Source organism: Desulfocucumis palustris (assembly GCF_002933875.1).
Lineage (GTDB): Bacteria > Bacillota > Desulfotomaculia > Desulfotomaculales > Desulfocucumaceae > Desulfocucumis > Desulfocucumis palustris.
The window spans coordinates 1-115,343 of the sequence record NZ_BFAV01000018.1 but is presented as its reverse complement, the minus strand read 5'-3'; the positions used below and the strand labels follow the sequence as shown (position 1 = coordinate 115,343).

Genomic DNA, 115,343 nt, shown 5'->3' with positions numbered 1-115,343 from the left:
TGATTTTTTCCTTCGGCACTCATTTTAATAAATTATACGCCATGCAGCAGGATGTGGAAAAAATACAGGTCCAGGTAAAGGATTTGGAGAAAAAAAACAATGAGCTTAAGCAGCAGCTTAAAATGGCCCAGTCGGATGCGTACGTGGAGAAAGTGGCCCGGGAGGAGCTGAATCTGGCTAAACCCGGCGAATCAAGGATAATTCCGGTTCAATCAAACAAAAAAACAGACGACCAAAAAACAAAAACAGGTACGACCGGAGATTAAATCATTTCTTGACACTATAAGGGGCCACTGCATATAATTTAACTAGGTTTTTTTCCGTACTACGAGGGAGGAAAATTAAAAATATGCCGTTGCAAGTGGGCAGTGTTTTGGAGGGCCTGGTTACCGGAATAACCAATTTCGGAGCGTTTATACAGCTGCCCGGGGGGGAAACCGGACTTGTTCATATCTCGGAAATAGCCGAGGTTTACGTCCGGGACGTAAATGAATTCCTAAAACAGAACGATAAGGTCAAGGTTAAGGTTATCTCAGTAGATCCCCGGGGAAAAATAGCGCTTTCCATAAAACAAGCCAAGCCTCCCGCTGAAACGGCCGTTACCGACAGAAGGGGTCCGCAGCGGAAGAAGTTTGAACCCTCCTTTGAGGATAAATTGGCCAAATTTTTAAAAGAAAGCGATGAGCGGATGCAGGCTCTGAAGCGTAATGCCGACGCCAAAAGGGGCGGTCGGGGAGGTCCCCGCAGGTGGGACTGATTTATTGATTAACAGGCATTCCCTGTAATGGGGAATGCTTTTGTATTAGAGGGGTGTTTTATGCGGGACAAAATGGACAAAATCGCGGTGATTGACGTGGGAAGCAATTCCACCAGGCTTTTGATAGCCGGGGTAAACCCGGAAGGAGAGGTCAAACCTTTACATACCGGGTTGATTACCACCAGGCTGGGCGAGGGTATAAACCGGGGGCTGCTGCTTCCCGGCGCCATGGAGCGCACGGTGGGCGCCATAGCGGATTTTAAGGATTTAGCCGGGGAATGGGGCGTATCCGGCCTGGTGGTGTCCGCCACCAGCGCGGTCAGGGACGCGGCCAACAGGCGGGATTTCCTGGAGTCGGTAAAGGAGAAAACCGGTTTTGAACTCAGAGTGCTTTCCGGTCCTGAAGAAGCATTTTTCAGTTACTATGGCGTAAAAAAAGGGCTGGCGGGCGGCCCCGGGAGAATGGCGGTGGTGGATATCGGCGGAGGCAGCACGGAATTCACCTGGCCGGAAAACGGTTCCCTGGCCTGCGGCAGCGCCCGGGTCGGCGCGGTGCGCATGACCGAGGGAGGGCACCGGGACGAGGAAATACTTTCTCTGTTGATGCCTCTGTTGGGCGGGGTTAAAAAAGCCCGCCCGGATAATGTGGTGGCGGTGGGCGGTACGGCAACCACCCTGGCGGCCATGGATATGAAAATGATTGAGTATGATCCCGTCAGGGTGCACGGGTACCGGCTTGAAAAGAGCAGGACGGAACTGCTGCTGGATACCTTAATCGGCGCGGGGGCGGAGGGCAGAAAGAAAATTCCCGGCTTGCAGCCTGCCAGGGCCGATATAATAGTGGCGGGGGTAAGAATCATATTGATAATAATGGAACAGCTTGAGAGCAGTTTTATAACCGTCAGCGAGGCTGATCTTTTATACGGCCTGGCCTCCTGTTATGTTAAATCTGTCGAAATAAAAAATGTAATACATTACCAATAATGACAATAAATGCTCCCCCCGGGTACTATAATGTAATTTATAGAATTACAGCGGGGGTGGGCTTTTGTTTGAAAAGGTTGATGTATATCCTTACCGGCGCAAGGTGGATGACCGGGGAGAGAAAAGGAGCAGGAGTTTCCGCAGGCCGGGATTTTTATCCTCACTGGACATGAGAGGCTTTTTAAATCCGGGTCTGCTGCCGGCCCTGGCAGCTGGATTCTGCCTGGGCCGGGCTGTTTTGTTGGGCGAGCTGTCTCCCTTCGCTCCCGCTTTCGCGGCGGCCTGCGGCACATATTTCAGCGCCGGGACGGGGTTTCTGGCAATTTTAGCGGTTTGTTCGGGGATGGCCACTGTTTATACCGGCACCCAGCTGGCTGCCGGTTTATCCACCATTCTGGGTGTTTATTTTTTTGTCCGGTCCTTACCTGACAGGTACGCATCCCGGTGGCACGGCCCCGGGGTTGTGGTGCTGGCGCTGACCCTTTCGGTGAAGGCGGCCCTGCTCAGTTTTAGCGGCGCTGATGCTTATAATTATATAAATGTGCTTTTTGAATCGGTATTTGCCGCCGCCCTTACTCCGGCCCTGGTGCTGTCGCTGAAATCCCTGGGCGGTATTAACGGTGTCAAACCCCTGGCCACGGAGGAAGTGGTGTGCGTGCTTACCCTGGCGGCCGGAATTATAGCCGGGACCGGTGATATCCGGCTGTGGCACATTTCGGTAAAGGGAGTATTAAGCGGCGTGATCATAATGGTAAGCTCCCTGGCCGGAGGCGCCGGATTCGGAGCCGCCGCCGGGGCGCTGGCGGGCATGATTCCCGGACTGGCTTTTACAGCCCTGCCGTTGATGGTTGGGGCCTATTCCTTTGCCGGGGTTGTTTCCGGTTTGGGCAGAATGCTGGGTAAAGCCGGGGTGATACTGGGATTTCTGCTGGCCAATGTAATACTTTGCGTTTATGTGAACGATTTTTCCGGAATAGCGGCAGTGGTGGGGGAAACGCTGTCCGCCGCCTTTATATTTATGTTAATACCGTCCAAATGGATAAAAATGATAACCTTCTCCCTGTCTCCCGGTCTGGCCCCGGAAAAAGGGGAAAAAACCACGGATCATGTCCGTGAGGTTTTGCAGGAAAAGATCAGGGGCCTTTCAGTCATGTTCAGGGAAATGTCCAGGGCTTTCAGCCATGTATCCGCGGCGGTGGAAGAGAGTTCCGAAGAACGGGATCTTGACGCCCTGGTTAAGGAAATTAACAATAAGGTGTGTCACGGCTGCGGTATGTACCGCATTTGCTGGGAAAAAGATTATTACCGCACCTATCAGCATAGCATGGAGATGTTTGCCACGGTGGAGACCTTCGGCCGGGTCACCGCCGAGGACATGCCCGGTGAGTTCAAGCGGCGCTGCACCAGGCCCAGGGAACTTTCCATAGCGGTTTCCTGTTTGTTTGACGCCTATAAGCTAAACAGGTTCTGGAGCGGCAAACTGTCCGAAAGCAGGGGCCTGGTGGGAAATCAGCTCAAGGGGCTTGCCGGGGTGATAGAAAATATTGTGGGCAACATGGATTTTAGCCAGGGTGATTTTAGTGAAACTGATCTTTTTTTGAAACATATTATTAAAGAGCAGGGCTACCACGCCTTTGACGTGCGCCTGATGGAAATGGAAGGAAACAGGGAGGTGGTGATAACCGGCAAGGCCTGCCCCGGCACCTCGGACTGCTGCTACAAGGTTGCCCCGGCGGTATCAAAGGCCCTGGGCCAGGCTTTTAACGCCACGGGCTGTATCTGCGGGGGCAAGGACAAGGGTGAAATTTGCACTTTTCGCCTGTACCAGGGGCTAAATTACGACATAGAGACGGGAGTTGCCGCCGTTGGCCGGGAAGGGCACCGGGTTAGCGGCGACAGTTATTCCTTTGCGCAGCTTGCCGGCGGTAAATTTGCGGCAATAATCAGCGACGGCATGGGCAGCGGGGAGAAGGCGGCGGCCCAGAGCTCGGCCACAGTGGCCATTATAAAAAGACTGATGGATTTCGGTTTCGACATGGAAGCGGCGCTAAAGACCGTTAACTCCATATTAATGCTGCGGCTTCCGGAGGAAACCTTTTGTACCGTTGACATGACCGTGATTAATTTATACACGGGACAGGCCGAAATTATCAAAATAGCGTCCCCGCCCAGTTATCTTATTAAGGGAAAGAGGGTTTCCCAGCTAAAGGGCAGCTCTCTGCCCGTGGGTATAATAAACGACATTGAAGTGAGCACCGCGGTTAAAAAGCTGGTGGCCGGAGATGTGCTGGTAATGGTTACGGACGGAATAGTGGACAGTCACCGGTCCTCAAATGAAAAGGAAGACTGGCTTCCGGGGGTGCTTGGGGAGGCCGGGGGAAGCGAGCCCGGGGAGCTTGCCGGGCTGCTGCTGGATCTGGCTGTGGCAGGGGATAAGATGCCCCGGGACGACATGACGGCGATGGTTATAAAACTCATTAAACAGCAATAATTTGCACTGAATGGAATATTGTGGAGTTTTGCCGCGGGGTGAAAATATAAGGTTTTGCGCGGGGCCGTTAACAGGGACTAATAAAGTTATATTTATAAACCACAGCCTGCAATGGCTTTTTTTGTTTAAATGTTGGAAGGAAAATTAAGTGTGCTGTGGAATCAGTAAAATGGTGTCAAATCGGCATTAATTTTCCGCAGGTGGTGTTGCCCGCTGGATTTGTTGGAACAGGTACTGGCCACTGTATTGAAATTCTCCATGTTCAGGCAGGGGGACAAAGTACTGGTGGGTGTATCAGGGGGTGCGGACTCCGTTGCCCTTTTTCACATTTTGTTCCGGTTGAGAGAAAAATTTAATCTTGAGCTGTTCATATGCCATTTAAATCACATGTTCAGGGGAGAGGAAGCCAGGGCCGACGCGGGATGGGTCGCCTCCCTGGCACGGAAATTTGACATTCCTTCCATAATTGAGGATATTGACGTTCCCGCGTACATGATCCGGCACAACCTGCCGGCGCAGGTTGCGGCCCGCCAGGTGCGCTACCGGTTTTACCGGAGGGTGGCGGCGGAAAAGGGTTGCAGCCGGGTTGCCCTGGGACATCACGCCGATGATCAGGCCGAAACAATTTTAATAAATTTGCTCCGGGGCGCGGGCACTCCGGGACTTAAAGGAATTCCGCCGGTAAGGGAAAATTTTTTTGTGCGTCCGCTGATAGAGGCAAGAAGAAAGCAGATAGAAGCCTATTGCCTGCTGCAGGAACTTTCCTACCGCCAGGATTCGTCAAATTTAAAACCCGTATACACCCGCAACAGGGTAAGGATGGAGCTGATACCTCTTCTGGAAAAAGAGTATAATCCGGCGGTGGTGGCTTCCTTAAACCGGCTGGCCGGGATAATGAGGGAAGAGAATGATTTTATGGAAGCCGCGGCGGAGAATGCTCTGGAAAGGATTGCCGGCCGGATGGGGCCGGGAGAAGTCCGGCTGTCTTTGAAAAGTCTTACGGATATATCCCCGGCGCTGTTGAGAAGAATATTAAGGATGATATTTCGCCGAATGGCGGGAGAAAGCAGGGCGCCGGATTATGAGCAGGTTGAAAAAGCCCTGGAGCTGTTGAAGGGCACGCTTCCCGGCAAGCTGGAATGGCCGTCCGGCATACTTTTGATTAAAAGGTACGGGCAGCTGGAAATCATTAAAGGTGGAGCCGGGGAGAAGCTTCCCTGTTACCGCTATCCTCTTAATATACCGGGAGAAACCCGCATACCGGAGACGGGTATTTGCATTGAGTCTGAAATAATGGACATAAGCGTTGCGCCGGACCCCATGACGCTGCATTCCGGTGAAGCCCTGCTGGACTATGCCAAATTAACCGGGCCGGTGGAGGTGCGCCGCAGGAGAGATGGTGATTTGTTTTGGCCCCTGGGTTTTAAGGGAACAATAAAATTAAAGAAATTTTTTATCGACAGAAAGATTCCCAGGGAAAAGAGGGATTTTATTCCCCTGGTAACCTCGGGTGAAGAAATCGCTTGGGTGGCGGGACGCCCCGGGGAAAAGTGGAAAATAACCCGGGAGACAAAAAAATGCCTTTATTTAAAGATAGTTTCCAAATAACAACCGGCATTGTTTTAAATTGAAAGGAATTATTCATTATGGTAAAATACCCATTATGGGGTAAACGGACTCGGAAGGAGTGGCTTGGTTGAATAGAGTCCTGAAAAACCTTAGTATTTATCTGCTTATCGTACTGGTTATAATTGCATTGATCCGTTTATCATCCCCGACCGATAATTCTGTGGAGTCCATAGATTATGGCCAGTTCCTGGCATCTCTTTCCAAGGGTGAAGTGGCATCCGTAACCATTCAGGCGGAGGAGAACACCAACCTGATAACAGGCAAAAAAAGAGATGGCACAAGTTTTGAAACCCGGGGCATCAGCCCGGATCAGAGGTTAATGAACCTGCTGGAGGAGAAAAATGTCAGCTACAAGATAGAGAAGCCCCCTCAGCCCAGTTGGTGGGCGGGACTTCTTACAAGTTTGCTGCCCATTCTCATATTTGTGCTGCTGTTTTTCTTCATGATGCAGCAGACCCAGGGCGGCGGCAACAGGGTTATGTCCTTCGGCAAAAGCAGGGCCAAACTGCATAGTGATGAAAAGAAAAAGGTTACCTTCGCGGATGTGGCCGGGGCCGACGAGGTAAAGGAAGAACTTGAAGAGATAGTGGAGTTTTTGAAAAACCCCAAAAAGTTTAACGAATTGGGCGCCAGGATACCCAAGGGCGTGCTGCTGTTCGGACCTCCGGGCACGGGCAAGACCCTGCTGGCCAGGGCTGTGGCCGGGGAGGCGGGGGTTCCCTTCTTTACCATCAGCGGTTCGGATTTTGTGGAAATGTTTGTGGGTGTGGGCGCGTCCAGGGTTCGCGACCTTTTCGAGCAGGCTAAAAAGAACGCCCCCTGCATTGTATTCATCGACGAGATTGACGCCGTGGGACGGCAGCGGGGAGCCGGTCTGGGCGGCGGACATGACGAGCGGGAGCAGACACTGAACCAGCTGCTGGTGGAGATGGACGGTTTCGCCCCCAATGAGGGCATAATCATTATAGCCGCCACCAACCGGCCGGATATACTGGACCCGGCATTGCTCAGGCCCGGGCGCTTCGACCGCCAGGTGGTGGTGGACGTTCCGGATCTGACAGGGCGCAAGGAAATATTAAAAGTGCATGTCAGGGGCAAGCCTTTAACCTCGGATGTGGATCTGGACGTGCTGGCCAGGCGGACCCCGGGCTTTACAGGCGCGGATTTGGCCAACCTGGTGAACGAGGCGGCACTGCTGGCGGCCAGGTTTAACAAACCGGAAATAGGCATGCCGGAGCTGGAGAGTTCCATCGAGAGAGTTATCGCCGGTCCCGAGAAAAAGTCCAAAGTCATCAGCGACAAGGAGAAAAAACTGGTATCCTACCACGAGGCGGGCCATGCCCTGGTGGGTTACCTGCTGCCGAATACCGACCCGGTGCACAAGGTTTCCATTATTCCCAGGGGCCGGGCGGGCGGCTACACCCTCTTGCTGCCCAAGGAAGACCGCTACTATATGACCAGGTCCATGCTGATAGACCAGGTCACCATGCTGCTGGGTGGCAGGGTGGCGGAGGACGTGGTGCTGAGGGAAATCAGCACCGGCGCCCAGAACGATCTGGAGCGGGCCACGGAAATTGTCCGCCGCATGATCATGGAATACGGCATGAGCGATGAACTGGGCCCCATGACCTTTGGCCGCAAGCAGGAAACTCCCTTTTTGGGCCGGGATTTGTCCAGGGACCGCAATTACGGCGAAGAGGTGGCCACCAACATCGACAAGGAAGTACACAACATAATGGATAAAAACTACAACAGGGCCAAGGATATATTGATAGAACACATGGACACCCTGCACCTGATCGCAGGCACCCTGATGGATAAGGAAACCATAGAAGCCAATGAATTTGAGGAATTGATGAAACAGGCCGGCGAAAAGCCGAATGACATTTAAGGCTCTTTTTAGTACAACGCAGGGAGGCAATCGAAAATGGAAAGAACATATTTAATGGTAAAGCCCGACGGGGTGCAGCGGGGCCTGGTGGGTGAAATAATATCCCGCTTTGAGAAAAAGGGACTGAAAATAGTAGGGCTGAAAATGCTCCGGATTCCCCGGGAAATGGCCGAGACCCATTACGGCGAGCACAAGGGAAAACCTTTCTTCGGTCCGCTGGTGGATTACATAACCTCCAGCCCGGTGGTGGCCATGGTACTGGAAGGCAAGGACGCAGTGTCCGTGGCCAGGGAAATGATGGGCGCCACCAACCCCTTAAAGGCCGCCCCGGGAACCATCAGGGCCACCTACGGCATGGATATAGGCAGGAACATTATTCATGGTTCCGATTCACCTGAAAGCGCCCGGCGGGAGATAGGCATATTCTTCAGGCCCGAGGAGCTGACAGACTACAGCAGGGCTGTGGAAGGGTGGATATACGAGTAATTAATAAAAAGGGCGGCACGTACCGGTAAGGTATGTGCCGCCTCATTTATTTTCCCGCTTACCCTGCCGGCCCGGCAAAGCTTGTTTTATAGCTGCGGGCGCAGAAAGCTTCTCTCATAACTCAATATACAGCCGGACTTTTCCACAAATTTGCAGGCTCCCTGGAAATCGGGGTCTGTTTTACGGGTGTCGCGGAATTGTTCATAGGCTGCCAGACTGGTAAAACTGCATAGCTCATAGGCTACGTTATTGGGACCCTCGTAAGGCAATAAAAAGGTGACGTTCACACCGCCCAACCGTTTGACAATGGGTATCAGCATTTTTGTGTATGCTTCGAAGCTATTCAGTTTGGCCGGGTCAATGATATATTTTGTGTGGCAGGTAATCACCCTGGAATACCTCCTGTTTAATTAAAACTGTATCTTGACGTGTGTTATTTTAACTAACAGGAGAGTTAAGATCAAATAAAAATAATATAAATATTTTAGATGCGGGTATCACAACAGCCGGTAGCCCACCCCCGGCTCGGTTATTATATGCCCGGGCCGGGAGGGGTCCTGCTCTATTTTCCTGCGCAGCTGGCCTATGTACACCCGCAGGTAGTGGGTGTCGTTTTCATAGGAGGGTCCCCAGACAGTGCGCAGCAACTGCCGGTGAGTCAGCACCTTCCCGGCGTGAACGGCCAAATTTTTCATCAAATCATACTCCGTGGGGGTCAGCTTTATTTCCATACCGTTGATGGTGACCCGGCGCCTGGCAATATCAATAATAAGGTCGCCAAATTTCAATACCGGCTCGTCTCCCGCCCCGGCCACGTGGCGTAAGGCGGCCCGGATCCTGGCCAACAGCTCTCCCATGCTGAAGGGTTTTGTCACATAATCATCGGCCCCGGCATCCAGGGCGGTAATTTTGTCATTCTCCTGTTCTTTAACGGAAAGAATGATAACGGGTATCTGCGACCATTCCCGCAATTGTCTGACCACCTCAAGGCCGTTCATGTCGGGCAGCCCCAGGTCCAGCACAATCAGGTCCGGCCTGTAGGCTGCGGCTCTACTCAACCCATCCCCGCCGCAAACGGACTCTTCCACCTCATAGCCGTGACCGGTCAGGGCAACCTTCAAAAGCCGCCTGATCTGCTTTTCATCGTCAATAACCAGAATACGCGCTCCCTTAGCTTCCATGTTCATCCCCTTCGCCGGCGGCGGGCACCTTTCCCGGCAGGCCGTTACCCGGTGGCAATATGAATGTAATCACCACTCCCCCTTGCGGGTTGTTGGCCGCCCATATTCGCCCGCCGTGGGCTTCAATAATCCCCTTGCAAATGGCCAGTCCCAGCCCGGTGCCGCTTACCAGGCGGGGTGATTTCAGCCGGTAAAATTTATCAAAAATCCGCTCCAGGTCCTCTGTCGGAACCTCGGGGCCCCGGTCGGCCACGGAGATTTCCACCTGTTCATTTCGGAGGTTGGCAATTACGGCGATCTCGCTTCCTGATTCGGAATATTTCAGCGCGTTGTCCAGCAAATTCACCAGCACCTGTTCAATCAGCACAAAATCGGCCTGAACCAGGGGCAGGTCGGGCTGAACCAAAATTTTCAGGGGCCGGTTGACCAGGGCTATACCCAGCCGGCTGACGGCCACCCCGATTACGTCCTCAATGTCGCACCACTCTTTTTTTAATTGCAGCATACCGCTTTCCAGCCGGGCCATATCCAGGAGATTGTTGACAAAACGGTTCATCCGGGACGCTCCCTGCTGAATGGTCAGCAGGAGGTCCCGCCGGGCGGCGGGGGTATATACGTTGTCCTCCTCCAGAAGCCCGGTGACCGCGCCGATGATGGAGGCCAGGGGGGTGCGCAGGTCGTGGGAAAGGGAGTTGAACAGGGCCGTGCGCAGCCGCTCGGATTCCGCCAGGGTCTGGGCTTCCCTGGCCTGCTCCGCCAGCTGGAGCCGGGTCACCGCCACCGCCGCCAGCCCGGCGAAGGCTTCCAGCAGCCGCAGTTGTTCCGGTTGAAAATAATTGTCCGGGTCGTTGGAACGAATCCCCAAAACGCCACGTACTCCCTTGTCCGCCCGCAGGGGCAGGTAGAGTCCGGCGGCGGCCCCCAGGGTATCCGTTCCCCGTCCGGCCTTTTGCCCCTTCTCAAAAACCCAGGTAACCACCGCCCACTCGTTTTCATTCAGGCAGCTCGCTGAAGCGGAACCGGCCCGCAAAACCAGTTTACCGTTGCTGTCCGGCAGCAGCACCACCACCTGTCCTTCCATGGTGTCCGCAACCTTCCGGGCTATACTTTCCAGCACCGGGTCCAGTTCAGACACCGCCGCGATGTCGCGGCTCAGGGCATACAGCGCGGCCACCTTAACCTCCCGCTGCCGGGAACTTTTGATTTGAAGCTGCAGCCGGGTGGAGAGGGTGCCTGTAAACAGGGCCACCAGCAGAAACATGGCGAAGCTGATCACGTACCGCACGTCGGCCACCGTAAAGGTGAAAGTGGGGGGGACGAAGAAAAAGTCAAAGATAACCACGCCAATGGCCGCGGCGGTCATGGAGGGTCTGGTTCCCCACTTCACGGCGCTGAATAAAACGGGCAGCAGTAATATCATGGCGATGTTCACCGCTCCCAGTAAAGGCTTAAAGGGATAGGCCAGGGCCGTGAGGGCCGTCATCAGCAAGGAGGCCTTGATATAGGGCAGTAATGAAAATGACCGGCGCACCCTGCCGGGATTGTACTGCTCAGGTTCCGGTTTGGGTTTTCCGGGAATGACGTGTACGCTGATGCCGTGACTCTGCCTGATGATCTTATCCACCACGGACCCGTGGAGCCATTCCCAAAATTTTGAATGCAGCGGTTTACCAATGATAATCTGGGATACATTGCGTTTCCGGGCCAGTTCCAGCAGTTCCTCCGCCACATCGCCGCCGGTTATGTGAATGGTTTCGGCCCCCAGTTCCTCGGCCAGGCGAAGGTTCTTGGCCAGCCGGTCTTTTTCCCCTTCACCGGCCGGGTAGCGGCGGGGAGCTTCCACGTAGACGGCCAGCCACTCGGATTGCAGCCCCTCGGCCATACGCCGGGCGATTCTGACCAGCTGGGCGGAAAAGGGGCTGGGGCTGACGCAGACCATTACCCGCTCCCCCGCGGGCCAGGGACCCGCAATTCCGTGCAGGCGCATGTAGCTTTCCACCTGACGGTCCACCCGGCGGGCGGTGTAGCGCAGGGCCAGTTCCCGCAGGGCATTGATATTTCCCGGGCGAAAAAATTTCCGCAGCGCTTCTTCCGCCTGCCCCGGCACGTAAACCTTGCCTTCTTTAAGCCGCTGGATCAGCTCATCCGGCGGAATGTCAACCAGCTGAATTTGCGAGGCTGTTTCCAGAATCCGGTCGGGTACGGTCTCCCGCACCGTTACGCCGGTGATCCGGGCCACTATATCGTTCAGGGTCTCCAGGTGCTGAATGTTCAGGGTGGTGTAAACATTGATGCCGGCGGCCAGCAGTTCCTCCACGTCCCGGTAGCGCCGGGCATGGCGGGAACCGGGTATGTTGGTGTGGGCCAGTTCGTCCACCAGGACCAGTTCGGGCTTGCGGGTCAGCAGGGCGTCCAGGTCCATTTCACTGAATTTTTTGCCCCGGTATTCCAGCCGGCGGGGCGGTATCGACGGCAGCCCCTCCAGCAGGGCACTGGTTTCCGACCGGCCGTGGGTCTCCACCCACCCGGCCACCACATCCACACCGTCAGCCAGCCTTTCCCGGGCGGCTTCAAGCATGGCGTAGGTTTTGCCCACACCGGCCGCCGCCCCGAGAAAAACTGTGAGCTTGCCCTGGCCTTCCTGCTCCAGGCTGGCCAGGAGGGCGTCGGGGTCGGCGCGCTTATCGTTTTTCATTTTTAGCCCCCTGTTTTGTGCAGCAGCATAATATGTTTAATCGGCCTTATAAAATTACAATATAAGCTGTTTTATAATTTTCTTTCAAAAGGTCAATTACTTTTTCAGGATTAATAATTAACCGGTTTTTTATTATGCTCCTTGAGGATATTTTGGCAGTATTCCAGGATTTCTCTTCTTCTGACAATCCCGATGAATATTTGTTTATCGTCAACCACAGGCACAAAGTTTTGCATTATTACAAGGGAAATTAGCTCCTCCATTTCAGAATCAATATGGACACTTTTATTGTTTATATGTTGTGGAATATTTTTTAAAAGTACTTTCTCGGTGTTTTTTAAATTTAATAATTCCGGTGTGTTTTTTAACTTCCAGAGCAAATCGCCTTCGGTTATGGTTCCCGCATATTTGCCATCTTCATTAATCAGAGGAACAGCGGTATAGCGATGACGCTCCATTCTTTCCAGCGCCTGCCTCATGGTGGAATTTGATGATAAATAGACCACTTCATTTTTGGGCAAAAGGAAAAATGCTATATTCATATAAAAATGTCCTTTCAGAACCAGGTATAAGTCATTATGCTTATTATACAACGAATAAGTGTTCCAAGTTTTTTGGGTGAAGGTCTATCCATATTCCTCGTATAACACCATTTATCTCACCAACAGCCTGTAAGACCCCATACTTGAAGGCCGGGGATAAACAGGCAATTAAGGAAAGGGGATGCATCTCACGGGGACACACCTCCATTTAAAGGTCAGGGGACACACCTCACTTTAAAGGTCAGGGGACACACCTCCATCTGGAGCATGGTTTTTAGGGTCGGAGGAATGTCCCCAACGTATATGGTTTTAGGGGGCGGAGGAATGTCCCCAAGGTATATGGTTTTAAGGGTCGTAGGAACGTTCCCAGGGTATACGACTTTAGGTCCGGAGGAGTGTCCCCAGCCAATGTCCGGTAGGGGAACAACCCTTTCCGAATCCAAGGCTCACTTATATTTTGTCCAGATCCATGTTAAGCAGCAGCACATTTACCCTGGGCTCGCCCAGAACACCCAGTTGCCGCCCTTCAATGTGCCGTTCCACCAACTCACGCACTCTTTGTTCAGGCAACTGTCTGGCCCGGGCTACCCGGGGCACCTGCAACAGGGCCGCCTCCGGGGTAATGTGGGGGTCCAGGCCGCTGGCCGAGGCGGTGACCAGGTCGCCGGGCACCGGACTATCCTCTTTCAGGCTGTTTTCGGAACGCAGCCGGGCCGCCCGCCCGGCTGCGTTATCCAGAAGAGTTTTATTCGTAGGGCCCAGGTTGGAGCCCGCCGAGGCGGCGGCATCGTAGCCGTCCTCGCCGGCAGCGGAGGGGCGGCCATGAAAATACCGCGGGTTTGTGAAGTTCTGTCCGATCAAGGCCGACCCCACCGGCTCACCTTCGCGGTAAACCAGCGAGCCGCTGGCCTGTCCGGGGAAAATAACCCAGGCCAGGCCGGTCACCGCCAGGGGATAAACAATGCCGGTCAAAAGCGTCATCAGCAGCAATAAAAGCAGCGCCCTGGTTAATAGTTTCAACATATTTGTTCACTCTTCCTTTCCCCATAACGCACCATTTAAATGTGCTGTTTATGCCAAACCAAGGGCAGCGATAAGCAGGTCAATGAGTTTAATTCCGGCAAAGGGGGCTATTAACCCCCCCAGTCCGTAAATCAGCATGTTGCGCCGCAGAATCGCCGCGGCTCCCAGGGGGCGGTAGGTCACGCCGCGCAGAGCCAGGGGAACCAGGGCCACAATAATCAGGGCGTTAAAGATCACCGCCGAAAGGATGGCGCTTTGCGGTGTGGCCAGTCCCATGACATTCAGGGTCCCCAGTTCCGGATAGGTGGCGGTAAACAGGGCCGGGATAATGGCAAAGTATTTTGCCACATCATTGGCAATGCTGAAGGTGGTCAGGGAGCCCCTGGTCATCAGAAGCTGTTTGCCGGTTTCCACCACTTCGATTAGCTTGGTGGGGTTGCTGTCCAGATCCACCATATTTCCGGCCTCCTTGGCAGCCTGGGTGCCGCTGTTCATGGCCACCCCCACGTCGGCCTGGGCCAGGGCGGGGGCATCGTTGGTGCCGTCGCCGGTCATGGCCACCAGGTGCCCGTCGTCCTGGTACCGGCGAATCAACTTCAACTTGGCTTCCGGCGTGGCCTCGGCCAGGAAATCGTCCACCCCGGCCTCGGCGGCGATGGCAGCGGCTGTTAGCGGGTTATCGCCGGTGATCATCACTGTCTTGATGCCCATGCGGCGCAACTGGGCAAAGCGTTCCTTAATGCCTCCTTTGACCACGTCTTTCAGATAGATGACTCCCAGCACTTTCACGTCTTCGGCCACCACCAGGGGTGTGCCGCCTTTTTTGGCGATGTCCTCTATGGCCGACTTAACCTCGGGTGGAATTGTCCCGCCCCGCTCCCCCAGGTATTTTTCGATGGCGTCACCGGCGCCCTTGCGGATTTCCCTTCCCTCCAGGTTGACGCCGCTCATGCGGTGATGGGCGCTGAAAGGCACAAATTCCGCCTTTAATCCGGACATGTCCCGCTCCCTCAGGTTAAACTTTTCCTTGGCCAGGATCACTATGCTGCGCCCCTCGGGGGTTTCATCGGCCAGGGAGGCCAGTTGGGCCGCGCCGGCCAGCCTCTCCGGAGAGACCCCGGAAGCCGCCACAAACTCTGTGGCCATGCGGTTGCCCAGGGTGATGGTGCCTGTTTTATCCAATAAAAGCACATCCACGTCGCCGGCAGCCTCCACAGCCCGGCCGGACATGGCCAGCACGTTGCCCTTTAAAAGGCGGTCCATACCGGCAATGCCGATGGCGCTCAAAAGGCCGCCGATGGTGGTGGGGATCAGGCAGACCAGAAGCGCCGCCAGCACGGGCACGGAAGCCAGGGTGCCGGAGTATATGGCAAAGGGCTCCAAAGTAGCCACCGCCAGCAGGAAGATGATGGTTAAACCCACCAGCAGTATGCTTAGGGCAATTTCATTGGGTGTTTTTTGTCTCCTGGCGCCCTCCACCAGGTGAATCATCCGGTCCAGGAAGGTCTCCCCGGGATTGGCGGTGATACGCACCTTAATCCAGTCGGAAAGCACCCTGGTGCCGCCGGTAACAGAGCTGCGGTCCCCGCCGGACTCACGGATCACCGGCGCGGATTCACCGGTGATGGCGCTCTCATCCACCGAGGCAATCCCTTCAATTACTTCTCCGTCACCGGGAATGAAGTCCCCGGCCTCCACCAGCACCATATCTCCCTTGCGCAGCCGGGACGAAGGGATTTCTTCCACCTGAGCGCCCGTCAGCTTTTTAGCCAGGGTTTCGCTTCGGGCACGGCGCAGGGAATCCGCCTGGGCCTTGCCTCTTCCTTCGGCAAGGGCTTCGGCAAAGTTGGCAAACAGAACGGTGATCCAGAGCCAGGCGGCAATTTGCGCGTCAAACCAGACGGCCTGGCCGTTTACAACATCCCTGAGGCTGAAGAAAGTGGTTAAAACGGCTGTAATTTCCACTACGAACATCACAGGGCTTTTCCATAAAACCCTGGGGTTCAATTTGGAAAAGGAGTCTATTACCGCCCGGGACAGTATGGCGCTGTTAAAGCCGCCCTTGCCCCTGGTAGAGCCCTGGGCGCTGCCGGCGCTTCCCAGGCTTTCCCGCCGCCCGGCGGAAATCTCCCGCTGAGTTGAGGACATTCCCCGGAGGGGTGTGTCCCCTTTCCTCTGAGATTCGAAACTTTCACGGCTATCTATTTTCTGCATTTTTTAAGCATCCTCCTTATGTGAGGAATTCCTAATCAGGAGATATTTTTAAGTTGGGACATTCATCAGTTGGGGACATTCATCAGTTGGGGACATTCATCAGTTGGGGACATTCCCTGGAGGGGTGTGTCCCCATTCCTTGCTCGGGGTGTGTCCCCATTCCTTGTTTGGGTGTGTGTCCCAGTTCCTTAAAAGGCTTTTCCGGCCAGCATCAGCAACTGTTCCACAATGGGGCCCAGGGCCAGGGCGGGAAAGAAAGTCAGCGCTCCCACAATCATCACCGTGGCGGCCAGCATTACGGTGAACAAGGGGCCGGTTGTCTCAAAGGTGCCCGGACCGGGAGCCACCGTTTTTTTGCCGGCCATGCTCCCGGCGATGGCCAGCACCGGCACAATCACGCCGAAGCGGCCTATCAGCATGGCGACGGCCCCAAGCCAGTCATAAAAAGGAGTATTGGCGGTTAAACCCGCGAAGGCGCTGCCGTTATTCCCGGTTTGAGAAGAAAAAGCATAGAGCATTTCACTTAATCCGTGCGGGCCGGGGTTTAAAACAGACGCTGTTCCCGCCATGGTGACCGACGCCAGGCCGGCTCCTATGAGGATCATGGCCGCCGGGATCAGTACCGCCAGGGTGGCCATCTTCATTTCCCGGGATTCGATTTTTTTACCGAGATACTCCGGGGTGCGGCCCACCATCAGTCCGACGATGAACACCGTCAGGATCACAAAGACCAGCATGGCGTACAGGCCCGAACCCACGCCGCCGAAGACCACCTCGCCCAGCATTATCTGCAGCAGCGGCACCAGGCCGGCCAGGGGAGTGAGGCTGTCATGCATGGCGTTGACGGCGCCACAGGAAGTGGCGGTGGTAACCGTGGCCCAGAGAGCGGAGTTCACCACGCCGAACCGCACCTCTTTTCCCTCCATCACTGACGGCCCGCTCACGCCCAGGGAGGCTATTTGCGGGTTGCCGGCCATTTCACCGGTATAACAAACGCCCAGGAGCAGGACGAATAAAACAAGCATTGCCGCAAATATAGCCCTGCCCTGCCTGATATTTCCCACCATATGCCCGAAGGTGAAGGTCAGGGCAACGGGGATGACCAGTATGGCCAGCATTTCGATCAAGTTTGTCAGGGGCGTCGGGTTTTCAAAGGGGTGGGCGGAGTTGGCGTTAAAGAAGCCTCCGCCGTTGGTGCCAAGTTCCTTGATGATTTCCTGGGAGGCCACCGGCCCCATGGCAATGGTTTGTTTGGCTCCCTCCAGGGTTTGCACGTCCAGGTAAGGGCTCAGGTTTTGAATGACCCCCTGGGAAACCAGCACCAGCGCGCCCACCACACAAAAAGGCAGTAAAATCCAGAGGACGGTGCGGGTCAGGTCCACCCAGAAGTTGCCGATGGTTTCGGCCGTGCGCCGGGCCAGCCCGCGGGTGAGGGCAATCACCACCACCATGCCGGCGGCCGCGGAAAGGAAGTTGTGCACCGTCAATCCGGCCATTTGGGTAAAGTAGCTCATGGTGGACTCGCCGCCGTATGCCTGCCAGTTGGTGTTGGTGTTAAAGCTGACCGCCGTGTTAAAGGCCAGGTGCAGCGGGCTCACCGCCCCGAATTGCCGGGGATTGAAAGGCAGGTATCCCTGCAGCAGCTCAATGCCGAAAAGTAAAACAATACCCAGAACGTGAAAAACCAGAAAGGTGACGGTATACTGGCGCCACCCCATTTCTTTTTCACTGTTTATCCCGGCCAGGCGGTAGATCATCCGCTCCAGCGGACGTAACACTGGGTCCAGCAGGGTGCGCTCACCGGTATAAACCTTGAACATGTAGCGGCCCAGGGGTATGGCCAGGGCAATCAGCAAAACGAGATAAAGCAGTATTTGAAAAATGTCCGACTGTTTCATTTACAATTCCTCCGCTTTAAATAATGCATAGCCGAGATAGAGCAAAAGTCCGGCGGTGACCAGACCGCCCAAAATCATGTCTGCCAATGCATAACCCCCATTTCCTTTCTCAGTTGGACTAAAATATTGTTTTTTCAGGTAAGACTCACTTATTTTCCCACCTCCGCAAACTTTAATTCAAATAGGACCGGTTATAGGCGCGTTTCCGTTCGGGATCGGCCGGGAGAACACTTTTTCCATCAAGGTTTTAATAATACTATGGGTATCAAAGGTTCAGCTTTGATACCCCATATCAAGGCCGGTTAAAACAGGAGGCAGTTGCGTCAAACGGTGGAGATTCGCCTGGGCCGGCTTATAGGCCGGATTAATTGTCAAGGCCACACGGTACATAAAACGGGCGTCTTCAATATTACCACTTTTTTCATGCATTGCCCCCAACAGGTTAAAGGCGATTTCATTTTTAGGGTTTTCTGCAATGATTTCTTTCAACAGTGCATAGGCCTCGTCTAAATTGTTATTGGTAATAAGTACTATTGCTTTTTCAAAATTGTATTGCCCGCTTTTTTTCGTCAATACAAACCATCTCCTTTCCGGACAGTCTGATTAGCCGGCTCCTTGATAAATAAAATTGAAGCACGCTGCCCCGATAGCCACATTATAGTCACATCCCCGGTAAATTCAGGATCAATAAAAGCCGGAACGGCGTAAAAAAAACATAAAGAAGGAACCGTAAAAGGTAAGGGGACACACCTTTCAAACCGTATCATGAAGGAGTGTCCCCATTTCAAATGGAAGGGTATTAAAATTTGGATGGAATTTAGGATTAAAACCAGCCTTTACGTTTAAACCACAAAATCATCGCCCCGGCGATTGCTCCCATCAGACCAAGGACCGAGTAATACCCGTATTTCCAGCCAAGTTCCGGCATGTAGTCGAAATTCATCCCGTAAATGCCCGCGATAAAGCTAAGGGGCATAAAAATGGTGGTGATGATGGTGAGTATGATAATCACCCGGTTCATCCTCTGAGAATTCAGCGACACATGGCTTTCGATCAGATCCAGTCCCATCTGGCGGTAGATTTCGGTCATTTCCACCAGCCTGATCAGGTCGTCCTGAATATCTCCGAATAAAACCCTGTATTTAGTTTTCCACTTGTCGTCTGCCGGGTGCAGAATGCCCTGGAGCACATCCCTCAAGGGCTCCAGTGAGCCGCGCAGGGTAAATAAATCCCTGCGAATTTTAAAGATACGATTGATCATCGGCTGGGTAAGGTTTAAGAAATGTTTGGATTCCAGCCGTTCAAGCTCGTTGCCGAATTTGCTGAACAGGGGATGGTACTGGTTTACCAGACTATTAATCACGGAATACAGCAAATAGTCCAGGCCCTTTTCCATCCGCCGGGGGGATTCTTTCATATACTCCCATACTTCTTCTATAACACGGTTTGGGGATTTGTGAAAGGTTACAATGTAGTTTTCACCTTCAAAAAGATATAGCACCTCCGGATAAATTTTTAAATCGGAAAGTGTGTGCAAAACAAAAAAGCGGTATTCCCCATAATTATCGATTTTGGGCCTCCGTACCTTAAGCAGCCAGTCTTTAATGGAAAAACCATGTTGGTGCCCGAATAGGCCGAATAAATATTGGACTTCTTCCTCTGTTGGCTGAGAGAAGTCGGTCCAATGCCATTTCACCCGGTCAGGCGGCTTTTTGATTGATTCTTCAAAACGGATGTCGCCATTTTCAAATAGCAGCGCTGTTCGTATCATAATAAATCCGTTCAAATTTAGTGTGTATAAAAGAGGGGCGATAATCCACCTCTTAAAATATGCAACGGACTATTCTTTTTTATGCGCAATTATAATAAACAGTATATTTGGAAGTTTCAAAAACAACCCAGCTCAAGTAAATAATTGGTGTAAATTAAATCATTGACAGGGGATTTACAGGACCGTAGAATAATTACAGACTGACCAGTCTGTCTGGTGGGGGGGCGCCCATGAAAAAGGACATAAAAAAAGATTTAATTGCAGACGCAGCCATGGCTTGTTTCCTTTCCTCGGGATACAGCGGCACTTCCGTGGACGATATTGTGAGAGCATCCGGAGTCAGCAAGGGAGGAATTTACTGGCATTTCAAAAGTAAAGAGGAGATTTTTATATATCTGGCAAAGAGGTGGGTCAGTGAGTGGAACGAAGGATTTCTGTCACGCATGGCTGAGGATGAACCGGCGACGGCGAAGTTGAATAAATTCGTGGATTATTTTATTGAAGCCTCCCAGTCGCCAATACCCTCGTTATTTGTGGAATTTATGATGAGGGTCAGGGATGAGGAGATTATAAAACAGATGAGAACTATATTTTTTGAAAACCCCGGACCTAAAGTTATCCGGGATATTCTCCTCCTGGGGGTTAAAAACGGAGAATTCAGGGAAATGGATGTGGTAGCCGCTTCCGAGGTGTTTCAGGCAACCTTCGACGGAATATCCGCCAGATGGCATGCCCGGCACAGGGACGTATACCTGTTTAGGAGAGCTGCCAGAACCGCAATAAATATTTTTTTAGAAGGCGTAAACAGATAATCTTTTGTCTACTAACGGACCTGCTAGTCGGTCTATGATTATGAAGAGGTGGTATTGATCTTGTATAAAAGGAAGATAGCTTTTTTGCTGGCAACAACCCTGGCATTAATGATTATGCTGTCCGGATGCGGCAAAAAACCGCCGGCGGCCGAGGAATACGTGACTCCGGTGGAAACCGTCACCGCCACTGTTTCGGATTTGTCCCATAATCTTGACGCCACCGGCGAGGTAATAGCCAGCCAGGAGGCCGACATCGCGCCCAAGGTTTCCGGCCGGGTCAGCTCGGTCAATGTGGCTGTGGGTGACAGGGTAAGCAAGGGACAGGTGCTTTTATCACTGGAATCCTCCGAGCCCCGCAGTTCCGTGGCCCAATCCGAGGCCTCGGTGGGCATAGCCAGGGTCAATGTGCTGAAGGCCCGCCAGGCGCTGGATGACGCGCAGCAGAATTATGACAGGATAAATGCCCTGTATCAGGGTCAGGCCGTTTCCAAGGCACAGTTCGAGGAGGCCCAAAGCGCCCTTAACAACTGCCGCTATGGACTGCAGTTGGCCGAGGAGCAACAGAGGCAGTCCGAGGCGGCCCTGGCCAGCGCCCGGGACAGTCTCGGCAATTACACGGTGACTTCTCCCATATCCGGGCAGGTTGCCCTGGTAAACGTACATAGCGGTGAGATAGCCGGCCCCCAGGCCACGGCGGTGACAGTGGTGGCCACGGACACGGTGAAGGTTAAGGTAAATGTTTCCGAAAACGCTATTAATTATGTCAAGCCGGGAGCCAAGGTTTCCGTGAGCATCGACGTTTTGGGAAAAACGGTTACAGGAACCGTGGCCTCGGTGGGGCCCCGGAGCGATTCCTCCACCCGGGCCTTTCCCGTGGAAATACGCCTGGATAACAAGCAGGGCGACATCAAGCCGGGCATGGTGGCCAGCCTGAAACTTCCCGCCGGAGTATCAAAGGGAGCCGTATCTGTGCCTGCCGACGCGGTAATTGAACGTGACGGCGCATATTACCTGTTTGTGGTGGAAAATGGCGTGGCCAGGGAAAAACAGGTAAAGACTGGCATTATAACCGACCAGCTGGCAGAGATAAAAGAGGGACTCGGTGCGGGCCAAACCGTTATCGTAAGCGGGAACAGGCTGGTGGCTGACGGACAGAAGATAAAAGTGGTGAACAAGTCGGGGGGAGGAAAGTCTAAATGAAACTTTCCGACTTCTCCATAAACCGTCCCCTGGCCGTGGCCATGTTTATCATAGCGCTGGTGCTGGTGGGACTGGTTTCTCTTCCCCGGCTGAATGTGGACCTGTATCCGGACATGGAAATACCGGTGGCGGTGATAAGCACCTCCTACGAGGGGGCCGCCCCCGCCGAGGTGGAAAAAACCGTCACCAAGCCCATAGAGACGGCGGTATCCACCGTCAGCAACATAAAGGAAATCCAGTCCATATCCAATTACGGCAGCTCGCTGGTGGTTGTGCAGTTTAACTGGGGCACCAACGTGGACAATGCCGTCAACGACCTCAGGGAAAAACTGGACATGGCCGGGGGAATGCTTCCCGACGGCGCCCAGTCCCCCAGAACAATGAAATTGGACCCCAACGCCCAGGCCATCATATCCCTTTCGGTGGAAGGGGCCGACGTGGTCAAACTGAAAAAAATAGCCGAGGATACCATAAAACCCCGCCTGGAGAGAATAGAAGGGGTGGCTTCGGCATCGGTTAGCGGCGGCAAGGAAAGGGAGATAAGGGTAAAACTGTCCCCGGCCAAAATGGAATCCTACGGCCTGAGCATTCCCCAGGTTTCCCAGGCCCTGGCCGGGGACAACGTTTCAGGCAGCGCGGGAGTTGTGGAAAAGGGCTCCGGTGAAATCTCCCTCAGGGTGAGCGGCGAGTATAACAAACTTGAGGACATAAAAAAAATAAGGGTAAGCCTCCCCGGCGGCAATTCCATAGCCCTGTCGGATATTGCCTCCATCGAGGATTCCTTTAAAAAAGTAAGCAGCTATACCTTTGTAAACGGCGAGCCCTCCCTGGGCCTGGATATTATGAAGGCCTCGGGGGCCAATACCGTTCAGGTGGCCAGAAGCGTTCACAGTGAGATTGATGCTTTAAACAAAACACTGCCCTCCGGGATTAAGATAGACACGGTGGTGGACAACTCGGAGTTTATCCAGCAGTCAATCAGCAACGTGGTGGAACACGGCCTGCTGGGCGGCCTGATAGCGGTGCTGGTGCTTTATCTTTTCCTGCGCAATGTGCGCAGCACCCTGGTGGTGGCGCTGGTTATACCCATATCCATTATCGCCACCTTTACCATGATGTATTTCGGAGGCCAGTCCATAAACGTTCTCACCATGGGCGGCCTGGTGCTGGGGCTGGGCTCCCTGGTGGACTTTTCCGTGGTGGTGCTGGAAAGCATTTACCGCCACCGGGAAAAGGGCAAGGAGTTGATTGAGGCCGCAAAACTGGGGACCTCCGAGGTGAGCACCGCGGTAATTGCCTCGGCGTCGGCCCAGGTGGTGGTTTTTTTGCCCATCGTGTTCGTTGAGGGCATTGCCGGAATACTTTTCGGACCCATGGCCCTGACCGTGAGTTTTTCCCACATAGCCGCCCTGGTTACCGCCCTTACCCTGGTGCCCATGCTGTCGTCCAAGCTTTTGAAAAACGTTCCCCCGCAGGAAATATATGTGCAGGGTTTAAAAACCAAAAACCCGGTTAAGATTTTTTCAAGCTTTTTATTCAGGCTTAACGGCGTGTACAAGAATATTTTAAGCTGGTCCCTGGTCAACCGTAAAAAGGTCGTGGCCATAACCGTGCTGCTGTTGGTTTTAAGTATCGCCGCCACGCCTTTAATCGGCACGGAATTCATACCCGAAACCGACCAGGGGAAAATAACCGTGGATGTGGAACTGCCCCCGGGAACCAAAATAGACGAAACGGTAAAAATGGCCTCGGACCTGGAGGGCCTGGTTAGAAATGAAATAAACGAGGTGGAAAATATTTTTACCACCGTGGGGTCCGGGGAACTGGCCTTCCTGGGCGTTACCAGCGGGGAGAAGGCCTCGCTGCAAATTAAGCTAAAACCCCTGGAGCAGAGGCAAATATCCACCCCGGAGGCGGCGGAGAAGCTGCGGCGGGCCATGTCCGGCGTGCCCGGGGCCAAAATAACCGTCAGCGTCAGCAGCGACGCTATGGGACCATCCAGCAGCCCGGTGGCAATAACCATCCGGGGTGAGGACCTGACCATACTGCGGCAGCTTGGCGACTCAATTGTCAACACCGTGAAAGATGTGGAGGGCGTGAGAAACGCCAAGAACTCCCTGGACGAAACCAGGCCGGAAATGATCATGACGGTGGACAGGGAAAAGGCCGCCCGCTACGGCCTGTCGGCCTCCCAGGTGCTGTCCTCGGTGCTGACCTCCTTTGACGGCCAGGTGGTGAGCAGGATGCGCACCGGCGAAGACGAGGTGGATATAAGGCTGGAGCTGGATAGAAACTCAACGGCGAACATAAATACGCTGACCAACCTGACCCTGGTGTCTTCAACGGGGGCAAGGGTGCCCCTAAGCTCGGTGGCCGACATTCAAAGCCAGGATGCCCCCCTTCAAATAAACAGGTCCTCGCAAAACAGGGAGGTTTCCATCACGGCGGATGTTTCCGGCCGGGATACGGGCAGTGTGAACAGGGACATACAAAGCAGGCTGAACAGCCTCTCCCTCCCGGAAGGCTACATGATAGAGTTCGGGGGCGAGGCCAAGGATATGGCGGAGTCCTTCAGTTCCCTCGGCCTGGCGCTTATTCTTTCAGTGGTGCTGGTTTTCATGGTAATGGTGGCCCAGTTTGAATCCCTCTTCCAGCCCTTTATCATAATGTTTTGCCTGCCGCCCACCTTCGTGGGGGTAATACTGGGGCTGGGGATTACGGGCAATTCCATCAGTGTTTCCGCCCTTTTGGGGGCCATAATGCTCATAGGCATAGTCATGAACAACGCCATTGTGCTGGTAGACTACGTGAATACCCTCAGGAAAAGCGGTTATGAGCGCAACCAGGCCATACTGGAGGCCGGTCCCGTAAGGCTGCGCCCCATATTGATGACGGCCCTGACCACCGTGCTGGCCATTTTGCCCATGGCCTTCGGTGGGGGTGAGGGTTCTGAAAGCCAGGCCCCCATGGCCGTGGTCATTGCCTTCGGGCTGTCCCTTTCCACACTGATTACCCTGGTGCTGGTGCCGGTGGTTTATACCATATTTGATGACTTGGGCAAAAAGATATCCGGCTGGCGCATTAAAAAGGTTTCCACCGTGAACAAGTAATTAGTCAAGAGCAACACGTTTATTGCTTTTTCGATGTGTTTTTCAGCGTCTCCTAGCCGCTGAAAAAAGGTTGTAACAGCGGGTCAAAAGCCGGACGCCTGCCTGGGTCCGGCTTTTTGATCCGCTCCTTCCTCCCTTTGAGCATCGCCTTGTTGGCAGGAAAGGTTCTTGGGCGGGACTTCCCGGGGGATGAGTTTAAGCGGGGCTGTTAAATGTTCAGAATATATGTACATAAAAGCTCCTTGCTGCAGGAAATCAGCCGGCAATTGGCGAAGTTACATATTTTAGGAAAGGAGGGGTTCGTTTGTCATCCTTGGTAGTGGGAATTAAAGGTGAAGCTACTGACGTGGTAACCGACAGCAACACCGCCATAGCTTACGGCAGCGGCGGGGTCAATGTCTTTGCCACACCGGCCATGATTGGCCTGATGGAAAAAGCCGCCCTTACTTCCGTGGAGCCGCACCTGGAGAGCGGCATGACCACAGTGGGCACCAGGGTGGAGGTTCAGCATCTGGCGGCCACGCCCATAGGGATGAAGGTCACCGCCCGGTCGGAACTCATAGAGGCGGAGGGCAAAAGACTCCTGTTCAGGGTGGAGGTCCTGGACGAGGTGGAGGTTGTGGGCCGTGGAACCCACGAAAGGTACGTGGTTCCGGAACAGAAATTTTTATCCAGGGCCGCCGGCAAGAAAAAATAGTGGCAACAAAAAGCATGTAATTACCATTTAAGGCAGGAAAATAAAAGGCAGTGTTGAAATTTTATATACAATATTCTCACAATAACAATTTATGGCATCCTGTAGGAGGGATAGGATTGCCCTAAGTTAGAAAAATTAATAAATAGGGGGGATTATTTAGTTTATTAACAGTAATTATTAAAGTAATTTAACTGGGAAATGAGAAAGGAGAGGTTAGATTAAATGGCATACGATGCAACCAAGTTAAAGGACTTCGAAATAGCCGAATTAGCGGAGAGGGAGATGCCCACCCCGGATGAGTGGAGAGAAAAACTGGGCCTCCAAAAGGACGAGGTTATTCAATACGGCAGGATAGCCAAACTTGATTTTATGAAGATTATCGACCGTCTGAAAGACAAGCCGGACGGCAAATACATCAACGTTACCGCTATTACCCCCACCCCCCTGGGCGAGGGCAAAACCACAACCACCATGGGTCTGGTGGAAGGTCTGGGCAAGAGGGGCAAGAGTTGCGGCGCGGCCATCCGTCAGCCATCGGGCGGTCCTACCATGAACGTTAAAGGAACCGCCGCCGGCGGCGGCAACGCCCTGGCCATCCCCATGACCGAATTCTCCCTGGGACTTACCGGCGACCTGAACGACATCATGAATGCCCACAACCTCGGCATGGTTGCCCTGACAGCCCGGATGCAGCACGAGAGAAACTACGACGACGCCGAGCTGGCCAAGAGGAACCTGCGCCGTCTGGACATCGACCCCACCAAGGTTGAATTCGGCTGGATCATCGACTTCTGCGCCCAGGCCCTGCGTAACATCATCATCGGTATCGGCGGCAAAATGGACGGCTATATGATGCAGTCCAGGTTCGGCATTGCCGTGAGCTCGGAAATTATGGCAATCCTGGCTGTGGCCAAGGACCTCAAGGATATGCGGGAAAGAATCGGCAAGATTATCGTAGCTTATGATAAGAAAGGCAACCCGGTTACCACCGCCGATCTGGAAGTGGACGGCGCCATGACCGCTTTCATGCGGAACGCCATCAACCCGACCCTGATGAGCACCGCGGAGTATCAGCCAGTGCTGGTTCACGCCGGCCCCTTCGCCAACATCGCCATCGGCCAGTCCTCCATTATCGCGGACCGCATCGCGCTGAAAATGTTTGACTACAACGTAACCGAGAGCGGATTTGCCGCTGATATCGGATTTGAGAAATTCTGGAACGTTAAGTGCCGCTTCAGCGGGCTCACCCCCAACGTTTCCGTGCTGACAGCCACCATCAGGGCTCTGAAAATGCACGGCGGCGGCCCCAAAGTGGTGGCCGGACGTCCCCTGCCCGAAGAATACGTCAAGGAAAATGTGGGACTGGTGGAAAAGGGTTGCGAAAACCTGGCTCACCATATCAGGACCCTCAAGAAGGCTGGCATCAATCCGGTGGTTTGCATCAACGCCTTCCACACCGACACCAAGGACGAAATTGCCGCTGTCCGCAAGGCTGCCGAAGCTGCCGGCGCCCGTTGCGCGCTGTCCGAGCACTGGGCCAAGGGTGGCGACGGCGCCCTCGAGCTGGCGGATGCCGTTATTGACGCTTGCAACGACAAAGTGAACTTCAAATTCCTCTATCCGCTGGAATTACCCCTGCGCCAGAGGGTTGAGCTCATCGCCAAGGAAGTATACGGGGCTGACGGCGTAAGCTGGACTCCGGAAGCCGAAGCGAAGGCCAAAATGTTTGAATCCAACCCCGAGTACAAAGATTTCGCCACCATGATGGTGAAGACTCACCTGAGCCTTTCCCACGATCCCACTTTGAAGGGTGTTCCCAAGGGCTGGGTACTGCCGGTGCGTGACGTTCTCATCTTTGCCGGCGCCAAGTTCCTCTGCCCCATGACCGGAACCATCAGCCTGATGCCCGGAACAAGCTCCGACCCTGCATACAGGCGGATCGACGTGGATACCGAAACCGGAAAAGTTATGGGATTGTTCTAATATCTGTAATAATAATAAAAGAGCCCCGGTTTCCGGGGCTCTTTTATTAAGTAAAGGGGATATTTTAGGAAGGAATGTCACCAACTTATACCCCCGGTTTGAAGGATTTGTAGTAAAATTAAAGAATTAATATTTTCAATAATAAGAAATGTTGAAATGCTCGTTATTTCGCCCGGTCTATAGCCAGAGTTGCATAAATTAGCACAGTTATATAAAATTTACTTTACACACTATATAATCAGAATCGGGGTGTATTAATGTCAAGACCTCCAAAATGCCGCCGGGTAGAATTTTTGCCTGAGCTTACCTACTTTAAGCCGGCCGGGGTTCCAATGAGGGATTTGGCGGAGGTAATCCTCTCCGTGGAAGAACTGGAGGCCATCAGGTTAAAAGATTTGAACGGTCTGGAACAGGAAGAGTGCGCTGTTAACATGGGTGTTTCCCGGCCCACTTACCACAGGATACTATCCGCTGCCAGGGCTAAAGTGGCAGACGCCCTGGTAAATGGTAAAGCCATCAGGGTGGAGGGGGGTAATTTCCAGGTTGCGGTTCGCCGCTTTCGATGCATCAGCTGCGGAAACGAGTGGGAATCCCCCTGTGAAAAGGGGCACGGCACGGGAAGAGCAACCTGCCCATCCTGCCAGGGAAATGATACACGGCGCATCGATAAGGACGGCGGTCTGTTCAACTGTTCCCGCTGGAAGGACGGTATTCAGCAGGCATAGTGACTCTCCCGCCCACTGCGATCGCCTTTTGGGTCCGGAAAGCAGTGTTATGTACCGGTACCTTTTGCCATTAGCCATTATATAAAAGAAAACGGCCTGGATATGGGCTTGCAGGCTATATAATTGTTTAATTGAATTTTCTGACAGGCAAAGCCGCTTCCAAAATTTTTGCCCGGCAACTAAAAGTCTGTTGTCGGTCAGCGGTCAAAGGTGGAATAATGGCCTCGGGGATGGCGCCCCGGCCCTGGAGGATATTCACTAATTCCGTTTATTAAAGGCCGTTCCACGGCCTTATTTATTGATGCCGGCAGCATCTTGTTTTAGTCGCGGCACCGGTTTTATATGGCCTTTGTATCTGGGGACATTTCTTGGTGAAGAAGTTAATAAAGTAAAAGATTGGTTAAACAAAAGAAGGTGTGTCCCCTTTCATAAGTTGGGTCCTTATTAGGGGGGTGAACCCTTGGACAGGGTGAAGGCGATTATAAATCACCCGTTATACCGGGAGTACCTGGAAAAAAATGCCCAAAGAGAAAAGGAGAGGCGTTTTTGCAGGCACGACTTTCAACATATGGAAGATGTGGCCCGGGTGAGTTATAACATTCTGACGGATAGCGGCAGAATCGGGGATATAATATCCCGGGGAGTATCGCGGGAGTTTGTAAGGGAAGTGATTTACGCTGCCGGGCTGCTCCATGATATTGCCCGCTGGATACAGTACGACACCGGTGAGGACCACGCCTTGGCGGGAGCCCGCCTGGCACGGCCAATTATGGAAAATACCGGGTTTGACCCCAGGGAAACGGCGCTGGCACTAAGGGCCATACGGGAGCACCGCCGGGGCGGGCCCGGCGCCAGCCTGCTGGGCAGAACACTCTGTCTTGCGGATGATCTGTCCAGGCCCTGCGGAAAATGCGACGCCAGGCTGGACTGCTATAAATTTGAGCAAATGGAGAATATAAGAAGGGAATTGGCCCTGACCCAAAAGATTCTGGTGTTATAACTAATAACCGGGGTGTCGAGAATGAAAATACGCAATATAACCGTTTTGAATAAAAGGGAGGCCCTGGAGGAAATCTCCAGGATAGGCGCCGAGAGTACCGGCTGCCGTCTGATGGCTCCCAAGGCTGTTCACAGGCTTATAAAAATTTACGGTCTTTCACCCAAACAGGCCACCATACTGAAACAGGAGATGCTGAGCAAGGGCGGGGAGGCGGCTGTGGCCAGAGGGGTTTTGGATTCCTCCGCTCAATCCAGTGAAGTAATCCTGATGGGGACCCTGAGACAAATGGAAGAACTGATAAGCAAGCTGAAAATGCAGCCCTTCGGCCTGCCGGCCCTGGGCCGGCAGATTAAGCAAGTATTGGACAACCTGGAGGGTCGTCCGGTATTCGACCTGGATTGCCGGGGAAAAAAAGTCACCATTGGAAACAGGACGCTGGTGATGGGTATTCTCAACGTCACCCCGGATTCTTTCTCCGACGGGGGAAAATATTATGATCCGGGCATGGCCCTGGAGCGCGCCCTGGGTATGGTGGAGGAGGGCGCCGATATTATCGACCTGGGTGGGGAATCCACCCGTCCGGGTTACGCCCCGGTGGAGCCGGAGGAGGAATTGAAGAGGATTCTGCCGGTATTGAAAAGACTGGTGCGGGATATTCCCGTTCCCCTGTCGGTGGACACCTGTAAATCCCTGGTGGCCGAGGCCGCCCTGGAAGAGGGGGCTCATATTATCAACGACCAGTGGGCGCTTCGCCAGGATCACCGGATGGCTGAAGTGGTGGCCCGCCACGGTGCTCCGTTAATTCTCATGCACAACCAGAAAGGCACTGCATACAGGGAATTGATGGGGGACATGATTGACTTTTTTAATGATAGCATTGACCGGGGGATGGAAGCCGGGATTCCCCGGGACAAAATGATTGTGGACCCGGGCATCGGCTTCGGAAAGACTCCGGAGCAGAATATAGAGGTGATGGGCAGGCTGAAAGAACTGGAGTGCCTGGGACTGCCCGTGTTAATAGGCACCTCCCGCAAATCCCTGATCGGCAAGGTGCTGGACTTGCCCGTGGACCAGAGGCTGGAGGGCACAGCGGCCACGGTGTCGGTGGGTATAGCCAACGGTGCGGATATAATCAGGGTGCATGACGTGAAAGAAATGTCCCGGGTGGCCAGGATGACCGACGCCATGGTCCGCCGCAAGATATAGGGAGGTAGCTGTGGATAAAATAATTCTATCCGGGATGAAATTTTTTGGCCGCCACGGGGTACTCCCCCAGGAGAGAGAGTTGGGGCAAAAATTTGAAGTGGACCTGGAATTATGCCTGGATCTGGCTCCCGCTGGAAAAAACGATGAGCTTGACTCCACTGTCAGCTATGCGGAAGTATTTGCCGTGGTGGAAAGGGTGGTGACCGGGCCTCCCATGAAGCTTATCGAGGCTGTGGCTGAGAGGGTGGCCGGCGGGGTTCTGGAAAGCTTCCCCATAGAGAGCGTGAGGGTAAGGATTAAAAAGCCCGGCGCCCCGGTACCCGGGTGTTTTGATTATATGGCGGTGGAGATAGAAAGGCGCAAATAGTATAAAAAAAGCCGCCGGGCGGCTTTGGGCAAAATAATCATATACCGCCGCATTGGGAAAAGCGGCGTTGAGATTTGATGAAAGCGGGATGGCAGTTGGAAAAGATCGTTGCGTATATAGGCCTGGGCTCCAATATGGGGGACAAGGAGGCCAATATCCGGCAGGCGGTGGAGATGGTGGCAAATATTCCGGGGGTGCTGGTGACGGGGGTCGCTCCCCTGTACAAAACAGAACCTTTGGGCTTTACCCGGCAGGACTGGTTTTTAAACACCGTGGCGGAGATCGGCACGGATGTGGCCCCGCTGTCTTTATTACACAGTCTCCAGGAGATTGAAAACAAAATGGGCCGGGTCCGCACCATTCACTGGGGGCCCAGGACTATTGATCTGGATATGCTTCTTTACGGCCGGGAGTGCATTAATCTGCCGGAACTTACCGTACCGCACCCCCGTATGGGCGAGAGGGCCTTTGTGCTGGTGCCCTTATCCCGGCTTAAACAGGATATTAGTATTCCCGGCCTGGGCAAGGTGGCGGAAATTGCGTCGGAACTGGCGGAAAAACAACAGGTGACATGCTGGCTGGAATGATATGATATTGAGAATTGAATACGGTACCGGCGGTTTCCAGAAGGCGGACGAAGGTTTGCCTTTTTTTATTTTGTAAGGGCCGCATGGGAATAGCTGCCCCAAATCCAGGGTACAGGCACTAACTTTATTTTAAACCCATATCATACAAAAGCAGGAAGGCATAAACCGGGGACATTCCTTCCTGAATTTGTAAAGAGGCAGGATATTTAGCCAACCCGGGAAGGTGTATTCCCTTACATTTACAAGGAGGGATCGTTAATGGTCAAGTACGGCAAAGCCGGTTGCGGAACCTGGCTGGCGTCTGATTTAAAAAGCCGCAGATACAGAAGAGACAAGGGTTCAGCCAGGCAGCCGGAGATTGAACATTCCGTGCTGCCTGATGTTTATATGACTCAACTGTCCGGCGAATTAACAGCCGCTCCGGATAAAGGCTTAAAAGACGGGACAATTGGTGTGAACACCAGGGCTCATAATATTGCCGGCCAGGAAAATAAACCTGACGACGGGCAGTTAAAAAGCGTCTTACCGGTTGCAAAAAGCTGGCTCGATATGCTGGCTAAAGCGGCGGAACTTCGCCAAAAGGGTCTTGAGGGTGACAGGAAAGCGGCCGGGGAGTGCCATGAGCTTTTAAAAAGTATCAAACCCGAGGCACCTGAAAACAATTTTTTAAAAGCCCATCTGTCCGGCATCGTGGCGCTTCTGGATGTGAATGCGGACACCACGGAAATATCAAATAAAGCCGGCAAATATTTAAAAGAACTGGACCGGGCCATTGACCGGGAACCGGGCAATATAAGGATGCGCGCCCTGCGGGCTTATGTTTGCCACTGCCTGCCCGATACATATATGCGGAGAACCGCCGTCGCGGTGGAGGATTTCAACTGCCTTGTCACCGGTTATGAAAATGACCCGTCCATATTTTCCCGGGAGTTTTACTGGCAGGTTCTTTATGCTTTGGGCGAGGCCTACCGGCGGGCGGGGCTGAAGAACGAAATGCTGAATGTCTGGGATAATCTGCTTTCTCAAAAATCGGATATAAAGTTTAGCAAAATGGTAGTGGATAAGCTTGGCAAAACAGGGGGCGGGTAGCAGAGCGCAGCTTTGTCGTCGACGGTTGTCCCGAAATAGCTGCCGGCAGCCGGGGGATTTAAAAAGTTTATGCCCTGTTATTGCTTATTGCCGTAATGCAAGGGAAACCTTAGCAGGATATGAGCAGGGGTTAATTCCTGAACCGGGCCTTGAACATTTTGCGAGGAAGCCTTTTAATACCACAGAGATTTTAATCAGTACAGTTAAAACTTTTTTGTAATGTGGTGGAAAATAAAAATTGATCTCAAATGTTTTGGAGGTAAAATATGATGAACAGCGGATATACATAGATGTGAAAAGGATGGTGAGGTTCAGAATTTGTGGCAACAATTAAAAGAGACTTCTTTTTGGGCGGGGCGGTTTGCTTCGAAGCTTGGTATGAAAAAAACATGGGGAATCAGTTGTCTTATTGATGCGGACAGGCTTAATACCGCGGATTTCGAATTTCCAGAGAGGGCAAAACATATATGCGCTGCTATTTTCTTGGCAGCAACCGGAAAAGAAGGGTTGAACATGTTGGAATAAAGCGTAATTTTGACCCGGAAGGTACACTAATTGTTTAGGTGCGAACCATAAGTTAACACAAAAAATATGGGGTTATCGCAAACCCCTGTTCACAAGGGTTTAATAAAATAAAAGCTTTATAAACCGGAGTAAAATATCCGATTAAATTTAGGTTCGCGGAAACGGGGAGCTAAGCTCTTTATTCATAGGGAATCAAAGCAGGTACTGTGTCGCCCCTCGTGCGGGGGTGTGGATTGAACTTGTCTATTACGGGCGTCTGCACTTGTGATATAGTGTCGCCCCTCGTGCGGGGGTGTGGATTGAACTTAGTGTCTGCCCAATCTGCCACCATTTCGGGTGTCGCCCCTCGTGCGGGGGTGTGGATTGAAACACTGGGATCGTAATTAATGCCCATCAGCGCCTTTTGTCGCCCCTCGTGCGGGGGCGTGGATTGAAACCCAGGAAAATAATGTCCATATCCAAAGAAACCTATGATCGGAATGCACCAACAGCCCTCCTTTTGAGCCGGTTCTACCGATAGCTTGGTTTAAGGCTTCTATGACAAGGGATTTTTTCATGTGTTCAGCCATAGAAAAACCAACAATTGTCCTGCCGTATAGATCCATAACACCGGCCAGGTACAGCCATCCTTCATCGGTCGCAACATAGGTGATATCACTTAGCCACTTTTGATTTGATACCGTTTTTTCTCATCAGCCTGTATACACGATTTTTACTGGGTGCGCCGTCATTCTTTAGTTCGTTGGTTATGAGGGGATAACCGTATATGCCGTAGTTCTTTTTATAGACTGCTTTTATCTTATTGAGAAGCAAATCATTCTCTATTTCCCGGTTGCTTTTGGGTCGCTTTAAATATGCGTAAAAACCGCTCTTTGACACTTTGAGCACCTTAGCCATCTTCACAACCAGAAATTCCGAGCGGTATGCCTCCATGAAACGGAAGCGTTCTATTTCTGGTTTTTGGCGAAGTAGGCAGCCGCCTTTTTTAAGATGGCGTTTTCCTTTTTTAAGTCCATAATTTCTTTGCGTAGTCTGCGTAACTCATCGTCAGTATTATATTTACGGCAGGTTTCGGTGATGGTGGCACCATTTTGGATTTCTTCGAGTATGCTTGCAAATTTTTTAACAGAATATTTCATTATAACATCTCCTTGGTTAATCTTTGTAATTAATATGAGTGATGATAATAAAATATGAAATATTTATGGAGAGCGATGAATAAAAACACATTAATTTTTTAACAATTAAAACTTATATGAATGAATTATTTATTGACATATTATTCCTATTTGCTATACTTAAAAAGTCAGGCGAAGTGAGTCTGTGGATTGAAAAATATATGTTTTTTTGTGTAAAGAGAATGTCTTCCCATAAAAATTGGTTAAGACGTTCTTTTTATTTATCAAAGTAAAAGAAACGACAAATTACAACACAAAATATGGCAAAGGGGGAGCTATAATGAAAAGACAAGTATAAGCAGGGGGGATGTCTACGAACTCTAAGCGTTTTATTGCTCATATCCGCGCAGCCGATAAACAAGAACAATATGTGGATGAGCATAATGATCATGTAGCAGACCTGGCTGCTGCTGTGGCTCAGGGCTACGGTTTAGCTAATATCGCCAAACTGGCGGGACGGCATCATGACGACGGCAAAAATAGGCCTGAGTTTGCCGCATATATCCGGGCGGCGGCTGAGGGGAAAAAAGTCGTGCGCGGTTCAGTCATCCATTCCACTCACGGCGCCATGCTGGTCAACGAACTGGCTTCCTCAAAGCTGAGTTCCCGTTTAACTGCGGAAATGGTCCGGACGGCGATTATGAGCCATCACGGACTGAGAGACTGTCTTTCGTTAGACGGGGATGCCGTGTTTGCGGAAGCGGCGGAAAGGGTCGCCGACTCTTATGAAAGCGTAAAAAAAGTGGTCTACCGGCACTACAGTGAGAATTCTATCAATCAAGAATTTATCGAGGCCTGTGGTGACACCCGGTCCATCTTGGCAAGCATTAAGGCAGTACAGAAAAAAAGTAAGTCCTTAGGTTCTTTTCAATTTTATTTGGCTATGTTCACCCGCTTGCTCACCTCCCTTGTCATAGATGCCGACCGGACAGATACTGCCTGTTTTGAAGATAAGAGAGTGTTGTCCCGGCCCAAAGCGCCCGGCGAGCGCCGGGCTATGTGGGAAAGGTACCTGGCTCACTATGAAAAAGAACTGGCAGAGCTGCCAAAGGGGAAAAAACCATCCAGCCTGGACCCTTACCGGGGGGAAATATCTAGGGCCTGCGCCGAATTTGACGGCGGCGAGGCGGGAATCCTCCGGTTGGTGGTGCCCTGCGGGGCGGGAAAAACTCTGGCCGCTCTCCGCTATGCCTTACATACTGCCCGGCATTATGGGAAAGAGCGCATTTTTTATATCGCTCCCTTCAACTCCATTCTGGAGCAAAACGCTGCGGAAATCTCCAGGTTTATCGGGGACCCTGCCGCTGTGCTGGAACATCATTCCAACATTATGTTTAATGATGATGAGAGCAAAGATAAAAAGGAAGAGGAGAAAAGGTATCAACTGCTGACGGAAAACTGGGCCCAGTCCCCGGTAGTGGCCACCACCGCCGTTCAGTTCCTGAACACATTGTTCGGGGGTAAGACCTCCAACCTGCGCCGGATGCAGGCTCTGGGGAATTCAGTGATTATCCTGGATGAAATCCAGGCCCTGCCCCTAAAGGTTTTAAAGCTTTTTAACGGGGCTATGAATTTCCTGGCTTCTTTCTGCAAAGCCTCGGTAGTCCTCTGCTCCGCCACCCAGCCCCTTCTGGATAAGGTGGACAATTACCGGATCTTACCCCCGCAAAGCATCATTGACGATGAAGAAAAATACAGCGAGGCTTTCCGGCGGGTGAAAATTGTAGACTGGATGACAGAGCGGGGTTATTCACAGGAAGAAGCGGCGGATTTCATTGCCGGTCAACTGGCTGAGGCGCGATCCGTGCTGGCCATTGTCAACACCAAACCAGGCGCTCGTGAAATTTTTAAGCAGTTACGGAACAGGCTGGCTGATGAAACGCCCTGCCGGATTCTTCACCTGTCCACCAATATGTGTCCTGCTCATCGCAGCAGAGTCCTGGGTCAATTGCGCGCAGGGCTTGAGGACAAGGAGTCCGGTGAAAAGATTATCTGCATCAGTACATCGTTAATCGAAGCGGGGGTGGATGTTTCCTTTGAACGGGTCGTCCGTTCGCTGACCGGCCTGGATAATATTGTCCAGGCGGCGGGACGCTGCAACCGCAACTATGAAACCGCCTGCGGAATCGTCTCAATCATCAATCTCCGGGATGAACAGACAGGCAGGCTGGGTTATCTCAAAGAAGCCCGGCAGGCCACCCGGGAATTGCTGTACAGCATAAAAACCTCCTCCCCCGGGCGTTATCCCGGAGGAGCTTTGTCCAAGGCCGCCATGAAGGAGTATTATGCAAGATACTTTTACTCTTTGTTTGCGGAAATGGCCTATCCCCTGAAGTTCGATCCGGAGCACAACCTGCTCCATTTGCTGACGAACAATCCTTCCGGTCAAAAGGGATTTGCGGAAAAATATCCTCAGGAGCAGCTTCCCGAGTTGAAGCAGGCTTTCAGAGAAGCGGGTGAGGCGTTTTCCGTGATCGAGGATGACGGAAAAGTGGATGTATTTATTAAGTATGACGATGAGGCCGGGAACAGGCTGCAAAAGCTGAAGGCGTCAACGACCCTCCAGGAAAAACGTTCAGCCCTGCGGCAGCTTCAGCCGTACATGGTGCATTTAAGGGAGAATGACTGGATTCAAAGGCAGCGCTTGGCTCTGGCACCGGAGGACGCGGGCATTCTGGTGCTCCCCCCCGGTTACTATGACGGGGAGTATGGAGTGGATGAAACCCTGGACATTAAGATGGAAACACTGATCATTTAAGTCAAGGAGGTGATGGTTATGGAAGTCAAGCGAAATACCGTGGAGTTCCTGGTCAGGGGCAACAGAGCCCTGTTTGCCGATCCGGTCACCCGGGTGGGAGGAGAAAAAACCAGTTACTATGTGCCTACTTACGAAGCTTTGAAAGGGATACTGGCCTCTGTCTACTGGAAGCCAACCCTGGTTTGGATGATTGACGCGGTCCGGGTCATGAACATGATTCAAACGGCAGCGGAGGGTGTCCGCACCAGGAATTATGACGGTGGAAACGATTTGTCCGTCTATACCTATCTGAAAGATGTCAGCTATCAGGTCCGGGCCCATTTCATCTGGAATGAAAACCGGCCTGAGCTGGCTGCGGACCGCAATGAGCATAAACATCACAATATTGCCCGGCGCATGATTGAGCGGGGCGGACGGCGGGATATTTTTCTGGGAACCAGGGAATGCCAGGGGACGGTGGAACCCTGTGTCTTCGGTGAGGGAGCGGGCACCTATGATCAGGTGGAGGAGCTTCATCTGGGCTATATGTTTCACGGCTTTACCTATGCGGATGAAGCGCTGCGGGAGGCGGAAAAAGGGCATATGAGCGTACGCTTTCATCATGTGGTCATGAAAAGGGGTGTGATCGAATTTCCCGGCCCGGAAGAGATTCCGGAACGGGACAGACGCATCCTCCATAAAATGCCGGTCAAGCCCTTTGGAGAAGCCATCGGCAATTTCTCCGGTCTGGCCGAATTTGCCGGGGAGGAGGTAACGGAATGAACTGGGTAGCATCCCTTTGCGCCCTGTATGATGCCAACGCGGAACGGGCCGGTAAAGCGGAGATGTGGAAGGGAAAGCCCTTGGTGCTGTTCCCAGTAGGGTACGACACCATGGAGGCGCAAATTGAAATTCATATTGATCAGGAGGGAAAGTACATCGGCGCGCACCTCCTGGAAAAGGAGGAAGCAGAAACCCTGGTCCCCTACCCGGAAAGCAGAACCAGCGGCATCAAAGCTTTGCCTCTTTTTGACTCCCTGGCCTATGTTGCCGGTGACCTGCCGGAGGCGGTGACCTTTTATTTCCCCGATGCCAAAAATGAAAAGGAAAGACAGAGCAAACTGGCAAGGCTGAAAGGGTCCTTTCCTTCTTACCTTGCAGGTCTTAAGGCTTGGTGCGAATCGCCCTTTTCCCATCCCAAGGTGATGGCTATCTATCGCTATGTTGCCAGGCAGACCGTTGCGGGAGATTTAATCAGGAGTCAGGTGTTAGCAGCTGATGAAAACGGTATTATTTCCGATAAAGTGAAAGTCCAAAAAGCCCCTCTGGACAAAGCCTTTGTCCGGTTTCGCGTATTTATGAATGATGAGCTTCTGCCGGAGGATATCCTGGGTGATTCGAACAACGCTTATGACAGTGCCGTATGGCTGGACAGAACGGTGCAAAGCAGCTTTATCGACTATTATTTATCCACCTTTCAGGCTACGGACCTGTGCTATATGACCGGGGAACATACGCCCCGCGCCAAAACCCATCCCCTGAAAATCCGGGGGAAATGGGATACCAAGGCCAAATTGATTTCCGCCAATGACGACACCAACTTTACGTACCGGGGCAGGTTCAATACCAAAGACAAAGAAACGGGCTATAATGAGGCACTGTCCATAGGCTATGTCACCTCCCAGAAAGCCCATAATGCTTTGAAATGGATTATCCGCCGGCAAGGGTTCAGCCGGGATGGGGTCTGCATTGTGGTCTGGGAAAATGCCTTGCGGGATCTGCCTGATTTCTACGCCAGTGCGGCTGATATTCTGTCCAGGGTAACAGGAGATCCAGGAGATGAGGCTGATGAATTTGAATTCGGGGAAGAGAGCCTGCTTGAGGAGGACGAAGGGGAGGCCCCGGAAACGAATTATGCCAGTGCGGCAAAATTTAATGCGGTGCTGGATGGCTACGCCTCGAAGTTGAGCGGTATTTCCAAGATGGTGGTTCTGGCCCTTGACAGTGCCACGCCGGGGAGATTGGCCATGACTTATTACAAAGAACTGCAGTCCTCCCGTTATCTTAAAAATCTCCGCTTGTGGCATGAGAGCTGCGCCTGGAAACATGAATATATTCAGGACAAGAAACTGAAGGCCTATGCAGGGATGGCTTCGCTCCGGGAGATTGCCCTGGCCGTCTACGGTACGGAGCAGGGGGAGGACAATAACCCCCAGCTTAAGCTGTCCAAGAACAGCGATAATAAGGCTCCCATGCTGGCAGCCGTTTTTGAACGGCTGCGCCCTTGCATTATTGACGGCGGGGCAATCCCCCGGGATATGGTGCGGGCGGCCGTTCTGAAGGCCTCCAATCCTTTGGCTTATAAAGCGAAGTTTAATTACAACAAGGTCCTGCATATTGCTTGTTCCTTGGTAAAGCGTTTTTATTGGGAGAAGCAGCAGCGCAAGGATAGAGAAGGAGTGATTTTAGGGATGGAGCTTGATAAAACGAACCGGGACAGGAGCTATCTTTACGGACGCATGCTGGCTGTGGCGGAACGGGTGGAGAGAATCACCTATGAGAAAGGGGAAACGCGGATTACCAATGCGGAGCGGTATATGCAGGCATTTTCCCGCAGCCCGTTCCGGACCTGGGATATTATCTGGAAAAATCTGCAGCCCTATCTGAAACAGCTGAAGCCTGCCTCCAGAGAGTATTACAAGAATCTGCTGGGTGAGATCACGGGGCTATTTGAATATAAGGACCGCATATCCAACGAAATCCTGGACGGAAAATACCTGCTCGGCTATGACTGCCAAAGAACGGATTTGAAGCGCTGGCCGAAGGAGCAGACTTCTTCCCGGGAAGGGGCCAACTTTTTGCCGGAGGGAACAAACGAAGAGGATAAAAACGATGAAGAAGGAGAGGAATGAAGATGAGCATTCTGCAAAATAAGATTGACTTTGCGGCGATCGTTTCAGTCACACGGGCCAATATTAACGGGGACCCCCTCAACGGAAACCGTCCCCGGGAAGATTATGACGGGCATGGGATTTTCTCGGATGTGGCCGTCAAGCGCAAGCTCCGCAACCGGCTTCAGGATTTGGGTGAGTGCATCTTCGTCCAGTCCGATGACCGTTCGAACGACGGATACAAAAGTTTGAAGGACCGGGCGGATGGTTATGAGGAGTTTAAAGCGGAAATGGGCAAAGGGAAGAAAGCGGATCGGGATAAGTGCATGCAAATCGCTTGCCGCAAATGGTTTGATGTGCGGGCTTTCGGCCAAGTCTTTGCTTTTAAAGGGGATGAGGTATCCGTGGGGGTGCGGGGCCCGGTGTCGGTGCAGCAGGCGGTCAGTGTTTCACCGATTGATATTGTGGATATGCAAATCACCAAGAGCGTGAACAGTGAAGCGGGAAAGAGCGGCAAATCATCGGACACCATGGGAATGAAGCATTATGTTAATTTCGGGTTGTATGTGATCCGGGGCAGCATTAATTGCCAATTGGCGGAGAAAACCGGTTTCACTCATGAGGATGCCGAAAAGTTTAAAGAGGCCTTGCGCACCTTGTTTGAGAATGATGCCTCTTCGGCGCGGCCCGAGGGCTCCTGTGAAGTATGCAGGGTTTACTGGTGGGAGCATGGGGAAAAAACACCGAGAGAAACATCGGCGATGATCCATCGGGCCTTGCATATTACGCCTAAAAAAGATGTTCCCCAAGCCTTTAATGATTATGAGATCGATCTGAAGCCAACGGAGTGCGTTCCTGAAATCATCGATTTGGTTTAATGATTTGTTGGATCAAAAAAAGCAAAGATTGGCGGAGAAATATTGTTGGGGTGTCAACGGGGCATTGATGTAGTGAGAGATTAGTGAGGTTTTAACGATGGAATACCAAGAGGAAGATTTTCTGCTCTTATCGGGCATCCAGCACTATGTGTTTTGCAAACGCCAATGGGCCTTGATCCACATCGAACAGCAGTGGCAGGAGAATCTGCGTACCGTGGAGGGGGCAATCCTGCATGAGAAAACTCATGACAGCACCATCAAGGAGAAGCGGGGAGACCTGATCATTTCCCGGGGGATGGGAGTCTTCTCCCGCACCCTGGGGATCACCGGAGCCTGTGATGTGGTGGAGTTCCACAAGTCCCGGGATGGCGTCACGCTCTACGGCAGGGAGGGAACGTATTTGCCGGTGCCGGTGGAGTACAAACGGGGCAAACCGAAACAGGATAACGCGGATGTGCTCCAGTTATGCGCCCAGGCTATGTGCTTGGAAGAGATGCTTTTATGTACCATACCGGAAGGGTTTTTATACTATGGAGAACCCAAACGCAGAACAAAAGTCGCCTTGGACGGGGAGATCCGGGAGGAAGTCATAAGGATTTGCCGGGAGATGCATGAGCTCTATGACAAGAGATACACTCCTAAAGTCAAAACCACTAAGGCCTGCAAGGCTTGTTCCCTTAAGGAGCTTTGCATGCCTAAGTTATGCAAGAATCCATCGGCCCTGAACTATATGAGGAAAACGATTTCAGAGATTGAGGTTGATCCATGAGAAAACTATTGAATACCCTCTATGTGACTTCCCCCAATACTTATCTATCCCTTGATGGAGAAAATATTGTGATTTTGAAAGATGATGTGGAGGCCTTGAGAGTTCCCCTGCATAATCTGGAGAGCATTATCGCCTTTGGCTATACCGGAGCCAGCCCGGCCTTGATGGGGGCCTGTGCCAAACGCAATATTGCCTTGAGCTTTATGAAGTCCAGCGGGAAATTTCTGGGCAGGGTAGTGGGGGAGGTCAGAGGGAATGTCACCTTAAGAAAAGCCCAGTACAGACTTTCCGACGATGGGGCGGAAAGCCATAGAATAGCTAAAAGCTTCATTTTGGGGAAAATATATAACTCCCGCTGGGTGGTGGAGCGGGCCACCCGGGATCATGGGGCTAGGCTGAATGTAGAAAAATTAAAAGGAGTCAGCCAAACCTTGGCCAATGCTCTGCAACTGGCTGAGAACAGCAAGGATTTGGAGCAGCTGCGGGGCGTGGAAGGGGAAGCGGCAGCCCAATATTTCAGAGTGCTGGATGATTTGATTCTCCAGCAAAAGGATGCTTTTTATTTTAAGGCCCGGAATAAACGTCCTCCTCTGGACAATGTCAATGCCTTGCTCTCCTTTGTCTATACCCTTTTGGCCCATGACGCTGCGGCAGCCTTGGAAACCGTTGGCTTGGACCCCTATGTGGGATTTTTGCACCGGGACAGGCCGGGGAGAATTTCCCTGGCTCTGGATCTGATGGAAGAGTTGCGGGCTGTCTATGCGGATCGTTTTGTCCTTTCTCTAATCAACAGGCGGGAAGTCGGTCCCGATGGATTTACCAGGATGGAAAATGGAGCGGTCCTAATGGATGACGATACGAGAAGAAATGTCCTAAAGGCGTGGCAAAGCAGGAAACAGGAGGAGATAAAGCATCCTTTTCTGCAGGAGAAAATGGAGTGGGGACTTGTGCCCTATGCTCAGGCCATGTTGTTGGCCCGGTTTATCCGGGGAGATCTGGACGGATATCCGGCCTTTATGTGGAAGTAGGTGAAATAAAAATTTTAGTGCTGATTACCTATGATGTAAATACGCAAACGGCAGCGGGGAGAAAGCGCTTGCGTCAGGTCGCCAAGCAATGTGTCAACTATGGGCAGAGAGTTCAGAATTCGGTTTTTGAATGTGTGCTGGATGCGGCCAAATTCCGTGAAGTCCAACATAAGCTGGAGAAGATTATTGATGTGGAGAAGGATAGCTTGAGGTTTTATTTGTTGGGGAATAATTACAAGAATAAGGTTGAGCATATCGGTGCCAAGGCTTCTTTTGATGTTGAGGATACGCTGATTATTTAGTGCGAACCTATAGTACACATAAAATCCCTGGGAGGTTCGCACCGCGAAATGTAAGGAAATTTGTTGAAATATGCAGAAATGCGAGGACCGGGCTATAGGTTTTGGTATTATGTATAAGAAGATGGGCGAGAATTGTTCTTTAGGAGATAGTTTTTCCTGATTTTTGCTGTCGCTCCCTACACGGGAGTGTGGATTGAAATCGCAGGCGTGAAATTTATCCTGGAGCGGGTAAATTGTCGCTCCCTACACGGGAGTGTGGATTGAAATCTTAAGGGACACCGGGCAGAACCACACGGTTTTGGTCGCTCCCTACACGGGAGCGTGGATTGAAATCATGGACGCTTTAACCAATACCATTGTCAATAATGTCGCTCCCTACACGGGGGTGTGGATTGAAACATGTACGGCGACCCATCAGAAGTATTTGTAACCTGTCACCCCTTGTGCGACGACGCGGATTGAAACAGGATGCATAAGTATGCCGGTGGGTAAAAGATTACTGAACAGTGAATTCATTTCAATAATGCTGACGGAACAAATGCCGGCAGAATAACTATGGAGATTTTAAGAGATTTAAACATTTATTAGAGGTCGGACCCCTGTGGCGTATCACCACAGGGGTCCGTTTTTCATTTATTTGTAATGCTACCTTAACATTTCTGAAGAAATCCCAGATTACCTCGCTGGCGTTGATATCCCGGCAGATTTTGCCGGCCAGGTTCTCCGGGGCGTACTGAAGGCCACCGGGTCAGGTATGGCCCCCGCCCTGGACGGCTGCAAGCTCCCGTCAGGCGCTGGGTGAGCATCCCCCCATTCGAAAAACCCGCCGCAGAGAGATAGTCTATAAAGGCCGCGATAAACCCCGTATCATCAATATTTTCATCCAGGGACCTGCGGGCCGTGGTGATTTTTCGGTCGAAAAATTAACAGGTCAAATAACCGGTGATGCTTAACCCAGGGTTTGCCGCATGAATTAAAAATTATCTGACAAGTCAAGGATTTAGTAGCATAATTGTCGAAGTAAGGTGCAGGGGAAATGCGGTAATTCGTCGAAGATAAGCGTCGCTGCAGACTGGCTCATATTTTTGCATATTTTAAAGAGAGTTCTTGAAAAGTAGCTGAAATAAAAACTGGTTTTAGCAAACCCCGATTAATCTTTATAAGCAGCAAATCTTATCTAAAGTTTATTTAAAATTTATTTAAATTTTTGTTTAAGTAGCATATCCAGAATATTCTTAACTGCCAGGCCGGCTGGAATTGAAAAGGTTGATATGCGGATTTTGACATTATATCGGACGGAGGGGTTGTAAAAAAATGGATGATGTGATCCTGGTTGATGAGCAAAACTGTGTGGGCTGTAATAAATGCATAAGAAACTGCCCGGTTTTCGGCGCAAATATTGCTTATATTTCCGAAGGGTCCAATAAAGTAAAGGTTAACCCGGAAAAGTGCATACTCTGCGGCAAATGCATCGAAGTATGTGATCATGAGGCCAGGAACTATAGGGATGATACGGAAACTTTTTTCGAGGATTTGGACAGGGGGAAAAAAATTTCTATTATTGCGGCTCCTTCCATCAGGGTAAACATTGCCGATTATGAAAGGTTATTCGGTTTTCTGAAGTCCAAAGGCGCGGATGTCATTTATGATGTGTCCTTTGGGGCGGATATTACCACATGGGCTTATTTAAAAGCAATAAAAGAAAAAAACCTTTTTTCCGTGATAGCCCAGCCCTGCCCCGCCGTTGTAAGCTACATTGAAAAGTATAAACCGGACTTGATTAAAAAACTTGCTCCCATTCACAGTCCCATGATGTGTACGGCCATATACCTGAGAAAGTATGCCGGTGTTTCAAATAACATCGGATTTTTATCTCCATGCATAGGTAAAATCAGTGAAATAAACGATCCCAACACGGAAAATTACATACAGTACAATATTACTTACAAAAAATTACTGGATTACTTAGAAAAAAAACAGATCAACATATCCGGCTATAACAAAAAAGGATTTGAAGATATAGGCTGCAGCCTGGGATGTTTATTCAGCAGGCCGGGAGGACTTAAAGAGAATGTCGAGGCAAAAGTAAAGGGAGCATGGATACGCCAGGTGGAGGGACCAACCCATGCTTATGAATACCTGGATGAATATGGGAAAAGATTGGCGGCTAACAAGCCAATTCCCCTGCTGGTGGATATATTGAATTGTTCCAAGGGCTGCAATATTGGAACCGCCACGGCAAAAAATATTGGCATGGATGACGCCGATTTTGCCTTTAATGCCTTAAAAGCGGAAAAGCTGGCGGATAAGGGTGGTAAACTGGCAAAAAGAAAGATTGATTGGTTATATAAATATTTTGATAAAAATTTAAAATTAAATGATTTTACCAGAAGATATAATAATAATGTCAACATACCTTCTCCGAAGGAACCTGACGAATCGGATTATAATGAAATATTTACCCGGCTTCACAAAAAAACAAAAAGGGAGCGGGAGTTAAATTGTTCGGCTTGTGGTTACAGCACATGCCGGGACATGGTCAAAGCCGTTTTTAACAACATAAACGTTATATATAACTGCATGGATTTTAATCGCCGGGAGGCGGAGCTGGAAAGGAATAAATTAGAGCTTACAACCAGGGAACTGGAAGCAAAAAATTCAGAAATGAATGCGGCTTTAGAAAAGATAAACAGTCTTAGTGAAGAGAGATTGAGAAAATCAAAAGAAATTACCAATGCAATCAAAATGTTTGCGGCGGCGTCCGAGAAAACCTCCGCGGGCGTAACCCAGGTTAATGATATGGTTAACCAAATAGCCAGCAACACAAGTAACGTTTCAGGGTTTGCCAACGATGTTTCCAATTCCGTTAACAGTATCGCCTCGGCAATGAAAGAAATTAATATATCCCTTAGCGAAATCAGTATAAATAGCGGACGATCCATGGATATAACGGGCAATGCCGAAGCAAAGGCAATTGATACTAATGAGATTATAAACAAGCTTAATATATCTTCAAAACAAATTGGTAAAATCATTAAAGTTATAAATGAAATTGCTGAACAGACCAACATGCTTGCCTTAAACGCGGCAATAGAGGCCGCTGGAGCCGGGGAAGCCGGAAAAGGCTTCGCGGTTGTTGCCAACGAGGTTAAGGAACTGGCAAAACAAACTGCTGAATCAACTGAAGAAATCGGCCAGCAAATTGATGTAATGCAGCAGGATATGGCAAACGCCGTTAAAGCAATGGGCACCATATTGCAGGTTATTAATGAAACAACACAAATAACCAATACCATTGCATCCGCGGTTACCGAGCAAACAGCCGTGGCGGGCGATATTTCATATGCCATTGTTACAGCGGCCGAAAGAGTAAACCTTATAAATGACAGGATCAAGGACATAGCTTCCAATTCCAAAATTGCCGCGGAAAGTATATACGAAGTTACTGCGGGAATTAAAGATATTGCCCAGACCGCGGCGGAGCTATCCAAGTCAAAATAACCGCCGGTGATGCAAACCCTGGCGGCCAATGCCGGGAGACAGCCGGAAATGCCTGTTTTGGAGACACACCGCCGGGCGGTAAAAACGGCTAAATAATTGTGAACCGGGTATGTAGAGGTGAAGCTGTATTGAATAATCAGGAGCTTATCAGCAATTTTGTGGAAGAGGTTACCGGCCATGTGGATGCCGTTGAAGCGGGGTTGCTCAGACTGGAAGGGGGTAACGGGGACGCGGAGGTTGTCCATGGCGTGTTCCGAAGCCTGCACAGTATTAAGGGCACCGCCGGATTCTTTGATCTTGCCAATATTGTCGAATTGTCTCATACAATGGAGAATCTGTTTGGGGAAATAAGAAACGGCAATGTGATTATTGACAGCGAAATGATTGATACATTGCTGTCCGCCAATGATTGCCTGAAAAAAATGATATCGGACGTATATAATAGCCACGAGGTTGACATATCCGACTATGTTTCAAGTATTTCCTCCTTATTACAGTCCCGGAACGAAGAAAATCAAACCCAAGCCGGCAGTCTGGAGCAGGTGGAAGAAGCGTCTTCCCGCAGCGCCGGAAGCCTTCCTGATTTTAAGCTGACTCACGGCCACAGGCCGTTTAAAATGAACTTTTCAGCAAATGCGGATGTTGCCGCGCTCACCCAAAAAATAGGGTCAATCGGCAATGTAATCGGTTTATTAGTCGGGGAAGACGTTGTGCTTTTTTCCAGCGTGCTGGAAAAAGGCCTGGTGGCCGCGGCACTGGATATTGATGAGGACAAAATAACTGAATTGACCGGGAGCGAATTCAGTCAATTTCAGAATACCGCCGCTTTCCGGCTGCCCGGGGAGTGCGTTCCGGTCGGAGCGGAAGGATTTGCCGGGCCGCAGGGGGAGCCTGCCGAGGCGGCGGATAATGTCGCCGGGCAGCCTGCTGAAATCATGGATGGCGCCATCAAGCGGCCTGCCCGGACCGGGGATGATACGGTAAGGGTTCATGTGTCACTGCTAAACGACCTGCTTAACCTGGCCAGCGAAATGGTGCTTGGCAGGAATCAGCTTTTCCGCATTCTGGAGTCCTACCGCAAGGCTATTCCAGGCGTTAAATCCGTGTTGCAAAATATTGACGCCATTACCACCGAGCTGCAGGAAAAAATTATGCTGACACGCATGCAGCCCGTGGCCAAAGTTTTTAATAAATTCCCCAGAATTATCAGAGAGATTTCCAAAAAGCTGGGTAAGGACATAGAGCTGCAAATGGAGGGCAGCGAGGTCGAATTGGATAAATCCATTATAGAACAACTGGCGGACCCCCTTACCCACCTTGTTCGCAATGCTGCCGACCATGGAATAGAGCTGCCGGAGGAGCGGGAGGAAAAGGGCAAGCCCAGAACCGGTAAAATAAAACTCCGGGCCTACCACGAGAGCGGCTATGTAAATATTGATATTATTGACGACGGCAAGGGTATCGACATTGAAAATATAAAAAGCGCGGCCCTGAAAAAAGGTTTTATCAACCAGGCGGAAATACCGACCCTGGGGGAAAGGGATTTTCTGGAATTGCTTTTTCACCCCGGTTTTTCCACTGCCGGAAAGGTAACTGATTTTTCCGGCAGGGGGGTTGGCATGGATGTGGTCAAAACAAATATAGAAAAATTGGGCGGCACCATGGAAATAATGACCTGCCTGGGGCAGGGCACCACTTTGCGCCTGAATATCCCTCTGACTCTGGCTATTATTTCATCCCTTATTGTGGATGTGCAGGGTCAAAAATTCGCCCTGCCCCAGGTCAATTTGCAGGGGCTGGTGCGCATAAAGCCCGGGGGCGGGAATGCCGCCAGAAGAATAGAGCAGGTTCGGGGCGCCGATGTTTTGCGTTTCAGAGGCAAACTGCTTCCTATAGTGCACCTGGGCGGTATATTGGGATTAAAAAGGGAAGAGCCGGATAAAAACGGTGTCATGAGGGTGCTGGTAATAAAGAGCGGCTCCAAGCTTTTTGGCCTGGTGGTGGATGTAATACACGACTGGGAGGAAATTTTGGTGAAACCCGTACCCCGGTATTTAAAAGGCTGCCAGTGCTATTCCGGGGTGACCATTATGGGAGACGGCCGCACCGCCATGATTCTTGACCCGGAAGGCATAGCATCGGCCGCCGGGCTAAGATTCGCGGATGAGGCCCGGGATTTAAAATCGGGGGATTTAACCCCCGCCACCGACAGTATGGCGGAAAATCAGAATTTATTGCTATTTAAGTGTTCCGGCCCGGAAATACTGGCCATTGATTTGTCCATGGTGTCCAGGGTGGAAAAAATCAGCTCCGGGCAGATAGAAAGAATAGGCAGCAAAGAGTTTATTCAGTTCAGGGGCGAGGCCCTTAGAATAATCCGCCCGGAGAACTACCTGCCGATAACCGCCGCGGATGACAGCCCGGGCACCCAATATGTGATTGTGCCGAAGATGATAAGTCACACCATGGGAATTTTAACTGAAAGAATAATTGATACCACGGAAAGGAAAATAAAATTTGGTCCGGAGCTCATAAAGAATTCCGGAATTTTCGGCTCCATGGTATTGGACGGGCGCATTGTGGTATTCATTAATATTTATGAACTTTTTGAAATGGCCGCCCAGGGAAGACTGAAAAAAGATGCCCAGGCCATTGCCTCCAAAAATAAAAGAATTCTTCTGGCGGAGGATACACCCTTTTTTATGAAAATGGAGAAGGAATACCTGGAGTCGGAGGGCTATGAGGTGCTGGCGGCAGTGAACGGAAGGGAAGCCTGGCAGCTGCTGCAGGAAAATCATGTGGACTTGCTCATATCCGATATAGAAATGCCGCTAATGGACGGCTTCGAGCTGATGAAAAGGGTGCGCGGGGATAAAAACCTTGCCTCTCTTCCGGCCATAGCAGTAACCTCCATGTCGGATGAAAAAAGCGCGCGGAAGGGAATGGAGGCGGGGTTTAACTTTTACGAAATAAAGCTGGACAAGGAAAGGTTACTGGACAAGGTAAAAACGGTACTTAAAAAAAGAGGTGATGTTTTATAAATGGAAGGATTTTAACATTTTATCTGTGCGGTAATCTGTTCGGCATAGATATTAATGCGGTAAAGGAAATAGACCGGAATATCGACTACACCCCGGTTCCGGACGCGGCGCCGCATATCGTGGGTCTGCTCAACATGCGCGGGCAGATAGTCACATTAATAAATCTGGCCCGGCTGATGGGATATGAGTATGCGGCGCCGAAAGAGCGCCCCGCTTGCGTAATATTGAAGAACAGCCCGGAAAACCCTGATTACGCGGGATTTATAATTGACCGGCCGGGGTCCGTAATTGATGTGGAAGATAGCTTTTGCGAACCGGCCCCCGCCAATATTACCAGCCAGGAGGCCAGATTCATAAGGGAAGTGGCCAGGCTGGACAGCAGGCTGATTGTAATTATCAGCCGGGATATTATCACGGAGCAGTAAATCTATGTGAGGCCGGCGCGCCGCCGGTGGCGTACCGGAACCGGAAAGGGGGATTATAATTGATTAGTATAAGGTCAAAATTAATTAAGGAGAACGATGAATTGTGAAAAAACTATTCATTCCAGCTGCTTTAATATTAAACCGCTTAAAATATTCGTTTAAATTTATTCTTATAACACTTTTGCTGTCCATGTCAATTTCAGTCACATTATACTTGCTGATCACAGAATTGAATTCTCAGATAAAATTCATTACAACGGAAAAACAGGGCATGGAGTATATAGGCGCCCTTTATAATCTGCTGGAAGACGTTCAGCAGCATGGCGGTATTTCAAGTAATGAGAATGTATCCGGTGAAAGTCTGCTGTCAAGTAAGGTAAATGATATTAACAAAGATATCGGCAGTATTGACCTGATTGATCAGAAGTACGGAGAATATTTCGACACGGGTGATAAATTAGAAAGAGTAAAGAATGATTTGCAGGCAATTATTAATGGCGCCCCGGCAGGTGATTCTGCTCAGCCGCACCAGGTTGCCATAGCCGATATCAACGATTTAATGACCCAAGTTTGCAATAATTCCAATCTTATCACAGACTACCAGCTGGACACTTATTTTTTAATGGACGGGCTGTTAAACAAAACACCCGCTTTAATTGCCGGCCTGGAGCAGGCCCGGGCCGCCGGTTTGGCCGCGGCTGAAAGAAAAAGTGTTTCTGACAATGCTAAAACCCAAATAATAGGCCTGGCTAATAAAATTAGATCCAGTTATTCCGATTTAACCGCCAGCAACAATTCTTTGTTTAAATACAATTCCTCTCTAAAGCCGGGTCTTGAGAGATACGGCGCCGATAGCCAATTGCAGATAAACAGGTTCCTGGAGCTTCTTGACGCAAACATTATTAACGCAGGTAAAATCGATATTCAGCCGGCGGATTTTTCAGCCGCGGCGGCAAAAACCATAGACACCGTTTTTATACAGGCCGATGCCGGTGAATCGGCGCTGAACAGCTTGCTGCAGGCCCGGATAGATAAACTTGTTCTCAAGGAATATACGGCCATAGGCTTCGCCGCGGCCGGAATAATACTTGCCATTTACTTTTTCATAGCTTTATATATATCAATTAAGACTACAATTTCCAGCCTGGTGAAGGCGTCTCAAAGCATGGCCGAAGGCGATTTAACCACCAGGATCAGGCTGGATGCCAAAGATGAGCTGAGGCTGGTGGGTAATTCCTTTAACAAAATTGCAGAGAGTTTTGGCAGGATATTTGCGGATATACATATCAGTTCCATAACCATCAGCAAAACCCTGGACGCCATGTCCGTTTCGGCGGGGGATATGGCGTCCGGCAGCAAGGAAATGGAGTCCAGAATTATTTCCGTCAATCAGGCCGTGAAGCAGATTAACGATAGTATCAGCGGCACGGCGGCCATCTCTTCGGATACCAGCAATTATATTAATATGAATTCGGCTGCGCTGGAAGATATGTTCAGCAGCGTGCAAAGACTGGCCGCTTCCGCGGAGCAAATTTCAGCTGCCGTGGATCAGGTTAGTGCCGGCGCGGAGCAGAATTCGGAGAGTATAAGCAAAATATCAATTTCCACCACTGAAATGTCCGACTCGGTAAACAGTGTGGCCACGGCGGTCAGGGAAATAAATGTTTCTTTAAACGAAGTAAGCCGCAATTGCGAGCGGTCTATAATGATTACCGATAACGCCGGCGTGAGAGCGGGGGAAACCAGGACTATTATAGCCAGGCTTAACGATTCTTCCCGGCAGATTGGAAAAATTATTGGTATTATCAATGACATTGCCGAGCAGACCAAAATGCTGGCTTTAAACGCTGCCATAGAGGCCGCGGGCGCGGGGGAGGCCGGCAAGGGCTTCGCCGTGGTGGCCAACGAAGTAAAGGAACTGGCCAAACAAACAGCCGAGGCCACTGATGAAATAAGCCAGCAAATAGAAAACATGCTTGAAAATATGTCCGGGGCGGTTGGGGCTGTGGAAACCATTAGCGGAGTAATTGAGGAAATAACCGACATTACCAATACCATTGCCTCGGCGGTTACCCAGCAGTCGGCTGCCACCGGTGAAATATCCAAATCCGTGCTGCTCTCGGCTGAGAGGGTTAACGTGATAAACAGGGAGGTGTCCGAGGTGGCGGAGAACGCCAGGCAGGCGGCCATAAATATTGAAGAAACCTCCAAGGGTCTGCAGGATGTGGCTAAATCCATAAGCGAGCTGTCCTCATCGGCCAGTGACGCTTCCGAGAATACCGGCAGGGCCTCGGAAAAAGTGTCGCTTATTGCCAGGGACGCCGCGGAGATTTCCCGGGAGGCCGGCGGTATAGCCGCCAACATGCAGGAGATAAGCCAGTCTTCCATAGAAAATGCCGACGGCGCTAATCAGGCCAGTTCTTCCGCCCACAGTCTGGCGGAAATGGCCCGGAATATGGAAAGACAGATTAGTGAGTATAAATTTTAGCCATGCCGGAGGGGTGACAATCAGTTGGCTATTCTAACAGTTGACGATTCTCCGACCACTTGTTCCATAATTGGGTCGTATCTGGAAGGTTTCGGCCAAAAATTATTTTTTACCGGAACAGGCCATGAAACTATTAAATTTCTTGGCATAACCTCTTTCGGCGCGCCTTCTGAGACCGTTGACCTTATTTTGCTGGATATAGTGCTGCCGGATATGGATGGCCGGGACGTTTGCCGTATTATTAAAAATAGTGAGCATTTAAAAGATATACCGGTAATAATTATTACCTCGCTGCTGGAAATGGAGCATCTGGAAAAAGCTTTTGAGGCCGGGGCCACCGATTATATAAACAAGCCGGTGCATAAAATTGAGCTGCTGGCCAGAATACGGTCGGCGCTGAAATTAAAATTCGAGATGGACAAGAGAAAGGTCAGGGAGCGGAGCCTTATTGAAGTTACACTGCAACTGGAGGAAGCCATAAAACAGCTGAATTTACTCTCCACCCTGGACGGTCTTACCGGCATAGCCAACAGAAGGCGCTTTGACGAATATATCGATCTGGAGTGGAGAAGGGGCATACGCAATGTTAAACCACTGTCACTAATTATGGCGGACATTGACTATTTTAAAAATTACAATGATTTATACGGACATCTGGCCGGCGATGAATGTTTAAAAACCGTGGCCCGGGCTTTGCAAGGAGTTATGAATCGCCCGGGAGACTTGCTCTGCCGTTACGGGGGCGAGGAATTTGTGGCCGTATTGCCGGGAACGCCTAAAAACGGTTCGTTGTTAATGGCCGAAAAAATGAGCGCGGTTGTGAAAAATGCCAAAATAGTGAACAAGAGCTCAAAGGTGGATGATTATGTGACCGTCAGCATGGGGGTTGCCACCGCACTGCCAACCCGGGAAGCGCTGCCGGCAGTTTTAATTGCGGAGGCGGACAAAGCCCTTTACGAGGCCAAGCAGGCGGGGCGCAATACTGTTCGGGCGGCGGGTGGATAATTTGGAAAAGATCAGATTGCTGATATTGGAAAACTCGGCTTTTTATAAAAAATTACTTGGAATCGCGGTTGAGGATACCGGCCTTGGACAGGTGGAATACATCGGAAACAACATGAATCTGGCTGCCGAGATAATCAAAAAAGGCGCCGTGGATATTGCCATCCTTGGTATTCCCTTCGGGGACGGGATAGATGCTCTTAAGACTTTTCAGAGGATGAGGCCGGAATTGGCTGTTGTCATACTTGGCGAGGCCGGTGCGAAAGGCTCCGCCGACAGGAAAAAAGTAATGGAACTGGGCGGGCTGGATTATATCGTTAAGCCGCCGGTGAACAGTGCCGAAAAAAATTTGGAAAATATAAAAAACCGCCTGCAGGGTCTATTTACCCAGGTAATTGCCAAAAAATACACCACTCCCGGATATGTTCCCGGCGGCGGTCTGCCGAAAGCGCCGCCCGCCCCGGAGCAGGCGGCTGAAATGCCGGTTCCCAGGAGCAAGCCGCCGGCGGCGGTGGATTTGATATTAATAGCTTCGTCCACCGGCGGCCCCGGCGCCCTTGAAATTGTTTGCAGCGGACTGCCGGGGAATTTGTCCGTGCCCGTACTGATAGTTCAGCACATGCCTTCCCAGTTAACCCGGAATATGGCCCAGTCGCTGGGTAAAAAGTGCAGCCTGCCGGTGCTGGAGGGGGAAAACGGCACGGTAATAACTCCGGGGAAAATTGTTATAGCCCCCGGGGACTTTCATATGACCATAGTAAATAGCATGCTGGGGGGGCTGATCGCACGGCAGGAGAAAACCCCCCCGGTTAACGGAGTAAGACCCGCCGCCGACGTGCTTTTTCATTCGGTGGCCGCAGCCTGCCGGAATAAGGGCGTGCTGGCCGTGATACTTACGGGCATGGGGGCGGACGGTACATCGGGAGTCAGGGAATTAAAAAATAAATGCGATTGTTACTGCATCACCCAGAGTGAAAAAACCTGTGTGGTGTACGGCATGCCCAAAAATGTTGTGGAGGCTGGCCTTTCCGATGCGGTGGAAGACCTGGGGGCCATAGCCGGCCGTATTATTCAAATAATGTCAGGCAGGTAATTGCCATGGGAATAACTTTATCGCACAATGAATTTTTGCTGATGCAAAAATATATAAACGAACTGTGCGGGTTTTTTATATCCGAAGATAAATCCTATCTTATTGAAAGCAGGCTCTCCAAAATATTGCTGGAATCGGGGGCCAGGAGCTTCCTGGATCTTTACGCAATGCTCGCCGGCAATAAAAACACGCCTTTGGCCGACAGGGTGGTGGATGCCATCACCACTCACGAAACCCAGTGGTTCAGGGACAAAACCATATGGCGGATATTTAAGGATATATTGCTTCCTGAATATACTTCCGAAATATTAGGCGGCGGCAGGACCACCGTTAAAATATGGAGCGCGGCCTGCTCAACCGGGCAGGAGCCATATTCCATCGCCATGTGCATAGATGCTCACTTGAAAAAGAACGGTCTTTCCGCCATAAAAGATTCGTTTCGCATACTGGCCACGGATGTTTCTCCCTCTGTATTGCGTTTGGCCGAAACAGGGCGCTATGACGGAATTGCTATGGTAAGGGGCCTGGATGACGGACAAAAAAAGGATTATTTCCGGGAAAACGCCGGTTCCTGGAATATTAACCCGGATCTTAAAGGCCTTATAGAATTCCGCCGCTTTAATTTAACAGAATCGTTTTTGCCCCTGGGCCGGTTTGACGTAATATTCTGCCGCTATGTAACCATTTATTTTAATGAGCAACTGAAAAAGAAGGTATTGGCAAACATGGCGTCGCTGCTTAATGACAGGGGAGTTTTGTTTCTGGGTAATTCCGAAATATTTCCCGGCTGCGAGGAAAGGTTTATCCCGGAGAGATATGGAGAAGGAGTTTACTACAGGCTGAAAGGAGTATAAAAGATGAAAGTTATGGCAGTGGATGACATCATGGTAATAAGAAAAATGATTGAGAAAGTGGTAAATTCCCTGGGTGGAGAGATTGTGGAAGCCAGGGACGGAGTGGAGGCCCTTACACAGCTTAAGCTCAAGGCAAACGTGGATGTGGACCTTATTATTCTGGATATGCATATGCCCAATATGGACGGTATTGAATTTTTGAATGTTATTAAAGATAATCAAAAGCTCAAGGGCATACCGGTAATAATGTCCACCTCCGAGGGCGAAAAGAGTAAGGTTATTAAAGCCATACAGGCGGGGGCCAGGAATTATCTTGTTAAACCGTACAGCGAGCAAGATCTAGTGGAAAAAATACTGGAGACACTGGGTGTGGGGCATGAACACGGTATTTTTAGCAACTGCCTGGGAGAAGCCCTGCAAAATATTTTAAAAAAAGCATCCGGCCTTGATTTTTTGGAAGGGCTGGCCGGCGGCGAGTCCCTGCCGCCGGCCGGCGAATATTTTTCCGGGCAGATATATGTACTGGGCCAGATTAATTTATTTATTACTATGAATATGAGCAGGGAAACCGCTGCCAAGTTAATGCCCTTAATTGCCCACCGCAAGGATGAGGTAATGTCTGATCAGGATATGCTGAAAGCCACCCATGATTTAGTTGCCGAGGTTGTCGAAAAAGCCGGGGCCGCCATGGCAGGTCTAAAATTGCAGAGAGATATAAATACACCGGTAATATCCGCATATCTATTAAAAGACAGTATTAATCTGGTATCAAAAAAATCATCCTTTATTTTAAGCCGTAAATATACAGTGGATGAATTGCTGGTAGAGATAAAAATGTTTTACCTTTAAAACAAAACCGCCGCTCCAGGCGGTTTTTGCATCATCAAGCTTCCTCCGCATTCTGGCAATGACATCATTATGTCCAATCAATTGCTCACCCTCGGCAATCTGCTTTTCGGCGACCAATAATTTGGATTGTGATTTAACCCGGGCCACCATGCGCTGGAATGTCTGATGACTCATGACAACCAGGTCGGCTTCCCCATTTCGCGTAAGTATAACCGGTTCGTCAAGCTCATGGCAAAGCCACATGTGGAGTGCGTGGTATTGATGTCAAGGGTGGGGAAGTGAGTGTGCGGGGAAGGCTTGAAATAAGGAGTTGTTGAGATTTGCAGGCCAGAAGCCGGGACTTGAAAACTCCTATTTTTATCGCTCCATGGAGACATGGCCAGGTCAGCGGATTTGATAGTCAAGCGGTCAGATTAGATGTCATTGCCTGGTGACAGAGCAGATAGATGCCAGGTGTTCGTGAGATAGCAGATTGGATGTTTCTTTCGGCGAGAAAGCAGGTTGGATGTTGGTCCAGGTACAAGTGCATCTAATTTGTCATAAAATATTTTTAAAATCCTGTTTATTTTATGACAGAAACCGCATATAATAATATTGAAGAAGGAGGTATTTATTATGAGGGATACAATTACTAATATTGGTGAAAATATAAAGGCTTTAAGAGAACAAAGCGGTTTTACGCAAACTAATCTTGCAAAATATTTAAAAGTTGATCAAAGTTTAATATCAAAAATTGAAAAGAATGAGCGCCCAATAACTTCAGATATGCTTGATAAATTAGCTGCATTATTTGGAATTACAACAGAGAGTTTTAATAGGGATTCGATTACGACAAATCGAATTTCATTTGCTCTTAGAGCCAGCGAGATTAACGAAGATGATTTGGAGACAATTAGTGCCATAAATATGATTGCATTAAATTTGAGATTTATGACACAATTGTTGGGAGGCTGCAGCATTGATAGATAAGTTAGAGCTTTGCACAAAAGCTTTGAGTTTACGTAGGGAGCTAGGCGAAGACACAACATCGCCAATCGATATTTTTTCGTTGGCACACACAATCCCGCATCTAACATTGGTTTTTTATCCGATGGGTGACCATTTAAGTGGAATGTGTATTAAGAATGATGGCAATCCAGTTATTGCCATCAATTCTTCTATGTCTGTTGGCAGACAGCGTTTCTCAATGGCTCATGAATTATATCATTTGTATTATGATGAGAGTGAACAGTCGACTGTATGTGCAATAAAAATTGGGAGTGGCAATGATGTTGAAAGGGCTGCAGACCAGTTTGCTTCCTATTTTCTCATGCCGCCAGTTGCTTTATCTGAAGCAATAAAAAAAATACACGGTAGTTCAACAGACAATCTAGGAATAAAAGAAGTTGTCAAACTGGAACAATATTTTGGGGTAAGTAGACAAGCACTGTTGTATAGATTAGTTGAAGATGGCAAATTGACCGCACAACAAGCTGATCAGTTTAGGCAAGGTGTAATCCGTTCGGCGGTAAATTTGGGTTATGACGATTCTCTTTATAAACCTCTTCCGGAGAACAAGCAATACAAAACATACGGATATTATATACAACAAGCCAAAGAGCTACTTGAAAGAGACATTGTTTCAACTGGTAAATATGAGCAACTATTGCTGGCTGCTTTCAGGCCCGATCTTGTTTACGGTGATGAATTCGAAGGGAGCGAATTAAATGATTGATTCGCTTTTTTTCGATAGTGACTGCATTTCGGCATTCTTATGGGTTAATGAACAAAATTTATTAACTTTACTTTACCCCGGAAGGGTTGTGATTCCAAAGCCAGTGTATGATGAACTATCGTATCCAACTACACCTCATTTGAAGCAGCGAATTGATTGCTTGATTAACAATAAGCAAGCCAGTTTGGCAACCATCAATGTCGGTAGCGACGCATACGCTTTGTATCAAAAACTTACCACCTCACCAGATGAAGGCCATAAGATAATTGGCCCGGGAGAAGCCGCTTCTATTGTACTAGCAAAAACTAACAATGGCATTGTGGCAAGTAATAACTTAAAAGATATTAGTTCGTATATCAGTGAATTTGAATTGAAGCATATAACCACCGGAGACATATTAATTGAGGCATTAGAAAAAGGCTTTATTACAGAAGACGACGGAAATATTATTTGGGCATCGATGCTTGCTAAGCGTCGAAAATTAGGGGTATTATCTTTTCCTGAGTACATAAATTTAAAGAAAAAATAGCAAAGAATCCATAATAGAAAAATACTACCACGGACTCTTTTGTTGTTGAATTGAGATTTGAAGCCCATAGAAACTATGATATATTACATGCTTTTGCAGCTTAAAGCGGATGAAGAGGATTTAAGGTTGTCAGTCTTTCGGATAGGGCTTTTTCCTGTTTGTCCTGTTCAAGAGATAATCTGTACTTGTATTATGTAAATCGGCCAATTTGATCAAAATTCCGGTGGGTATATCTACTTCGCCGCGTTCATAATTGCTGTAAATTCTTTGGCTGCAATTGAGATATGTCGCAACCTGTGTTTGGGTCATATCCTTATCTTCGCGTAAATTTCTTATTCTTTCATACATAATGAAATCACCTCAAGATAATTATAGTTTAGCGAATTATTCGCTATTGATTTTTAGCGAAGATATCGCTAGAATTATCTTGAAAAGGAAATAGGAGGATAGAAAGAAGGCGAAATATGAAATCTATTTTGGAAGAGTTGTATGAAGGCAATATATACCCCAATGAACTGATTATTTCAAAAGACCCTGAATACCGTCCGTTAAACAAAAAAATATCCGGCATGCTGGCAATGTGGAAAAAGAAACTCTCAGAAGATGAGTACAATCAACTTGAAAAGCTACTGGATTTGCGTTCTCAATCAAGTTTGCTGGAAGCCTCCCAATCGTTTATGTACGGATTTAAATTGGGTGCATTGATTATGATGGAAGTATTGACCGGAAAGGATGAGCTTGTACGTGGATGAGAGCCTGAACTATGATGTCCCCCTGATCAAAATTAGTTTGCCTTAAAGACAATGAGCCGTCCACTATTTACCCTGAATTTCCAGTTAAAGAATATATCCGGCCGAGGTGGAAAAATTGCAAGAGAAAATTTGGCATGCCATGGACATTGAGGAGCTTTGCCGGGAACTGGGGGCGGACACTGAACAGGGGCTTAACAGGGATGAGGCCGCCGCCCGATTAAAGAAGCACGGCCCCAACGCCCTCCAGGAAAAGCCGCCCCGCAGCCTGCTATCCATGTTTATAGGCCAGATGAAAGAGGTATTGGTGCTGATTCTAATTGCCGCCGCTGTTATTTCGGCCGGCATCGGCGAGTGGGAGGATTCCCTGGTCATTATAATTATTGTTATTCTTAATGGCGTAATAGGAGTATTTCAGGAGCATAAGGCCGAAAACGCGCTAAAGGCGTTAAAGGATATGACAAAGCCCTCGGCAAAGGCGGTCAGGGGAGGGAAGGTTTTACAAATAAGCGCGGAAGATGTGGTGCCCGGTGATTTAATACTTTTGGAGGCCGGCGACTCGGTTCCCTCGGACGCAAGGCTGCTGGAGGCTGCTTCCCTGGAGGTTAATGAGTCCGCCCTGACAGGTGAGTCACTGCCGGTGGAAAAGAACCCTGCTGTGATAAGGGATGGCGAAGTTCCGGTTGGCGACCGGAAAAATATGCTTTTTATGGGCACCACCATAAACGCCGGGCGTGGCAAGGCAATTGTTGTGGAAACCGGGATGAAAACCCAGCTGGGCCGGATTGCCGAACTGCTGGACGAGGCGGTTCCCGGGGCCACCCCCCTGCAAAAACGTTTAAATAAGCTGGGTAAAGTATTGGGGGCGGCAGCGGCGGCCATTGTGGCCCTGGTATTTTTAATAGGTTACCTGCGGGGCGAAGATTTGCTGGAAATGTTCATGGTCTCCATAAGTCTGGCCGTTGCCGCCATACCGGAGGGGCTGACCGCGGTGGTGACCATTGTGCTGGCCCTGGGTGTTACCAGGATGAGCCGGCGGCGGGCCATTGTAAGAAAGCTGCCGGCAGTTGAGACCCTTGGCACGGCCACGGTTATTTGCTCCGACAAGACCGGCACCCTGACAAAAAATGAAATGACCGTAACCCGGATTGTATTGCCGGGTCAACACTTTGATATAACGGGCACCGGGTATAACCCGGAAGGAAAGATTTTGGATCAGGCCGGCAAGGAATCGCCGCCCCGGGGCGACTTGAAATTTATGCTTGTCAGCGGTCTTTTAAGCAGCGATGCGCAGCTGGAGGAAACCGCCCAGGGGCACAGGGTGATTGGGGACCCCACCGAGGGGGCCTTAATTGTTGCTGCCGCCAAAGCGGGTTTCAATAAAAATATATATGAAAGGGAAAGCCCCCGGCTGGCCGAGATTCCCTTTGATTCCAAGCGCAAGATGATGACCACCTTTAACCAAATGGAGGGTGCCGTACGCTCCTTGACCAAAGGGGCGCCGGATGTCCTTTTGGCCCGCTGCGGCTTTATATTAAATAACGGGCGGGCCTTCGAACTGACGGAGGATGAGCGGGCCAGGCTTTTGGAAATAAATTCGGAGCTGGCTTCCCGGGGACAGAGGGTGCTGGCCCTGGCCACCCGGGAATGGCCCGGGGTTCCGCCTGAGCCGGGGGCGGAATTGGTGGAGCGTAATTTGACTTTTGTGGGCTTTTTCGCAATTGTCGACCCTCCCCGGCCCGAAGCCCGGGAGGCGGTGGCGGTTTGTCACAGGGCGGGCATCCGCACGGTGATGATAACCGGTGACCACCGTGATACAGCGGTGGCCATAGCAAGGGAATTGCAAATAATCCGCTCCGGCGAGGCCAGCATGACGGGTGACGAGCTGGAAAAAATGTCTGATCAGGAGTTGAAAAAAAGGATCAATGAAGTCACCGTCTTCGCCAGGGTATCTCCGGAACACAAGCTTAGAATAGTGGAAGCCCTGAAGCACCATGGCCACGTGGTGGCCATGACGGGTGATGGTGTAAATGACGCCCCGGCCCTTAAAAGAGCGGACGTGGGAGCGGCAATGGGTATTACCGGCACCGAGGTGGCCAAGGAAGCCGCCGACATAGTGCTTCAGGATGATAATTTTGCCACCATTGTAAAGGCCGTGGAGGAAGGCCGGACCATCTACAATAATATAAGAAGCTCCATACAATACCTGCTTTCCTGCAATACAGGCGAAATTGCGGCTATTTTTTCAGCCCTTTCCCTGGGCCTGGGCAGCCCCTTGAGTCCCATTCAGATACTATGGCTGAATCTGGTTACCGACGGCCCTCCCGCCCTGGCCCTGGGTTTGGAGCCCCCCAAAAAGGGAATTATGGAGAAGCCGCCCCGCGGTATCCGGGAAGGTTTTTTTGCCGGTGGTGTCGGCAGCGGCATACTTTGGCAGGGCATAATGATCGGTCTTTTGTCCCTGGCGGCCTACTGGCTGGCCCTTGACCGGGGCAGAACCCTGGAGGAGGCCCGCACAATGGCCTTTATTACCATGGCCATGTCCCAGTTGGTACACTCCTTTAATGTCCGCAGCAGGGAGCAATCCCTTTTTACCCTGGGCTTCTTTACAAACCGCAGCCTTGTTTTATCCTTTATAGTATCAACCGCGGCACTGCTTAGTGTGGTGTTTACTCCATTTTTAAGAGAGGTTTTTGAGACAGTGATACTGCGGCCCTGGGACTGGGGGGCGGTATTTATTTTAAGTATAGTGCCGCTGTTTATGGAGGAGACAAGAAAGCTCACCCTCAGGCTTCGCAATTTAAGGTGAGGCAGCCATGCCGCAATGGGAAGCATAAGCCCGGTTACTTCCCGTGCCGGCGGGCGGCATATCTCTCAAACAGCATGAGCATGTAAGCAGGCGCAATCCGGACCGGCCGCACAGACGGGGGATTCAGCTGTGCCGTTTCGGTAAAAAGCCCTCATCCCTTGTGTGCCAAGGGATGAGGGCTTTTTCCAGCGTCTTTGTCTGGTTGAAATTATTTATTGTTTTTTTATTCCTGTCAGCAGCATTTCAAAATGTTCCTGAACATAATCTTTTAAGTTAAATTCAGGGTATCGTATACACCATTCATAAGTTATCCCTCTTAAGCTTATGATACAGTGTCTTGTAATTGTATCAACAGCTATATCTGTTTTGAATTCCCCCTGCTCTATGCCCCGGCTAATTATATTACTAAAGATTTTATAGAGCTCCCTATTGTAATCCAATGCGGCATCTGTATTTATAGTTTTTGTTATGTTAGCTTTATATATAATTTTTATATGGTCATAACCTATGGTAAATGCAATAATATCGGCGATTTTTCCCGCCAGCGAGATAAGAATATCGGAAGCCGTTGTGCTGTCGGGAAATGACTCGAAATAGGATTTATAATCAAAATCCAACTTATCTACATAATCGGCAATTAATTCGGCTATCAGAGAGTCTTTTGAATTAAAGTGCACGTAAAAGGCCCCTTTAGATACCCCTGCTATTTCCACTATGGAATCAACACTCACATTATCAAAACCATACTTTCCAAACAACTGTTCAGCGCTCTCATAGATTTTCTTTTTCGTTTCAATGGCTTGTTTTTTCCTATTGTTTGGTTTTTCTTTATCCACCATTATCTCTCCTATATTGACGGTATCGGCAATTAAATATATGACGACCGTAGTCGGTGACCTTAGTCTCTGGATGATCTTGGTATGATTATATCACATAATCAGGACTATTACATCGGGCGGGAGGCTGCATTGCCTTTGACAGAGGGGCTGAAATTCCGTTGATGAGCCGGATCCGTATCAACTTTATGGAAAAATAATCGTTGACGGAATTATGAATGACGTTTACTATTAGAAATGGTAATAAAATCAATAAACAGGAGTATGGAGATGGTGAGATGAGAGCCCGGCTTGAGCGGGAACGGGAAACCAGACGGGAAAGCATTATTGAGGCTACCGAGCAGCTTCTTAACGAGAAGACCTTTGAGTCAATTACTATGGATGACATAGCCATGCGCTCCGATTTTGCTAAAGCATCTATTTATCAATATTTCAAAAACAAGGAAGAATTGCTAATTAAAGTTTTTTCAAGGATTTTGGAGATAAAATGCCGTTTAATCAAGGAGAAATGTTTGTCCCAGGCTGATCCTGTTCAAGCGATAAGGAATTATATAAGGCTTGAATTTGAATTTATTCGCCGGTATCCATGGGGCCCGAGGGTGGCGGCAACCTTTCCCTTTATAGATTACCAGGAGGTAAACTATTTATTTGCTCTATATGAGCAAAAGAAAAAGCTCATTGCGGCTATCATCCAGCGGGGCCAAACCGGGGGAATATTTGTCAAGGCCGACCTGGATGTTTTTACCAATATGATTATTTCTGCGGGTGTAGGATTTGTAAATTATTTTTCCACTCATATGTCCTCTGATTTGCAAAGCCCGGAAATAGAGATGTTTATCTCAACCATAATTAAAGGCATTACTAAGGGGGAGCAATGACCGATGACAAATCCGGTGACACAAGCCAATATTCCAGTAGAGAAACCAAAGAAAAACCCGATATCCAGGATAATCCGTATTGCTATCCTGACATTGGCAGTAATCGCGGCGGCTGTTTTCGGCATTCGCTGGTACATTCAATTAACAACCACGGTCACAACCGATAATGCCAAAGTGTCTGCGGATTTGGTCGGTATCAGCGCCGAGGTTTCCGGCAAGCTCACCGATGTCTGCGTTCAGGAAGGGGATACCGTGGAGGTAGGGCAGTTGTTGGCCAGTCTGGATGGTTCCCAATACCTTATTAGTGCTTCCCAGGCGGAAGCAGCCTGGCAACTCAGCAAAATAGCCGTTACCAAGCTGCCGAACGATATTAAGGCCGCCCAGATGTCCGTTACCAGGGCGGAAAGCGCCTTATCCGCCGCTAAAGCCCAGGCGGCTATTAATAAATTGGCCGTGGAAGACGCCAGGCGCATATTGGATAAAAACACGGTTCTATACCAGCAGGGAGCGGCTGCCAGGGAAGACTGGGACAGCTATACAATTAAATATGAAACGGCGGTGAAGGCACTGGAAGCTGCCAATGCCAATGTAAATTCCGCTCAGGATTCCGTCTCGGCCGCCCAGGCCCAATTGGATACCTTGATGAAAACCGGCGGCGCCACCTATGCGGCCCAGGAAAAGCAGGCCAAAGCGGCTTATGATAATGCCCAACTGACATTGGCGCGTACAAGCATTAAATCTCCTGTTAGTGGAGGCGTGGTAAAAGTTACGGCTTTGAACGGACAAAACGTTAGCTCGGGAGCCTCCTTGTTCACCATCGTAAATCCCCAGCGGATCTGGGTTGTAGCCAACATTGAAGAGAAAAAAGTAGCACGGATACATATTGGTGATAAAGTCGACATCGCCGTGGATGCATACCCCGATATAGTTTTTGCCGGCCAGGTTAAAGAGATCGGTGGTGCTACTCAATCGAGTTTTTCCATCCTGCCCACAGAAAACACATCGGGTAACTATACCAAGGTGGCCCAGCGCCTGCCTGTAAAAATAAGCGTTGTTCAGCAGGATAACAAGTTAAAGCCCGGTATGTCCGCCGTAGTGACCATTAAGACGCAATAAGTGGGGATTTAATAATGAAAACCGGTGAATCACGGGATAGGATTAACTGGGCTGCAACCTCAGTTATCATAATGGGAACCTTTTTGCAAGGCCTTACCGGAAATATCGTTAATGTTGCGATATCAAAGCTTATGGCTGTCTTTGGCACCAATGCCAACGACATTCAATGGGTACTCACGGCTTACATGCTGACCCAGGGAATTGTAATAGCCCTGGCCGGGTATTTAGGGGACAAATATGGCTATAAAAAAACCTTTGTCGCTGCGCTGGTTATTTTTACCCTGGGCTCATTCCTATGCGGCTCGTCATTTAATTTAAATATGATGATTATCAGCCGGGTGCTGCAGGGGATAGGGGCGGGAATCATCATGCCTTTAGGCATGGCGATTTGTTTCAGGATCAATCCCATATACAAAATAGGTATGGTGCTTGGCGTATGGGGGATTGCCGGAATGGCGACCATGGCTATCGGGCCGTCTCTGGGAGGATATCTTATTGAGGTTGCCAGCTGGCGAATGCTTTTTTATATAAATCTGCCCGTCGGTCTGCTGGCTATATTTATGGGAATCACTTTGCTGCCGGAAACTGAGAAAAACGCCAAATCAACCATGGATACCCTAGGTATTGCCACCATCTGCATCGGTTTGTTTTGTCTAATATTTGCTTTAAGTAAAGGCAACCAGATGGGTTGGGAAGATCCGCTAATTGTGGCAATGTTGCTGGTTGGAATTTTAAGCCTGCTTATCATGGTGGTCCACGAACTGCGGTGTCCGGAACCTGTGCTGGATATGCGATTATTTAAAAATAAGCTTTTCACTTTGTCCACTATTGTTTCTTCTTTTATTCAAGTGGCTATGGTAGTGGCGGTTTATCTTTTTCCTCTTTTGATGCAAAGCGTACTGGGGCAGACTGCAATGCAAACCGGATTGGTTTTGCTGCCGCCCGCGCTGATCACCGCGATAACCATGCCCATCAGCGGCAAGCTGTTCGATAAATATGGCGCCCGCTACCTGATCCTGATCGGCATGGTAATTATGACTGTTTCATCTTACGCCATGAAGGACTTTAATGCCTCCACATCCTTTAACACGATGATGTTTTGGCTGTCGATCCGTGGAATAGGAATTGGCTTGGCGTTATCACCCGCCATTAATGTGGGGATGATGGGGATTCCGAAAGAATCAACCGGTACCGCCTCTTCCCTGGGGAATGTCATCCGGAGTGTGGCAACCACTTTTGGAATTGCTGTTATGACCAATTTGATGCAATCACGCAATACCTTTCATTATGCCAATTTAGCCCAGAATGTGGCCCTGGATAAGCCGGACGGTTTGAATATGATTTCAGCCCTGCAGGGGATAGGGTTAAATGCCGGTCTTGGGGCACAAGGAGGCCAGATGCTTAGCCTATCCCTGCTGTACAGGCATGTGGCCCAGCAATCCATGGTGCTGGCTATTTCCGACTGTTTCATTATAGGCGCCGTGTTGTGCGGTGTGGCATTTATACTTGCTTTATTTTTGCATGACAGAAAGAAACCTAAAGCTGCCGCCAGTGGCCCCGCCGCCCTGCAAGCCCGGCTTAATCCTCCCGCCAGTCCGGACAGAGGATAACGGGTGCTATTTAGAAGCCCGGTGTTGTGTTAAGGTGGCAGTCACGTCATTGCACCCGCATTCCCTGTATAGCAGGGATTGCGGGTGTTATTATATAGGTGAGCAGCCTTGCATAATGCCGGCGGTTCGCCCAATTAATGGTGGCAAGTGGGAAGGAGTTTGTGTGCGTGTTCGGTAAAGAATGGATGTGGGGGCGGCAGGCAGGAAACCGTCATATTTTGACGAATTTAGGTATAAATTGCAATTGGATATATTGACCAGCCTAACTAATCTATTCCTTGCCGGGGTTCGGGCAGGGTTGGGAGGTATCGGTTTGAGCCGTAAGGTTGTTCACTTAAACAATTTTGTCCAGGAGATTCCTTTGCTCCAGACAAAGATGCAGGTGCCGCGCACGTTGTCGGGTCTGGTGGAGCGTCCCCGGATCCACAACCGTCTGGACGAGATGCTGCAAGGCAGACTCACTCTGGTCACGGCCCCCGCCGGGTTCGGCAAGACCACCGCCGTGGCCCAGTGGGCCAGGCAAAAGGGTTCTCCCGTCGCCTGGCTGTCTTTGGACGGCAGCGATAACGACCCGGTGCGGTTCTGGATCTATGTGGCAGCCGCCCTGGGAGGTCTTAAGAAAGACATCGGCGCGGAGATGGCGCTCATGCTGCGTTCCTCAACCAATCCGCCCTGGGAGGCGGCCATTTCGCTGCTCATAGACGACCTGTCACACCTGCCCTCCGATTTCGCCCTGGTACTGGATGATTATCACCTCATCAGCGAACCTCTTGTTCACGAAACCCTTTCGTTTCTGGTACGCTACGCGCCCGGGCAGCTTCACACCATTGTGGCCGGACGCACAGAACCGCCGCTTTCCCTGCCCCGTCTCAGGGCCGCCGGCCAGGTGGCTGAACTGAACGTCCGGGATCTGGGCTTTGCCCCGGGGGAAATGGCGGCCTTTTATAAACAGCGGGATATAGATCTCACCGGCGAAGAGGTCGAAAAATTAGCCGGCCGCACCGGAGGCTGGGCCGCCGGCATGCAGATAGCAGCCATGTCCTTGCTGGAAAGCGGCGATAAAGCCGCGACCATCGAACGCTTTGGGGGCAGGGACCGCCTTCTTGCCGGCTACTTCCTGGAAGAGGTGTTCGGGTGGTTCGGGCCGGATGTGCAGGAATTCCTGCTGCAAACATCCATCCTCGGCCATTTATCCGGTCCGCTCTGCCAGGCGGTGACCGGAAGGCCAGACAGCGTCACCGTTCTGGCCACGGTGGGGAAGTCCTGCGGTTTTGTGGCCTGCCTGGACGACCAGTGGTACGTGTATCACCACCTTTTTGCCGAATTCTTACAGGGGCTCCTGAAGGAGAGATACCCGGACCGGATCCGCGGTATGTATGGAAAGGCTGCCCGTTGGTGCGAGGATGCCGGGCTGGCCTCCAAGGCCGTCGATTATTACCTGCAGGGTGGCGAATACCATCAGGCGGCCGGCCTGGTGGAGCGACTGGTTCAGGAAATGCTGAACCTGGGCGAAACGGCAACCCTGTTCAGGTGGCTGCAGGCCCTGCCGGCCGAAGTAGTGGATAAAAGCCCCGCCCTGTGTGTGGCGCAGGCTTGGGCCGCCGTTGCGGCCAACCGGGCTGCCGAGGTGGAGCTCTGGCTGGAGCGGGCCGACGCTTCCTGCCGGGATGCGGAGGCAAGGCCCGGGGACGGCAGGAACAATATGGCCGTGGACATGGTCGTCCTCAGGGCATACCTGGCGGTGAAACGAAGGGATGTGCCGGGAGTCTTGCACTGTCTTACCCGGGCGGGACAGAACCCGGAAAAGGTTATCACGTATGGGCGGAGCGCTGCGTTTCAACAGCTGGAAACCAGCCTGCTGGGGGGGGTGCTGGGATGGTTCGGCCGCCTGAAAGAGGCTGTTCGGGCCGTGGAGAGCGGCGCCCACCTTAAGCTTCGAAGCCTGGCTGACCCCGCCACCGCCAGGGCCGGATACGTACTGGTGGCCTATGCCGAGATTCTGTACGAATGGAACAAAGCCGACGCCGCGGTCAAAAGTCTGGTGGAGGGTATGGAGGAGGCCCAGAGGATGGAACAGGCCGGAGCCCTGGTCCCGGCTTTCTTTACCCTGGCCAAAATCCACCGGTCCCGTGGCGACCTGGCGGTTGCCCTGGCTACGGCTGAGGAAGCCGAAAGGAAGGTCCGGTCCTTTGGCCAGCTGCATTGGCTGTTTCCCCTGGCCGCTTTGAAGGCCCGCCTCAATCTGGAGGCGGGCGACTCCGAAGCGGCAGAGGCCTGGCTGGCCCACAGCCGCCTGGACATTTACGACCGCCTTAGCGCCGCCCGGGCTTACGAGCACATAACCTGCGCCCGGGTGTTGCTGGCCCTGGGACGGGTGGCGGAAGCCCTGCTGCTCCTTGAACGCCTGCTGGTTCTTGCTGAAAAGGAGCAGCGGCTGCCCGGTATCATAGAAATATCCAACCTGCTGGCCATCGCCTGCGACACTGCGGGACGGACGGCGGAAGGCCTGGAAATTCTCCGGCAAAACCTGGCCCTGGGCCGGGAGAACGGCTACCTGCGCAGCTTCGTGGATGAAGGCGCGCCCATGCTGACCCTTTTGCGGCGGCTGACCCGCAGCCAGCCGGTGGACGGGGAGGCCTACCTCCGGCAATTGCTCGATTTATTGCGGGAGAGTCCGGTGCTGCGTTATTCGGGGCTGCAAGCGGTGTCCGCCGGGTGCGACAATCTCACGGCCAAGGAACTGGCCGTGTTGAGGCTGGTGGCCGCAGGTCTGAACAGGCGGTCCATCGCCGGGGAACTCGGTGTCGCGCTGACAACGGTGAAGACCCATCTGGCCAATATATACGGCAAGCTGGGAGTCACTGATCGCCGGGATGCCGTGGAGAGGGCGCGCCAGATGGGTATTCTCCAATAAAACATGGAACTGTGCGGAGTATAAAGGGCCGGGTGGGGTTGCCACCCGGCCCAAATTATTTTTGGGAAAAAGGTCTCATTCTTTTCTCATCCCCCGGATGATGTCAAAACCGGACCCTCATGATAAAATTTCCCAGCAGGTTATTTATGGAATATTTGACTTATATAGTAGATGGCCCTGTTAGACTTCAGTTCGTTGCTTGGTTTTTGCCTTATGTATTGCAGCCGTGATCAGCTCTGTTGCCATACCGGCAGGAATAATTGCCGCGGCAGCGGGCGCCGTGGGTGTTCCAGTAGCTTTCACGGCGTCAAAGAAACAGGGGTGGAACGTGAAAATAAATGACCAGCATTATACCATTTCAATTGTATAGCCAATTTGGAAAAAACTCTAGGTCCGTTGTTTGCGTCTACACTTTTTCAGCGGCCTCGGCAGTTCCCGGCCCATTATTACCCCATGGTTTGTTAAGAGGCTTTCTTTTGAGCAGACCCGTGTCTCTGGCTGAAGAGAGACGGGTTTTATTTGATATGCCCGGCATGGGCGTCATCTCAAGGTTGGAAGTCCCGAACGGGGGCCGGTGAGCGCCTACCGTTTGTAAAAGGCAAGGGTGTCCGCCGCGAGGCGGAATCTGAAGGAAGCTGGAAGCAAAGGCTTGACCTGACATCTGCTAAAGATGCATAAAATGCCAAAAATGTTGTTGATTACAATAAAAGGAAGTGATTTTTATGGATTCGTTATTAGGACAAATCAGTGCGTTTCCGTACACGTATGAGCCCGCCAACTGGGCCCTGTGTGACGGCCGGGCCATGCAGATTTCCACCAACCAGGCCCTGTACACCTTGATTGGCACAACCTTCGGCGGCAACGGAACCACTACTTTTAATCTGCCCGACCTGCGCTCCGCCGCCATAGGCTGGGGTGGCGTCAGGTACTTTATCTGCTTGGCCGGCATATACCCCAGCAGAGGCTAGTGTTTAAAGTTTTCATCAAACTTGATGGGAGAGTGAAAATTTCATGGAGCCATTTATAGGCTTAATAAAATTGTTGCCATACAACTTTACGCCTTACGGCTGGCTGCCCTGCGAAGGGCAGATCCTTCAAGTGCAGCAATATACAGCCCTGTTTTCCCTGATTGGCAACAAATTCGGCGGTAACGGCAGCACCACTTTTGCCCTGCCTGACCTGAGGGGCTTTGAGCCTCAGCCGGGAGCCCGGTACTTTATGGCCATCTTTGGTTTATATCCGGAAAGAAGTTAAACGCGGTCATGGTTTAACTGAGTATTTCACAGGAGGAAGATATTATGGAAACATTTATAGGCGCGGTTGAACTGTTCCCCTACTTTTTCGAGCCGGTGGGCTGGGTTCTGTGCGACGGGCGGCTGCTTAACATTTCGCAAAATGATGTGCTGTATTCGCTGCTGGGCAACCGGTTCGGCGGTGACGGCATCACCACCTTTGCCCTGCCCAACCTGCTGGGAACTGAGCCCATACCGGGCATGAACTTCTACATCGCCACAGCCGGCGACTATCCTGTTGTAAGTTAAAGAAAAGGTTGAGGTTGACGCGCTCTTCCAAACACGAATACGGAAAGGATTGAAGATATATGAACAACGTGGTTATTAACAAGACCGTAAATTCCAGCAGCCATGTGTCGCCCTTTGCCGCCGGAAAGGCGGTGGACGGCACCCTGACCCCGCTTAGCAGATGGCTGTGCGACGCCATGCCCTGCTGGCTTCAGGTGGATTTGGGCAAGAATTATTATATTCAAAGATGGGTTGTCAAGCACATGGGGGCTGTGGGCTGGCAATCTCCGTCCTACAACATGATAGACTACTCTCTCCAGGGAAGCCTGGATAACGCCAATTTTAGCAGCCTGGACTCGGTTACCAGCAATAGCTTAAGTTCCACCGACCGCGTCTTCCCGTTTGCCCAGGCCAGGTATGTGAGGGTTAACGTGACCAAAGGGCTTAACATCAACAAGGGCGTCGCCTCAGTGGTCGGATTGGAGGTTTACGGAACCTGCGCGGTTTTATCAGCGCTTGTTATAAAAGTAGGCAAGACCACGATATATCCTAACCCGCAATTTAGCCCGACTATCTTCTCATATACCGCAAGCGTGGCTAATTCCGTGACAGCAGTGACGGTTATCCCCACTGCTTTAGACGGCGGCGCAGCCATTACAGTAAACGGTCAACCAGTTATAAGCGGTCAAGCGCAGTCGGTTAATTTAAACGTGGGACAGAACACCATCACGATGGTTGTAACAACAGACGGTAATGACCAGAACACATACACCATTACCGTAACCAGGGCAAGCTCGTAGAAAATTGCGATCCTCATGTTAATAAATAAATTACACTAAACAAACAACATTATCCTGAAAGGCCAAACTTAAAACACAGCCTTTTTTCAGAGTTGTTGTTTGTTTTTAATTTGGAGATGATTAAATGCGTGATTACAAGAAATTTTCTCCATTATTTTTCAGCATAGCTTTTTTATTTTTTTTCTTCATAAACAATAATGTGACATATGCTGCTACATCTACATTGAACCCTATCGCGGATCAACTTCAAAATACTGTCGGGGCTAATCCCCCTACTATTTTTGATAGCGACTTAGCCTATTCGCCTGGCCATAGTCTTCTATGGGTAGGCTACTACTATGAATTAATGCCGCCGCCGGGTGATCCTTACGTTATAGTTGAAAAGTCCGTTATAAAATTTGACTTAAGTTCAATAAGTGGAACAGTGACCAGTGCAAGTCTTAAATTATATACTACAGAGGTGACAGGAGCACCATTTGTAGATTTGTACGGATCAAGTGACGATGATTGGGTGGAAGGTATTACTCCCGAGCTCCCATCTCTGGATACCACAATTGTGCAGAATGATACAAACATTACAGCAAATAGTTGGAAAACCTTCGATGTGACATCCTTTATCAACAGTGAGGTTTCAGGAAATAAAGAAGCTACCTTCGTTTTAACAGGAATGACCACAGGAACAGATACCAATGATTTTGGATTTTATTCCAGGGAAGAAGCAGACACTTCAAAACGGCCTGTGCTTGAGGTAACTTACACTACCCCTGCCACAGTCGCTTCCGTTGGTGTTCCTGCCAACGGCACTTATGGCGTGGGGCAGAACCTGGATTTTACCGTAAACTACAGTGAGGCTGTCACAGTGACCGGCACGCCGTATATCCCAATCACCCTTGACACCGGCGGTACGGTAAATGCTTCATATGTCGGCGGCTCAGGTTCGACGGACCTGGTCTTCCGTTATACGGTCCAGTCCGGCAACCTGGACACAAACGGTGTTTCCGTTGGGGGAAGCATAAACCTAAACGGTGGTACAATAAAAAATGGAACGGAAAATGCTTCCCTCACCTTAAACAGTATGGGAAGCACGGCGGCTGTCCTGGTGGACGGTGTCGCCCCCACCGTTTCCTCGGCGGCCCTGGCCGCCAGCAACGCTTATATTGACGTCACCTTCGATGAAGGCGTATACGGCGCCTCCGATGGCGCAACGGCCCTGACGGCGGCCAAACTGGCTTTAACCTTCACACAGAGCGGAGGCACCGCCACCAATGCGGTGATCAATTCGGTGAAACGGAACGACAATATAGCGGAAGGCTCGGCCTCAGCCCTGACAGGCGGCGAAACCACCGTAAGGGTTTTCCTCACCGTAACCGGAATTCCTTCCGGAGCGGAAACCATCGAGATCAAACCAGCCGACGGCGCCTCAGTATACGACATGGTCGGCAACGCCATGTCCATCCTGCAGACCACCGGGGCTAAAAACCTTAACGACCAGACTCCGCCTACCCTGGCCGGGGCGGCCCGGACCGACGACACCCATATAACCGTCGCGCTGAGCAAGAACTGCACTAACATCACCAAGGCCAACGACGGCGGCTTCACCGTGGAAGAATCAGGCTTCCCGGGCACCACTTACGTGGTTTCGGCCATCGCCCAGGGCGTTGACGCCAGCCACGTGGTGCTCACCGTGGCCAATATGGGCGTGTCGGCCAAAGAAGGCGTCACCGTAAAATACACCGCCGGCGGCAACGGCACTGTTCAGGATACCGCCGGAAACGCCCTGGCCACCGATGGCGCCGGAGTCGCCGTGGCGGCCTGGGATACCACCAGCCCCACCATCACCGCAGCGTCCCTGGCCTCGACCAACGCTTACATTGATGTCACCTTCGATGAAGGCGTATACGGCGCTACCGATGGTGCAACGGCCCTGACGGCGGCTAAACTTGCCCTGACCTTCACCCGGAACGGGGGCACTGCCACCAACGCGGTGATCAGCTCGGTGAAACAGAACGACAATATAGCGGAAGGCCCGGCCTCGGCCCTGGCGGGCGGTGAGACCACCGTGCGGGTTTTTCTCACCATGACCGGAACCCCTTCCGGAGTTGAGACCATTGAAGTCAAGCCCGCCGACGGCGCAGCCATATACGACAAGGCCGGCAATGCCATGTCAGCCTTGCAGACCACCGGAGTCAAAAACCTGAACGACCAAAATCCGCCCACCCTGGTCAGCGCGGCCCGGACCGACGACACCCATATCACCGTCACCCTTAGCAAAAACTGCGTGAATATCGCCAAGGCTAACGACGGCGGCTTCACGGTTGAGGAAACGGGTGCTCCTGGTACCGCCTATGCGGTTTCCGCCATTGCCCAGGGCGCTGACGCCAGCCACGTGGTGCTCACCGTGGCCAATATGGGCGTGTCGGCCAAAGAAGGCGTCACCGTTAAATATACCGCCGGCGGTAACGGCACCGTCCAGGATGCCGTTGGAAACGCCCTGGCCACCGACGGCGCCGGAGTTGTTGTGGCGGCCTGGGATACCGCCAGCCCCACCATCACCGCGGCGGCCCTGGCTTCGACCAACGCTTACATTGATGTCACCTTCGATGAAAGTGTATACGGCGCCAATGACGGGTCCACGGTCCTGACGGCGGCCAAATTTGCCCTGACCTTCACCCGGAATGGGGGCACCGCCACCAATGTAGTAATCAGCTCGGTGAAACAAAACGACAATATAGCGGAAGGCTCGGCCTCGGCCCTGGCGGGCGGTGAGACCATCGTGCGGGTTTTTCTCACCATGACCGGAACCCCTTCCGGAGTTGAGACCATTGAAGTCAAACCCGCCGACGGCGCAGCCATATACGACAAAGCCGGCAATGCCATGGCCGACTTGCAGACCACTGGAATTAAAACATTAAACGACCAGAATCCACCCACCCTGGCCGGGGCGGCTCGGACGGACGATACCCACATAACCGTGACGCTGAGCAAGAGCTGTGTAAACATCACCAAGGCCAATGACGGCGGCTTCACGGTTGAGGAAACGGGTGCTCCCGGCACCACCTATGCGGTATCGGCTATCGCCCAGGGCGCCGACGCCGGCCACGTGGTACTTACCGTGGCCAACCTGGGTATATCGGCCAAAGAAGGTGTCACCGTGAAATACACCGCCAGCGGTAACGGCACCGTCCAGGATACCCCCGGAAACCCCTTGGCCACCGATGGTGTTGGAGTCGCCGTGGCGGCCTGGGATACCGCCAGCCCCGCCATGTCTTCGACGGCCCTGGACGCCGGTAACGCTTACCTGGACATCACCTTCAGTGAAGGCGTATACGGCGCCGGAGACGGTTCAAGCGCTTTGACGGCGGCTAAACTTGCTTTAACCTTCACCCAAAACGCGGGAACAGCCACAAACGCGGCGATAAGCTCGGTGAAAAAGAACGACGGCGCGACGGAAGGCTCGGCTTCGGCCCTGGCAGGCGGCGAAACCACCGTGAGGGTCTTCCTCACAGTGACCGGAACTCCATCCGGAGCGGAAACCATTGAGATCAAACCGGCCGGCGGCGCATCAATATACGACAAGGCCGGCAATGCCATGGCCGACTTGCAGACCACGGGGGTTAAAGCATTAAACGACCAGAATCCGCCCATCCTGGCCGGGGCGGCTCGGACTGACGATACCCACATAACCGTGACGCTGAGCAAGAACTGTGTAAACATCACCAAGGCCAACGACGGCGGCTTCACGGTTGAGGAAACGGGCGCTCCCGGCACCCCCTATGCGGTATCGGCCATCGCCCAGGGCGTTGACGCCGGCCACGTGGTGCTCACCGTGGCCAGCCTGGGTATATCGGCCAAAGAGGGCGTCACAGTTAAATACACCGCCGGCGGCAACGGCAGCGTCCAGGATACCGCCGGAAACGCCCTGGCCACCGACGGTGTTGGAGTCGTCGTGCTGGCCTGGGATACCGCCAGCCCCGACATTACCGGGGCGGCACTGGCCTCCACCAATGCTTACATTGACGTCACCTTCGATGATGGAGTGTACGGGGCCACTGACGGGACCACGGCACTGACGGCGGCCGAATTTGCTTTAACCTTCACCCAAAACACTGGAGCAGCCACCAATGCGGCGATAAGCTCGGTGAAAAAGAACGACAGCCCGGTGGAAGGCTCGGCCTCGGCCTTGACCGGCGGCGAAACCACCGTGAGGGTTTTCCTTACCGTGACCGGAACTCCATCCGGAGCGGAAACCATTGAGATCAAACCAGCCGGCGGCGCGGCCATATACGACAAGGCCGGCAATGCCATGGTCGTTTTGCAGACCACGGGAGTTAAAACACTAAACAACCAGAATCCGCCACCACCGCCACCGCCGCTGCTGGCAGTAACCACCGGAAGTTTGCCCGATGGCACAGAGGGAGTTCTGTATGGTGGCGCATCCCTTGCGGCTTCCGGCGGAACCCCGCCCTACACCTGGAGCGCCGCCGGCCTGCCCGCGGGTCTTGGTGTCAGCTCTGCCGGGGTGATCAGCGGCATTCCGTCCGAGCCGGGAACATTCATCGTTACAATTACAGTTTGGGACAGCGGCGGCTATAGCGCTTCCGCCAATTTAAGCCTGACTGTCAGCCGGGCCGCCGCCCCTGTGCTTTTAAGCGCGGCCACCAATGCGACGGGAACAAAAATAACGCTTATTTTCGATAAGGCCATGGCCGACCCGCGGGGTAAGCATGACAGTTTTACAGTTATAGCCGGCGGTACAGTTAATAAAGTAATCTCAGCCGCCCTGAACACCGACCCGGCAGAAATCGACCTTACACTTGCCAGTGCGGCCAACAGCGGGGAATCGATTACCATAAGCTATACACCGGGATCACTGGCTGCTGCCGATGGGGGCCTGCTGGCCGCGTTTGCGGGGCAAGCCGTTAATAACCGGAAAGCCTATATTGAATACTCAAAAGATTATTTTAAGGAAGCGGAAGCTGGCGACGGATCAATAGACAATACAACTCCCCTGGAGATTACTCTGGTTAACGGAACATTTTCCGGCGGGAACGGCGATGATTTTATCAGGGCAGGGAAACTTAATATATCCAATCTGCCTGCCGGATTGTCCGGGTCAGCCCTCAGGGCTGATGAGCATACCCTGCTGGTGACACTGACCGGAAAAGCAGTCAAACATTCAGCCGAAGACAGTATCAGCAACTTGGCCCTGGCTCTCAGGGATATTGCCTTTATGGATGTAAGCGCTGCCGGTGTGAGTAATTCGTCAAAGAATGATTTTTCCATTACATTTATAGACCCGGTGGCGGTGAGGAGCTTAAAACTAAACCCCCGGGAACTGACGCTGGCAGCCGGCGGCGAGCCGGTTACCCTTGAAGTTGAAATAGTCCCGGCCGATGCCGCCAATGTGCATTTAGTCTGGAGCAGCAGCAAGCCGAAAGTGGCTACCGTGGATGAAAGCGGTACGGTTACCCCGGTTTCCACAGGCTCCGCCATAATAGAGGTCAAAACTGCGGACGGCAAAAAGTCGGATACCTGCCGGGTAACTGTAAAAAAAGCTGTGGCGGTAAGGACTTTAAAGCTTGACCCCCAAAGTCTGACGCTGGCAGCCGACGGCGAGGCGGTTACCCTTGAAGTTGAAATATCCCCGGCCGATGCCGCCAATGTGCATTTAGTCTGGAGCAGCAGCAAGCCGAAAGTGGCCACCGTGGATGAAAACGGCACGGTTACCCCGGTTTCCACGGGCTCCGCCATAATAGAGGTTGCCACTGAGGACGGCAAAAAGTCGGATACCTGCCGGGTAACCGTAAAAAAATCTGTGCCGGTGAGGACTTTAAAGCTTGACCCCCAAAGGCTTACGCTGACAGCCGACGGCGAGGCGGCTACCCTTGAAGTTGAAATACTCCCGGCAGGGGCCAGCAATGTGCAGTTAATCTGGAGCAGCAGCAAGCCGAAAGTGGCCACCGTGGATGAAAACGGTACGGTCACCCCGGTTTCCGCAGGCACTGCCATAATAGAGGTTACCACTGAGGACGGCAAAAAGTCGGATACCTGCCGGGTAACTGTAAAAAAAGCTGTGGCGGTGAAGGATATAAAGCTTAACAAAAGCAGGCTGACCCTTAAATGCGGAGACCCGCCCACAGCTCTCGTGGCAAAGGTAATCCCGGATGATGCCACAAATAAAGAAATAATCTGGACCAGCACCAAACCAGAGGTTGCAACAGTGGATGATAAAGGTGTGGTAACCCCGGTTTCCGCAGGCAGTACAACCATCAAGGCAGCCACTTTGGATGGTAAAGAATCTGCTGCTTGCAAAGTCACGGTAAAAAAACGCTAGATATTGAGGAGCCATTCCCATTTGACCTGCGCCTCCCCGTCAGAATCTGGAATAATGGCCGGCCACCGCACAGTGGCATTGCTGGTTACCGGATTATTATCCAGGTCGTACAGCTTTAAAGTAAATCCAGTATTGTTTGGCTCCAGGCCGGCTTCAGTTCCGACCCCCGCAATTAACGGGTTGCCGGATGAGTTGCGGGCGTCGAAAGTAGGCATGAAGGGATATTAAGTTGGATTTTTTTTGCAAGGAACGGCCCCTGGGAAGATATTCTCCCCAGGGGTTTTGTGATCAATATATTTTGACAAAAACACATGTTTTTATTGGGGTGAAGGCCGGGTTAGTTATATCCGCCATTATTCTTTAATAGTATTTTTTAAGCTATATTACAAAGACAAAATTTTTAAATGGAAAGGGGTGAGCTTTTTTGTCCGGGGAATTTAAAGGTGAAAACATGGGAGTCGGTCAGGAGCCGCATCACAACAGGTGGTGCGCTTTGCCGGAACCGTATCCGGAGCCCGGAGTGGTTCGGCCAAACCATTTTTATGCCATGCTTCTCTTGGAGGATTACGTGGGAACCGTCAGTGAGATGACCGCCGTCAACCAGTATTTCTACCACCATCTCACCTTTGAAAAATATGACGATTTGGCTGAACTTGAGATATGCATATCCATCGTAGAAATGCATCACCTGGAGCTTTTGGGTAAAACCATTAAACTGCTGGGTGTTGCCCCCGAGTTCAGGACACTGTCCAATAACCGGCCGGTTTACTGGAACGCCGCTTATGTTTATTATGGAAAAAATGTATGCGATAAATTAGCGGCGGATATTGCCGCTGAAAAAAAAGCCATTCAACAATACGGGCAGCATAAACAGCTGATCGACGATCCATATATTAAGGAATTGCTGGAGAGGATTATAAAGGATGAGGAATACCATCTGAAGTTATTCAGTGACGCTGCCGCCAAATACTGTCCGGGCATTAAATAGTTTAAAGTTGATGTGGCTTCCCTCCGCTTCGCCGCCCGGGGTGTGTTATGCTCATATTTCCCGGTAACAGGGAGAGTTTTTGCCATTTGCTGGCGATAAAAATAAAACACCCGCGGTTCCTTGCATGCCAAGGTTCGCGGGTGTTATTACGTATAGTACGGGCGTCTTTCGCAGCTTCAGCCGTCATACCGGATATGGCCCCGTAGGGGGGACACCTCCAGACGGTACCCCATTTTATATACGGTTTAGGTTATACTATAAACAATAAATCGTAAAAGAAGGTGCAATATGATGGAAATAGGGAAAATGCAGATATTGCAATTAAATAGAATGACTAAAACCGGGGCGTATCTGAATTGTAAAAACGCCAACGGCAAGGATGATGTTTTATTGCCCCAAAATGAGGTGCCGCGGGGATATGAAATAGGTGATCAAATAGAGGTGTTTGTTTATAAAAATTCCGAAGGCAAAACCATGGCCACGGTTACTAAACCGAAGCTTACAATTGGGGAATTGGGCCTTTTAAGAGTGGTGGGAACCACTAATTTTGGTGCTTTTTTAGACTGGGATCTGCAGAAGGATTTGTTGCTGCCCTTAAGGGAGCAGGTTGGCAAAATTGAAAAAGGGGACTTGTGCCTGGTGGGTTTATGCGTTAATAATAGCGGCAAAATATATGCAACCATGTATATATATGATATGCTGAGCACCCAATCGCCATATAAACAAAATGATATGGTCTCCGGTACTGTCTATGGCATAAATAAGGATATCGGAATTTTTGTGGCTGTGGACAATAAGTACCATGGGTTTATTCATAATAAAGAATTGTATAATAATTTTACCGTGGGTGACAATGTGGAGGCAAGAGTTAAAAGGGTTAGAGAGGATGGCAAGCTGGAATTAAGTTTGAGAAAGCAAGCTTACAATGAGATAGAGGGTGACGCGCTAAAAATTATGGATAGGTTAAGATTGGGCGGCGGTATTCTTTCAGTCAATGATAATAGCTCGCCCGAACACATAAAGGCGGAGTTAAACATGAGTAAAAGCGCCTTTAAAAGGGCTGTCGGCCGGCTTTTAAAAGAAGGAGCAATTAAAATTACCGAGGAAGGTATTGAGATGCTGTGGTAACACCGCCAAACGGAACCTGCCCGGCCCGCTGGCACCGAAATATTCAATAGCCTTTTTAAAGGAAGCCGGTATACCTTTCCACCGGCAGGGGGCCCGAGGTGGCGGCACCTTCAAAAAGGGTTATTTCCGGGGTCCTCTCCTTTATGTATTCTCCTGCTGCGGATAGTATTTCATCGGTGTTCACATAAACCCTCACATAGGGTTTATTGCCCAGGGTGGTTTGCAGGTAGCAGTATTCGCATTTGCCATGTTTTTAAAGGGACGCAAAAAACCCGCAATCTCTTGTATATCAAGGACTGCGGGTGTTATTATTTTGCACCTCCACTCGAGCAATCCAAACAAAGGGCTATTCTTGTGTGGTAAATAACTCGCGAAGATAATCCCGACGTCCGTGCAAAATTCGATGTATGATAATGGTATTGTCAATTATTCTGTAAAAGACAAGATATGGATGAACAACGATGAAGCGATATCCACGATTGACAAGGGTAAATTCTTCTTCCGACAATACCGAACCCATATTGGGAAACTCTGCAAGCCTGGTTATTCCAGTGTTTATTTTTTTTAGCAAAGTTTCTGCGCTGACAACATTATCCTTCGATATGTATGAAAAAATTTCATCCATATCATCTACTGCTATCGGAGTATATTTGATCTTATTCTTTTGTGGCATCGATCTTCCTCTGAATTCTTGCCATGACTTCATCGTGTTTAATCAATTGTTCCCCTTCAGCAAGCTGTTTTTCTGCAATCAGTAACTTAGATTGTAATTTAATACGAGCCTCCATTCGACGAAATGCCTCATGACTCATGACAACCAAGTCTGCTTCCCCATTACGCGTAAGCATTACCGGCTCGTCAAGCTCGTGGCAGTATTTGGAAAAGCCATTATAGTTTTGGCGAATTGTTGTGGACGGCTTAATATTCATTTGAATATAATCCTTTCAAATAGCATTATTATGACGATATTCTATCATATTAATTGTATGGATACAAGGTGAATGTTGTGGCTAACGCCAACCCGGCAAGATCTATGGAACATGAGATTTTTTGTCGAATATTAAGCACTTATTTATTGTCGGCTAAATTCACCTAACTTGCCACCCATATATGAAAATCGCACGTATACCCTCACATAGGGTTTATTGCCCAGGGTGGTTTGCAAGTAGCAGTATTCGCATTTGCCAAGGGACACAAAGAAACCGTAATCCCTTGTATATCAAGGATTGCGGGTGTTATTATATGTGTGAGCTACTTTGCATAATGTTATATACGCTCATATAAACTGATATTATTGGGTAGTACCAGCACTGCTGACACCTCTCGCAAGTTATATGGTATTATATGGGTAACCTGTTAATCAAGATAATCGTTTAAAAGTGGTGCTGAATTTGAAACCGGCAACAAAAAATTGGCTTGATCTTTCCCAGGAAGACAATGAGGTGGCCGGCCACCTTTTTATAAAAGGAAAGTAGCTACACTGTCTTTTCTTCTGTCAGCAGACCATTGAAAAAGCTTTAAAGGCCATATATCATGAGAAGTACAATAAAACGCCACCGAGGAAGCATGATCTAGAAGCCTTGGCTGATGCGGCAGGTTTATTACCCCAGTTTGATGAACGCCAGAAAAACTTGTTAGATGCGCTTTCGCTTTATTATATAGAGTCCAGGTATGCCGACGACAGAGAGGCCCTGGCTAAAAACTGCACTAAGTCGGTTACGGAGGCCCTACTCTAACAAACGGGGGAGATTTTTGAATGGCTAAAAAGCAATATGAAGTGAGTATAAAAAAATACCTGGAAGCCTTGAAGACCGAAAACATTCGGGTAAACAAGGTTATCCTTTACGGTTCATTGGCTGCCGGCACTGCTGATAAGGATAGCGACATTGATTTGGCCATCGTGTCTACGGATCTCGGGCGGGACCGGTTTAACGAATCACTTTTACTAAAAAAACTTACCCGGGGAATTGACCTGGATATTTCCCCTAGACCGTATTCGTTAGAGCAGTACCAAAAGGCCAAGCAGGGTGATTTCTTATATGATGAGATCATCCAAAAAGGGAAGACAGTTTACGAAGAGTAGCTATTCACGATAAAAGACGGGTTAGCCCTTAGGGATTATCCCGTCTTTTGAGTTGCTTAAAGTAATAAACTATTATTCTCTAGATTAGGATAGGGTGCTGGCACTACACCTTTATTGAAACCTGTCGTACTGCTTTTTCCTGGCATGTGCGCATAGCCGGGTATATATCCTGGTGTTTTTTGTATTATCGTGGCCCAGGAGATCCTGGATGCAGGTAAGTGGCATACCTTTTTCCGCTAGATGGGCCGCAAAGGTGTGCCGAAGTGTGTGTGGGGTAACTCTTATGTCTAGCAGCCTGTCTGTGAACTACTGTGTCCAATTAATGGTCACAACTGGGAAGGAGTAAATATGAAGGGTTTAATAATACTTCATCTCTCTGATTTACATTTCTCTAATGATTCATCTTATAAATACTCTGAATCATATCAAAAAGACATCCCTTTTGGGGATAGAATTAGTTTGGTTGAGAAGTTTTCAAAAGCTGTATTATCGTATTTAACTGATAGTAATTTTAAAAGAGATGAATTTAGAATAATAATGGTAATAACCGGTGATTTGATTAATAGAGGTGATTATGAATTTATAGATGAATGCACTAACGCTGTTTTTAGTATTGCTGAATCACTAGAAATAGCAGGTGAAGATATATTATCAGTACCAGGTAACCACGATATTAGTAGGGCACCAGGAAAGTATGAAGAATCAAGAAAACTGTTAACTTCATATTACAATAAAAATTATGGATTTAAAATTGATCCGAGCAAGCCTGAATACAAACAACCCATTATGGTTTTGAGAAAATATAACTTTAATAACTTTAATATTAATCTCGTGGGTTTTGATTCTACCAGATTAGATTTTGAGGGTAAAGAACCTGATGGTCAATGGGCCAGCGGTCTTGGTTATATAGGCAAAGACCAAAGAGATGACATGTTGCAGAAGTTAAAACAAATTAACGGTGACCATGGTTTAAATGAAGCATTGAATATAGCATTTTTTCATCATCACTTAATCCCCATTGAAAAAATAGAAAACATAAAAACAGATGGAATATATAGCGTAATGATTGATGCTAATGCATCGATAGAATGGCTTATGGAGAATAATTTCAGGATGGTATTACACGGGCACAAACATCAATTAGGAACAAAAGTTCTAAAAACAGTAGACTGTTGTCAAAGCGGTTGTCTTGATTCTGATAATAAATTAACCATAATGTGCGGTACGAGTCTATCCGTTAATAAAAATAACGTAAGCAATGGTTTTAATTTATTGGTTACTCAACCTGGTGTCATAGATTTTACATATTTTATCGATGAGGGTGAAGAATTTAAGCCGTTGGGAACACGTAGTTTGTACTGGGATTACAATTTGCATGTAAATTCTATTATAAAAAACATTGATAAGGTTGATTCGGATGAAGTAGCATGTTATATAAAGAACTTTTTACAATCAATAGGACTATACCCAAGGGATAATTTAAATAACGTTGATGGTGTTAATTTAAACAAAAAGATTATTGAACCTTTTCTAAGTATAGTAGGCAATTTTCTGAGAGAAGGCCATAAACTTATTAGTGATAAGTCTCCTAAAACTAGTATAATTGCAATGTCATGTTTGCTGAGTTTATTTGAAACCATCAAATTAATGAATGTATATAGTCATAAACATAAGGAGACAAGAAAAATATTTAGAGATGTGATGTTTGAATTGAGAAGATTGAATTTAATGATGCTTTACTTGGGAAAAAAAGAAGGCACAGTAAATCCATACATCACAGATCAAAAGAAGTATTACATAATGGCGCTTTCAGCCGTTAGTAGCAAAACCGGCAAAAAAATTGTTTTACTTAGACAGCATAAATCTATAGGATGGGATGTTTTTTTATTTCCAGCATTTACCTTTGCTGTGGCTGAGCCATTATTGAGCTTTTGTTCAGAATTAGGAATCGGTTATAATCGGGAACAGATAAGAACATTTTTTAATACCAAACATGATAGAATAGCACCATCGCCAACAACTGGTTTGTTAACTCATTATATATATGAAGTATACTTGGTAGAATTTAATCCAGATAAAGTTGATGTAGATAATTTATGTTCTATAAACCAAGAAGGACGATTGACGGAAATTAGTTCTCGTACATACCAATGGTTTACAGAAGAGGAGTGTAAGGACGAAGAAATGTTTATCCTAAATGGGGATATGATCGAGTTTATATGGTTAGAAATTCACAACAACTGGCAGGTAAGAGCTTTTAGAGAATTAAGAGTTAATAAATAATTTTTAAGGGAGAAATTATATTGAAATTTATTCCATTGTATTATGGCGACATGATAAAAACAGTTAATCCATATGGTTATGTTGGCGTATTAACATTATGGTCCAAGGTCGATTATGTGTGCCAAATCTTACAAAAAAATGGTTTGGATATGAGTCCAGAAACGTCGCCAATAGTTGCTATAGGTAACTTGTATGGAAATGGTATGAAGCATCTTTTAAGGAACCTGCTATATAATCCTCAAATAACGAATATTTTAGTATGTGGAAAGAATAGATCTAATTCTTTAGAAGAATTGCTAAGTTTTTTTAATAATGGAGTTGAAAATATAAATATCCTAGGTGTAGATGTAAAAAGAATTAAAGGGACTAGCAGAGTGCTTGATAATTTAATTGATAATTCATACTTTAAAAGAAACCCGGTTATCACCTATGTGGGGGATTTGACTAATAAAGAATCAATACAGGGCCTAATAGAATACTTTAAAAATTTACAAAAAAAATTAGATAGCAGCAAAATACCGCGAATTGAAATAGAATTGCCAATAGTATCGGTAGGGCATTTTCCAAGCAACCCAAGAAGTCATATCATAATAAAAAACACTCCTTTAGAGGCGTGGAAGGAATTGCTATTTACTATTATTAGATTTGGTCATGAGTCACAATTGAAAAAAGGTAAAAGAAAAGAACTGCAGAGTGTCAAGGTGGTTGTGGAGAATCCTATTGAAGAGTATAAATATTTATTAAGATGTGGGTTTGATATTTCTTTGATAAAGAAGTATCAAGATGAAATACTTAATTGTGAATCCTCTCCTAATGATACAAGCTATACTTATGGGCATAGAATTCGAAAATATTTTAATATTGATGGCTTGAGTGAGATAATTGCAAGGCTTAATTTAGATAGCCAGGATCGCAAATGTTATTTATCACTTTGGGATACAGAAAGAGACCTGTACCATGAGGAAGATGATAGCCCATGCATGGTGTCCCTTTATTTTCGGTTTTATGATGAGAAGTTAACGCTTACAGCCTCATTTAGGACCCATAACGCATTGGATGCTTGGTTAATAAATTTTTATGGTTTAATGGCTATATTGCGTTATGTTTGTGGTAAAACAGGTTTAAAAGAAGGCTCAATTACAGTAATTAGTCATTCTATATCAGTGAATATTGATGATTATGACAGGGCACAGATGATAGCAAATGAGCGGAGATATGAAATAGTTATGGACCCGAGTGGCTATTTTAACATAACCATTGAAAATAATAATATTGTTGTTAGGCATACTTTTAATGGTATAGTTATTGGTGAGTACAAAGGAACGAAAGCAGAAACTCTTCAACTTGAGATATACCGGAATAAGGCCGTTTCAGATATTGGGCATGCCATGTATCTGGGAAGAGAAATTGCCCGAGCCGAAATATGTCTAAAGAGAGGTGAGCTCTATACACAAAAATAGGTGTTGTGGTGTATACTTTCGGCGAACGTATTAAGAGAGAGGATATTCTTTATGACTGAATATGCCGGGTCAAACTGAACAGTTTGACCGCTGAGATTGAACAGTGTCTCCGTTTGAAACTGTACACCTTTTCCGGCAAAGTTGAACACCGGATATGGCCATTGCATAAGTCAGCCTGACGGCTGATGAGGGCTCTGCCCTCAAACTCACGAGGTTTATCGCTTATCGAAAGTTTTACATTATCTAAAGTTCACTCCAAAATAAACGTATATAGTTCAAAAACAGGTAAACAACTTTTCATAATGTATTATCTCCTTGAATTAAATTTCAAGGAGGTACATTATGTACCCAGCATTTCCGGCCCATTTACCGGGCAAGTAGAAGCCGCAAGGAAGTTAATGGAAGAAAAGAGGGTATGCTAAAAAGACTGTTGAGAATTACAGAGGAGTTTGGCATCATCTTCTTAAGTATGTCGACAGCAAAGGCATAACAGTATGCACTGGCGAATTGATAACTCAATTCGCAAAATCCTGGTATGGCATAGAAGACATCTTTCATCCAACAACGGACCGGGAGAAGTATTATGCCCGAATCCTCCTTTGCCTATACGATTTATTCAGCAAAAATTGGTGGATTACTCACCGAACATATGGACTGGTAAGACAATTTCAAACCAAATCTTTTGCGTCTGCATACGACAGCTATACCGCCTGGCTTGGCGGGAAAACGTTGAAGCAAGGTAGTATTTCGTTAAAGCAGCAGAACATCAGGCATCGCTGAAGAAGAACAGATTAGCGACATTTATAAATTAAGCCAAGTAACCGTTCTAAAATATCTTGAATCCAAGAGGGATTTCAGCACCTCAGGATGCATAAACATTGGTATTCTCTTATAATGCTCTTCAAGCTGGTAATCTCCAGTTCTTTTATTAAAATTATATTTTTACACCAAGTACTTCACCCGTGAACCTGGAAAATTTCTTTCCAGTTCCCTGCTGAACAGGGAATCCATCTCCTGAAGCCGTTCCTTTGGATAAACATATTTTCCGTAACCGAACTGACCATATTTAAATTTCCTCTCCTCCTCCTCCAGGGGCAGGCCGGAGTCCGGAAATACCTCCAAAAGCCTTTTTTTGGCCCTGGCGGTGAAGCGGTGGCTGATCAGCTCGAAGGTGATATTGCTTTCAGCGGCATCACCCAGGGCTTTTTTCAGGTTATGGATAAGTCCGGTGTAATCCTCCTCCCAGCCTGGGTAGATAATGATGGGAGCTATTAAAAATCCCAGCGGATAGCCCGCTTCCGCCACCTTGCGGGCTGCTTCAATGCGCTCCGCCGCCGGAGGGGTGTCGTGCTCGTATTTTCTTATTACATGGGGCGTGTTGATGCTAAAGCGAAACCGGGTGTGGCCGTTGTGCCGGGCGTCCAAAAGGCTCTCCACCTCGGTAAATTTGGTGACGAAGCGAAACCTGCCCAGCTCGCTGTTCCCGAAATATTCAATGGCCTTTTTAAGGGAGCCGGTATACCTTTCCACCGGCAGGGGATCGGAGGTGGCTGCCCCTTCAAAAATTGTTATTTCCGGTGCCCTCTCCTTTATATATTCTCCCGCCGCGGACAGTATTTCATCGGTGTTTATGTACACCCTCACATAGGGTTTGTTGCCCAGGGTGGTTTGCAGGTAGCAGTATTCGCATTTGCCGGAGCAGCTGGTGGAAAGAGGCAGCTGGTAATGGGCCGAGGGTTTGCAGCTTTCGAATTTAAGGGTGCGCCTTACTCCCACCACCAGGGTTCTTTTTGCTTCCAAATATGATTCCTGGGGTGTTTTGCCGGGTATTCCCGAGACCCGGTTATGGCTGCCTATAATTTGCACGGGTATGTTTATTTTTTTGAAGTGCTGGTGTAAATTCTTTCCCGTTGTGTATTGAAGAGAGTCTTTTTCAAAAAAGACTCTCTTTGGCGTAAACGGCATAATATCACCCTTGTTTATTATGCGTTGCGCCGGCCTGTTTATACCGGGCGGCAGGCTTTCGTCAAAGGCTTGCCCGCCGCCTTTGTCCGCTCCTGGCGGGGTTTATGACGGTTTACAGGCGGGGATGTTGCAAAGGGCTGCGGATGCTTTTCCCTGGCCGGGCGAAAAAAACGCCAGGGCGTGCCGGCATAATTAATTTACTAAATTAATAGTTTATGTATAGTGTAAAAAAGTGTTGTTAAATATAAAATTTTAGTTATAATAAAATAAATAAAGAGGATATTACAGTTTAGCTAAATTATTAGAAAACGGCCAGGAAGATTTTGCAAAGTCTTTATGCCGGGGCTGGGGTAATGAAGGCTATTGTAAATTTTCAGAATTTGGCAAATATTAAATCATACTGCTAAAAAAATTTAGGAGTTCACCATGCGTAAATCCTTTACTTTACTAAAAATAAAAAATATGACCGTGAAAAACCGTATCCTGCGCTCGGCTACCATGGAAAATATGGCGGATCCGGAGGGTTTTGTAACCGGCGAAATATTAAAGCTGTACTCCGGTTTGGCCGGCGGCGGAACAGGACTGATTGTTACCGGGGCCTGCGCGGTGGAAAAGAGCGGCAGGGTATGGGACAGGCAATTGTCGGCCTGGGATGACAAATACATAAAAGGTTTGGAGCAAATCGCCGAAGTTGTGCGCCGGTACGGCAGCGGCTGCAAATGCGCGGTGCAGCTGCATCATGGCGGGGTTTCGGGCTACGGCTATTCCTATGGGGCCCAAGGCACCCGCCATGCTCTGAGTGATTTAACCGGGGAAGAAATTAAAGGCGCCATAAAAGCCTTTGGCGAAGCCGCCCTTAGAATTAAAAAGTCCGGCTTTGATGCAGTGGCGGTGCACGGAGCTCATGGTTATCTAGTCAGTCAGTTCCTGTCACCCGTAACCAACAACCGCACTGATCAGTGGGGCGGCGGCCTTAATAACAGAATTCGTTTTGCCCTGGAAGTCTGTTATGCCGTCAGGGAAAAAACCGGTGAAGAAATGCCTCTGTTGTGGAAAATCAATTGCGACGATTATATCGAAGGCGGACAGGGCATTGAGGAGTACGGGGAGGCGGCCCGCAGGCTGGCCGAAGCAGGGGTTGATCTTGTTGAAATAAGCGGTGGCTTAAAAGACCAGGTAAAACTGCGGGCCGGGCTTAAACACCAGGCTGGTGGCGGTGAGGCCTATTTCAGGCACGCGGTGAAGCCCTTTAAAGAGGCCCTGGGGGAAAAGCCTCTGGCTGTTACCGGGGGTATCCGGTCGTTGCAGGTAATGGAGGAATTGTTGAATGAAGGGGCGGATTTAGTGGGCATCAGCCGCCCGCTGATTTTTGAGCCTGATTTGCCTTCCAGGTTTCTCGCCAATTCAAAACAAAAAACAGCCGGTTGCGTCTCCTGCAATAAATGCCTGCTGGGCATAGCCGGCGGCCCTTTGAGGTGCGTGGAATTCAACAAATAGCACTGGACTGGGAAATAAAATATTTCATTAAAAAGGAGGGCGGCTTATATTCATTGGAACAGTATCAATAATCCGGTTTGTATCGATTATTTTAATCCGATTTAGAATGGGAGGCAGTAAATATGGCACAATCCTTTTGTAATGTTGTTTTGGATACCCTGCCCGCCACCGGAGCCAGGCTGGAGGTGCTGTTCAGACAGGCGGGCGACGGTTTTCTGCAGGTTGAATACGGCAGGGAGCAAAGGGCCAATCTGCAGGATTCCTTCAGGACCCAGGTAATTAATGATATTATACTGTCTAAAAATCTCCTGGGGTTGATTGAAACAGTTCCCGGCATCCGCACCAATTTATTTCATTTCGACCCGGAAGAGCTTTCCATGCTTAATCTTATCGATTTAATAAAGGAAGCCGAGGAATCTGTCAAGTCCATTGATGACATTGTGGTGGAGTCGCGGCTGATTCACCTGCCCATCGCCTTCGAGGACGGCGAAACCAAAAAAGCCGTGGAGAAGTATTTAAAGGAAGTAAGGCCGGAAGCCCCCAACGTGATAAACGGCTATAACCTGGAATACATAGCCATGTGCAACGGTGTTACCGTGGACCAGGTGAAAAATATGCTGCTGGGGACTGACTGGTACAATAGCGGCGGCGGCTTCTGGCCCGGCGGAGCCTTTTTCTGGCCCATGGACCCCAGGTGCGCCATCGTGGTTCCTAAATACAACCCGCCAAGAACCTGGACTCCGGAAGGAGCCGTGGGCATAGGGGGGCCCTGCGTGTTCACTTACACCACCCCCACCGGCGGCGGTTATCAGCTGTTCGGCAGAACAATACCCACCTTCCAATTCAGTCAGAAGCACCCCTTGTTTAAAAGCAGCCCCTTTCTCTACAAATCCGCGGACAGAATCCGCTTCCACGAGGTCACTGAAGCGGAAATTCTGCATATCTACGAGCACGTGCACGACAAAACCGACTACCAGTATCAAATTGAGGAAGGCCGGATACTGGTCAAGGACTATCTTAAATTTTACAATTCCGAAGAGGTGCAAAGGGGCGCCCTGGAATTTCAGGCCAAACAAAGGGAAGGCACCAGGAGGGCGCCGAGGATTTAAGCTTCTTAATTAACTGGATGGGAGGAATAAGCATGTTAAAGGTTATCAACCCCGGAATAGAGGTTATCGTTGAAGACTGGCCGGGACGGCTGGGCTATCTGGGCAAGGGCATGGCTCCCTCCGGGGCTCTGGACAATGTCGCCCTGGGACTGGCCAACCTGCTGGTGGGCAACCCCCACGGGGAGGCCGGAATAGAAATTGCCGGGGGTTACTTTGAGGCGGAATTCGGGGCGGATGCCGTAATAGGCATTGCGGGCTCGGATATGCAGCCCGCCGTCAACGGTCAGCCGGTTCCCATGTGGGAATCCATTAAGGTGGGCAAGGGAGATAAAATTAAATTCAGCCACTTCGGCAATTACGGCTTCAGAACTTATCTGGCCGTGGCCGGGGGGATTGATGTTCCGGTTTACCTGGGCAGTAAATCCACCTGCATTTTCGGCAGCTATGGCGGTTATCACGGAAGAAAATTGCAGGCCGGGGATGTGCTGGATTTCGGCAAGCCGGCCCGGGGTCTGGAAGGCCTTGGCGGCAGGAAGATAAAAAAAGAGGCTATTCCGGAATATGCCCGGGAGTGGGTTTTAAGGGCTGTCCCGGGGCCGAACACCTGCCCGGACTACGTTACCGAAGAGGGAATGAATTATCTGTTCAGCAGCGCCTTTAAGATTCAGCACAGCTCCAACCGCTCCGCCTACCGTCTGCAGGAGCTTAAAGAAGGGTTCTTTGCCCGGGAGGACGGCGGCGTGGGCGGCAGCCACCCCTCAAATATAGTGGACCACGCCTATGCCATGAGGGGCGCTCTGAACATTTGCGGCAACACTCCCGTGCTCCTGATTGGGGACGGCCCCACCCTGGGCGGCTACATGTGCGTTCTGTCAGTGATCAACGCCGATCTCTGGAAAGTGGGCCAGGGCACACCCTCCCGGGATTACATCAGGTTCGAGCTCTGCACCCGGGAGGAGGCCGTCATGGCCAGAAAAGACCAAAGGGCTTTATTCAACGAGGAATCCCTGGCCTAAATTGCAATTTGGAGGATGACAAAGTGGATATCAATGTAGATATGGGAGAAAGTTTTGGACGTTACAACCTTGGCAACGATGCCGAAGTAATGAAATATATCACTTCCGCCAATGTCGCCTGCGGGTTTCATGCCGGCGACCCCCTGGTAATCAGTGAAACAGTGCAGCTGGCAAAAAAATACGGGGTGGCCGTGGGAGCCCATACCGGCCTTCCCGATAAGCAGGGGTTCGGGCGCAGGAGAATGGATATCACCCCGGAGGAGTTAAAGTCCGACACCCTGTACCAGCTGGGGGCGCTGGACGCCTTTTTAAAGGTCGCCGGCATGCAAATGCGGCATGTTAAGCCGCACGGAATTCTTTACCGCATGGTGGCCGAGGACGAAAGGTATGCTGATGCATATCTTGAAGCAGTTTCTTTGTTCAACCCCAAACTTTATATCTTTGTCCAGGGAAATACTTTAATCTGGGAGCGGGGAAAAAGGATGGGGCTTAATATGGCCGCCGAAATACTGGTGGACCTGGATTATGACGACGACGGCAACTGGATGCTGGAGCGCAAAAAAAAGCCCCGCTCCCCCGAAGAAGTTGCCGGGCGGGCCGTGATGGTGGCCAGGGAAGGGCGGATAACCACCATTAGCGGCAGCGAAATAAGCGCCCGGGCGGACACCATCTGCTGCCACGGCGATTCCCCCAATGCCGCTGAGGTGGTTAAAAAAATTAAAGAAGAGTTTGAAAGGCTGGGTATACCGTTTTACCGGATTGGCAAGGCGCCTGAAAATTAATGACGAGGTAAAGGAGGACTTTTGGGGATGGAAAAGACAATTAACGCGCACATGCCGGGTTTGGTGGCCCGGGTTGTGGTTAAAGAGGGTGAAAGTGTTGTCAAGGGGCAGGAGGTTGCCGTGATTAACTGCATGAAAACGGAGCTTTCGGTGGAATCTCCCTATGACGGCACTGTCAAGAAAATTCTGGTGGCCGAGTGGGATGAGATGGAAGTGGACAAGCCCATGATAATTCTGGAGTAAGGGCGAGTAGAGGATAATATGATCAAAAAACTGCTTATAGCCAACAGGGGAGAAATAGTTCCCAGAATAATAAGAACCTGCCATAAACTTGGCATTGAAACTGTTGCCGTTTACTCCGAGGCCGACAAAAATGCCTTTTATTTGCAGCTGGCTGACGAGGCCCGCCTGATCGGCCCGGCCAACCCTGTTAAAAGCTATCTTAACATTGATGCCATAATCGACGCGGCTGAAAAATCCGGAGCCGACGCGGTGCACCCGGGATACGGTTTTTTGTCGGAGAACGCATCCTTTGCCGGAGCCGTGGCTTCAAGCGGCAGGACCTGGGTGGGGCCGTCGCCGGAGGTGCTTAAGGCCATTGAATCCAAATGCTATTGCCGGGACCTGGCCACTAAAATTGACGTGCCGGTGGTGCCGGGAACCGTAAAGCCCGTGCAGGATCCCGACGAGATCCGCCGGTTCGGCTTCCAGTTCGGGTTTCCGATAATTCTTAAACTGGACAAGGGCGGGGGCGGCAAGGGCATTGAAATCATCAGCGGCCAGGGGCAGGGCCAGGTCAGGCAGGCCTACGAAAGGCTGTCCCGCATCGGCCAGCTAGCCTTTGCCTCCTCCGACTGCTACATTGAAATAAAGGTGGACCAGCCCCGGCATATAGAAATTCAATTTATGGCGGACGGTCACGGAAACATTGTTTGCCTGGGCGAACGGGAGTGCTCCATTCAAAGGCGCTACCAGAAGATTATCGAGGAATCCCCCTCAACCGTGGTAACGGAAAATGACAGAAAAAACCTTTATCAATATACCACCGGACTGGTTCGGGCCATGAATTACCAGGGTGCCGGCACCATGGAGTTTTTAAGGGCCGGCGACGGAAAATATTTTTTCATGGAGATCAACGCCAGGCTGCAGGTTGAACACCCTGTAACGGAATTTGTGGCCGGACTGGATATCGTGGAGTGCCAGTTGAGAATTGCCTCGGGCGGCCGGCTTGAAGTCGACCAGGACGACATCCGGTTAAGCGGTCATGCCGTTGAAGCCAGGGTTTACGCCGAAGATCCGGCAACATTTTTCCCTTCTCCGGGACAGATCACCAAACTGCGCTTTCCCCCCGGGGATGCGGAGTGGTTGCGGATCGACCATGCCCTGGAGGAGGGCGGAGTGGTCCCGCCTTATTATGACCCTCTGCTGGCCAAAGTGATCACCTGGGGCCGTTCCCGTTCGGAAGCAGTGCAACTGCTGAAAGACACTCTGTCCAGCTTCGACATTCAGGGTGTCAAAACAACAATTCCCATCAATCTGGATATCATCAGCAGTTCCGAATTTATCGAGGGTTCGTTTAATACCTCGTTTATAGAAAAAATCCAACAAAAAAAGAATTAAGGGGTGGTTTGCGTGAAAAGCCGAATACCAATTGAAATCGTGGTTGCCGTACTGGCGGCAATATCCTGCCTGGTTACCCTGCCGCAATTGGGCTTGCCCGTATGGGCGCTGTTCATAGCCTGGGCCTGGTATTTCGCCCTGGGCGCCACCCCGGCCGTGTTTAAGAGCGTATATCCCGCCGCTTTTGCAGGGGCTGTTCTGGCCGCGGCGTGTATCTGGCTAATCGGCGCGTTTATGGGCATCATGTCCCTGATGCCGGCCATGATGCTGGCCGTATTTATAACGGTTCTTTTGCTGATGCTGGTGCTGAGGCTGCCCGTCACCAGCTGCGGCCTGGCCGCCTTTAACGGTTATTCCTGCGTTTTTGCCACCTATTATGGGGGGTTCTTTCACAAGACCGGGTCCGCCGAAATGGACATATTGATAGCCTTCGGGTTTTCCATCGCGGCCAATCTGCTGGGGCCGGTGTTCGGCTACCTGAGCATTTACTTCACCTTTCCCCGGCAGGAAGAAAAGAAAGCTGAAGACCCGGGGATGTAGCTTGTTTTATGAGCAAATGCATCAAATATGCTGAAAATGTTATATTAAGCAATAGGACCTGTGCAAACGGGTCTTATTGCTTTCTTTCCATCTTAATTAGCGGCGCCAATGGGGTCTGCCAATGATATTATTGGTTAACCCCGCGCATTGTTTGCAATGGAATAATTCTTAATTTCCGGAAGGAACTTGTAAATAATATGTCGTATTTTAATCAGATGGCCTGCCGGGGCTTTTTATATATCCGGGCACTGTGGGGCAGGGCGGCAAATGTCCGGGATTTAACATTAAATAACGATAAAGGTTGTTGCTGAAAATGCTTGGGGAGAACATACGCAAAGTAAGAAAAAATAAAAAATTAAAATTAAAAGAGCTGGCGGATAAAACAGAACTCTCAATCAGCTATTTGAGTCAGGTTGAACTGGGTAAGATTGAACCTTCTCTTACCGCCCTGCGTAAAATTAGTAAGGCTTTGGACAGGCCTGTCTTTTCTTTTTTATTGGAAGAAGGGGATTTTAGAAATAATGTGATAAGAAAAGACGAGAGAAAAATTTTTAAAGCCGCCGAAACCTCGATTAGTTTGCAGTTGTTAACACCTGATGTCAGCGGGCAATTGGAGATGATTTATTGGGAAGTGGAAGCGGGTGATTACAGCTCGCCCGAACTTCTGTCACATATTGGCGAAGAATGTACCTTTGTAATTTCCGGCAAGGGTAATTTTGAATTTGAAAATGGTTCGGTATTGCTGGAAGCCGGTGATAGTATTTATATTCCCAAAAGAGTGGCGCATAGAACGTACAATCCCGGTCCCGACTTATATGTGGCAATAACGGCTATTACGCCGCCTTCGTTCTAACGCCGGCCAATACGGAAAATTTTAAATGACGGAACCGGCGGAAAGCCCGAGTTGGACCGCTAAATGCACTTTTTGGCTTTAAAAAGGGGAATACTGATGACCCGGTTCCATAATATGACGTTAATTTGCGCCCAAACCACCGGAGAGGATTTTGGACTGCCATACGAAAGTATTCAGGCAAAGCGTTGAAGAGTTATTTGCCGGACAGTATTAACTAAATGGCTTAATTGGAAAAGCCCGGGGTAGAACCGCACCCCGGGTTTTATTTTATCTCGCTAACAGCCTGTAAAACCCCATTCTTGAAGGTAGGGGATAAACAGGCAACCCCTTTCGAACCCAAGGCTCACTTATATTGTGCAAAATGAATGGAACTTTACTGTGGGTTAAGGCGTCAATTATTTTGAAAACATAAAGAAGGGAGCTATCTCATAGTTTTTCTTTAGAATCTAATTCTATCCGCATAAGAAAGGGGAAATATAAATTGAAGAAAATTTTTCTGTTATTTTCAGTGTTTGTTTTATTATTGATGCCCGGGGCGGTTTTTGCCGAAACCCCATTTAGTGATGTCGGCAAGCATGAAGCTGCGGCGGATATTGAAGCTTTATACAAAAAGGGTATAATGGCGGGCGTGGCAAACAATAAATTTAACCCCGATGAATATGTTACCAGGGCGCAATTAGCAGTGTGCCTGGTTAAGACCTTCGGTTTGAATTATGATAATTTGAACTTTGTTAAAAAACCTGTTCCATCTGATTTATATGATGATGTTGAAGCTGAGCAATGGTATGGTGAAGCCTCGATGATTATTGGCTATAATAATATTTTCAAAAGCGATGGGAGAAAGTTTCAGCCTGATAAAGTTGTTACAAGAATGGATGTGGCAAGTTCCCTGGCCGACTCTTTCAAAGCCGGGAATCTGTCGGTTATAACGACATTAATGGCGCCAACTTATTCTGATATGGATAATTTGACAAAAAAAGAAATGTCCGATATTAATTTCGTATTTAATACAAGTATAATGAGGTATGAAGGCAGTCAATTCAGACCTGGCAATAAAATAACCAGAGCTGAATTGGCGACCATTTTAAATCAAACATTAAAAACCATAGAAACTGCCAAATCCTAAAAGCAAAAACAGGAGACCTTCTGTTGTTGTGATATTACTGCTAAAGCACATAAAACACGTCTTTAAACAAGATAATGTTATGGAGTCGGTGTGATAGCAGGCGGTACCGCCGGGCACAGTGAGCTTATACACCCGGCGGGAGACCACCCGGAAAAGTGGGAAAATCGGCTTTTTGTTTATAGCCTGTAAGATTACAGGCATCCTGTTTAAAATATGCCCCCAAATAAGACGGATGCCGCAGCTGCCAAAAGCTGCCGGGAATCATGCCAATACTAATTATTATGCGGGGCATTTGGGGTCTGTTGGTAAAAGATACTGAACGGAGTGTAGCGGCAGCTGAAAACAGCCGGCTGAAAACTAACCCCGGGGCAGGAAGAGGTATTCTATTTCTTTAAGGCAGTTTAAATCCTCCAGGGGATTTCCCCTTACGGCTATCATGAAGGCTTTATTTCCGGGCTCTATCCTGCCAATCTCCCGGAATCCCGATATTGCGGCTCCGGCGGAGGTGGCGGCTTTCAAAATCACTTCCTCGGATAACCCTGCCTCCCGGTACAGCATCATCTCCTCCAGATAACCTGCGCCGTGGGGTACCCCGCCGGCTCCGGCGTCGGTGCCCACCCCCAGCGGCACCCCCATTTCCACAGCCATAGCCAGCATTTTTTGCTGCCGGCGATAGGTGTTTTCTATTATTTCTATCTGTTCGGGGGAATAGCTTTTCCGTCTGTCACCCTTAACCTGGTTGGCCACCGGAACCAGGGTGGGAATCCAGGAGATTCCTTTTTCAGCCATCTCCTCCAGGGAAGCCCGGCTGATAAAATAACCGTGCTCCACTGAATTAACCCCGGCCCTTACGGCAAGTTTAACCGCCTGCTCGGAACTGGCGTGGGCCATCACCGGCAGTCCGTATTCCCGGGCCAGGTCAACGATGTTATTTAACTCCCCCTGGGAAAACTGCAGTTCCCCCACCCGGCCATAGCAACTGAAACTAACCACCCCGGAAACCAATACCTTAATCTGGTCGGCCCCGGAGGCGGCCAGCCTTCGTATGGAATCCGGCAGCTGGCAGGGTATGTAGCCCGGACCCAGGAAGGAGCCGTATTTGCCCTTTTTACCGATGGCCCACCCGCTGCACTTTATATGAGGCCCGGGGAAATTGCCCCTGGCAATTTCATTTCTGTGCCTGAGGGTTAACCCTTTTAAATCCCCGCCGTCCCTGACACCGGCAATTCCCTTGGCTAAAGCGCCTGAAAGGTTTTCATTCACCAGTTCCGTAAATTCAGCTCTATTTTCCCAACGGGCCAGGGAGTCGTTGAAATCCCGGCCATCCAGCGCCAGGTGCACATGGCAGTCCACCAGACCGGGCAACAGGGTGCAGTGGGATAAATCCACAACTTCCATATGGCGGGGGCCGTCATTTGTTCTGCCGGAGGGATTCAGCCGGTCAAAATCCGCCGGGCTTGCTCCGGGGGATTCCCCGCCTTTTCTATTCGGCTCAATGGAATAAACCCTTTGTCCCTCTATGTAAATGTCAACCCTGTCCCGGACCCGGCTTCCGGTGCCGTCAAAAAGACTACCTGCCTTGACGATGATGTGCTTTCCTGTGGTTAGACCGAGTATTTTCATATGGATTTCCAACCCCCGGGAGAAAACTTTTGTGATATTTTATCACGGAAACTAATTGAACAGTATTAAAAAACATTTTAATCATTAATCATCGGGCCTCGCTGCTTCCTGGAAAAGGTAATTGCAGTTGTAAAATAATGCGTTAAAAATTCAGATTTGTTTGTAAATGCTGTTGTAATGCTTACAGGGCTGTGGTACAATCACTTTTGAGAAGGATAGTATCTTTTTTAGGAACTATACCTTAAGGTATGTTTTTTGGTTAACTGACAGTTACATATTGTACCGCTTGGAGCCGGGACGGACCGAGACGGAAGGATGATTTTTTTTGCCTTTCGGGTTTAACCGGAGGGCTTTTTAATTTTCCTGCGTCAGGTTGTGCCCACAGATCAATGGAGATGGGGTAAATAAGCAAAGGAGCTGGTATTTGTGACAAAACCGTCCATAGCTATCATCGGAGCCGGCAAAGTTGGCTGTGCCCTGGGATTGCTGCTTCATGACAGGGGCTATAAAATAGCCGCAGTGGCCAGCCGCAGAATTGAATCCGCCAGGGAACTGGCAGACCGTACCGGGGCCACGGCCCGGGTCAGGCCGGAAGAGGCCGCGGGGGAGGCCGATCTGGTATTTATAACTACTCCGGACAGGGAAATACCCCACATAAGTGAAATTATTGCCGAGCGGGGAGGATTCAGGGCCGGCCAGATTGTGGCCCATACCAGCGGCGCCCATCCCTCGGATGAACTGATCGGGGTAAAAGAGGCGGGAGCTTTTCCGGTTTCCATTCACCCGCTGCAGTCCTTTGCGGATGTAACCACGGCCATGGAAAACCTGCCGGGCTCCTATTTTGCCCTGGAGGGAGACAGCAGGGCCATGCCGGTGGCGGAGCGGATAGTGGCTGATCTTGAGGGCCGGGCTTTTAATATTAACGCCCGGGACAAGGCCTTGTACCACGCGGCCGCCTGCATAGCTTCAAATTACCTGGTTTCCCTGATGCATTTCAGCACGGGACTGTACAACCAGTTTGGATTATCCCGGGAAGAGGCCTTCGAGGCGTTATTCCCGTTAATTCAGGGAACAATTAATAATATCGCCAAGGTCGGCCCGGTTCAGGCCCTGACAGGTCCTGTTTCCAGGGGGGACGTACCCACCATTGCCGGTCATCTGCCCGCCCTGGCCGCCGTTGGCCGGGAAGAGGAGCAGCTGTACAGGCTTCTGGGCCGCTATACGGCCCGGGTAGCCCGGGAAAAAGGCAGCATTGACGATCAGCAGGCCTATAGGATCAACCAAACTTTGAAAGGGGATAAAATAGATGGAACGGGTAACTACAGCCTACTTCAGGAAAGCCAAAAAGGATGGAAAACCCATTACCATGCTGACCGCGTATGATTTCCCCATGGCCAAACTGGTGGATGCCGCGGGTATTGACGCCATACTGGTGGGGGACTCCATGGGCAATGTGGTGCTGGGGTACGGGTCCACCATACCGGTTACCATGGATGATATGGTGCACCACGTAAAAGCTGTTACCAGGGGGGTGTCCCGGGCTATGGTGGTTGGGGACATGCCGTTTCTTTCCTATCATCTCTCCCGGGAGGAAAGCGTTCGCAATGCCGGGCGCCTGCTTCAGGAGGGCGGCGCGCAGACAGTCAAACTGGAGGGCGGGGCCGAGGTGGCCGACGTCATCCGGGCCATGGTCAACGCCGGTATTCCGGTTATGGGCCATCTGGGATTGACTCCGCAGTCCGTCAACCAGCTTGGCGGGTATAAAGTTCAGGGCAAAGATGAAGCCACTGCCAGGAAATTAATTGAGGATGCCCTGGCCATTCAGGAGGCGGGTGTTTTCTCCGTGGTGCTTGAATGCGTTCCCACTGCCCTGGCCAGGCTGATCACCGAAAAGCTGGACATACCCACCATAGGCATAGGGGCGGGTCCTGTTTGTGACGGCCAGGTGCTGGTCGCCCACGACATGCTGGGATTGTACGGCGAGGGTTCCCCGAAGTTTGCCAAACGCTATGCACAGCTCAGCGATCAGATTACGGATGCCTTTAAAGCTTACCGCCAGGAAGTGGAAAGCAGAGCTTTCCCCGGCCCGGAGCATAGTTTCGGCATGGATGAGGAAATACTGGAGAAACTGTAATAAGACCGGGGTCAGGCTATTAACTTATTAACTTATTGCGTGCAATAAGTTAATAAGTTAATAGCCTGACCCCGTAGGAGGATACAGGATGCTGGTCTGCCGTAAAATAAGGGAAATCAGGGAGTTTGTCAGGGCGGAGAGGAAAAATGGCAAAACCATAGGCTTCGTTCCCACCATGGGCTACCTTCACCATGGGCATCAGATGCTGATGCGGGAGGCAAAGAAAGAATGCGACGTGGTGGTTATAAGCATATTCGTCAATCCCATGCAGTTCGGCCCCAATGAGGATCTGGACCGCTACCCCAGGGATTTTGAGAAGGATCATGCCCTGGCGGAAGAGGTTGGGGTTGACGCGGTATTCTATCCCCCGGTGGAGGAAATGTACCCTTCCGGCTATACCACCTATGTGGATTTAAACAGCCTTACGGACTGTCTTTGCGGCAAATCCAGGCCCGGTCATTTTCGCGGTGTGGCCACCGTGGTGACCAAGCTGTTCAATATAGTGCTCCCGGACAAAGCCTTTTTCGGTCAAAAGGATGCCCAGCAGGTACTGATCATTCGCCGTATGGCGGAGGATCTGAACATGCCTCTGGAGGTGGTGACCGTGCCCATAGTAAGGGAGGCGGACGGCCTGGCCATGAGTTCCCGTAATGTGTACCTCACGCCGGAGCAGAGAAGCAAGGCGGTTATTCTTCATAAAAGCCTTGAAGCCGCGGCAAAGGCAGTTGAAGAGGGAGAAAGGGATGCGCAAAAGATAGTATGCCTGGTAAGGGAAATGATTTCCTCCATCCCGGGTGCTCTGATAGATTATGTGGAATTAAGAAAATACTCCGATTTATCTCCGGCCGATTCCATGGATGGCCCGTCCCTGCTGGCTCTGGCGGTGAGATTCGGGCAAACCAGATTGATTGACAATACCGTTTTGGAGGTGTAGGTGTGCTGGTTAACATGTTTAAGTCAAAAATACACAGGGCCAGGGTTACGGAAGCCAATCTGAATTACATGGGCAGTATTACCATAGACAGCGCCCTGCTGGAAAAATCGGACATACTGCCAAATGAAAAGGTGCAGATAGTAAACAATAATAACGGGGCAAGGTTTGAGACCTATGTAATTCCCGGGCCAAAAAACTCCGGGGTAATATGTTTGAACGGCGCGGCGGCCCGTCTGGTGCAGCCGGGAGATACGGTTATCATTATTTCCTACTGCCTTCTCACCAGGGAGGAGGCAAAAAGTTTTAAACCCACGGTGGTAATGGTGGACCAGAACAACCGGGCGATGGAAATCCGGCAGGTGGAGCATCCCGGAGAAATAGGATAGTAATTGCGGTAAAATCCTTCCGGTTCTTTTGGCCCTTGACAATTTTCGCCCGGGGTGTTTAGAATAATTTCATGAGTCCGTGGAAAAGGGCTCTTTATGTCCGTATAATAAAGTATATAATGGCTTATTGTGGTAAAGGAGTTGTCAATAATGGACCAGGATAAGATTCAGCAGTTGATGGAAGAAATCAAAGTTTTAAAGAAACAGCGCCGGGCCATTATATTAAGCCACGTTTACCAGCGCCCTGAAATTCAGGAAGTGGCGGATTTTGTAGGAGATTCACTGGAACTATCCCGCCGGGCCGCGGAAACAGATGCCGAAGTCATTGTTTTTTGCGGCGTTCATTTTATGGCTGAAAGCGCTTTTATTTTATCTCCAGATAAAATTGTGCTGCTGCCCGAGCAGCAGGCGGGGTGCCCCATGGCCGACATGGTGGACGCCGCTTCATTAAAGGCCAGGAAAGAGAAAATGCCGGGGGCTGTGGTGGTCTGTTACGTGAACACTTCAGCGGAGGTAAAGGCTGAAAGCGACATTGCCTGCACTTCCGCCAACGCGGTTAAAGTAATCAACTCAATACCCCGGGACAAGCCAGTGCTTTTCATACCCGATAAGAACCTGGGGGACTATGTGGCCAAAAAATCGGGCAGGAATAACATAACCGTATGGGAAGGTTATTGCACCACCCATGAAAGACTTTCCCGGGCTGAAGTTGTTGCGGCGAAAGAGGAGCATCCCGGAGCGGAAGTACTGGTGCACCCGGAATGCCGGCCCGATGTTGTGGAACTTGCCGATGCGGTGGCCAGTACCACCGGCATGCTTCGTTACGCCGGGGAAAGTGCGGCAAATGAATTCATAATCTGTACGGAAAAGGGTATTTTGCATCAGTTCCACAAGAGATATCCGGATAAAAAGTTTTATCCCGCTTCGGACAAACTGGTTTGTCCCAACATGAAAGCAACCACTCTGGATAAGGTGCACCGCTCACTGGTTACCATGGAGCCGCAAATAACCGTGGCTCCGGAGATAAGAGAAAGGGCGCTTAATTGTCTGGAGAGGATGCTGGCTATAAAATAAGGGGGAAATATGATGGCCCCGTCATATGTGATGAATTTTGATACCCGGCAGTTGCCCCAGGATGAATACGAGTATGTAGTCATCGGGAGCGGCATAGCCGGGTTGTATACTGCATACGCGGCTAGCAGAAGCGGAGCGAGAGTGGTGCTTCTTACCAAGCACGCCGCGGATGACAGTAACACGGACAAGGCTCAGGGCGGTATAGCGGCGGCTTTGAGCACCTCGGACTCCCCGGAGCTGCACCTGGAGGACACGTTATCGGCGGGAGCAGGGCTTTGTGACCGGGAGGCCGTGAGTATTCTGGTTAATGAAGGACCGGACCGGGTTAGGGACCTTATTGAAATGGGGGCCAATTTTGACCGCAAAGACGGGAAATTTGCCCTTACCCGGGAGGGTGCCCACAGCCGCCGGCGAATACTGCATGCCAGCGGCGATGCCACCGGGGCGGAGATACAGAGGGCTTTGACCGAAAGGGTGCGCGGTGACGGCAATATCCGGGTGCTGGAAAATCATCTGGCTGTGGACCTGCTGGTTAAGGAAAACGTCTGCCACGGTGTGTTGGCCATGAATTGCCGGAACAACGATTTAAAAGTGTTTTGGGGCAAGGCGGTAATCCTGGCCACCGGAGGGCTGGGCCAGCTGTATGAACACAGCACCAACCCCGATGTGGCCACCGGTGACGGCATTGCCATTGCTTACAGGGCCGGGGCGGAGGTTATGGACATGGAATTTATCCAGTTCCATCCCACCGTATTGTATTTGCCCGGGGCTCCAAGATTTCTCATATCGGAGGCTGTGCGCGGGGAAGGGGCTTATCTTAGAAACAGGTACGGAGACCGTTTTATGCCGCGTTATCATCCCCTGGCTGAATTGGCCCCCAGGGATATTGTGGTGCGGGCTATTCTGTCCGAAATGGATACAACCGCTTCCCAGAGAGTATTTTTAGATCTGTCTCATTTGCCCGTGGACTTGATTAACGAAAGATTTCCCACCATAATGAAAACATGCGCCAGTTATGGGCTGGACATTACCAGCGAGCCAATACCCGTGGCGCCCTTTGCCCATTACATGATGGGCGGGGTAAAGACAAACCTGAACGGTGAAACCAGCATTAACGGCCTGTACGCCTGCGGTGAAACAGCCTGCCTGGGCGTTCACGGGGCCAATCGGCTGGCCAGTAATTCCCTGCTGGACGGCCTGGTTTTTGGCGGGCGTATTGTGGAGTGGGTTAAAAAGAGGAATATCGATTTCCGGGACAATAAGTGTTATTTTATTAACGAACAATTATTGCCGCAATCAAGTGAAAGTGAAATAGATTACACCACCGTGCGCAAGGATATAAAAGTGCTTATGTCGCAGTACGCAGGCCCTGTGCGAACCGCCCAGGGATTGCTGAAGGCTCTGGGGACACTGGAAGGTATGGGCTACATAAACCGCTATAACGCAGTCAGCCCCTTCGAGATTGAAGTGAAAAACATGCTTGAAGTGGGACATCTTGTGGCCGAGGCGGCGCTAATGCGAACAGAAAGCCGTGGCGGCCATTACCGGATGGATTTTCCCCAGCCGGTGGAAAGATGGCTAAAACACGTAATAATCCGCAGATAGTTTTACGGCGCCCGTATACCGGGCGACCCTAAAGGAAATAAGATAACAATAAAGTGTTTCAAGGAGGTTTTCCCCCGTGCAGAAGGATGTTGTAATTAAAGAGATTGTTGATCGGGCCCTGCTGGAGGATATTGGCACCGGGGATATAACCACGGAGAGTATAGTACCAGAAGGGTACACCACTATAGGCTTTATCCAGGCTAAGGAAAATGGGGTGGTGGCCGGTCTTTTCGTTGCCGAGGCTGTTTTTCGTCATCTGAACGGTGATATTTCCTTCCAGCCCAGGGCCAGGGACGGCGAAAGGGTTGAAAAAGGACAACTGCTGGCCAGGGTGGAGGGAGACGCCCGGGCGGTTTTAACCGGGGAAAGGGTAGCCCTTAACTTTTTACAGAGGATGTCCGGCATTGCCACTAAAACGAACTATCTTGCCTCCCTGATCAAAAATGAAAAGGCCCGCCTGGTGGATACCAGGAAGACCACTCCGGGATTGCGCATACTGGAAAAATACGCTGTAAGGGTTGGCGGGGGTTATAATCACCGCTTTGGTTTATACGACGCCGTGTTGATCAAAGACAATCACATTAAGGTTGCCGGCAGCATTGCCCGGGCTGTGGAACTTGCCCGGGAAGCGGCTTTCTTTTCCATGAAGATAGAGGTGGAAGTGGAAACCCTGGAGGGCGTTCAGCAAGCGTTAAAAGCCGGGGCGGACATAATAATGCTTGACAATATGGATGTTGAAAACATGAGCCGGGCGGTTGAGCTTGTGGACGGCCGGGCGCTGCTGGAGGCATCCGGCGGGATTAACGAAGAAACCATAATAGCTGTGGCTAAAACAGGCATTGACTATATATCCGTCGGCTCCATCACCCATTCCTTCAGATCATTGGATATAAGCCTGGATATCGGGGAAATGAAACCAATTCCGGGATATTTGTCAAATATTAAATAACCTTTTGTGAGTCAAGGGGACGGTTCCTGACTGAACTTGTTGAGTCAGGAGAACTGTCCCCTTGACTCATTGTTAACCTTAAAAATATTTTGATGTTGACGAAGTGTCCCCGGAAACATAAAATTACTTTAAACGCAAAAGTACGGGTGATAGAGTGAAAAACGCTGTTTTAAGATTGCTCAGGGAGAATTCCCCCGGCTACATTTCCGGTGAGGAAATATGCAAACGCATGGGTGTTTCCCGGACCGCGATATGGAAGCATATTCAGGCCTTAAGGGCCGAGGGTTACGATATAGATTCCCAGACCCACTCGGGCTACCGTCTTGTGGCCGTTCCGGACCGTTTGTACCCGGAGGAAATATATTGCGGGCTGGAGTCGGTTATTCTGGGAAGAAATGTTTATTATTTTGACAGTACCGCATCCACTAACCAGGCAGCCAGGGAAATAGCTGCCGGGGGGGGAGCGGAGGGCACCCTGGTGGTGGCCGAGGAACAGACCGGAGGCAGGGGACGCATGGGCCGGGGGTGGTATGCTCCCCGCTATCTGGGGATTTTTTGTTCGTTGATACTTCGTCCTGAATTACCTCCCACCGAGGCCCCGCCGGTAACCATGCTGGCGGCGGTGGCCCTGGCCAGGGCCATTCAGGAGGTTTGCCATATAAAGGCGGGCATTAAGTGGCCAAATGATATACTGATCGGCGGTAAAAAGCTCTGCGGCATTCTGACGGAAATGAGTGCGGAAATGGAGCGTCTGAATTATCTGGTGGTGGGAATGGGGGTGAATGTCAACACTGCGGATTTTCCCGGGGAATTAAAGGAGATAGCCACTTCACTGAAAATAGAAACCGGCGCCTTTGTATCCAGGCGCCTTCTGCTGCAAAGACTTCTGTATCAATTTGAACAGTTGTACCGCGTCTGGTTGGATAAAGGATTTAAACCCGTGCTTGCGGAGTGGAAGGAATACTGTGTAACCTTAAATTGCCCGGTCCGGGTTACATCCGTCAGAGAAACCCTGGAGGGCTGGGCGGAAGATGTGGACGATACCGGCGCCCTTTTGCTGAGATTACCGGATGGAACACTAAAACAACTGGTGGCCGGGGAAGTGTCCCTTAGAACCCAATAAGGCCGTGTTGAACACGGCTATTTGCCGCTCTGTTTGTTAACCTATTAGAGTGGATGTGTTGACAATTGCTCCTGATTCCCTCTGCGGCGGATTTGGCCCGGCGCGGCAGCTATTATACATAAAATTTTTTACACGGAGGTTATGTTTTATGAAGTTTTCAGCCCGGGACATTATTCTGGGGGCGATGTTTGCCTCACTGGCGGTGGTTGCGGCCCTGTTGCTGCGCTTTCTGGGGTCCGCCATCGTACCTTTTAGCCTGGTTCCCTTTGTGGCTTTGCTGGCAGGAGCCATGCTCGGCGGCAGACTGGGGGCCATGAGTATTCTGGTTTACGTGCTGATGGGGCTGTTGGGGCTGCCGGTGTTTGAAAAGCCGCCCTACGGCGGCCCGGCGTACGTTCTTCAACCCACCTTCGGCTTTTTGCTGGGATTTATTTTAGCAGCCTATGTTACCGGGAAATTGATACCCGCGGGTGGTGACGCCGGACTGTTTCGCTATATTGCCGCTTCACTGGCAGGGGTGGCGGTTTATTATCTGGTGGGGCTGCCCTATTTGTACTTGATACTCAATCTCTATCTGGGCAAGGCCTTATCCGCCATGGCGGTTATTAAAATTGGCTTCATACCCTTTGTGGGGGCGGATATCGTCAAGGCCGCCCTGGCCTCCGGGCTGGCCCGGGCGGTGGCCAGAAGGTTGAGGGCGGTTTAGCCGGCGGCTATAAATATTGCTTATAACCGCTTGCTTTGGTAGAATTGCAGCATGAGCTTAGAGCAAAGCGGGGGAGAGATATGATTTTAGTATTTGATATTGGCAACACCAATATGGTGCTGGGGGTTTATGACGGTGAAAAACTGGTTGCCCACTGGCGCATCACCACATACCCCCAGCGCACGGATGACGAATACGGCATGCTGCTGCGCTCTCTTTTTGACAGTTCCTGCATATCCATGCAAAAGGTCAGGGCGCTGGTGATATCCTCCGTGGTGCCGCCCCTGATGCTTTCCCTGGAAAGCATGTCCAGAAAATATTTTGGTGTCTCCCCAATGGTGGTGGGGCCCGGGATTAAAACAGGCATATCCATAAAATATGAAAACCCCAGGGAGGTTGGGGCGGACAGGATAGTCAACGCCCTGGCGGGGTATGAATTATACGGGGGGCCCCTGGTCATTGTGGATTTCGGCACCGCCACCACCTTTTGCGCCGTATCCGCCAGGGGAGAATACCTGGGTGGTGCCATCGCTCCGGGGATTGGCATCTCCACGGACGCTCTTTTCGCCCGGGCCGCAAAGCTGCCCAGGGTGGAGCTGGTCAAGCCTCCCACGGTGATAGGCAAAAATACCGTTTGCAGCATGCAGTCGGGAATTATTTACGGTTTCGCGGGCCAGGTGGATGCCATTGTGGGCCGCATGAAAAGGGAGATGCAGTCGGATCCACTGGTTGTTGCCACCGGCGGGCTGGCAGAATTAATTTCCCGGGAGTCTTCCACCATAAACAAGGTGGACCCGCTGCTCACCCTGACCGGATTAAGACTGATTTACGAGAGAAATCAATAATTGCCCGGAGGATGTCATATGAATATTGGAGGTGTCAGGTTGGCCAACCCGGTGATTTCAGCCCCCATGGCCGGGGTCACGGATCAGGCCTACCGCACCCTGGCCCGGGAAGCCGGGTGTGGCCTGGTATGCACCGAGATGGTAAGCGACCAGGCCTTGATTTATGGTAATTCCAAAACATATACCATACTGGGCACCGGCGACGAACCACGCCCGCTGGCCGTGCAGATATTCGGCTCCAATCCGGAATATATGGCCAGGGCGGCGGCGCTGGTGGAGGAGCGGGGCGCGTCCATAATTGATATAAACATGGGCTGTCCCACTCCCAAAATAGTGCGCAACGGGGAGGGTTCGGCCCTGATGAAAAATCCCCGCCTGGCGGAGCGGATTGTCAGGGCGGTGGCGGGGGCCGTTTCCGTGCCGGTAACGGCAAAAATAAGAAAGGGCTGGGACGACCTGTCGGTAAACGCGGTGGAATTCGCGCAAATATTGGAGGAGGCCGGGGTTTCCGCCATTACCGTGCACGGGCGCACCAGGGAGCAGTTCTATAGCGGCAGGGCGGATTGGGATATTATCCGGAGGGTGAGGGAAGCGGTTAAAATTCCGGTTATAGGCAACGGTGATATCCGCAGCGGCCCTGATGCCCTGGCCATGATCAAGCGGACCGGCTGCCCGGGGGTAATGATTGGACGGGCCTCCATGGGCAACCCCTGGGTATTCGCCGAGGCTGTTCATTACCTGGCCACCGGTGAAATACCGCCGCCGCCTGGTACCGGTGAAAAAATCGCCACGGCGCTCCGGCACCTGGAACTGCTGGTGAAGTATAAGGGTGAATACATTGGCGTCAGGGAGATGAGAAAACATGCCGCCTGGTATTTAAAAGGAATGCCCGGCGCGGCCAAACTTAGGGATCAGATTAACCGGGTGGGGACCGAAAGGGAAATGAGGGAGATGTTCTGCCGGCTGCTGCCCGGCAATTTAACGGCGGCTAACGATACTGTAATGATTGCCGTTAGCAAAATAAATATAAACGGCATAGAGTAATTTAAGAATTTTACTTTAAAGTCTGAATTCTTACGGGATTTGTAAAGGGAGAAGGGAATGATGACTGTGGCGGTGGCCATTTTCAACGGGCTTTTGAATGTCAATACGCTTCGTAACGTTGCAGGGTTGAATCAAGGGATGAATTCAAACGTTGGCTGGACTTATTATTCTAAAACAAACGATATTCTTTCCCAAACCGCCGGCAATTTGAATTTTATCCCCGTTATTAAAAATATTCTGCTGGATCCCGACGTGGTTGACAGCACTAATACCAATGCCGGCGGGAACAGCCCCACAGCGGGAACAATCACCGAGGTTATTTAATTTTTACCGGCCTTTGCCAATCCTCGCCGGAGTTTGTATTTAATTTAAGCAGGGTGGATGATGGTATGGAAATGCTAATCTGCAACGGCTCTATTCATATTAACGAGATTCGAAATAACGCCGGCATGAGCCAGGGCAAAAATATCGCCAACGGGTGGAGCTATTATTCAAAAACGAACTCAGCCATTGGCCAGATAGCCGGTAACAGGAACACGCTGCCCACGGGACTGAACTTCTTAAATGATTGCGATTACTTTGATACAATCATGACCAACGCCGGGGGAAACAGTTCCACCTCCGGCTCCATTATTGAGACCGGCAGGGAGGAAGACGTGCTGGTGGATTCCAATTTGCACGGAGCACCCTTTAAAAATGTGTAACGACACAAAACCATGTCCGTAAAAAGGGCATGGTTTTTTTATGGAAATCCGCCTCTGAAAACCCACGGGCGTGTCCCGTGGGATGATAGAGGCATCGAAGTAGTAGATGCCCATGGACCGGGTCGGGGCTATTAGCCCTGTAGCTCATGAAGGGACCTAAGACCTTGATTTTGCCGGGCGGTTCTCGTTGAAATGAGAAGCCTCCGGGTTCGTCCCGGAGGAGGATCACTTGATAAATTGTACCTGAATAGTTTCAAAGGGATCGTGCAGAATTTTTGTCAATCTTATTTCCAGTACCCCGTGCCGGTAGGTAGCCCTGGCATCCCTGGAGGATACGGAAGCCGGCAGGTTAATATTGCGGCTGAACTTTCCCGTGCGCCTTTCCTGCCGGTGTTTTTTTGTTTCCTGCAGTATTTCCGTTCCATGGTTTAATTCGCCTTCGATTTTTAATGTGTTTCCTTTAATCTTTAGGTTGATGCCCCGGGCATCCTGCAGGCCGGGTATTTCCGCGGACACGATTACTTCGGCGGCTGTTTCTTCAATATTTACCGGCGGCCACAGGTTAAATCCGAAGTGCTTCAGCATGTCCATGTTTTTTTCCATATCAAACCCGGCCACATTTTGGAAAAACTCCTTTTCGAATATGTCTTCCAGGTAATCAAAAGGATTAAAATTTTTAACCATTGCTATGACTTCCCCCCAGCTTCCGGATCCGGTTTGCGGCAGGCTTTTATGATTATCGGCCCCGCAGGCCGACAGTGTTTATTAAACAGGTTATTCAGCCCGTTGCTTTTTGTGCGTTTGCTTCTAACACCATTTAACTCCAGCCTTCATAACATTTATGATACGGATGGCCGGAAAGGGTGGTGGAATTGATATGGGCGTTTCTTTGCAGATTAATATTCATACCATAAGGATAGCTGATGTGGATACCGGCTCGGCGGTAGCCATAGGTTACAATTATTTTTATGATTGGCAGACATGCAGTAAGACCAATAACGGTTTTGGCCGCCTGAGCGGGGATGGGAACGGCTTTAAAGAATCAGCCTTCCGGGTGGACGACAACGATGTTCAGGACATGTTGTGCGGAGAGCTTCCTGACGACTCATTAATTAGTAAAGCTTTGGAATGAGAAAGGGGTGCCGGGATGAAATTATACCTTGGCAGGCTTGAACTGGGCAGCATTCAGAACAATGCCGGTGTTTTTTACGGGCGCAACAGCCTGCAGGGCTGGCAGACCCGCAGTAAAGGCAATGCCACTCTGGGCCGGGTGAACGGAGACAGTAATTACATAGCCAGCCGGCTAAATTTTTTGCATGACCAGGATGTATTTGACATGTTTGTTAATCAGCGCCCGGCGGATTGACAGACAGCGAAAAAAAGTGCCGCGCACCGGCCTTAATAACCGGTGGCTAAATGTTTAACGGGAGTCCGTGAAGGGCTCCCGTGTTTTATATTGTATCGCTCCTGTAAATATTAATGACATGTTAATCAAACAATATTATGATTTTATGACGCTTTGGCCCTTTTGACTTGTGTGAGTTGGAAACCTTTGCTAAAATAATTTGTACACATTATTGTGCACATATGATTTTTAATTTTATAGGTAATATGTAGGAGATATTTGGCTATGAATATTTGGCGCCTGGGAGACAAGGTGGTCAGCAAGGACAAAATAGATCATATTATTGAAAGGGCTTTTGAACTTCGAGCCAGGGGAATGTCCCAAACGGAGGTGGCCGGGCGTCTTGGGGTGGACAGGACAATGATATGCCGCCTGGAAAGCCTGGGGGAGATAAGAAAGGGCAGAAAACTGGCGGTAATCGGCTTTCCCGTTAAAAACAAGGAGGAGGTTTATACGGCCCTGGCCCGGGAAGGGGTGGACTATATTTTTCTTCTTACCGAGGAAGAACGTTGGGACTTTCTGGGACAAAAAAGCGGTTTGGAACTGCTGAACACTATTATGGACATGATAACCATGGCGCATACTTTCGATCAAATAGTGGTATTAGGATCGAATAAACGGATTAAGATAATAGAGGCTGTACTGGACAAGGAAATTGTAGGTTACGAAATAGGCCAGTCGCCGATACAGGAGGACAAGTATGTTGATACGGATGAAATCACCCGGCTGATAAGGGCTATCAAACAATAACCGGATTCGGAAGAAGGGATATTTAATTGGAAAAATTCGCCTTTATTATTCACCCGCTGGAAGTAAAGGACGTGGCCCGAAAATTCGCTTTTACCCGCTATTTACCGGAGCATGTGGTGGAAAATGTTTTCCGGCTGGTTCCTCCCATGAAGGTGTCCGACATAACCGGTATAAGTACACCGCACAGCCAGGCCGAGGGATGGTTTGTAACCTGCCCCCTGACTGCCAGACAAATGATCGGCCTGCCCGAAAAATATGTGCTGGCCAAAATTATCCAGTCCGGGAAATTGGCTGAGAAACTCGGGGCAAAAATTGTGGGATTGGGAGCCTTTACCTCGGTGGTGGGTGATGCCGGTTACACCATCGCCAAAAATTTAAATATTGCCGTAACCACGGGAAACAGTTTTACGGTGGCCACTGCCGTTGAGGGGGCCAAGCAGGCTGCCAAATTGATGGGGCACAATTTAGAAAATGTTCACGTTGTGGTGCTGGGCGCCACCGGCTCCATCGGCAAAGTGTGTTCAATGATGATGGCCGGGGAAGTTAGAAATATGACCCTGGTGGCCAGGAACAAAAAGCCCCTGGAGGAATTGGCGGAAAAAATTCTATACCGGACGGGACTATCCGTGGGTATAACCTCGGATGTAAAAGCGGCCCTGAAAAAGGCCCATATAGTCATAGCCGTTACCAGTTCCGTGGATACCATTATCGGCCCGGAGGATTTAATGCCCGGGGCAGTGGTCTGTGATGTTTCCCGTCCCCGCAATGTCAGCAGGCAAGTGGCCCTGGAAAGGGATGACGTGCTGGTGGTGGAGGGAGGGGTGGTGGAAGTGCCGGGGGATGTTAACTTTAATTTCAATTTCGGTTTCCCGCCCAAAATGGCCTACGCCTGCATGGCAGAGACAATGATCCTGGCACTGGAGGGCAAATACGAAAGTTTTTCCCTGGGCAGGGATTTAACCATTGAGCAAATAAGAGAAATATCCGCCCTGGCACAGAAACACGGCTTCAGGCTGGCGGGTTTTCGCAGCTTTGAAAGGGCGATAACAATGGGGGAAATAGAAAAAATAAAGAAAAACGCCCTGGGCAAAGGTTTAAAAGTAGTTTAATAATGTACCTTGACAAAAAGGTGTTAACTTCATATAATGTTTTGGAAGGTTAACCCAAATGCCTCCAGCACTGCGAGTCTTGTCTTGCAGTGCTTTAAATCTAGTTGGGGGTTTTTCGGCGATTACCTTTTTTAACCTCGAAGGTTTTTGAATAATACGAGGTAAAAAACATATATTGTTCAGTAAGTTTTAACTCAGGGAAAACAAGGAGATAACGAATGAAAGAAAAAGAAACTATTTTAACTATTGAGGGTTTAAAAAAGCTGGAGGAAGAACTGGAACAGTATAAAACCGTCAAGAGGCGGGAGGTAGCCCAGCGCATCAAGCAGGCTATAGAATTTGGCGACATCAGTGAGAACTCCGAATATGAAGATGCCAAAAACGAGCAGGCCTTTATTGAGGGGCGGATTCTTACCCTTGAGAAAATGCTGCGAAACGCAAAAATTATCGACGACGAGAATATTGGCACCGACGAGGTTTCCCTGGGCTCCACGGTGATATTAAAGGATATGGAATACGGTGACGATGTGGAGTACACAATCGTGGGCTCCATAGAGGCCGACCCGGAAAAGAGCAGAATATCCAATGAATCCCCCGTGGGTAAAGCCATACTGGGACAGCGCAAGGGCAGCGTGGTGGAAGTGAACGTGCCCGCGGGGGTTTTAAAGTATCAAATTGTCGACATTATCAGGAGATAGTATGTTCCGACTGTCTGGAGGTTTTTAGTATGACGGAAAAAGAAAAACCCGAAACCAATATGACTCCTCCAGGGGAAACCCTGGAGGATATTAATGAATTAATGAAAGTACGCCTGGAGAAACTGGCGGAAATAAGGGAGAAAGGCATAGAGCCCTATGGCGAAAAATTTCTGCGGACACATGTCGCCACTGAAATAACCGGCAATTTTGAAGCCATGGAGGGCCAGGAAGTACGGCTGGCCGGCAGGATTATGTCCAGGCGGATTCAGGGCAAGGCCGGATTTGCCCATATTCAGGATTCCTCGGGAAGGGTGCAGGTTTACGCCAGGCTCAATGATATCGGGCAGGATGCTTACGAGCTTTTTACCAAACTTGATATAGGCGATATAATTGGAGTGGCGGGGAAGGTTTTTAAAACCAGGATGGGTGAAATAACCGTATCCATAGCGGAATTTACCCTGCTTTCCAAGTCCTTGCGTCCGCTGCCGGAGAAGTGGCACGGGCTAAAGGATGTGGAGCTGCGTTACCGGCAGCGCTATGTGGACCTTATAGTAAATCCCGAAGTGAAAGAAACCTTTGTTCTTAGAAGCAAAATCGTGCATTCCATTAGAAAGTACATGGAGAGAAAAGGTTTCCTGGAAGTGGAGACTCCCATGATGCACCCCATAGCCGGTGGTGCCGCCGCCAGGCCTTTCATAACTCATCACAATACCCTGGACATGAAGCTTTACATGAGAATAGCCCCTGAGCTTTATCTGAAGCGATTGCTGGTGGGCGGATTTGACAGGGTATATGAAATCAACAGAAATTTTCGCAACGAAGGCATTTCCACCAAGCACAACCCTGAGTTTACAATGCTGGAGTTGTACCAGGCTTATGCCGACTATAAAGATATGATGGAGCTGACCGAGGAGCTTATATCTAACATTGCCACGGAAGTTCTGGGGACAAGCCTTATTACCTATCAGGGAACGGAGATAAACCTGACTCCACCCTGGGCGAAACTTCCCATGCTGGAGGCTGTAAAGCTACACAGCGGCCTTGATTTTTCCGCCTTGAAGGGTGATGGGGAGGCGTATCGCGCCGCCAGGGAGATAGGTCTGGAAGTTGAGCCTTCAGATTCCTGGGGAACAATATTAAACAAGGTGTTTGAAGAAAAGGTGGAACCAAAGCTAATTCAGCCTACATTCATTATAGATTATCCCCTGGAAATCTCCCCTCTGGCCAAAAAGCAAAGCGAACAGCCGGAATTGACCTACCGTTTTGAACTATTTATTTACGGCAGGGAAATGGCCAATGCTTTTTCCGAATTGAATGACCCCATTGACCAGAAGGAACGCTTCCGCGGCCAGGTGGAAAAGAGGCAAGCCGGGGACGACGAGGCTCATATGATGGATGAAGATTATATAAACGCTCTGGAATACGGAATGCCTCCCGCGGGCGGTGAGGGTATAGGCATTGACCGTCTGGTGATGCTGCTTACCGATTCATCCTCTATTAGGGATGTTATTCTGTTTCCGCTTATGCGGCCCAGGGAATGAGGCAGGCGCCGGAAGACCGTGTGCCGCTTAAAGACCGGCGCGGTGTGAAGGGTTAAGCCGCATGGGGGTGGAGCGTACCGGTTGGTCAGGGGTTGAGGGGACATACCCCCTTAACAGAGAATTAAGGCGGCCAGGAAGGTGTGTCCCCTGACATTGAAGTGCCGGCCCGGATTTTAGCGGCCCTGAAGGTATTGTTAAATTATTGGATTTACCTTAAATTACCTGTTGATCGACATAATATGCTATGATAATATTATAAACGTCGCCGCCGCAATGGTGGCAGACGCAGGCAAACCAGGTAAAATGTACTTGTTGAATTTGCCGTTGAAAAATGTTAACATCAATACTTGCCGGTGATTACGGCAATGTTGTAAAAGTCGGTACAACGAAAAAAAGATTGACATAAACAGACCGATGTGTTAACATAATTAATGCTCTGACGGTGACATGTTCACCGAGCCGGTCCTTGAAAACTAAACAGTAAAGCAAGATGGATTAATGGTAAAACCATAATCCTCGTCAAAGCAACAAGCCAAGCGAGGTAAACGAGCTAAA

General features: G+C 50.0%; 105 protein-coding genes and 1 pseudogene (1 of these 106 running past the window's edge). 83 read left to right on the top strand and 23 right to left on the bottom strand.

Annotated features, from left to right (window positions below; genetic code table 11):
• From DCCM_RS01600 to ndk, 7 genes are all read left to right on the top strand, one after another.
• A protein-coding gene (locus DCCM_RS01600) for an FtsB family cell division protein (RefSeq protein ID WP_104370712.1) crosses the window boundary here: on the top strand, positions 1-266 show its 3' portion. 130 nt of this gene lie to the left of the window's left edge; only the last 266 of its 396 coding nucleotides appear in the window; its start codon lies beyond the left edge, outside the window; it ends in the stop codon at positions 264-266.
• 83 nt (positions 267-349) lie between these two features.
• Positions 350-757, top strand: coding sequence for a S1 RNA-binding domain-containing protein (locus DCCM_RS01595; protein WP_104370711.1), 408 nt, complete (start codon positions 350-352; stop codon positions 755-757).
• Between the two features lie 60 nt (positions 758-817).
• Positions 818-1,741, top strand: a complete 924-nt coding sequence (locus DCCM_RS01590) for a Ppx/GppA phosphatase family protein (RefSeq protein WP_231702597.1) — start codon at positions 818-820, stop codon at positions 1,739-1,741.
• A 64-nt stretch (positions 1,742-1,805) separates the two neighbouring features.
• Positions 1,806-4,232 carry a stage II sporulation protein E gene (gene spoIIE / locus DCCM_RS01585; RefSeq protein WP_104370710.1) on the top strand — a complete coding sequence of 809 codons (2,427 nt, stop codon included), beginning with the start codon at positions 1,806-1,808 and terminating at the stop codon, positions 4,230-4,232.
• Positions 4,233-4,451: 219 nt separating this feature from the next.
• Complete coding sequence (tilS, locus tag DCCM_RS01580) at positions 4,452-5,840, top strand: tRNA lysidine(34) synthetase TilS (RefSeq protein WP_104370709.1); 1,389 nt, start codon at positions 4,452-4,454, stop codon at positions 5,838-5,840.
• A gap of 88 nt (positions 5,841-5,928) precedes the next feature.
• On the top strand, positions 5,929-7,752 hold the full coding sequence (ftsH, locus tag DCCM_RS01575) for an ATP-dependent zinc metalloprotease FtsH (RefSeq protein ID WP_104370708.1): 1,824 nt from the start codon (positions 5,929-5,931) through the stop codon (positions 7,750-7,752).
• A gap of 36 nt (positions 7,753-7,788) precedes the next feature.
• Entirely contained in the window at positions 7,789-8,238 is a 450-nt protein-coding gene (ndk, locus tag DCCM_RS01570; RefSeq protein ID WP_104370707.1) for a nucleoside-diphosphate kinase, read from the top strand.
• Positions 8,239-8,324: 86 nt separating this feature from the next.
• On the opposite strand, the gene DCCM_RS01565 is transcribed toward ndk, so the two are convergent.
• The 10 genes from DCCM_RS01565 to corA all read right to left on the bottom strand — a co-directional run bounded on the left by DCCM_RS01565 (position 8,325) and on the right by corA (position 19,562).
• A complete protein-coding gene (locus tag DCCM_RS01565; RefSeq protein WP_104370706.1) occupies positions 8,325-8,627 on the bottom strand; it encodes an NIPSNAP family protein in 303 nt (100 codons plus the stop codon).
• A gap of 108 nt (positions 8,628-8,735) precedes the next feature.
• Entirely contained in the window at positions 8,736-9,419 is a 684-nt protein-coding gene (locus tag DCCM_RS01560) for a response regulator (protein ID WP_104370705.1), read from the bottom strand.
• A complete protein-coding gene (locus DCCM_RS01555; RefSeq protein WP_104370704.1) occupies positions 9,409-12,114 on the bottom strand; it encodes an ATP-binding protein in 2,706 nt (901 codons plus the stop codon). The genes DCCM_RS01560 and DCCM_RS01555 overlap by 11 nt, the downstream gene beginning before the upstream one ends.
• Positions 12,115-12,224: 110 nt before the next feature.
• Entirely contained in the window at positions 12,225-12,656 is a 432-nt protein-coding gene (locus DCCM_RS01550) for a CBS domain-containing protein (RefSeq protein ID WP_104370746.1), read from the bottom strand.
• 450 nt (positions 12,657-13,106) lie between these two features.
• A complete protein-coding gene (gene kdpC, locus DCCM_RS01545) occupies positions 13,107-13,679 on the bottom strand; it encodes a potassium-transporting ATPase subunit KdpC (RefSeq protein WP_104370703.1) in 573 nt (190 codons plus the stop codon).
• 48 nt (positions 13,680-13,727) lie between these two features.
• Positions 13,728-15,893, bottom strand: a complete 2,166-nt coding sequence (kdpB, locus tag DCCM_RS01540) for a potassium-transporting ATPase subunit KdpB (protein WP_231702596.1) — start codon at positions 15,891-15,893, stop codon at positions 13,728-13,730.
• 188 nt (positions 15,894-16,081) lie between these two features.
• Positions 16,082-17,791: a potassium-transporting ATPase subunit KdpA gene (gene kdpA, locus DCCM_RS01535; RefSeq protein WP_104370702.1), complete on the bottom strand. Its 1,710-nt coding sequence runs from the start codon at positions 17,789-17,791 to the stop codon at positions 16,082-16,084.
• On the bottom strand, positions 17,792-17,869 hold the full coding sequence (kdpF, locus tag DCCM_RS19670) for a K(+)-transporting ATPase subunit F (RefSeq protein WP_128739046.1): 78 nt from the start codon (positions 17,867-17,869) through the stop codon (positions 17,792-17,794). It lies immediately after the preceding gene.
• Between the two features lie 195 nt (positions 17,870-18,064).
• Positions 18,065-18,364 (bottom strand): tetratricopeptide repeat protein, encoded by a 300-nt coding sequence (locus DCCM_RS01525; RefSeq protein ID WP_104370700.1) that lies wholly within the window; start codon positions 18,362-18,364, stop codon positions 18,065-18,067.
• Positions 18,365-18,614: 250 nt separating this feature from the next.
• Positions 18,615-19,562, bottom strand: coding sequence for a magnesium/cobalt transporter CorA (corA, locus tag DCCM_RS01515; protein ID WP_128739044.1), 948 nt, complete (start codon positions 19,560-19,562; stop codon positions 18,615-18,617).
• Between the two features lie 230 nt (positions 19,563-19,792).
• Between corA and DCCM_RS01510 the strand changes: the two genes are divergently transcribed.
• The 12 genes from DCCM_RS01510 to DCCM_RS18370 all read left to right on the top strand — a co-directional run bounded on the left by DCCM_RS01510 (position 19,793) and on the right by DCCM_RS18370 (position 32,863).
• Positions 19,793-20,374 (top strand): TetR/AcrR family transcriptional regulator, encoded by a 582-nt coding sequence (locus DCCM_RS01510; protein WP_104370697.1) that lies wholly within the window; start codon positions 19,793-19,795, stop codon positions 20,372-20,374.
• Between the two features lie 60 nt (positions 20,375-20,434).
• Positions 20,435-21,574 (top strand): efflux RND transporter periplasmic adaptor subunit, encoded by a 1,140-nt coding sequence (locus DCCM_RS01505; protein WP_231702595.1) that lies wholly within the window; start codon positions 20,435-20,437, stop codon positions 21,572-21,574.
• Positions 21,571-24,684, top strand: a complete 3,114-nt coding sequence (locus DCCM_RS01500; protein ID WP_104370696.1) for an efflux RND transporter permease subunit — start codon at positions 21,571-21,573, stop codon at positions 24,682-24,684. Before DCCM_RS01505 ends, DCCM_RS01500 begins: the two co-directional genes overlap by 4 nt.
• A gap of 304 nt (positions 24,685-24,988) precedes the next feature.
• Complete coding sequence (locus DCCM_RS01495) at positions 24,989-25,381, top strand: thioesterase family protein (protein WP_104370695.1); 393 nt, start codon at positions 24,989-24,991, stop codon at positions 25,379-25,381.
• Between the two features lie 222 nt (positions 25,382-25,603).
• Positions 25,604-27,364: a formate--tetrahydrofolate ligase gene (locus DCCM_RS01490; protein ID WP_104370694.1), complete on the top strand. Its 1,761-nt coding sequence runs from the start codon at positions 25,604-25,606 to the stop codon at positions 27,362-27,364.
• Positions 27,365-27,621: 257 nt separating this feature from the next.
• Complete coding sequence (locus DCCM_RS01485) at positions 27,622-28,089, top strand: DUF134 domain-containing protein (protein WP_104370693.1); 468 nt, start codon at positions 27,622-27,624, stop codon at positions 28,087-28,089.
• Between the two features lie 469 nt (positions 28,090-28,558).
• Positions 28,559-29,089, top strand: coding sequence for an HD domain-containing protein (locus tag DCCM_RS01480; RefSeq protein WP_231702601.1), 531 nt, complete (start codon positions 28,559-28,561; stop codon positions 29,087-29,089).
• Between the two features lie 21 nt (positions 29,090-29,110).
• Positions 29,111-30,295, top strand: a complete 1,185-nt coding sequence (gene folP / locus DCCM_RS01475; RefSeq protein WP_104370692.1) for a dihydropteroate synthase — start codon at positions 29,111-29,113, stop codon at positions 30,293-30,295.
• A gap of 10 nt (positions 30,296-30,305) precedes the next feature.
• The gene (gene folB, locus DCCM_RS01470; RefSeq protein ID WP_104370691.1) at positions 30,306-30,662 is read left to right on the top strand and encodes a dihydroneopterin aldolase; all 357 of its coding nucleotides are present in this window, start codon (positions 30,306-30,308) and stop codon (positions 30,660-30,662) included.
• 95 nt (positions 30,663-30,757) lie between these two features.
• Positions 30,758-31,249: a 2-amino-4-hydroxy-6-hydroxymethyldihydropteridine diphosphokinase gene (folK, locus tag DCCM_RS01465; protein ID WP_231702594.1), complete on the top strand. Its 492-nt coding sequence runs from the start codon at positions 30,758-30,760 to the stop codon at positions 31,247-31,249.
• 258 nt (positions 31,250-31,507) lie between these two features.
• Positions 31,508-32,338 carry a hypothetical protein gene (locus DCCM_RS01460; RefSeq protein ID WP_104370689.1) on the top strand — a complete coding sequence of 277 codons (831 nt, stop codon included), beginning with the start codon at positions 31,508-31,510 and terminating at the stop codon, positions 32,336-32,338.
• 318 nt (positions 32,339-32,656) lie between these two features.
• Positions 32,657-32,863, top strand: a complete 207-nt coding sequence (locus tag DCCM_RS18370; RefSeq protein WP_165791980.1) for a hypothetical protein — start codon at positions 32,657-32,659, stop codon at positions 32,861-32,863.
• A gap of 383 nt (positions 32,864-33,246) precedes the next feature.
• Here DCCM_RS18370 and DCCM_RS19800 read toward each other — a convergent pair whose 3' ends face one another.
• From DCCM_RS19800 to DCCM_RS01435, 3 genes are read right to left on the bottom strand one after another with little or no spacing between them, the layout of a single operon-like run.
• Complete coding sequence (locus tag DCCM_RS19800) at positions 33,247-33,480, bottom strand: hypothetical protein (RefSeq protein WP_444979462.1); 234 nt, start codon at positions 33,478-33,480, stop codon at positions 33,247-33,249.
• A 37-nt stretch (positions 33,481-33,517) separates the two neighbouring features.
• Entirely contained in the window at positions 33,518-33,760 is a 243-nt protein-coding gene (locus tag DCCM_RS01440) for an IS3 family transposase (RefSeq protein WP_373855384.1), read from the bottom strand.
• Between the two features lie 50 nt (positions 33,761-33,810).
• On the bottom strand, positions 33,811-34,002 hold the full coding sequence (locus DCCM_RS01435; protein WP_104370686.1) for a hypothetical protein: 192 nt from the start codon (positions 34,000-34,002) through the stop codon (positions 33,811-33,813).
• 346 nt (positions 34,003-34,348) lie between these two features.
• On the opposite strand from DCCM_RS01435, the gene DCCM_RS01430 reads away from it, so the two are divergent.
• The 19 genes from DCCM_RS01430 to DCCM_RS01340 all read left to right on the top strand — a co-directional run bounded on the left by DCCM_RS01430 (position 34,349) and on the right by DCCM_RS01340 (position 58,142).
• Complete coding sequence (locus DCCM_RS01430) at positions 34,349-36,799, top strand: CRISPR-associated helicase/endonuclease Cas3 (protein WP_104370685.1); 2,451 nt, start codon at positions 34,349-34,351, stop codon at positions 36,797-36,799.
• A gap of 18 nt (positions 36,800-36,817) precedes the next feature.
• Positions 36,818-37,561, top strand: a complete 744-nt coding sequence (cas5c, locus tag DCCM_RS01425) for a type I-C CRISPR-associated protein Cas5c (RefSeq protein ID WP_104370684.1) — start codon at positions 36,818-36,820, stop codon at positions 37,559-37,561.
• Entirely contained in the window at positions 37,558-39,690 is a 2,133-nt protein-coding gene (gene cas8c, locus DCCM_RS01420) for a type I-C CRISPR-associated protein Cas8c/Csd1 (RefSeq protein ID WP_104370683.1), read from the top strand. Before cas5c ends, cas8c begins: the two co-directional genes overlap by 4 nt.
• 2 nt (positions 39,691-39,692) lie before the next feature.
• Positions 39,693-40,547, top strand: a complete 855-nt coding sequence (cas7c, locus tag DCCM_RS01415; RefSeq protein ID WP_104370682.1) for a type I-C CRISPR-associated protein Cas7/Csd2 — start codon at positions 39,693-39,695, stop codon at positions 40,545-40,547.
• Between the two features lie 97 nt (positions 40,548-40,644).
• On the top strand, positions 40,645-41,316 hold the full coding sequence (cas4, locus tag DCCM_RS01410; protein ID WP_104370681.1) for a CRISPR-associated protein Cas4: 672 nt from the start codon (positions 40,645-40,647) through the stop codon (positions 41,314-41,316).
• Entirely contained in the window at positions 41,313-42,344 is a 1,032-nt protein-coding gene (gene cas1c, locus DCCM_RS01405; protein ID WP_104370680.1) for a type I-C CRISPR-associated endonuclease Cas1c, read from the top strand. Before cas4 ends, cas1c begins: the two co-directional genes overlap by 4 nt.
• 11 nt (positions 42,345-42,355) lie before the next feature.
• Positions 42,356-42,646 (top strand): CRISPR-associated endonuclease Cas2, encoded by a 291-nt coding sequence (cas2, locus tag DCCM_RS01400; RefSeq protein ID WP_014184263.1) that lies wholly within the window; start codon positions 42,356-42,358, stop codon positions 42,644-42,646.
• Between the two features lie 253 nt (positions 42,647-42,899).
• Entirely contained in the window at positions 42,900-43,076 is a 177-nt protein-coding gene (locus DCCM_RS18365; RefSeq protein ID WP_165791978.1) for a hypothetical protein, read from the top strand.
• Positions 43,077-43,960: 884 nt separating this feature from the next.
• On the top strand, positions 43,961-46,147 hold the full coding sequence (locus DCCM_RS01395; protein ID WP_104370679.1) for a methyl-accepting chemotaxis protein: 2,187 nt from the start codon (positions 43,961-43,963) through the stop codon (positions 46,145-46,147).
• 128 nt (positions 46,148-46,275) lie between these two features.
• Positions 46,276-49,188: a hybrid sensor histidine kinase/response regulator gene (locus tag DCCM_RS01390; RefSeq protein WP_128739042.1), complete on the top strand. Its 2,913-nt coding sequence runs from the start codon at positions 46,276-46,278 to the stop codon at positions 49,186-49,188.
• Positions 49,185-49,613 (top strand): chemotaxis protein CheW, encoded by a 429-nt coding sequence (locus DCCM_RS01385; RefSeq protein WP_104370677.1) that lies wholly within the window; start codon positions 49,185-49,187, stop codon positions 49,611-49,613. The genes DCCM_RS01390 and DCCM_RS01385 overlap by 4 nt, the downstream gene beginning before the upstream one ends.
• Positions 49,614-49,842: 229 nt before the next feature.
• Positions 49,843-52,101 (top strand): methyl-accepting chemotaxis protein, encoded by a 2,259-nt coding sequence (locus DCCM_RS01380; RefSeq protein ID WP_165791977.1) that lies wholly within the window; start codon positions 49,843-49,845, stop codon positions 52,099-52,101.
• 24 nt (positions 52,102-52,125) lie between these two features.
• Entirely contained in the window at positions 52,126-53,106 is a 981-nt protein-coding gene (locus tag DCCM_RS01375) for a diguanylate cyclase domain-containing protein (RefSeq protein ID WP_104370675.1), read from the top strand.
• Between the two features lies 1 nt (position 53,107).
• On the top strand, positions 53,108-54,196 hold the full coding sequence (locus DCCM_RS01370; RefSeq protein ID WP_165791976.1) for a chemotaxis protein CheB: 1,089 nt from the start codon (positions 53,108-53,110) through the stop codon (positions 54,194-54,196).
• Between the two features lie 5 nt (positions 54,197-54,201).
• Entirely contained in the window at positions 54,202-55,050 is an 849-nt protein-coding gene (locus DCCM_RS01365) for a CheR family methyltransferase (protein WP_104370673.1), read from the top strand.
• Positions 55,051-55,053: 3 nt separating this feature from the next.
• The gene (locus DCCM_RS01360) at positions 55,054-55,899 is read left to right on the top strand and encodes a response regulator (RefSeq protein WP_104370672.1); all 846 of its coding nucleotides are present in this window, start codon (positions 55,054-55,056) and stop codon (positions 55,897-55,899) included.
• Between the two features lie 615 nt (positions 55,900-56,514).
• Entirely contained in the window at positions 56,515-56,868 is a 354-nt protein-coding gene (locus DCCM_RS01350) for a helix-turn-helix domain-containing protein (protein ID WP_104370671.1), read from the top strand.
• The gene (locus tag DCCM_RS01345; RefSeq protein ID WP_104370670.1) at positions 56,858-57,613 is read left to right on the top strand and encodes an ImmA/IrrE family metallo-endopeptidase; all 756 of its coding nucleotides are present in this window, start codon (positions 56,858-56,860) and stop codon (positions 57,611-57,613) included. Before DCCM_RS01350 ends, DCCM_RS01345 begins: the two co-directional genes overlap by 11 nt.
• Entirely contained in the window at positions 57,606-58,142 is a 537-nt protein-coding gene (locus DCCM_RS01340) for a PIN domain-containing protein (RefSeq protein WP_104370669.1), read from the top strand. The genes DCCM_RS01345 and DCCM_RS01340 overlap by 8 nt, the downstream gene beginning before the upstream one ends.
• 129 nt (positions 58,143-58,271) lie before the next feature.
• On the opposite strand, the gene DCCM_RS01335 is transcribed toward DCCM_RS01340, so the two are convergent.
• The gene (locus DCCM_RS01335; protein WP_104370668.1) at positions 58,272-58,490 is read right to left on the bottom strand and encodes a helix-turn-helix domain-containing protein; all 219 of its coding nucleotides are present in this window, start codon (positions 58,488-58,490) and stop codon (positions 58,272-58,274) included.
• 116 nt (positions 58,491-58,606) lie between these two features.
• On the opposite strand from DCCM_RS01335, the gene DCCM_RS01330 reads away from it, so the two are divergent.
• Together DCCM_RS01330 and DCCM_RS01325 are read left to right on the top strand one after the other, a co-directional pair.
• Positions 58,607-58,894 carry a DUF6809 family protein gene (locus tag DCCM_RS01330; protein WP_104370667.1) on the top strand — a complete coding sequence of 96 codons (288 nt, stop codon included), beginning with the start codon at positions 58,607-58,609 and terminating at the stop codon, positions 58,892-58,894.
• Positions 58,895-59,000: 106 nt separating this feature from the next.
• Positions 59,001-61,700 (top strand): cation-translocating P-type ATPase, encoded by a 2,700-nt coding sequence (locus tag DCCM_RS01325; protein ID WP_231702593.1) that lies wholly within the window; start codon positions 59,001-59,003, stop codon positions 61,698-61,700.
• 212 nt (positions 61,701-61,912) lie between these two features.
• Here the strand turns inward: DCCM_RS01325 and DCCM_RS01320 are convergent, their stop codons facing one another.
• Positions 61,913-62,539, bottom strand: a complete 627-nt coding sequence (locus tag DCCM_RS01320; RefSeq protein ID WP_104370666.1) for a TetR/AcrR family transcriptional regulator — start codon at positions 62,537-62,539, stop codon at positions 61,913-61,915.
• A 215-nt stretch (positions 62,540-62,754) separates the two neighbouring features.
• Between DCCM_RS01320 and DCCM_RS01315 the strand changes: the two genes are divergently transcribed.
• The 11 genes from DCCM_RS01315 (at position 62,755) to DCCM_RS01260 (ending at position 79,824) form a co-directional block, all read left to right on the top strand.
• Entirely contained in the window at positions 62,755-63,414 is a 660-nt protein-coding gene (locus DCCM_RS01315; protein WP_104370665.1) for a TetR/AcrR family transcriptional regulator, read from the top strand.
• 3 nt (positions 63,415-63,417) lie between these two features.
• Complete coding sequence (locus tag DCCM_RS01310; RefSeq protein WP_104370664.1) at positions 63,418-64,530, top strand: HlyD family secretion protein; 1,113 nt, start codon at positions 63,418-63,420, stop codon at positions 64,528-64,530.
• Positions 64,531-64,544: 14 nt separating this feature from the next.
• Entirely contained in the window at positions 64,545-66,140 is a 1,596-nt protein-coding gene (locus tag DCCM_RS01305; protein WP_104370663.1) for a DHA2 family efflux MFS transporter permease subunit, read from the top strand.
• Positions 66,141-66,453: 313 nt separating this feature from the next.
• Entirely contained in the window at positions 66,454-69,054 is a 2,601-nt protein-coding gene (locus DCCM_RS01300) for a winged helix-turn-helix domain-containing protein (RefSeq protein WP_104370741.1), read from the top strand.
• Positions 69,055-69,776: 722 nt separating this feature from the next.
• On the top strand, positions 69,777-70,022 hold the full coding sequence (locus DCCM_RS01295) for a tail fiber protein (protein ID WP_104370662.1): 246 nt from the start codon (positions 69,777-69,779) through the stop codon (positions 70,020-70,022).
• Between the two features lie 43 nt (positions 70,023-70,065).
• Complete coding sequence (locus DCCM_RS01290; protein ID WP_104370661.1) at positions 70,066-70,308, top strand: phage tail protein; 243 nt, start codon at positions 70,066-70,068, stop codon at positions 70,306-70,308.
• 44 nt (positions 70,309-70,352) lie between these two features.
• Positions 70,353-70,595, top strand: a complete 243-nt coding sequence (locus DCCM_RS01285) for a phage tail protein (protein ID WP_104370660.1) — start codon at positions 70,353-70,355, stop codon at positions 70,593-70,595.
• 59 nt (positions 70,596-70,654) lie between these two features.
• Positions 70,655-71,374, top strand: coding sequence for a cadherin-like beta sandwich domain-containing protein (locus DCCM_RS01280; protein ID WP_104370659.1), 720 nt, complete (start codon positions 70,655-70,657; stop codon positions 71,372-71,374).
• A gap of 124 nt (positions 71,375-71,498) precedes the next feature.
• A complete protein-coding gene (locus tag DCCM_RS01275; RefSeq protein ID WP_112787728.1) occupies positions 71,499-77,708 on the top strand; it encodes an Ig-like domain-containing protein in 6,210 nt (2,069 codons plus the stop codon).
• Positions 77,709-78,132: 424 nt separating this feature from the next.
• Complete coding sequence (locus tag DCCM_RS01265; protein ID WP_231702592.1) at positions 78,133-78,696, top strand: ferritin-like domain-containing protein; 564 nt, start codon at positions 78,133-78,135, stop codon at positions 78,694-78,696.
• A gap of 288 nt (positions 78,697-78,984) precedes the next feature.
• Positions 78,985-79,824 carry a CvfB family protein gene (locus tag DCCM_RS01260; protein WP_104370656.1) on the top strand — a complete coding sequence of 280 codons (840 nt, stop codon included), beginning with the start codon at positions 78,985-78,987 and terminating at the stop codon, positions 79,822-79,824.
• A 55-nt stretch (positions 79,825-79,879) separates the two neighbouring features.
• Here the strand turns inward: DCCM_RS01260 and DCCM_RS19660 are convergent, their stop codons facing one another.
• The 4 genes from DCCM_RS19660 to DCCM_RS19655 form a co-directional block, all read right to left on the bottom strand.
• Entirely contained in the window at positions 79,880-80,020 is a 141-nt protein-coding gene (locus DCCM_RS19660; RefSeq protein ID WP_373855382.1) for a spore photoproduct lyase family protein, read from the bottom strand.
• 150 nt (positions 80,021-80,170) lie between these two features.
• Positions 80,171-80,497 (bottom strand): type II toxin-antitoxin system RelE/ParE family toxin, encoded by a 327-nt coding sequence (locus tag DCCM_RS01250; RefSeq protein ID WP_104370655.1) that lies wholly within the window; start codon positions 80,495-80,497, stop codon positions 80,171-80,173.
• The gene (locus DCCM_RS01245) at positions 80,481-80,753 is read right to left on the bottom strand and encodes a type II toxin-antitoxin system Phd/YefM family antitoxin (RefSeq protein WP_104370654.1); all 273 of its coding nucleotides are present in this window, start codon (positions 80,751-80,753) and stop codon (positions 80,481-80,483) included. Before DCCM_RS01245 ends, DCCM_RS01250 begins: the two co-directional genes overlap by 17 nt.
• Before the next feature lie 143 nt (positions 80,754-80,896).
• Positions 80,897-81,019, bottom strand: a complete 123-nt coding sequence (locus tag DCCM_RS19655; RefSeq protein ID WP_373855381.1) for a spore photoproduct lyase family protein — start codon at positions 81,017-81,019, stop codon at positions 80,897-80,899.
• Positions 81,020-81,317: 298 nt separating this feature from the next.
• Between DCCM_RS19655 and DCCM_RS19650 the strand changes: the two are divergent.
• Together DCCM_RS19650 and DCCM_RS01235 are read left to right on the top strand one after the other, a co-directional pair.
• Positions 81,318-81,560, top strand: a pseudogene (locus DCCM_RS19650) (HEPN domain-containing protein); the annotation flags it as partial.
• A 20-nt stretch (positions 81,561-81,580) separates the two neighbouring features.
• Complete coding sequence (locus DCCM_RS01235) at positions 81,581-81,907, top strand: nucleotidyltransferase domain-containing protein (protein ID WP_104370652.1); 327 nt, start codon at positions 81,581-81,583, stop codon at positions 81,905-81,907.
• A 111-nt stretch (positions 81,908-82,018) separates the two neighbouring features.
• Here DCCM_RS01235 and DCCM_RS19645 read toward each other — a convergent pair whose 3' ends face one another.
• Complete coding sequence (locus tag DCCM_RS19645; RefSeq protein ID WP_373855383.1) at positions 82,019-82,192, bottom strand: tyrosine-type recombinase/integrase; 174 nt, start codon at positions 82,190-82,192, stop codon at positions 82,019-82,021.
• Positions 82,193-82,255: 63 nt separating this feature from the next.
• On the opposite strand from DCCM_RS19645, the gene DCCM_RS01225 reads away from it, so the two are divergent.
• Positions 82,256-84,190: a metallophosphoesterase family protein gene (locus tag DCCM_RS01225; protein WP_104370650.1), complete on the top strand. Its 1,935-nt coding sequence runs from the start codon at positions 82,256-82,258 to the stop codon at positions 84,188-84,190.
• A gap of 20 nt (positions 84,191-84,210) precedes the next feature.
• A complete protein-coding gene (locus DCCM_RS01220; protein ID WP_104370649.1) occupies positions 84,211-85,650 on the top strand; it encodes a thymidylate synthase in 1,440 nt (479 codons plus the stop codon).
• 942 nt (positions 85,651-86,592) lie between these two features.
• Here DCCM_RS01220 and splB read toward each other — a convergent pair.
• Entirely contained in the window at positions 86,593-87,615 is a 1,023-nt protein-coding gene (splB, locus tag DCCM_RS01215) for a spore photoproduct lyase (RefSeq protein WP_104370648.1), read from the bottom strand.
• 426 nt (positions 87,616-88,041) lie between these two features.
• Between splB and DCCM_RS01205 the strand changes: the two genes are divergently transcribed.
• The 9 genes from DCCM_RS01205 (at position 88,042) to DCCM_RS01165 (ending at position 96,158) form a co-directional block, all read left to right on the top strand.
• Complete coding sequence (locus tag DCCM_RS01205) at positions 88,042-89,112, top strand: NADH:flavin oxidoreductase (protein WP_104370646.1); 1,071 nt, start codon at positions 88,042-88,044, stop codon at positions 89,110-89,112.
• Between the two features lie 122 nt (positions 89,113-89,234).
• The gene (locus tag DCCM_RS01200; RefSeq protein WP_104370645.1) at positions 89,235-90,221 is read left to right on the top strand and encodes a carboxyltransferase domain-containing protein; all 987 of its coding nucleotides are present in this window, start codon (positions 89,235-89,237) and stop codon (positions 90,219-90,221) included.
• Between the two features lie 32 nt (positions 90,222-90,253).
• On the top strand, positions 90,254-91,237 hold the full coding sequence (locus DCCM_RS01195; protein ID WP_104370644.1) for a 5-oxoprolinase subunit C family protein: 984 nt from the start codon (positions 90,254-90,256) through the stop codon (positions 91,235-91,237).
• Positions 91,238-91,260: 23 nt separating this feature from the next.
• Positions 91,261-92,019: a 5-oxoprolinase subunit PxpA gene (locus tag DCCM_RS01190; protein WP_104370643.1), complete on the top strand. Its 759-nt coding sequence runs from the start codon at positions 91,261-91,263 to the stop codon at positions 92,017-92,019.
• Between the two features lie 27 nt (positions 92,020-92,046).
• The gene (locus DCCM_RS01185) at positions 92,047-92,262 is read left to right on the top strand and encodes an acyl-CoA carboxylase biotin carboxyl carrier protein subunit (protein ID WP_104370642.1); all 216 of its coding nucleotides are present in this window, start codon (positions 92,047-92,049) and stop codon (positions 92,260-92,262) included.
• Between the two features lie 18 nt (positions 92,263-92,280).
• Entirely contained in the window at positions 92,281-93,639 is a 1,359-nt protein-coding gene (locus DCCM_RS01180) for an acetyl-CoA carboxylase biotin carboxylase subunit (protein WP_104370641.1), read from the top strand.
• A 12-nt stretch (positions 93,640-93,651) separates the two neighbouring features.
• The gene (locus DCCM_RS01175; protein WP_165791973.1) at positions 93,652-94,179 is read left to right on the top strand and encodes a DUF1097 domain-containing protein; all 528 of its coding nucleotides are present in this window, start codon (positions 93,652-93,654) and stop codon (positions 94,177-94,179) included.
• Positions 94,180-94,492: 313 nt separating this feature from the next.
• Entirely contained in the window at positions 94,493-95,032 is a 540-nt protein-coding gene (locus DCCM_RS01170; protein ID WP_104370639.1) for a helix-turn-helix domain-containing protein, read from the top strand.
• A gap of 481 nt (positions 95,033-95,513) precedes the next feature.
• The gene (locus DCCM_RS01165; protein WP_104370638.1) at positions 95,514-96,158 is read left to right on the top strand and encodes an S-layer homology domain-containing protein; all 645 of its coding nucleotides are present in this window, start codon (positions 95,514-95,516) and stop codon (positions 96,156-96,158) included.
• A gap of 357 nt (positions 96,159-96,515) precedes the next feature.
• Here DCCM_RS01165 and DCCM_RS01155 read toward each other — a convergent pair whose 3' ends face one another.
• Complete coding sequence (locus DCCM_RS01155; protein WP_104370636.1) at positions 96,516-97,781, bottom strand: metal-dependent hydrolase family protein; 1,266 nt, start codon at positions 97,779-97,781, stop codon at positions 96,516-96,518.
• Between the two features lie 426 nt (positions 97,782-98,207).
• On the opposite strand from DCCM_RS01155, the gene DCCM_RS01150 reads away from it, so the two are divergent.
• From DCCM_RS01150 to DCCM_RS01090, 13 genes are all read left to right on the top strand, one after another.
• Positions 98,208-99,164: a Rossmann-like and DUF2520 domain-containing protein gene (locus DCCM_RS01150; protein ID WP_104370635.1), complete on the top strand. Its 957-nt coding sequence runs from the start codon at positions 98,208-98,210 to the stop codon at positions 99,162-99,164.
• Positions 99,088-99,915: a 3-methyl-2-oxobutanoate hydroxymethyltransferase gene (gene panB, locus DCCM_RS01145; protein ID WP_104370634.1), complete on the top strand. Its 828-nt coding sequence runs from the start codon at positions 99,088-99,090 to the stop codon at positions 99,913-99,915. Before DCCM_RS01150 ends, panB begins: the two co-directional genes overlap by 77 nt.
• A gap of 88 nt (positions 99,916-100,003) precedes the next feature.
• Entirely contained in the window at positions 100,004-100,849 is an 846-nt protein-coding gene (gene panC / locus DCCM_RS01140) for a pantoate--beta-alanine ligase (protein ID WP_104370633.1), read from the top strand.
• A 2-nt stretch (positions 100,850-100,851) separates the two neighbouring features.
• Positions 100,852-101,235 (top strand): aspartate 1-decarboxylase, encoded by a 384-nt coding sequence (gene panD, locus DCCM_RS01135; protein ID WP_104370632.1) that lies wholly within the window; start codon positions 100,852-100,854, stop codon positions 101,233-101,235.
• 150 nt (positions 101,236-101,385) lie between these two features.
• Positions 101,386-102,309 carry a quinolinate synthase NadA gene (gene nadA / locus DCCM_RS01130; RefSeq protein WP_174705127.1) on the top strand — a complete coding sequence of 308 codons (924 nt, stop codon included), beginning with the start codon at positions 101,386-101,388 and terminating at the stop codon, positions 102,307-102,309.
• A 12-nt stretch (positions 102,310-102,321) separates the two neighbouring features.
• Complete coding sequence (gene nadB, locus DCCM_RS01125) at positions 102,322-103,914, top strand: L-aspartate oxidase (protein WP_104370631.1); 1,593 nt, start codon at positions 102,322-102,324, stop codon at positions 103,912-103,914.
• A 76-nt stretch (positions 103,915-103,990) separates the two neighbouring features.
• Positions 103,991-104,863 (top strand): carboxylating nicotinate-nucleotide diphosphorylase, encoded by an 873-nt coding sequence (gene nadC, locus DCCM_RS01120; protein ID WP_104370630.1) that lies wholly within the window; start codon positions 103,991-103,993, stop codon positions 104,861-104,863.
• A gap of 154 nt (positions 104,864-105,017) precedes the next feature.
• The gene (locus DCCM_RS01115) at positions 105,018-105,986 is read left to right on the top strand and encodes a biotin--[acetyl-CoA-carboxylase] ligase (protein WP_104370629.1); all 969 of its coding nucleotides are present in this window, start codon (positions 105,018-105,020) and stop codon (positions 105,984-105,986) included.
• 148 nt (positions 105,987-106,134) lie between these two features.
• The gene (locus DCCM_RS01110; RefSeq protein ID WP_104370628.1) at positions 106,135-106,692 is read left to right on the top strand and encodes a biotin transporter BioY; all 558 of its coding nucleotides are present in this window, start codon (positions 106,135-106,137) and stop codon (positions 106,690-106,692) included.
• Positions 106,693-106,772: 80 nt separating this feature from the next.
• A complete protein-coding gene (locus tag DCCM_RS01105; protein WP_104370627.1) occupies positions 106,773-107,537 on the top strand; it encodes a type III pantothenate kinase in 765 nt (254 codons plus the stop codon).
• A gap of 18 nt (positions 107,538-107,555) precedes the next feature.
• Positions 107,556-108,581: a tRNA dihydrouridine synthase DusB gene (dusB, locus tag DCCM_RS01100; protein ID WP_104370626.1), complete on the top strand. Its 1,026-nt coding sequence runs from the start codon at positions 107,556-107,558 to the stop codon at positions 108,579-108,581.
• Between the two features lie 57 nt (positions 108,582-108,638).
• Positions 108,639-108,905: a hypothetical protein gene (locus DCCM_RS01095; protein ID WP_128739040.1), complete on the top strand. Its 267-nt coding sequence runs from the start codon at positions 108,639-108,641 to the stop codon at positions 108,903-108,905.
• Positions 108,906-108,970: 65 nt separating this feature from the next.
• Entirely contained in the window at positions 108,971-109,285 is a 315-nt protein-coding gene (locus tag DCCM_RS01090) for a hypothetical protein (protein ID WP_174705126.1), read from the top strand.
• A 225-nt stretch (positions 109,286-109,510) separates the two neighbouring features.
• Here DCCM_RS01090 and DCCM_RS01085 read toward each other — a convergent pair whose 3' ends face one another.
• Positions 109,511-109,969, bottom strand: coding sequence for an Hsp20/alpha crystallin family protein (locus tag DCCM_RS01085; protein ID WP_104370624.1), 459 nt, complete (start codon positions 109,967-109,969; stop codon positions 109,511-109,513).
• Between the two features lie 193 nt (positions 109,970-110,162).
• On the opposite strand from DCCM_RS01085, the gene DCCM_RS01080 reads away from it, so the two are divergent.
• From DCCM_RS01080 to lysS, 6 genes are all read left to right on the top strand, one after another.
• Positions 110,163-110,417 (top strand): hypothetical protein, encoded by a 255-nt coding sequence (locus DCCM_RS01080; RefSeq protein ID WP_104370623.1) that lies wholly within the window; start codon positions 110,163-110,165, stop codon positions 110,415-110,417.
• A gap of 15 nt (positions 110,418-110,432) precedes the next feature.
• Positions 110,433-110,651, top strand: a complete 219-nt coding sequence (locus DCCM_RS01075) for a hypothetical protein (RefSeq protein ID WP_104370622.1) — start codon at positions 110,433-110,435, stop codon at positions 110,649-110,651.
• Positions 110,652-110,915: 264 nt separating this feature from the next.
• The gene (locus DCCM_RS01070; protein WP_104370621.1) at positions 110,916-111,440 is read left to right on the top strand and encodes a helix-turn-helix domain-containing protein; all 525 of its coding nucleotides are present in this window, start codon (positions 110,916-110,918) and stop codon (positions 111,438-111,440) included.
• Positions 111,441-111,466: 26 nt separating this feature from the next.
• A complete protein-coding gene (locus DCCM_RS01065; protein WP_104370620.1) occupies positions 111,467-112,549 on the top strand; it encodes a shikimate dehydrogenase in 1,083 nt (360 codons plus the stop codon).
• Positions 112,550-112,767: 218 nt separating this feature from the next.
• Positions 112,768-113,247 carry a transcription elongation factor GreA gene (greA, locus tag DCCM_RS01060; protein ID WP_104370619.1) on the top strand — a complete coding sequence of 160 codons (480 nt, stop codon included), beginning with the start codon at positions 112,768-112,770 and terminating at the stop codon, positions 113,245-113,247.
• Positions 113,248-113,276: 29 nt separating this feature from the next.
• Entirely contained in the window at positions 113,277-114,788 is a 1,512-nt protein-coding gene (gene lysS / locus DCCM_RS01055; RefSeq protein ID WP_104370618.1) for a lysine--tRNA ligase, read from the top strand.
• Positions 114,789-115,343 lie beyond the last annotated feature (555 nt).

What these genes read in the sequence shown, in the direction of transcription:
- DCCM_RS01595 (WP_104370711.1), top strand. Translation starts at nt 350, where the DNA reads ATGCCGTTGCAAGTGGGCAGTGTTTTGGAGGGCCTGGTTACCGGAATA.
- DCCM_RS01590 (WP_231702597.1), top strand. Translation starts at nt 818, where the DNA reads ATGCGGGACAAAATGGACAAAATCGCGGTGATTGACGTGGGAAGCAAT.
- ndk (WP_104370707.1), top strand. Translation starts at nt 7,789, where the DNA reads ATGGAAAGAACATATTTAATGGTAAAGCCCGACGGGGTGCAGCGGGGC.
- DCCM_RS01560 (WP_104370705.1), bottom strand. Translation starts at nt 9,419, where the DNA reads ATGGAAGCTAAGGGAGCGCGTATTCTGGTTATTGACGATGAAAAGCAG.
- DCCM_RS01555 (WP_104370704.1), bottom strand. Translation starts at nt 12,114, where the DNA reads ATGAAAAACGATAAGCGCGCCGACCCCGACGCCCTCCTGGCCAGCCTG.
- DCCM_RS01550 (WP_104370746.1), bottom strand. Translation starts at nt 12,656, where the DNA reads ATGAATATAGCATTTTTCCTTTTGCCCAAAAATGAAGTGGTCTATTTA.
- kdpC (WP_104370703.1), bottom strand. Translation starts at nt 13,679, where the DNA reads ATGTTGAAACTATTAACCAGGGCGCTGCTTTTATTGCTGCTGATGACG.
- kdpB (WP_231702596.1), bottom strand. Translation starts at nt 15,893, where the DNA reads ATGCAGAAAATAGATAGCCGTGAAAGTTTCGAATCTCAGAGGAAAGGG.
- kdpA (WP_104370702.1), bottom strand. Translation starts at nt 17,791, where the DNA reads ATGAAACAGTCGGACATTTTTCAAATACTGCTTTATCTCGTTTTGCTG.
- kdpF (WP_128739046.1), bottom strand. Translation starts at nt 17,869, where the DNA reads ATGATTTTGGGCGGTCTGGTCACCGCCGGACTTTTGCTCTATCTCGGC.
- corA (WP_128739044.1), bottom strand. Translation starts at nt 19,562, where the DNA reads ATGATACGAACAGCGCTGCTATTTGAAAATGGCGACATCCGTTTTGAA.
- DCCM_RS01510 (WP_104370697.1), top strand. Translation starts at nt 19,793, where the DNA reads ATGAAAAAGGACATAAAAAAAGATTTAATTGCAGACGCAGCCATGGCT.
- DCCM_RS01500 (WP_104370696.1), top strand. Translation starts at nt 21,571, where the DNA reads ATGAAACTTTCCGACTTCTCCATAAACCGTCCCCTGGCCGTGGCCATG.
- DCCM_RS01490 (WP_104370694.1), top strand. Translation starts at nt 25,604, where the DNA reads ATGGCATACGATGCAACCAAGTTAAAGGACTTCGAAATAGCCGAATTA.
- DCCM_RS01485 (WP_104370693.1), top strand. Translation starts at nt 27,622, where the DNA reads ATGTCAAGACCTCCAAAATGCCGCCGGGTAGAATTTTTGCCTGAGCTT.
- folP (WP_104370692.1), top strand. Translation starts at nt 29,111, where the DNA reads ATGAAAATACGCAATATAACCGTTTTGAATAAAAGGGAGGCCCTGGAG.
- DCCM_RS01460 (WP_104370689.1), top strand. Translation starts at nt 31,508, where the DNA reads ATGGTCAAGTACGGCAAAGCCGGTTGCGGAACCTGGCTGGCGTCTGAT.
- DCCM_RS01440 (WP_373855384.1), bottom strand. Translation starts at nt 33,760, where the DNA reads ATGGCTAAGGTGCTCAAAGTGTCAAAGAGCGGTTTTTACGCATATTTA.
- DCCM_RS01435 (WP_104370686.1), bottom strand. Translation starts at nt 34,002, where the DNA reads ATGAAATATTCTGTTAAAAAATTTGCAAGCATACTCGAAGAAATCCAA.
- DCCM_RS01430 (WP_104370685.1), top strand. Translation starts at nt 34,349, where the DNA reads ATGTCTACGAACTCTAAGCGTTTTATTGCTCATATCCGCGCAGCCGAT.
- cas5c (WP_104370684.1), top strand. Translation starts at nt 36,818, where the DNA reads ATGGAAGTCAAGCGAAATACCGTGGAGTTCCTGGTCAGGGGCAACAGA.
- cas8c (WP_104370683.1), top strand. Translation starts at nt 37,558, where the DNA reads ATGAACTGGGTAGCATCCCTTTGCGCCCTGTATGATGCCAACGCGGAA.
- cas7c (WP_104370682.1), top strand. Translation starts at nt 39,693, where the DNA reads ATGAGCATTCTGCAAAATAAGATTGACTTTGCGGCGATCGTTTCAGTC.
- cas4 (WP_104370681.1), top strand. Translation starts at nt 40,645, where the DNA reads ATGGAATACCAAGAGGAAGATTTTCTGCTCTTATCGGGCATCCAGCAC.
- cas1c (WP_104370680.1), top strand. Translation starts at nt 41,313, where the DNA reads ATGAGAAAACTATTGAATACCCTCTATGTGACTTCCCCCAATACTTAT.
- DCCM_RS01395 (WP_104370679.1), top strand. Translation starts at nt 43,961, where the DNA reads ATGGATGATGTGATCCTGGTTGATGAGCAAAACTGTGTGGGCTGTAAT.
- DCCM_RS01365 (WP_104370673.1), top strand. Translation starts at nt 54,202, where the DNA reads ATGGGAATAACTTTATCGCACAATGAATTTTTGCTGATGCAAAAATAT.
- DCCM_RS01360 (WP_104370672.1), top strand. Translation starts at nt 55,054, where the DNA reads ATGAAAGTTATGGCAGTGGATGACATCATGGTAATAAGAAAAATGATT.
- DCCM_RS01350 (WP_104370671.1), top strand. Translation starts at nt 56,515, where the DNA reads ATGAGGGATACAATTACTAATATTGGTGAAAATATAAAGGCTTTAAGA.
- DCCM_RS01340 (WP_104370669.1), top strand. Translation starts at nt 57,606, where the DNA reads ATGATTGATTCGCTTTTTTTCGATAGTGACTGCATTTCGGCATTCTTA.
- DCCM_RS01335 (WP_104370668.1), bottom strand. Translation starts at nt 58,490, where the DNA reads ATGTATGAAAGAATAAGAAATTTACGCGAAGATAAGGATATGACCCAA.
- DCCM_RS01330 (WP_104370667.1), top strand. Translation starts at nt 58,607, where the DNA reads ATGAAATCTATTTTGGAAGAGTTGTATGAAGGCAATATATACCCCAAT.
- DCCM_RS01320 (WP_104370666.1), bottom strand. Translation starts at nt 62,539, where the DNA reads ATGGTGGATAAAGAAAAACCAAACAATAGGAAAAAACAAGCCATTGAA.
- DCCM_RS01315 (WP_104370665.1), top strand. Translation starts at nt 62,755, where the DNA reads ATGACGTTTACTATTAGAAATGGTAATAAAATCAATAAACAGGAGTAT.
- DCCM_RS01310 (WP_104370664.1), top strand. Translation starts at nt 63,418, where the DNA reads ATGACAAATCCGGTGACACAAGCCAATATTCCAGTAGAGAAACCAAAG.
- DCCM_RS01305 (WP_104370663.1), top strand. Translation starts at nt 64,545, where the DNA reads ATGAAAACCGGTGAATCACGGGATAGGATTAACTGGGCTGCAACCTCA.
- DCCM_RS01295 (WP_104370662.1), top strand. Translation starts at nt 69,777, where the DNA reads ATGGATTCGTTATTAGGACAAATCAGTGCGTTTCCGTACACGTATGAG.
- DCCM_RS01290 (WP_104370661.1), top strand. Translation starts at nt 70,066, where the DNA reads ATGGAGCCATTTATAGGCTTAATAAAATTGTTGCCATACAACTTTACG.
- DCCM_RS01285 (WP_104370660.1), top strand. Translation starts at nt 70,353, where the DNA reads ATGGAAACATTTATAGGCGCGGTTGAACTGTTCCCCTACTTTTTCGAG.
- DCCM_RS01280 (WP_104370659.1), top strand. Translation starts at nt 70,655, where the DNA reads ATGAACAACGTGGTTATTAACAAGACCGTAAATTCCAGCAGCCATGTG.
- DCCM_RS01275 (WP_112787728.1), top strand. Translation starts at nt 71,499, where the DNA reads ATGCGTGATTACAAGAAATTTTCTCCATTATTTTTCAGCATAGCTTTT.
- DCCM_RS01260 (WP_104370656.1), top strand. Translation starts at nt 78,985, where the DNA reads ATGATGGAAATAGGGAAAATGCAGATATTGCAATTAAATAGAATGACT.
- DCCM_RS01250 (WP_104370655.1), bottom strand. Translation starts at nt 80,497, where the DNA reads ATGCCACAAAAGAATAAGATCAAATATACTCCGATAGCAGTAGATGAT.
- DCCM_RS01245 (WP_104370654.1), bottom strand. Translation starts at nt 80,753, where the DNA reads ATGAATATTAAGCCGTCCACAACAATTCGCCAAAACTATAATGGCTTT.
- DCCM_RS01235 (WP_104370652.1), top strand. Translation starts at nt 81,581, where the DNA reads ATGGCTAAAAAGCAATATGAAGTGAGTATAAAAAAATACCTGGAAGCC.
- DCCM_RS01225 (WP_104370650.1), top strand. Translation starts at nt 82,256, where the DNA reads ATGAAGGGTTTAATAATACTTCATCTCTCTGATTTACATTTCTCTAAT.
- splB (WP_104370648.1), bottom strand. Translation starts at nt 87,615, where the DNA reads ATGCCGTTTACGCCAAAGAGAGTCTTTTTTGAAAAAGACTCTCTTCAA.
- DCCM_RS01205 (WP_104370646.1), top strand. Translation starts at nt 88,042, where the DNA reads ATGCGTAAATCCTTTACTTTACTAAAAATAAAAAATATGACCGTGAAA.
- DCCM_RS01200 (WP_104370645.1), top strand. Translation starts at nt 89,235, where the DNA reads ATGGCACAATCCTTTTGTAATGTTGTTTTGGATACCCTGCCCGCCACC.
- DCCM_RS01195 (WP_104370644.1), top strand. Translation starts at nt 90,254, where the DNA reads ATGTTAAAGGTTATCAACCCCGGAATAGAGGTTATCGTTGAAGACTGG.
- DCCM_RS01185 (WP_104370642.1), top strand. Translation starts at nt 92,047, where the DNA reads ATGGAAAAGACAATTAACGCGCACATGCCGGGTTTGGTGGCCCGGGTT.
- DCCM_RS01180 (WP_104370641.1), top strand. Translation starts at nt 92,281, where the DNA reads ATGATCAAAAAACTGCTTATAGCCAACAGGGGAGAAATAGTTCCCAGA.
- DCCM_RS01170 (WP_104370639.1), top strand. Translation starts at nt 94,493, where the DNA reads ATGCTTGGGGAGAACATACGCAAAGTAAGAAAAAATAAAAAATTAAAA.
- DCCM_RS01155 (WP_104370636.1), bottom strand. Translation starts at nt 97,781, where the DNA reads ATGAAAATACTCGGTCTAACCACAGGAAAGCACATCATCGTCAAGGCA.
- panB (WP_104370634.1), top strand. Translation starts at nt 99,088, where the DNA reads ATGGAACGGGTAACTACAGCCTACTTCAGGAAAGCCAAAAAGGATGGA.
- panC (WP_104370633.1), top strand. Translation starts at nt 100,004, where the DNA reads ATGCTGGTCTGCCGTAAAATAAGGGAAATCAGGGAGTTTGTCAGGGCG.
- nadA (WP_174705127.1), top strand. Translation starts at nt 101,386, where the DNA reads ATGGACCAGGATAAGATTCAGCAGTTGATGGAAGAAATCAAAGTTTTA.
- nadB (WP_104370631.1), top strand. Translation starts at nt 102,322, where the DNA reads ATGGCCCCGTCATATGTGATGAATTTTGATACCCGGCAGTTGCCCCAG.
- DCCM_RS01110 (WP_104370628.1), top strand. Translation starts at nt 106,135, where the DNA reads ATGAAGTTTTCAGCCCGGGACATTATTCTGGGGGCGATGTTTGCCTCA.
- DCCM_RS01105 (WP_104370627.1), top strand. Translation starts at nt 106,773, where the DNA reads ATGATTTTAGTATTTGATATTGGCAACACCAATATGGTGCTGGGGGTT.
- dusB (WP_104370626.1), top strand. Translation starts at nt 107,556, where the DNA reads ATGAATATTGGAGGTGTCAGGTTGGCCAACCCGGTGATTTCAGCCCCC.
- DCCM_RS01095 (WP_128739040.1), top strand. Translation starts at nt 108,639, where the DNA reads ATGATGACTGTGGCGGTGGCCATTTTCAACGGGCTTTTGAATGTCAAT.
- DCCM_RS01090 (WP_174705126.1), top strand. Translation starts at nt 108,971, where the DNA reads ATGGAAATGCTAATCTGCAACGGCTCTATTCATATTAACGAGATTCGA.
- DCCM_RS01085 (WP_104370624.1), bottom strand. Translation starts at nt 109,969, where the DNA reads ATGGTTAAAAATTTTAATCCTTTTGATTACCTGGAAGACATATTCGAA.
- DCCM_RS01080 (WP_104370623.1), top strand. Translation starts at nt 110,163, where the DNA reads ATGGGCGTTTCTTTGCAGATTAATATTCATACCATAAGGATAGCTGAT.
- DCCM_RS01075 (WP_104370622.1), top strand. Translation starts at nt 110,433, where the DNA reads ATGAAATTATACCTTGGCAGGCTTGAACTGGGCAGCATTCAGAACAAT.
- DCCM_RS01070 (WP_104370621.1), top strand. Translation starts at nt 110,916, where the DNA reads ATGAATATTTGGCGCCTGGGAGACAAGGTGGTCAGCAAGGACAAAATA.
- greA (WP_104370619.1), top strand. Translation starts at nt 112,768, where the DNA reads ATGAAAGAAAAAGAAACTATTTTAACTATTGAGGGTTTAAAAAAGCTG.
- lysS (WP_104370618.1), top strand. Translation starts at nt 113,277, where the DNA reads ATGACGGAAAAAGAAAAACCCGAAACCAATATGACTCCTCCAGGGGAA.